This window comes from Streptomyces sp. NPDC050548 (assembly GCF_044457385.1).
Taxonomy (GTDB): Bacteria; Actinomycetota; Actinomycetes; order Streptomycetales; family Streptomycetaceae; genus Streptomyces.
In genome coordinates this window covers 1-115,072 of record NZ_JBITGV010000005.1, presented here as the reverse complement: position 1 = coordinate 115,072, position 115,072 = coordinate 1, and the positions used below count along the sequence as shown (strand labels likewise).

At 70.5% G+C, this 115,072-nt stretch carries 100 protein-coding genes, 1 tRNA gene and 1 pseudogene (1 of these 102 cut by a window edge); 65 read left to right on the top strand and 37 right to left on the bottom strand.

The genetic code is table 11. The features are described from left to right. Window positions 1-1,877, top strand: partial view of an ATP-binding protein gene (locus tag ACIBJH_RS16170; protein ID WP_399117478.1) — the 3' portion only. Its footprint begins 889 nt before the window's first position; only the last 1,877 of its 2,766 coding nucleotides appear in the window; the start codon falls outside the window, past its left edge; it ends in the stop codon at window positions 1,875-1,877. A 54-nt stretch (window positions 1,878-1,931) separates the two neighbouring features. Here ACIBJH_RS16170 and ACIBJH_RS16165 read toward each other — a convergent pair whose 3' ends face one another. Then, window positions 1,932-2,333: a hypothetical protein gene (locus tag ACIBJH_RS16165; protein ID WP_399117477.1), complete on the bottom strand. Its 402-nt coding sequence runs from the start codon at window positions 2,331-2,333 to the stop codon at window positions 1,932-1,934. A gap of 200 nt (window positions 2,334-2,533) precedes the next feature. On the opposite strand from ACIBJH_RS16165, the gene ACIBJH_RS16160 reads away from it, so the two are divergent. The 7 genes from ACIBJH_RS16160 to ACIBJH_RS16130 all read left to right on the top strand — a co-directional run bounded on the left by ACIBJH_RS16160 (window position 2,534) and on the right by ACIBJH_RS16130 (window position 10,273). After that, complete coding sequence (locus ACIBJH_RS16160) at window positions 2,534-3,367, top strand: M55 family metallopeptidase (protein ID WP_093630121.1); 834 nt, start codon at window positions 2,534-2,536, stop codon at window positions 3,365-3,367. Then, window positions 3,360-4,670, top strand: coding sequence for a M20/M25/M40 family metallo-hydrolase (locus tag ACIBJH_RS16155; protein WP_399117476.1), 1,311 nt, complete (start codon window positions 3,360-3,362; stop codon window positions 4,668-4,670). Before ACIBJH_RS16160 ends, ACIBJH_RS16155 begins: the two co-directional genes overlap by 8 nt. 15 nt (window positions 4,671-4,685) lie before the next feature. Further along, entirely contained in the window at window positions 4,686-6,638 is a 1,953-nt protein-coding gene (locus ACIBJH_RS16150; protein WP_399117475.1) for a S9 family peptidase, read from the top strand. Further along, the gene (locus ACIBJH_RS16145) at window positions 6,635-7,567 is read left to right on the top strand and encodes an LD-carboxypeptidase (protein ID WP_399117474.1); all 933 of its coding nucleotides are present in this window, start codon (window positions 6,635-6,637) and stop codon (window positions 7,565-7,567) included. Before ACIBJH_RS16150 ends, ACIBJH_RS16145 begins: the two co-directional genes overlap by 4 nt. A gap of 79 nt (window positions 7,568-7,646) precedes the next feature. Further along, entirely contained in the window at window positions 7,647-9,416 is a 1,770-nt protein-coding gene (locus ACIBJH_RS16140; protein ID WP_399117473.1) for a CocE/NonD family hydrolase, read from the top strand. Window positions 9,417-9,459: 43 nt separating this feature from the next. Then, a complete protein-coding gene (locus tag ACIBJH_RS16135; protein WP_381255699.1) occupies window positions 9,460-9,708 on the top strand; it encodes a LapA family protein in 249 nt (82 codons plus the stop codon). 13 nt (window positions 9,709-9,721) lie between these two features. Then, window positions 9,722-10,273 (top strand): GNAT family N-acetyltransferase, encoded by a 552-nt coding sequence (locus ACIBJH_RS16130; RefSeq protein ID WP_399117472.1) that lies wholly within the window; start codon window positions 9,722-9,724, stop codon window positions 10,271-10,273. Here the strand turns inward: ACIBJH_RS16130 and ACIBJH_RS16125 are convergent. Next, the gene (locus ACIBJH_RS16125; protein ID WP_399117471.1) at window positions 10,245-10,592 is read right to left on the bottom strand and encodes a DUF6204 family protein; all 348 of its coding nucleotides are present in this window, start codon (window positions 10,590-10,592) and stop codon (window positions 10,245-10,247) included. The two genes, ACIBJH_RS16130 and ACIBJH_RS16125, sit on opposite strands and share 29 nt — an antisense overlap. Window positions 10,593-10,737: 145 nt before the next feature. On the opposite strand from ACIBJH_RS16125, the gene ACIBJH_RS16120 reads away from it, so the two are divergent. Further along, the gene (locus ACIBJH_RS16120; RefSeq protein WP_399117470.1) at window positions 10,738-12,699 is read left to right on the top strand and encodes a DUF5107 domain-containing protein; all 1,962 of its coding nucleotides are present in this window, start codon (window positions 10,738-10,740) and stop codon (window positions 12,697-12,699) included. A 47-nt stretch (window positions 12,700-12,746) separates the two neighbouring features. Here the strand turns inward: ACIBJH_RS16120 and ACIBJH_RS16115 are convergent, their stop codons facing one another. The 3 genes from ACIBJH_RS16115 to ACIBJH_RS16105 form a co-directional block, all read right to left on the bottom strand. Next, window positions 12,747-13,094, bottom strand: a complete 348-nt coding sequence (locus ACIBJH_RS16115; RefSeq protein ID WP_019071338.1) for a VOC family protein — start codon at window positions 13,092-13,094, stop codon at window positions 12,747-12,749. A gap of 69 nt (window positions 13,095-13,163) precedes the next feature. Then, a complete protein-coding gene (locus ACIBJH_RS16110) occupies window positions 13,164-13,985 on the bottom strand; it encodes a methyltransferase domain-containing protein (protein ID WP_399117469.1) in 822 nt (273 codons plus the stop codon). 78 nt (window positions 13,986-14,063) lie between these two features. Continuing rightward, on the bottom strand, window positions 14,064-15,581 hold the full coding sequence (locus ACIBJH_RS16105) for a bifunctional phosphatase PAP2/diacylglycerol kinase family protein (RefSeq protein WP_399117468.1): 1,518 nt from the start codon (window positions 15,579-15,581) through the stop codon (window positions 14,064-14,066). Window positions 15,582-15,699: 118 nt separating this feature from the next. Here ACIBJH_RS16105 and ACIBJH_RS16100 point away from each other — a divergent pair, with 118 nt between their 5' ends. From ACIBJH_RS16100 to ACIBJH_RS16070, 7 genes are all read left to right on the top strand, one after another. Continuing rightward, the gene (locus ACIBJH_RS16100; protein ID WP_399117467.1) at window positions 15,700-16,371 is read left to right on the top strand and encodes a histidine phosphatase family protein; all 672 of its coding nucleotides are present in this window, start codon (window positions 15,700-15,702) and stop codon (window positions 16,369-16,371) included. Between the two features lie 65 nt (window positions 16,372-16,436). Continuing rightward, window positions 16,437-18,056 carry an ABC-F family ATP-binding cassette domain-containing protein gene (locus tag ACIBJH_RS16095; protein WP_399117466.1) on the top strand — a complete coding sequence of 540 codons (1,620 nt, stop codon included), beginning with the start codon at window positions 16,437-16,439 and terminating at the stop codon, window positions 18,054-18,056. Between the two features lie 82 nt (window positions 18,057-18,138). Next, window positions 18,139-18,360, top strand: a complete 222-nt coding sequence (locus ACIBJH_RS16090) for a DUF6158 family protein (RefSeq protein WP_399117465.1) — start codon at window positions 18,139-18,141, stop codon at window positions 18,358-18,360. Window positions 18,361-18,474: 114 nt separating this feature from the next. Then, entirely contained in the window at window positions 18,475-19,269 is a 795-nt protein-coding gene (locus tag ACIBJH_RS16085; protein WP_399117464.1) for an RNA polymerase sigma factor SigF, read from the top strand. 165 nt (window positions 19,270-19,434) lie between these two features. Beyond that, complete coding sequence (locus ACIBJH_RS16080) at window positions 19,435-20,022, top strand: hypothetical protein (protein ID WP_399117463.1); 588 nt, start codon at window positions 19,435-19,437, stop codon at window positions 20,020-20,022. A gap of 53 nt (window positions 20,023-20,075) precedes the next feature. After that, a complete protein-coding gene (locus ACIBJH_RS16075) occupies window positions 20,076-21,323 on the top strand; it encodes an aminotransferase class I/II-fold pyridoxal phosphate-dependent enzyme (protein WP_399117462.1) in 1,248 nt (415 codons plus the stop codon). After that, window positions 21,320-22,369, top strand: a complete 1,050-nt coding sequence (locus ACIBJH_RS16070) for an MBL fold metallo-hydrolase (protein ID WP_399117461.1) — start codon at window positions 21,320-21,322, stop codon at window positions 22,367-22,369. Before ACIBJH_RS16075 ends, ACIBJH_RS16070 begins: the two co-directional genes overlap by 4 nt. On the opposite strand, the gene ACIBJH_RS16065 is transcribed toward ACIBJH_RS16070, so the two are convergent. Then, window positions 22,366-23,001 carry a DedA family protein gene (locus tag ACIBJH_RS16065; protein WP_399117460.1) on the bottom strand — a complete coding sequence of 212 codons (636 nt, stop codon included), beginning with the start codon at window positions 22,999-23,001 and terminating at the stop codon, window positions 22,366-22,368. The two genes, ACIBJH_RS16070 and ACIBJH_RS16065, sit on opposite strands and share 4 nt — an antisense overlap. Beyond that, window positions 22,998-23,771, bottom strand: a complete 774-nt coding sequence (locus ACIBJH_RS16060; protein ID WP_399117459.1) for an MBL fold metallo-hydrolase — start codon at window positions 23,769-23,771, stop codon at window positions 22,998-23,000. Before ACIBJH_RS16060 ends, ACIBJH_RS16065 begins: the two co-directional genes overlap by 4 nt. A gap of 85 nt (window positions 23,772-23,856) precedes the next feature. On the opposite strand from ACIBJH_RS16060, the gene ACIBJH_RS16055 reads away from it, so the two are divergent. The 6 genes from ACIBJH_RS16055 to dnaK all read left to right on the top strand — a co-directional run bounded on the left by ACIBJH_RS16055 (window position 23,857) and on the right by dnaK (window position 32,103). Beyond that, the gene (locus ACIBJH_RS16055) at window positions 23,857-24,288 is read left to right on the top strand and encodes a hypothetical protein (RefSeq protein WP_019071350.1); all 432 of its coding nucleotides are present in this window, start codon (window positions 23,857-23,859) and stop codon (window positions 24,286-24,288) included. A gap of 82 nt (window positions 24,289-24,370) precedes the next feature. Then, window positions 24,371-26,446 (top strand): phage holin family protein, encoded by a 2,076-nt coding sequence (locus ACIBJH_RS16050; RefSeq protein ID WP_399117458.1) that lies wholly within the window; start codon window positions 24,371-24,373, stop codon window positions 26,444-26,446. 79 nt (window positions 26,447-26,525) lie between these two features. Beyond that, window positions 26,526-27,587, top strand: coding sequence for an ATP-binding protein (locus ACIBJH_RS16045; protein WP_399117457.1), 1,062 nt, complete (start codon window positions 26,526-26,528; stop codon window positions 27,585-27,587). 238 nt (window positions 27,588-27,825) lie between these two features. After that, the gene (locus ACIBJH_RS16040) at window positions 27,826-29,631 is read left to right on the top strand and encodes a hypothetical protein (protein ID WP_399117456.1); all 1,806 of its coding nucleotides are present in this window, start codon (window positions 27,826-27,828) and stop codon (window positions 29,629-29,631) included. A 53-nt stretch (window positions 29,632-29,684) separates the two neighbouring features. Continuing rightward, complete coding sequence (locus tag ACIBJH_RS16035) at window positions 29,685-30,110, top strand: OsmC family peroxiredoxin (protein ID WP_019071354.1); 426 nt, start codon at window positions 29,685-29,687, stop codon at window positions 30,108-30,110. A gap of 115 nt (window positions 30,111-30,225) precedes the next feature. Beyond that, on the top strand, window positions 30,226-32,103 hold the full coding sequence (gene dnaK / locus ACIBJH_RS16030; protein ID WP_399117454.1) for a molecular chaperone DnaK: 1,878 nt from the start codon (window positions 30,226-30,228) through the stop codon (window positions 32,101-32,103). On the opposite strand, the gene narJ is transcribed toward dnaK, so the two are convergent. The 4 genes from narJ to ACIBJH_RS16010 all read right to left on the bottom strand — a co-directional run bounded on the left by narJ (window position 32,100) and on the right by ACIBJH_RS16010 (window position 35,480). Further along, window positions 32,100-32,597, bottom strand: coding sequence for a nitrate reductase molybdenum cofactor assembly chaperone (gene narJ, locus ACIBJH_RS16025; protein WP_399117452.1), 498 nt, complete (start codon window positions 32,595-32,597; stop codon window positions 32,100-32,102). The genes dnaK and narJ overlap by 4 nt on opposite strands. Before the next feature lie 221 nt (window positions 32,598-32,818). Further along, a complete protein-coding gene (locus tag ACIBJH_RS16020) occupies window positions 32,819-33,634 on the bottom strand; it encodes an SAM-dependent methyltransferase (protein WP_399117451.1) in 816 nt (271 codons plus the stop codon). A 75-nt stretch (window positions 33,635-33,709) separates the two neighbouring features. Continuing rightward, window positions 33,710-34,573 carry a helix-turn-helix domain-containing protein gene (locus ACIBJH_RS16015; protein WP_399117449.1) on the bottom strand — a complete coding sequence of 288 codons (864 nt, stop codon included), beginning with the start codon at window positions 34,571-34,573 and terminating at the stop codon, window positions 33,710-33,712. An 85-nt stretch (window positions 34,574-34,658) separates the two neighbouring features. Next, window positions 34,659-35,480, bottom strand: a complete 822-nt coding sequence (locus ACIBJH_RS16010) for a helix-turn-helix domain-containing protein (RefSeq protein WP_399117448.1) — start codon at window positions 35,478-35,480, stop codon at window positions 34,659-34,661. A gap of 173 nt (window positions 35,481-35,653) precedes the next feature. Here ACIBJH_RS16010 and ACIBJH_RS16005 point away from each other — a divergent pair, with 173 nt between their 5' ends. Both ACIBJH_RS16005 and ACIBJH_RS16000 read left to right on the top strand, forming a co-directional pair. Next, window positions 35,654-35,959 (top strand): 4a-hydroxytetrahydrobiopterin dehydratase, encoded by a 306-nt coding sequence (locus tag ACIBJH_RS16005; RefSeq protein WP_399117447.1) that lies wholly within the window; start codon window positions 35,654-35,656, stop codon window positions 35,957-35,959. A gap of 28 nt (window positions 35,960-35,987) precedes the next feature. Beyond that, the gene (locus tag ACIBJH_RS16000; protein WP_399117446.1) at window positions 35,988-36,737 is read left to right on the top strand and encodes a class I SAM-dependent methyltransferase; all 750 of its coding nucleotides are present in this window, start codon (window positions 35,988-35,990) and stop codon (window positions 36,735-36,737) included. Here the strand turns inward: ACIBJH_RS16000 and ACIBJH_RS15995 are convergent. Both ACIBJH_RS15995 and ACIBJH_RS15990 read right to left on the bottom strand, forming a co-directional pair. Then, window positions 36,715-37,182 (bottom strand): hypothetical protein, encoded by a 468-nt coding sequence (locus ACIBJH_RS15995; protein ID WP_399117445.1) that lies wholly within the window; start codon window positions 37,180-37,182, stop codon window positions 36,715-36,717. The two genes, ACIBJH_RS16000 and ACIBJH_RS15995, sit on opposite strands and share 23 nt — an antisense overlap. After that, window positions 37,179-37,658, bottom strand: a complete 480-nt coding sequence (locus tag ACIBJH_RS15990) for a hypothetical protein (protein ID WP_399117443.1) — start codon at window positions 37,656-37,658, stop codon at window positions 37,179-37,181. Before ACIBJH_RS15990 ends, ACIBJH_RS15995 begins: the two co-directional genes overlap by 4 nt. 39 nt (window positions 37,659-37,697) lie before the next feature. On the opposite strand from ACIBJH_RS15990, the gene ACIBJH_RS15985 reads away from it, so the two are divergent. Further along, a complete protein-coding gene (locus tag ACIBJH_RS15985) occupies window positions 37,698-38,660 on the top strand; it encodes a helix-turn-helix transcriptional regulator (protein WP_399117442.1) in 963 nt (320 codons plus the stop codon). 39 nt (window positions 38,661-38,699) lie between these two features. Then, window positions 38,700-40,589, top strand: coding sequence for a rhamnogalacturonan lyase (locus ACIBJH_RS15980; RefSeq protein WP_399117441.1), 1,890 nt, complete (start codon window positions 38,700-38,702; stop codon window positions 40,587-40,589). Between the two features lie 62 nt (window positions 40,590-40,651). Here the strand turns inward: ACIBJH_RS15980 and ACIBJH_RS15975 are convergent, their stop codons facing one another. Both ACIBJH_RS15975 and ACIBJH_RS15970 read right to left on the bottom strand, forming a co-directional pair. Further along, window positions 40,652-43,315: a cellulose binding domain-containing protein gene (locus ACIBJH_RS15975; protein ID WP_399117440.1), complete on the bottom strand. Its 2,664-nt coding sequence runs from the start codon at window positions 43,313-43,315 to the stop codon at window positions 40,652-40,654. 154 nt (window positions 43,316-43,469) lie between these two features. Beyond that, window positions 43,470-46,388 carry a glycoside hydrolase family 48 protein gene (locus ACIBJH_RS15970; RefSeq protein ID WP_399117439.1) on the bottom strand — a complete coding sequence of 973 codons (2,919 nt, stop codon included), beginning with the start codon at window positions 46,386-46,388 and terminating at the stop codon, window positions 43,470-43,472. A gap of 277 nt (window positions 46,389-46,665) precedes the next feature. Here ACIBJH_RS15970 and ACIBJH_RS15965 point away from each other — a divergent pair, with 277 nt between their 5' ends. After that, complete coding sequence (locus ACIBJH_RS15965; RefSeq protein ID WP_399117438.1) at window positions 46,666-48,147, top strand: cellulase family glycosylhydrolase; 1,482 nt, start codon at window positions 46,666-46,668, stop codon at window positions 48,145-48,147. Window positions 48,148-48,249: 102 nt separating this feature from the next. After that, entirely contained in the window at window positions 48,250-49,965 is a 1,716-nt protein-coding gene (locus ACIBJH_RS15960) for a glycoside hydrolase family 6 protein (protein ID WP_399117437.1), read from the top strand. Between the two features lie 54 nt (window positions 49,966-50,019). Here ACIBJH_RS15960 and ACIBJH_RS15955 read toward each other — a convergent pair whose 3' ends face one another. Next, entirely contained in the window at window positions 50,020-50,805 is a 786-nt protein-coding gene (locus ACIBJH_RS15955) for a phytanoyl-CoA dioxygenase family protein (RefSeq protein WP_399117436.1), read from the bottom strand. Between the two features lie 137 nt (window positions 50,806-50,942). Between ACIBJH_RS15955 and ACIBJH_RS15950 the strand changes: the two genes are divergently transcribed. Both ACIBJH_RS15950 and ACIBJH_RS15945 read left to right on the top strand, forming a co-directional pair. After that, window positions 50,943-51,851, top strand: coding sequence for a class I SAM-dependent methyltransferase (locus ACIBJH_RS15950; protein ID WP_399117435.1), 909 nt, complete (start codon window positions 50,943-50,945; stop codon window positions 51,849-51,851). 102 nt (window positions 51,852-51,953) lie between these two features. Continuing rightward, the gene (locus tag ACIBJH_RS15945; RefSeq protein WP_399117434.1) at window positions 51,954-52,658 is read left to right on the top strand and encodes an SDR family oxidoreductase; all 705 of its coding nucleotides are present in this window, start codon (window positions 51,954-51,956) and stop codon (window positions 52,656-52,658) included. A 94-nt stretch (window positions 52,659-52,752) separates the two neighbouring features. Here the strand turns inward: ACIBJH_RS15945 and ACIBJH_RS15940 are convergent, their stop codons facing one another. The 4 genes from ACIBJH_RS15940 to ACIBJH_RS15925 form a co-directional block, all read right to left on the bottom strand. Further along, entirely contained in the window at window positions 52,753-53,448 is a 696-nt protein-coding gene (locus ACIBJH_RS15940; RefSeq protein ID WP_399117433.1) for a glycoside hydrolase family 75 protein, read from the bottom strand. Window positions 53,449-53,612: 164 nt separating this feature from the next. Beyond that, complete coding sequence (locus tag ACIBJH_RS15935; RefSeq protein WP_399117432.1) at window positions 53,613-54,449, bottom strand: aldo/keto reductase; 837 nt, start codon at window positions 54,447-54,449, stop codon at window positions 53,613-53,615. Between the two features lie 99 nt (window positions 54,450-54,548). Then, the gene (locus tag ACIBJH_RS15930; protein WP_399117431.1) at window positions 54,549-56,375 is read right to left on the bottom strand and encodes an AMP-dependent synthetase/ligase; all 1,827 of its coding nucleotides are present in this window, start codon (window positions 56,373-56,375) and stop codon (window positions 54,549-54,551) included. A 240-nt stretch (window positions 56,376-56,615) separates the two neighbouring features. Continuing rightward, a complete protein-coding gene (locus ACIBJH_RS15925; RefSeq protein ID WP_399117430.1) occupies window positions 56,616-58,115 on the bottom strand; it encodes an MFS transporter in 1,500 nt (499 codons plus the stop codon). A gap of 117 nt (window positions 58,116-58,232) precedes the next feature. On the opposite strand from ACIBJH_RS15925, the gene ACIBJH_RS15920 reads away from it, so the two are divergent. Beyond that, a complete protein-coding gene (locus tag ACIBJH_RS15920; protein WP_399117810.1) occupies window positions 58,233-59,237 on the top strand; it encodes an Lrp/AsnC family transcriptional regulator in 1,005 nt (334 codons plus the stop codon). 269 nt (window positions 59,238-59,506) lie between these two features. On the opposite strand, the gene ACIBJH_RS15915 is transcribed toward ACIBJH_RS15920, so the two are convergent. After that, entirely contained in the window at window positions 59,507-59,710 is a 204-nt protein-coding gene (locus ACIBJH_RS15915; protein WP_399117429.1) for a hypothetical protein, read from the bottom strand. Between ACIBJH_RS15915 and ACIBJH_RS15910 the strand changes: the two genes are divergently transcribed. Next, window positions 59,694-60,623: a DUF3500 domain-containing protein gene (locus tag ACIBJH_RS15910; RefSeq protein ID WP_399117428.1), complete on the top strand. Its 930-nt coding sequence runs from the start codon at window positions 59,694-59,696 to the stop codon at window positions 60,621-60,623. The genes ACIBJH_RS15915 and ACIBJH_RS15910 overlap by 17 nt on opposite strands. 122 nt (window positions 60,624-60,745) lie before the next feature. On the opposite strand, the gene ACIBJH_RS15905 is transcribed toward ACIBJH_RS15910, so the two are convergent. Then, window positions 60,746-61,615 (bottom strand): LysR substrate-binding domain-containing protein, encoded by an 870-nt coding sequence (locus ACIBJH_RS15905; protein ID WP_399117809.1) that lies wholly within the window; start codon window positions 61,613-61,615, stop codon window positions 60,746-60,748. 183 nt (window positions 61,616-61,798) lie between these two features. Here ACIBJH_RS15905 and ACIBJH_RS15900 point away from each other — a divergent pair, with 183 nt between their 5' ends. Continuing rightward, window positions 61,799-62,815, top strand: coding sequence for a bile acid:sodium symporter family protein (locus tag ACIBJH_RS15900; protein WP_399117427.1), 1,017 nt, complete (start codon window positions 61,799-61,801; stop codon window positions 62,813-62,815). Here the strand turns inward: ACIBJH_RS15900 and ACIBJH_RS15895 are convergent. From ACIBJH_RS15895 to ACIBJH_RS15885, 3 genes are all read right to left on the bottom strand, one after another. After that, window positions 62,748-63,986, bottom strand: coding sequence for a DUF4185 domain-containing protein (locus ACIBJH_RS15895; protein WP_399117426.1), 1,239 nt, complete (start codon window positions 63,984-63,986; stop codon window positions 62,748-62,750). The two genes, ACIBJH_RS15900 and ACIBJH_RS15895, sit on opposite strands and share 68 nt — an antisense overlap. 10 nt (window positions 63,987-63,996) lie before the next feature. Then, the gene (locus ACIBJH_RS15890; RefSeq protein WP_399117425.1) at window positions 63,997-65,871 is read right to left on the bottom strand and encodes an exo-alpha-sialidase; all 1,875 of its coding nucleotides are present in this window, start codon (window positions 65,869-65,871) and stop codon (window positions 63,997-63,999) included. Between the two features lie 156 nt (window positions 65,872-66,027). Continuing rightward, window positions 66,028-66,945, bottom strand: coding sequence for a zinc-binding alcohol dehydrogenase family protein (locus tag ACIBJH_RS15885; RefSeq protein WP_399117424.1), 918 nt, complete (start codon window positions 66,943-66,945; stop codon window positions 66,028-66,030). A gap of 83 nt (window positions 66,946-67,028) precedes the next feature. On the opposite strand from ACIBJH_RS15885, the gene ACIBJH_RS15880 reads away from it, so the two are divergent. Further along, window positions 67,029-67,466, top strand: coding sequence for a MarR family winged helix-turn-helix transcriptional regulator (locus ACIBJH_RS15880; RefSeq protein WP_399117423.1), 438 nt, complete (start codon window positions 67,029-67,031; stop codon window positions 67,464-67,466). Window positions 67,467-67,485: 19 nt separating this feature from the next. Then, a complete protein-coding gene (locus tag ACIBJH_RS15875) occupies window positions 67,486-68,034 on the top strand; it encodes an isochorismatase family protein (RefSeq protein WP_399117422.1) in 549 nt (182 codons plus the stop codon). Between the two features lie 77 nt (window positions 68,035-68,111). On the opposite strand, the gene ACIBJH_RS15870 is transcribed toward ACIBJH_RS15875, so the two are convergent. Then, a complete protein-coding gene (locus tag ACIBJH_RS15870) occupies window positions 68,112-68,831 on the bottom strand; it encodes an SDR family oxidoreductase (protein ID WP_399117421.1) in 720 nt (239 codons plus the stop codon). A 140-nt stretch (window positions 68,832-68,971) separates the two neighbouring features. Here ACIBJH_RS15870 and ACIBJH_RS15865 point away from each other — a divergent pair, with 140 nt between their 5' ends. Further along, the gene (locus ACIBJH_RS15865; RefSeq protein ID WP_399117420.1) at window positions 68,972-69,817 is read left to right on the top strand and encodes a LysR family transcriptional regulator; all 846 of its coding nucleotides are present in this window, start codon (window positions 68,972-68,974) and stop codon (window positions 69,815-69,817) included. 73 nt (window positions 69,818-69,890) lie between these two features. Here ACIBJH_RS15865 and fdhD read toward each other — a convergent pair whose 3' ends face one another. The 3 genes and pseudogenes from fdhD to ACIBJH_RS15850 all read right to left on the bottom strand — a co-directional run bounded on the left by fdhD (window position 69,891) and on the right by ACIBJH_RS15850 (window position 71,876). After that, on the bottom strand, window positions 69,891-70,739 hold the full coding sequence (gene fdhD, locus ACIBJH_RS15860) for a formate dehydrogenase accessory sulfurtransferase FdhD (RefSeq protein WP_399117419.1): 849 nt from the start codon (window positions 70,737-70,739) through the stop codon (window positions 69,891-69,893). Further along, window positions 70,709-70,891, bottom strand: a pseudogene (locus tag ACIBJH_RS15855) (hypothetical protein); the annotation flags it as partial. The gene fdhD and the pseudogene ACIBJH_RS15855, both read right to left, overlap by 31 nt. 13 nt (window positions 70,892-70,904) lie before the next feature. Continuing rightward, window positions 70,905-71,876: a 2-dehydropantoate 2-reductase gene (locus tag ACIBJH_RS15850; protein WP_399117417.1), complete on the bottom strand. Its 972-nt coding sequence runs from the start codon at window positions 71,874-71,876 to the stop codon at window positions 70,905-70,907. Window positions 71,877-72,146: 270 nt separating this feature from the next. On the opposite strand from ACIBJH_RS15850, the gene ACIBJH_RS15845 reads away from it, so the two are divergent. From ACIBJH_RS15845 to ACIBJH_RS15830, 4 genes are all read left to right on the top strand, one after another. Continuing rightward, on the top strand, window positions 72,147-73,490 hold the full coding sequence (locus ACIBJH_RS15845) for an OFA family MFS transporter (RefSeq protein ID WP_399117416.1): 1,344 nt from the start codon (window positions 72,147-72,149) through the stop codon (window positions 73,488-73,490). Next, complete coding sequence (locus tag ACIBJH_RS15840; protein WP_019073074.1) at window positions 73,459-73,593, top strand: hypothetical protein; 135 nt, start codon at window positions 73,459-73,461, stop codon at window positions 73,591-73,593. The genes ACIBJH_RS15845 and ACIBJH_RS15840 overlap by 32 nt, the downstream gene beginning before the upstream one ends. A gap of 150 nt (window positions 73,594-73,743) precedes the next feature. Further along, window positions 73,744-74,682 carry a beta-ketoacyl-ACP synthase III gene (locus tag ACIBJH_RS15835; RefSeq protein ID WP_399117415.1) on the top strand — a complete coding sequence of 313 codons (939 nt, stop codon included), beginning with the start codon at window positions 73,744-73,746 and terminating at the stop codon, window positions 74,680-74,682. Window positions 74,683-74,863: 181 nt separating this feature from the next. Beyond that, a complete protein-coding gene (locus tag ACIBJH_RS15830; protein WP_399117414.1) occupies window positions 74,864-75,541 on the top strand; it encodes a GntR family transcriptional regulator in 678 nt (225 codons plus the stop codon). A 94-nt stretch (window positions 75,542-75,635) separates the two neighbouring features. Here ACIBJH_RS15830 and ACIBJH_RS15825 read toward each other — a convergent pair whose 3' ends face one another. From ACIBJH_RS15825 to ACIBJH_RS15805, 5 genes are all read right to left on the bottom strand, one after another. Beyond that, a complete protein-coding gene (locus ACIBJH_RS15825; RefSeq protein ID WP_399117413.1) occupies window positions 75,636-77,033 on the bottom strand; it encodes an OFA family MFS transporter in 1,398 nt (465 codons plus the stop codon). A gap of 1 nt (window position 77,034) precedes the next feature. After that, on the bottom strand, window positions 77,035-78,423 hold the full coding sequence (locus ACIBJH_RS15820; RefSeq protein ID WP_399117412.1) for an OFA family MFS transporter: 1,389 nt from the start codon (window positions 78,421-78,423) through the stop codon (window positions 77,035-77,037). Between the two features lie 120 nt (window positions 78,424-78,543). Further along, window positions 78,544-80,688: an acetate--CoA ligase family protein gene (locus tag ACIBJH_RS15815; protein ID WP_399117411.1), complete on the bottom strand. Its 2,145-nt coding sequence runs from the start codon at window positions 80,686-80,688 to the stop codon at window positions 78,544-78,546. Between the two features lie 4 nt (window positions 80,689-80,692). After that, window positions 80,693-81,925: a formyl-CoA transferase gene (frc, locus tag ACIBJH_RS15810; RefSeq protein ID WP_399117409.1), complete on the bottom strand. Its 1,233-nt coding sequence runs from the start codon at window positions 81,923-81,925 to the stop codon at window positions 80,693-80,695. A gap of 11 nt (window positions 81,926-81,936) precedes the next feature. Further along, window positions 81,937-83,619, bottom strand: a complete 1,683-nt coding sequence (locus ACIBJH_RS15805; RefSeq protein WP_399117407.1) for a thiamine pyrophosphate-binding protein — start codon at window positions 83,617-83,619, stop codon at window positions 81,937-81,939. A gap of 154 nt (window positions 83,620-83,773) precedes the next feature. On the opposite strand from ACIBJH_RS15805, the gene sucC reads away from it, so the two are divergent. The 3 genes from sucC to ACIBJH_RS15790 all read left to right on the top strand — a co-directional run bounded on the left by sucC (window position 83,774) and on the right by ACIBJH_RS15790 (window position 87,398). Next, window positions 83,774-84,904 carry an ADP-forming succinate--CoA ligase subunit beta gene (gene sucC / locus ACIBJH_RS15800; RefSeq protein WP_399117405.1) on the top strand — a complete coding sequence of 377 codons (1,131 nt, stop codon included), beginning with the start codon at window positions 83,774-83,776 and terminating at the stop codon, window positions 84,902-84,904. An 11-nt stretch (window positions 84,905-84,915) separates the two neighbouring features. Further along, the gene (gene sucD / locus ACIBJH_RS15795; protein WP_399117404.1) at window positions 84,916-85,797 is read left to right on the top strand and encodes a succinate--CoA ligase subunit alpha; all 882 of its coding nucleotides are present in this window, start codon (window positions 84,916-84,918) and stop codon (window positions 85,795-85,797) included. A 65-nt stretch (window positions 85,798-85,862) separates the two neighbouring features. Further along, window positions 85,863-87,398, top strand: coding sequence for an aldehyde dehydrogenase family protein (locus tag ACIBJH_RS15790; RefSeq protein ID WP_399117403.1), 1,536 nt, complete (start codon window positions 85,863-85,865; stop codon window positions 87,396-87,398). A 41-nt stretch (window positions 87,399-87,439) separates the two neighbouring features. Here the strand turns inward: ACIBJH_RS15790 and ACIBJH_RS15785 are convergent, their stop codons facing one another. Further along, window positions 87,440-88,138 carry an LLM class flavin-dependent oxidoreductase gene (locus ACIBJH_RS15785; protein ID WP_399117402.1) on the bottom strand — a complete coding sequence of 233 codons (699 nt, stop codon included), beginning with the start codon at window positions 88,136-88,138 and terminating at the stop codon, window positions 87,440-87,442. Between the two features lie 62 nt (window positions 88,139-88,200). Here ACIBJH_RS15785 and ACIBJH_RS15780 point away from each other — a divergent pair, with 62 nt between their 5' ends. The 8 genes from ACIBJH_RS15780 (at window position 88,201) to ACIBJH_RS15745 (ending at window position 96,074) form a co-directional block, all read left to right on the top strand. Continuing rightward, window positions 88,201-88,554, top strand: coding sequence for a MarR family winged helix-turn-helix transcriptional regulator (locus tag ACIBJH_RS15780; protein ID WP_399117401.1), 354 nt, complete (start codon window positions 88,201-88,203; stop codon window positions 88,552-88,554). 157 nt (window positions 88,555-88,711) lie between these two features. Further along, window positions 88,712-88,799, top strand: a tRNA-Leu gene (locus tag ACIBJH_RS15775). A gap of 174 nt (window positions 88,800-88,973) precedes the next feature. Further along, window positions 88,974-89,993, top strand: a complete 1,020-nt coding sequence (locus ACIBJH_RS15770; RefSeq protein ID WP_019073061.1) for a DNA-directed RNA polymerase subunit alpha — start codon at window positions 88,974-88,976, stop codon at window positions 89,991-89,993. Window positions 89,994-90,262: 269 nt separating this feature from the next. Next, complete coding sequence (locus tag ACIBJH_RS15765) at window positions 90,263-92,554, top strand: penicillin acylase family protein (RefSeq protein WP_399117400.1); 2,292 nt, start codon at window positions 90,263-90,265, stop codon at window positions 92,552-92,554. Window positions 92,555-92,780: 226 nt separating this feature from the next. Beyond that, window positions 92,781-93,671: a glycoside hydrolase family 19 protein gene (locus tag ACIBJH_RS15760; protein ID WP_399117399.1), complete on the top strand. Its 891-nt coding sequence runs from the start codon at window positions 92,781-92,783 to the stop codon at window positions 93,669-93,671. 238 nt (window positions 93,672-93,909) lie between these two features. Further along, window positions 93,910-94,620, top strand: a complete 711-nt coding sequence (locus ACIBJH_RS15755) for a DUF4232 domain-containing protein (RefSeq protein ID WP_399117398.1) — start codon at window positions 93,910-93,912, stop codon at window positions 94,618-94,620. 46 nt (window positions 94,621-94,666) lie between these two features. Then, complete coding sequence (locus ACIBJH_RS15750; protein ID WP_399117397.1) at window positions 94,667-95,056, top strand: hypothetical protein; 390 nt, start codon at window positions 94,667-94,669, stop codon at window positions 95,054-95,056. A gap of 91 nt (window positions 95,057-95,147) precedes the next feature. Beyond that, window positions 95,148-96,074: a trypsin-like serine peptidase gene (locus ACIBJH_RS15745; protein WP_399117396.1), complete on the top strand. Its 927-nt coding sequence runs from the start codon at window positions 95,148-95,150 to the stop codon at window positions 96,072-96,074. Between the two features lie 251 nt (window positions 96,075-96,325). Here the strand turns inward: ACIBJH_RS15745 and ACIBJH_RS15740 are convergent, their stop codons facing one another. Then, complete coding sequence (locus tag ACIBJH_RS15740; RefSeq protein WP_399117394.1) at window positions 96,326-97,480, bottom strand: Gfo/Idh/MocA family protein; 1,155 nt, start codon at window positions 97,478-97,480, stop codon at window positions 96,326-96,328. A gap of 137 nt (window positions 97,481-97,617) precedes the next feature. Here ACIBJH_RS15740 and ACIBJH_RS15735 point away from each other — a divergent pair, with 137 nt between their 5' ends. From ACIBJH_RS15735 to ACIBJH_RS15705, 7 genes are all read left to right on the top strand, one after another. Continuing rightward, on the top strand, window positions 97,618-98,622 hold the full coding sequence (locus ACIBJH_RS15735) for a LacI family DNA-binding transcriptional regulator (RefSeq protein ID WP_399117393.1): 1,005 nt from the start codon (window positions 97,618-97,620) through the stop codon (window positions 98,620-98,622). 25 nt (window positions 98,623-98,647) lie between these two features. Then, the gene (locus ACIBJH_RS15730; RefSeq protein WP_399117392.1) at window positions 98,648-99,628 is read left to right on the top strand and encodes a dipeptidase; all 981 of its coding nucleotides are present in this window, start codon (window positions 98,648-98,650) and stop codon (window positions 99,626-99,628) included. A 128-nt stretch (window positions 99,629-99,756) separates the two neighbouring features. Then, window positions 99,757-100,725 (top strand): RNA polymerase sigma factor, encoded by a 969-nt coding sequence (locus ACIBJH_RS15725; protein WP_399117391.1) that lies wholly within the window; start codon window positions 99,757-99,759, stop codon window positions 100,723-100,725. An 85-nt stretch (window positions 100,726-100,810) separates the two neighbouring features. After that, on the top strand, window positions 100,811-101,713 hold the full coding sequence (locus ACIBJH_RS15720; RefSeq protein ID WP_399117390.1) for an alpha/beta fold hydrolase: 903 nt from the start codon (window positions 100,811-100,813) through the stop codon (window positions 101,711-101,713). Between the two features lie 82 nt (window positions 101,714-101,795). Next, window positions 101,796-102,485 carry an alpha/beta hydrolase gene (locus ACIBJH_RS15715; protein WP_399117389.1) on the top strand — a complete coding sequence of 230 codons (690 nt, stop codon included), beginning with the start codon at window positions 101,796-101,798 and terminating at the stop codon, window positions 102,483-102,485. Between the two features lie 222 nt (window positions 102,486-102,707). Then, the gene (locus ACIBJH_RS15710) at window positions 102,708-103,598 is read left to right on the top strand and encodes a GNAT family N-acetyltransferase (protein ID WP_399117388.1); all 891 of its coding nucleotides are present in this window, start codon (window positions 102,708-102,710) and stop codon (window positions 103,596-103,598) included. 559 nt (window positions 103,599-104,157) lie between these two features. Then, window positions 104,158-105,171 (top strand): glycoside hydrolase family 26 protein, encoded by a 1,014-nt coding sequence (locus tag ACIBJH_RS15705; protein ID WP_399117387.1) that lies wholly within the window; start codon window positions 104,158-104,160, stop codon window positions 105,169-105,171. 80 nt (window positions 105,172-105,251) lie between these two features. Here the strand turns inward: ACIBJH_RS15705 and ACIBJH_RS15700 are convergent, their stop codons facing one another. After that, a complete protein-coding gene (locus ACIBJH_RS15700) occupies window positions 105,252-106,364 on the bottom strand; it encodes an arabinogalactan endo-beta-1,4-galactanase (protein WP_374195596.1) in 1,113 nt (370 codons plus the stop codon). Window positions 106,365-106,664: 300 nt separating this feature from the next. Between ACIBJH_RS15700 and ACIBJH_RS15695 the strand changes: the two genes are divergently transcribed. The 7 genes from ACIBJH_RS15695 to ACIBJH_RS15665 all read left to right on the top strand — a co-directional run bounded on the left by ACIBJH_RS15695 (window position 106,665) and on the right by ACIBJH_RS15665 (window position 114,958). Beyond that, the gene (locus tag ACIBJH_RS15695; RefSeq protein WP_399117386.1) at window positions 106,665-107,600 is read left to right on the top strand and encodes an ABC transporter ATP-binding protein; all 936 of its coding nucleotides are present in this window, start codon (window positions 106,665-106,667) and stop codon (window positions 107,598-107,600) included. Continuing rightward, complete coding sequence (locus tag ACIBJH_RS15690; RefSeq protein WP_399117385.1) at window positions 107,597-108,442, top strand: ABC transporter permease; 846 nt, start codon at window positions 107,597-107,599, stop codon at window positions 108,440-108,442. Before ACIBJH_RS15695 ends, ACIBJH_RS15690 begins: the two co-directional genes overlap by 4 nt. 103 nt (window positions 108,443-108,545) lie before the next feature. After that, complete coding sequence (locus ACIBJH_RS15685; RefSeq protein ID WP_399117384.1) at window positions 108,546-109,862, top strand: sensor histidine kinase; 1,317 nt, start codon at window positions 108,546-108,548, stop codon at window positions 109,860-109,862. Next, a complete protein-coding gene (locus ACIBJH_RS15680) occupies window positions 109,859-110,551 on the top strand; it encodes a response regulator (RefSeq protein ID WP_399117383.1) in 693 nt (230 codons plus the stop codon). The genes ACIBJH_RS15685 and ACIBJH_RS15680 overlap by 4 nt, the downstream gene beginning before the upstream one ends. A 153-nt stretch (window positions 110,552-110,704) precedes the next feature. After that, window positions 110,705-111,838: a lactonase family protein gene (locus ACIBJH_RS15675; RefSeq protein WP_399117382.1), complete on the top strand. Its 1,134-nt coding sequence runs from the start codon at window positions 110,705-110,707 to the stop codon at window positions 111,836-111,838. Between the two features lie 277 nt (window positions 111,839-112,115). Beyond that, on the top strand, window positions 112,116-114,185 hold the full coding sequence (gene fusA / locus ACIBJH_RS15670; RefSeq protein ID WP_399117381.1) for an elongation factor G: 2,070 nt from the start codon (window positions 112,116-112,118) through the stop codon (window positions 114,183-114,185). A gap of 446 nt (window positions 114,186-114,631) precedes the next feature. Continuing rightward, the gene (locus ACIBJH_RS15665; protein ID WP_399117380.1) at window positions 114,632-114,958 is read left to right on the top strand and encodes a putative quinol monooxygenase; all 327 of its coding nucleotides are present in this window, start codon (window positions 114,632-114,634) and stop codon (window positions 114,956-114,958) included. Window positions 114,959-115,072: the final 114 nt, after the last annotated feature.

Here is a 115,072-nt window from a genome sequence, read left to right as displayed (position 1 = left end):
ACGCCCTGGAGGAGGCGGTGGCCGCCGGACTGCTGGCCGAGGAACCGGCCGTGGACCTGCCCCGGGCCACCTTCGCCCACCCACTTCAACGGGCCGCCGTCTACCAGGGGTTGGGGCCGCGCCGGCGCTCGCATCTGCACGAGGCGGCGGCCAGGCTCGCGGACGAACCCGCCGAGGCGCTCCGCCACCGGGCCCGCGCCGCCGTCCAGCCGGACGCCGGCCTCGCGGACGAACTGGCCGCGTACGCCGCCCGGCAGGCCGACGAGGGTGCCTGGTCGGCCGCTGCCGCCTACCTCATGTCGGGCGCCCGGCTCACCGCCGACCGCACCCGCGCCGAGGAACGTACGGTCCAGGCGGTGGAGTACCTGCTGCTCGCGGGAGACGTCGGCCAGGCCGTCGAACTCACCGACACCGTACGGGCGTTGCCGCGGACCGCGCAGCAGCAGTACGTGCTCGGCCGCTTGGCCCTGGAGTCCGGCCGCCAGGACGAGGCCCGCCGGGAACTGACCGCGGCCTGGCGCAGCCGGAGCGCCGACACCGAACCGGAGACCGTGCGCTGCGTCGCCGAACAGATGGCCTGGCTGTGCCTCATCCAGAGCGACGCGCACGGCGCGGTCGGCTGGGCCCGTCGCGGACTCGACACCGGACCCGGCGACCGGACCTCGCTCCTGCGCGACGAACTCACTCTCGCGCTCGCGCTGACCGGGCGGTTCGACGAAGGGCTCAAAGCCGTCGCGGACGTGCCCGAGCACGGCCCCTACGCGGGCGCCAAGGAACTCGACGGACTGTTCGCGCGCGGCGCGCTGCGCATGTGGAACGGGGAGTACGCCGCCGCCTGCCGCGACCTGAGCGAGTCCTGCGCCGCGCACCGCAAGGGCGGTCTGCCGTCGGTGGTCGCCCCCTCCCTGGGCTATCTCGCCGACGCCGAGTACCGCGCCGGACGCTGGGACGAGGCCATCGCCCACAGCACCCAGGCCGTGTCCCTGGCCGAGGACACCGACCACAAGTCGATGCTGGCCCTGGCCCACGCGGTCGCCGCCTACCCGCTCGCCGGCCGCGGCGACTTCCCCGCCGCGCGGGAGCACGTCCGGTGTGCCATCGAGTACGCGAACCGGCTCGCCGACGCCAACGACCTGGCGTACGCGATGAGCGCACTGGCCCTGCTGCGGGCCGCCGAGAGCGACCACGCCGGCGTGGTCGAGGCGCTGAGCCCGCTGCTCGGCCCGGAACTCGCCTACCGCGACGCCATCGACGAACCCGGGGTCTTCCCCTGGCGCCACCTCCTCGTCGAGGGCCTGGTCCGCACCGGCCGCACCCGCGAGGCCGAGGAGGTGCTCGTGCCGTACGAGACGCTGGCCGAGGCCCGTGGCCGCCGGCCCGACATGGCGGCCGCCGCCCGCTGCCGCGGCATGGTCGAGGGGGCGCGCGGCGACACCGACGCCGCCGAGCGGGCCTTCCGGGCCGGACTGCGCCACTGCGGCCAGGACACCACCTGCTGGGAGCGGGCACTGCTGCACCTCGCCTACGGCGCGTTCCTGCGCCGTGGCTCCAAACGCGGTGCCGCCGCCGTCGAACTCGACGTCGCCTGGGCCGCGTTCACCCGGCTGGACGCCGTGCCCTTCCTGGAACAGTGCCGGACGGAACTCGCCGCCTGCGGACGCACCTCGGCCCGCCCGCGCACCGCCTCGCACTCGGTGCTCACCCCGCAGGAACTCACCGTGGGCAGCCTCGCCGCCCAGGGCCTCAGCAACCGGCAGATCGCCCGTGAGCTGGCCCTCAGCATCAAGACCATCGAGTACCACCTGGGGCACATCTACGCGAAGCTCGGCCTCACCTCACGGGTGGGCCTCGTCGAGGCCCTGGCTCCCTCACCCTGAGAGCCCGCCGGCCCGGGGTACCCCCCGGGCCGGCCCACAGCGATGCCCTCGTGCCTACGGCTCGATCAGGAACAGTTCGCTGGTCTTGAAGTCGGCGTCGAAGTTCCGCAGACCGACGAGGAGGTAGGCGTACACCTCGCACAGGTGCCCACCGCGCCCCTTCAGCGCGGACGGCTCCACGTGGTACACGAACTTCTGGTCCTCCTGCGGCCAGTTGGCGTCCATGAAGGAACCCTTCGTGGGGCCCGCCGCCTTGAACGGAATGTTGTTGTTCGCGGTGATGTCACGCACGATGATCTCCGCCTGGTACTTGCCACCGACCCCCAGAAGCGTCGACCCGCACTCCGCCTCCAGCACGATCTCGATCTCCCCGGTGGCTTCGAACGTCACGTCGGCGATAGTGCTCTTCGGCCGACGGGTGAACACCCGCACCAGCTCGACATCGTTCGGTCCCATGGTCATCTCCCTTGCGTTCCCCGAAGACGGCGAGCGGCTCGTGGATGGAGCGGCTTCGACCGTCACCTGCACGCGGACTCTAGGAACGGCCCGGGGTGCCGCGCCCCAGAGGCGGAGCCGGGGATAACCCTGGCGTGGGGACACCAGGGGGTGCGGCGCTTCCTGGTGGGCCGCATCGTCGGCGCGTAACGTGACGCAGCATGAAGATCCTGATCAGCGCCGACATGGAGGGTGCCACCGGCGTCACCTGGCCCGCCGACGTGTTGCCGGGGACACCGCAGTGGGAGCGGTGCCGTTCGCTGTTCACCTCGGACGTGAACGCCGCCGTCCTCGGCTTCTACGACGGCGGCGCCGACGAGGTGCTCGTCAACGAGGCGCACTGGACGATGCGCAATCTGCTGCTGGAGCGGCTCGACGAGCGGACGCAGATGCTCACCGGGCGGCACAAGTCCCTGTCCATGGTGGAGGGCGTGCAGCACGGAGACGTCGACGGCATCGCGTTCGTCGGCTACCACGCGGGCGCCGGCATGGAGGGCGTCCTCGCCCACACCTACCTCGCGAACTCGATCACCGGCGTGTGGCTGAACGACGTCCGCGCGAGCGAGGGACTGCTCAACGCGCATGTCGTCGCCGAGTACGGGGTACCGGTGATCCTTGTCACGGGTGACGACGTGGCCTGCGAGGACGCCCTGGGGTACGCGCCAGGGGCACTGAAGGTAGCGGTCAAGGACCATGTGTCGCGGTACGCGGCCGTGTGCCGGACACCGGCCAGGACGGCCGCCGACATCCGTGCGGCGGCGAAGGAGGCGGCGAAGCTGGCGGTCCGTCAGGAACCGGTGCGGGGCGGGCCGTTCACGGTCGCCCTCGAATTCGACGCCGAGCATCTCGCGATGGCCGCCACCGTCGTGCCCGGTGTCGAGCGGGTCGGGGAGCGGAAGGTGGCGTACACCGGCGACACCATGTACGAGGGGATCCGAACCTTCAAGGCGGTCACCACGATCGTCTCGGCCGCGGTGGAGGAGCAGTATGGCTGACATCGACGCGCGAGCCCTGGACGAGGTCGTCACCTTCACCTCGGACCTCATCCGCATCGACACGACCAACCGGGGCGGCGGCGACTGCCGGGAGCGCCCCGCCGCCGAGTACGCCGCCGAACGACTGGCCGGCGCGGGCCTCGAACCCACACTCCTGGAACGTTCCAAGGGCCGCACCAACGTCGTCGCCCGCATCGAGGGCACCGACCCCTCGGCGGACGCGCTGCTCGTCCACGGTCACCTCGACGTCGTACCGGCCCAGGCCGAGGACTGGACCGTGCACCCGTTCTCCGGCGAGATCCGTGACGGCGTCGTGTGGGGGCGCGGCGCGGTCGACATGAAGAACATGGACGCGATGATCCTCGCCCTCGTCCGCGCCTGGGCCAGAACGGGCGTACGGCCGCGCCGCGATCTCGTCATCGCGTTCACCGCCGACGAGGAGGCCAGCGCCGAGGACGGCTCCGGATTCCTCGCGGACCGACACCCCGGGCTCTTCGAGGGCTGCACCGAAGGCATCAGCGAGTCAGGGGCGTTCACCTTCCACGACGGCGGCGGCCGGGAGATCTACCCCATCGCCGCCGGCGAACGCGGCACCGCCTGGCTGAAGTTGACCGCGCACGGCCGGGCCGGCCACGGCTCCAAGGTCAACCACGAGAACGCGGTGACCCGTCTCGCCGCCGCGATCACCCGCATCGGCGAGTACGACTGGCCGCTACGGCTCACCCCGACCGTCCGTGCGGCCCTCACCGAACTCGCCTCCCTGTACGGCCTCGAACCCGACCTCGACGACATCGACCTGCTCCTCGCCAAGCTCGGCCCGGCGGCGAAACTCGTCGAGCCCGTCGTCCGCAACAGCGCCAACCCGACCATGCTGAACGCCGGTTACAAGGTCAACGTGATCCCGGGCGAGGCCGTGGCCTTCGTCGACGGACGCTGTCTGCCGGGCGGCGAGGACGAGTTCCGCACCACCCTGGACCGCCTCACCGGCCCCGACGTCGACTGGGAGTTCCACCACCGCGAGGTCGCGCTCCAGGCCCCGGTCGACTCACCGACGTACGCCCGCATGCGGGCCGCCGTCGAGGAGTTCGCACCCGAGGGACACGTGGTGCCGTACTGCATGTCCGGCGGCACCGACGCCAAACAGTTCTCCCGCCTCGGCATCACCGGCTACGGCTTCGCACCACTGAAGCTCCCCGAGGGCTTCGACTACCAGGCGCTGTTCCACGGAGTCGACGAACGGGTCCCCGTCGAGGCACTCCACTTCGGCGTCCGCGTTCTGGACCGCTTCCTGAGGTCGGCCTAGCAAGTGGGGGAAAACATGCGGACGTCGGCATACGGCTCGTGGCCCTCGCCCATCGACGCGGCGCTCGCCGCCGCCCACGACGGACATCCCGAGTGGGTCGGGTTCGTCGGCGACGAGGTCTGGTGGACCGAACCACGGCCCACCGAGGCAGGCCGCCGCACCCTGGTGCGCAGCCGCGCGGACGGCTCCCAGGAATCGGTGCTGCCCGCGCCCTGGAACGTCCGCAGCCGCGTCATGGAGTACGGCGGACGGCCCTGGGCTGGAACGGTCCAAAACGGCCAACCCCTCGTGGTGTTCGTCAACTTCACCGACCAGCGCCTCTACCGCTACAAGCCGGGGAGCGACCCGGAGCCTCTGACACCGGTCTCTCCCGTGGGCGGCGGACTCCGCTGGGCGGAACCGCGGGTGCGCCCGGACCTGGGTGAAGTGTGGTGCGTTCTTGAGGAGTTCACCGGCGAGGGGCCCGGTGATGTGCGGCGCGTCCTGGCCGCCGTACCGTTGGACCGGTCCGCCGCCGAGGACCGGCATGCCGTACGCGAACTCACCGACGACCGGCACCGGTTCGTGTCCGGGCCGTGCGTCTCGCCCGACGGGCGGAAGGCCGCCTGGCTCGCCTGGGACCACCCCCGGATGCCGTGGGACGGCACGGAGCTGCTCCTCGCCGAGGTGGCGGACGACGGCACCCTCGGCGAGCCGCGAGTGGTGGCAGGCGGGCCCGAGGAGTCGGTCGCGCAGGTCGACTGGGGGTTCGACGGCTCGCTGCTGTACGCGAGCGACCGCACCGGCTGGTGGAACCTCTACCGCGACCACGAGCCGGTGTGCCCGCGCGAGGAGGAGTTCGGCGGGCCGCTGTGGAAGCTCGGCCAGCGCTGGTTCGCGCCGCTGGAGAGCGGCCTGATCGCCGTCGTGCACGGCCGGGGCGCCGCCCTCCTCGGTGTCCTGGACCCGGAGACCGGCGAGGTCGTCGACGCGGCCGGTCCCTGGACCGAGTTCACGTCCACGCTCGCGGTGCACGGCGACCGGATCGTCGGCGTCGGCGCCAGCCCGCGCAGCGCCCACGAGGTCGTCGAACTCGACACCCGCACCGGCAGAGCGCGGGTCATCGGCGCCGCCCACGACGACCCGGTGGACCCCGCCCACTACCCCGAACCCCAGATCCGCACCTTCACCGGCCCCGCCGGCCGCGAGATCCACGCCCACATCTACCCGCCGCACAACCCGAGTTGGGCCGCACCGAGCAACGAACTGCCGCCGTACGTCATTTGGGCGCACGGCGGACCCACCAGCCGCGCGCCGCTCGTCCTCGACCTGGAGATCGCCTACTTCACCTCCCGGGGCATCGGCGTCGCCGAGGTCAACTACGGCGGCTCCACCGGGCACGGCCGGGAGTACCGCAACCGGCTGCGCGAACAGTGGGGCGTCGTCGACGTCGAGGACTGCGCCGCCGTCGCCCTCGCCCTCGCCGACGAGGGCACCGCCGACCGGGCCCGGCTCGCCGTCCGGGGCGGCAGCGCGGGCGGCTGGACCAGCGCCGCGTCCCTGGTGACGACCGACGTCTACGCCTGCGGCACCATCATCTATCCCGTCCTCGACCTCGCCAACTGGGCCTCGGGGGAGACCCACGACTTCGAGTCCCGCTACCTGGAGACCCTGGTCGGACCCCTCGCCGACGTGCCCGCCCGGTACACCGAGCGCTCACCCGTCGAGCACGCCGACCGCATCACCGCACCCTTCCTGCTGCTGCAGGGCCTGGCCGACGTGATCTGCCCGCCTGTCCAGTGCGAGCGCCTCCTGGAACGGATGCGCGGACGCCAAGTGCCGCACGCCTACCTCGCGTTCGAGGGCGAGGGCCACGGATTCCGCCGCGCCGACACCATGATCCGCGCCCTGGAGGCCGAACTCTCCCTGTACGCACAGGTCTTCGGCATCGATCCGCCCGGCATCCCCACCCTGGAGCTCGGCAAGTGACCGCACTCGTCCGCCCGTTCCGACTCGCCCCCGGTGCCCGCGTGGCCGTCGTCGCGCCCAGCGGGCCGGTGTCCGAGGAACGACTCGGAGCGGGCCTGGACATCCTGCGCGGCTGGGACCTCGACCCGGTCGTGGCACCCCATGTCCTCGACCGGCACGGTGAGTTGGGCTATCTCGCCGGTACGGACGCGGACCGCGCGGCCGATCTGCAGAACGCCTGGTGCGATCCGTCCGTGGCCGCCGTCCTGTGCGCCCGCGGCGGATACGGCGTGCAGCGCATCGTCGACCTCCTCGACTGGGAGGCGATGCGCGCCGCGGGACCGAAGGTGTTCGTCGGTTTCAGCGACCCCACCGTGCTGCACCAGGCGTTCGCCACCCGGCTGGGCCTGGTCACCCTGTACGGGCCCGCCGCGGCCGGCGCCGACTTCGTCAAGAACAGCCGTACGCAGGAGCACTTGAGGGCAACCCTGTTCGACCCGGAGTCCGTGCGGACCGTCCGGGCCGACCCGGGCGGCGGCGGTGCGCTGGTGCCCGGGCGGGCCCGGGGCGTCACCCTCGGCGGCTGCCTGGCCCTGCTCGCCGCCGACCTCGGCACCCCGCACGCACCGGCGAGCGCGCGCGGCGGCCTGCTGGTCATCGAGGACGTCGGCGAACAGGCCTACCGCGTCGACCGGATGCTCACCCAACTCCTGCGCAGCGGCTGGCTGGACGGCGTCGCGGGCATCGCCCTCGGCTCCTGGTCCGGCTGCGGACCCTACGAGAGACTGCGCCCGGTGTTCCTCGACCGGCTGGGCGGGTTCGGGGTGCCCGTCGTCGAGGAGTTCGGGTTCGGGCACTGCGAAGGGGCGCTCACGATACCGCTCGGCGTGGCGGCCGAACTGGACGCGGACGCGGGCACGTTGACGCTGGACGAGCCCGCGCTGCGGTAGCCGCCCGCCCGACCGCCGTACCGCTGCCAGCCAACTCCCTTTGTTCTCCGCCGGGTTGCCCTCACTGTGGAGGTCCCCTTTGTCCCGTCGTGTCCCCGGAATCCGTACCGCGCTGGCTCTCGCGCTCACGCCCCTGCTCACCCTCACCGCCTCGTTCGCCCTCGCCGGCCGTGCCGCCGCCGCGGACCAGTACACCGTCACCGCACTGAAGTTCACCGTCCGCGCGGGCGGCCGGGACTGTGCGGTCGACGCCGACCTGTACCGGCCCGCGGGCGTGGACCGCGCCCACCCCGCGCCCGCCGTAATGGCGACCAACGGCTTCGGCGGCAGCAAGTCCGACGGGTCCACGGACGCCATCGGCAGGACCTTCGCGCGGCGCGGCTACGTCGGACTCGTCTACTCCGGGCTGGGCTTCGGGAAGTCGGGGTGCCTCATCTCGCTCGACGACCCGGACATCGACGCGGCGGCCGCGTCGGGACTGGCCGACTTCCTCGCGGGCACGCGCGCCGCGGACGACGGGACCAGGGCGGACTTCGTGACACTCGACGCGAAGGGGGACCCCCGGGTCGGGATGATCGGCGGATCGTACGGCGGCGCAGTCCAGTTGGCGACGGCCGCCGTGGACCACCGGGTGGACGCGCTCGTCCCCATGGTCACCTGGCACGACCTGGCGTACTCCCTCGCCCCCAACGACGGCGGGAGCGTACCCGGAGTCTTCAAGTGGCAGTGGACCAACGGCTTCTACCTCATGGGCGAGACCCAGCCCCTGACCGTGCCGGGCCTCGACCCCACCCGGATCAACTCCCTCGCCTGTGTGCACTTCGTCAGCGAGGCCTGCGCCCTGATCCGCACACTGAACTCCGGAAACTATCCGGCGAAGCCGATGGCGGACGTGCTCGGGTACGCCCACAGCGTCTCACCGGTGTCGTATCTCAACCGGGTCGAGGCGCCGACGCTCCTCGTCCAGGGGCAGGCCGACAGCCTGTTCAACCTCAACGAGGCGACGGCGACATACAGGACGCTGAAAGCGCAGGGGACCACGACGAAGATGATCTGGCAGTCGTGGGGGCACAGCGGCGGGGTGGCCGCCGGTGAACTCGACCTCAGTCAGGGTGACTTGGAGTCGAGTTACGCCGGGCGGCGGATCGCGGCCTGGTTCGACCGCTATCTGCGCGGGCGGACGAACGTGGACACCGGACCGGCCTTCGCCTACTACCGCGACTGGATCACGGACCCGGCCGACATCTACGCCACAGCCGACCAACTCCCTGTGCCGGACGAGAAGTTGTACCTCTCCGGCGACGGCAAGCTGGTGGACGACCGGGCGAAAGTGGCGCGCGGCAGCCGCGAGTACACCAACAGGCCTGTGCCCACGAGCCATTCGGAGAACTCGCTGAGCGGGATGACCGGCCTGCCGGACCCGGCGCCGTACGACACCCGTGGTACCTGCCTCGGGTGGACCGGTCCACCCCTGAACCGCCCGACCGACGTCGTGGGCGCCCCGAGGGCGACCCTCAAGGTCGTCTCCCCGGCCGCGCGGCGTGTGCAGAACTCCGGCGACGCCGCCGACAACCTCGTCCTCTTCGCCAAGCTCTACGACCTCGCGCCCGACGGCACCGCGACCCTGGTCCACCGGCTGGTCGCCCCGGTCCGGATCCCGGACGTCACGAAGAGCTTCACGGTCACCCTGCCGGGGATCGTGCACCGGTTCGCGAAGGGGCACCGGCTGCGGTTCGTGATCGCGGCGAGCGACGACGCCTACACCGGGAACCGGGGGATCAAACCGGTCACGGTGGTCAGCTCGCCGCGGGACACGGGGGTGCTGGAGCTGCCGGTCGTCGCGGACTGAGCCTCACCGTGCGTGATGGCCGATTCGGGCCCACCCTGGAGACATGAGCCCGAAGACCACCGAGAGCGGTGGGCGGACCGGCCAGCGGGAACGCCTGCTGACGCCCGCCCGGATCACTGTTCTGCTGCTCGCCGTCCTGGCCCTCGTCTTCATCTTCGAGAACACCCGCGCCACCAGGATCCGGCTGCTGATCCCCGAGGTCACCATGCCGCTGTGGATGGCACTGCTGGCCACGGCGATCATCGGCGCCCTCTGCGGGGCCTATTTCATGCGTCGGCGTCGCCGACCCTGACTAGGGTGACGGGATGCCGCATTCCACGTCCCGCTATCTCGCCCAGGGCCCCCGCGTGGGGATACGTCACTTCACCTACGAGGACGGTGCCGAGTTCACCGCGCGGGCCCGGGAGAGCAAGGACCTGCACCAGCCGTGGCTGTTCCCGCCGGCGAGCGGGGACGCGTACACCGCCTACGCGGGACGGCTGATCCAGGATCCGACCAAGGCCGGGTTCCTCGTGTGCGAGCTGGACGGCGGCGGCATCGCCGGGTTCATCAACATCAACAACATCGTGCAGGGCGGTTTCCAGTGCGGTGCGCTGGGATACGGCGCCTTCGCGCACGCGGCCGGGCGCGGGCTGATGCGCGAGGGGATGAACCTCGTGGTGGACCACGCCTTCGGGCCGATGCGGCTGCACCGGCTCGAAATCAATGTGCAGCCCGGTAACGCCGGGTCGATCGGTCTCGCCCGCAGCTGTGCATTCCGGCTCGAAGGCTTCTCGCCGAAGATGATCTACATCGACGGAGCATGGCGCGACCACGAGCGCTGGGCGATCACCGCCGAGATGCGGACTTCCGGTTGACCTTCATGGTGTCCAGGTCCGTGACCGTCGACTTCAGGTCGCGGAAGCCGTAGCCGAGGCCCTTCAGCGCGGTCTCGGCGCGGTCCTCCGCGAGCGCCGCCGCCATTTCCGCGCCGTCCGCCGCGTCCGACACCACCACATAGCGCCACGAGAAGTGCTTGAGCGGCGACGGTTCGTAACTGAGCGAGCCCTCCTCACTGAACCGCATGCTCAGCATCCCGTGCTCCGAGGCCTCGCCCAGCAGCCGCTGCCGCGCCTCGTCCGTCAGCCCGTCCCAGGTGCCCCGGACGATCACCCGGTACGTGTGCTGCTCGCTCATCCGCCGTTCCACTCCTCGGTCCGTGCCGTCGACCGCCCGACTCTACGTCGACCCGGACGAACCGCACGCGGAATTTCCGGCGCCCCCGCCTTTGCGGAATCCTGACCGGCGGCGCCCCTGGCCACCGCACCGGTTGCCGGGTTCCATGGTGATCGTGACGACGATCCGACGTGAGGTACTGACCCTGCCCACCGCGGAGTTGGGTCCGGACAACCCGCTGCCCCCACTGCGTCCGCTCGATGAGGCACACCGCATAGCCGACCGCGACCGGGAGGCGCTGCCCCGGGACATGGCCCGCCAGGTCGGCTACGAACCCCTCCGCAGCCTCCTGCCGACCCGCGTCCGCGACGGCTACGACAGAGACCGCGCACCCCGCCGGATCGACGCCCTGGTGATCGAGAACGACCGGCTGCGCGCCACCGTGCTCCCCGCCCTCGGTGGCCGTATCGCCTCCCTCGTCCACAAGCCCACCGACCGTGAACTCCTGTACCGCAACCCGGTGTTGCAGCTCGCCAACTTCGCCCTCAACGGCGCCTGGTTCTCCGGCGGCATCGAATGGAACATCGGCGCCACCGGCCACACCACCCTCTCCTGCGCACCCCTGCACGCCGCCCGCGTCCCCGCCCCCGACGGCGGCGAGATGCTCCGCCTGTGGGAGTGGGAACGCCTGCGCGATCTCCCGTTCCAGGTCGACCTGTGGCTCCCGGACGGCTCCGACTTCCTCCATGTCGGCGTCCGCATCCGCAATCCGCACGAGAGGCCGGTGCCCACCTACTGGTGGTCCAACATCGCCGTGCCGGAGGAACGCCGGGTCCTCGCACCGGCGTCGGAGGCCTGGCACTTCGGCTACGAGCGGCGGCTGCGCCGGGTGCCCGTGCCGTCGTACGACGGAGTGGACCGGTCCTATCCCCTCAACAGCCCTTACGCCGCCGACTACTTCTACGACCTGCCGGACGAGCGGCGGCGCTGGATCGCCGCGCTCGACACGGACGGGCACGGGCTGGTGCACACGTCCACCGACGCACTCCGGGGCCGCAAACTCTTCGTGTGGGGCACCGGCAGCGGTGGCCGCCGCTGGCAGGAGTGGCTCACCGAACCGGGCACGGGCGGCTACTGCGAGATCCAAGCGGGCCTGGCCCGCACCCAGTTGGAGCACATACGCCTCGACCCGGAGAGCGAGGTGTCCTGGCTGGAGGCCTACGGTCCGCTCGACGCCGAGGCCGAAGGGGAGTGGCCCGCCGTGGTGGACGGTGCCGAGGCCCGGCTCGAAACCGCCCTGCCCCGCGCCGACCTGGACGCCGCCTACACCGCCTGGAAGCCGTGCGCGGACACCGAACCCGGCGAGATCCTCGCCACCGGCTCCGGCTGGGGTGCCCTCGAAGTCCTGCGCACCGACTGGAAGTTGCCCGGCACGCCCTTCGCCGAGTCCACACTCGGCGAGGCCCAGGCGCCCTGGGCGGCGCTGCTGCGCAGCGGTGCGCTGCCCGAGCCGCGCCGGGTGCGGCCGCCCGGCGAGACCCCGGTCGCCCCGCACTGGCGGGACATGCTGGAGACGGCGCCCGCCACCCCGCTCACCGAGTACCACCTAGGAGTCACCCAATGGCACGCCGGCGATCGGGCGCAGGCGGTGCGCAGCTGGGAGCGGGCCCTCGAACTCGCCCCGTCCCTCTGGCCGTTGCTGCGCTGTCTGGCCGTCGCGGACCAAGAGGCCGGCAACCACGAGCGGGCCGCCGACCGGTACAACGAGGCCTTCGCCGACCTGTGCCACGAGCGGCGTGACGCCGGCCAGGGCTGGACCGCCGCCACGGCCGCGCTCGGCCGCGAGGCCGTCGAGGCACTGCTGCGCGTGCGGCGGGTCGCGGACGCCCGCGCCGTCTGGGAGATGCTGCACCCCACCACCCGCGAACGCGGCCGATTCCTGCTGCTCCAGGCCGAGTTGCTGCTCGCGGAAGGGCGGCGCGACGACGCGTGGGCGGTCTTCGCCGACGGCTTCGAGGTCGCCGACCTGCGTGAGGGAGCCGAGTCGATCGGCCGGCTCTGGACCCGCCTCACCGACGAACCACTGCCCACGCGCTACGACTTCCGGATGCGGCCGGAAACGCCCTGAGGCGAGGCGAGGCGAGGTGAGACGAGACGTGGACCGGCGGTCGGCCGTCAGCCCCGCCGGTCCACGTACTCGTAGACCGTCCCGTCCGGATGCACCGCGATCAGATTGCGGCCCACCGGTGTCGCCAGCGGGCCCGCGACGACCCGGGCGCCGAGTTCGGTGAGGAGCGTGTGCGCCTCGTCGACGTCCTTGACGGCGATGGTCGCCGAGACCTTGCGCAACACCTCCAGCTCCGCCTCGGGCCCGCTCATCAGCAGGAAGAAACCGACCGCGGCCACCGACACCCCGCCGCGCTCGAAACGGAGCGCCGAGGCGCCCGTGAGGCGTTCGTAGAAGGGGACGGCGGTCTCCAGGTCGTCGACGCAGATCCGCAGCGTGGCTCCCAGAATGTCCATACGGACGAGCCTAGTTGGGACGGCCGGGCCGAGGTGATCCTTTCGGACGATCCCGGCCCGGCCGCCCTGTCAGACGGGCTTGCGGCAGAGGATCTCGCCGTGCAGCACGGCGAACCAGCCGTCGTCCTGCTTTCCCCACTCCCGCCAGGCGTCGGCGATGGCGCGCAGCTGTTCGGTGGTCGCGTGGCCGCCCTCGGTCGCGACCGCCGCGTACGAGGACGCGACCGTGCGGTCCGCCCACAGACCGCTCCACCAGGCCCGCTCGTCCGGAGTATGGAACGTCCAGGTGCTGGAGGTGGCCGTGATGTCCGTCAGCCCCGCTTGCAGTGCCCACGACTTCAGCCGCCGTCCTGCGTCCGGCTCGCCACCGTTGGCGCGGGCCACCCGCCGGTACAGGTCCAGCCAGTCGTCCAGCCCCGGCACCTCCGGATACCAGGTCATCACCGCGTAGTCCCCGTCACGGACCGCGATGTACCCGGTCGGTTTGGTCACCCGCACCATCTCCCGCAGCGCCTGCACCGGATCTCCCACGTGCTGGAGCACCTGATGGGCGTGGACCACACAGAACGTGTCGTCCGGGTGGTCCAGAGCGTGGACGTCGGCGACCGCGAAGTCCACGTTCGTCAGCCCGCGCCCGGCGGCCGTGGCACGGGCCTGGTCCAGGATGCCCGGCTCGCGGTCGACACCGGTGACATGCCCGTCGGGGACCAGCGCCGCCAGGTCCGCGGTGATGGTGCCCGGACCGCAGCCGATGTCCAGGATCTTCATGTGCGGCTTCAGCGAACCGAGCAGGTAGGCAGCGGAGTTGGCGGCGGTTCGCTGGGTGTGCGACCGCAGTACGGACTCGTGGTGCCCGTGCGTGTAGACGGCGGTCTCCTGTGGCTTCGGCATGGCTCTACCTACCCCTTCGCGTCTTCTTCGGCGTAGGCAGAACGGTACGCGCGCATGTCGCATGATGAGACCTGCGTTTTACGATGTGGACTGACGGGTGATCAGGGACTCGGTCGGCGGCCGGTACACCGTCAGCCCCTCCGGCAACTCCGCCAAGGTCAACTCGCCTTCCACGTCCGTCACTTCACCGTCGTAGGCGAGAAGCGTGCCCGGCGCGAGACCGGTCAGGCGCAGGCGGTGGACCTGGACCGCCGCGTGAGCCGGGGAGCGGGTGAACGGACCGGCGAGGGCCGCCGCGAGCAGCCGTAGCGCCGGCCTGCGACCGCCGTGCACGACCCGTACGTCGAGCCGTCCGTCCGCCAGGTCGCCCCGGCGGCCCGAGGCGATGCCCGTCCGGTGGTAGGTGCCGTTGCCGGCGAACAGCAGCCACAACGGGCGGACACGGCCGCCGAGTTCGGCCTCAAGTGGATGCCGGTCGGCGCGCAGCACTCGCAGCGCCGCCAGCACGCCCGCGGGCCAGCCGCCGATGCGGGGCGCCCAGCGCTGCCGCTCGCGCACCAGCTCCGGATAGACGCCCAGGCTCAGGGTGTTGAGGAAGATGCCCCGGGTGGCGCCGGAGCTGAAGCGGCCGACGTCCACGCGGACGGCGTCGCCCTGTTTGATCGCCCGGCTCAGATCCCGGGGGCCCTCCACACCGAGGTCGTAGGCGAAGTGGTTGAGGGTCCCTCCGGGGAGGACCGCGAGGGGCAGGCCGTTGCGCAGGGCGACCTCGGCCGCCGCGTTCACCGTGCCGTCGCCGCCGCACACCCCGAGGACCCGGGCGCCGGCCGCCGCCTTCGCCAACTCGGCCTGGATGTCCGCCGGTTGACAAACGACGAGCTCGGCACCGGGCAGGAAGTCCGTCAGCGCGTCCGCCCGGTCCGCGGTGCCCGACGCCGCGTTGACCACCATGACCAGGCCCTCGCCGTCCTCCAGCGCCGGGACCTCCGCGCGCGGACGGGCCGACGGCACGACCTGCCCGCGGGTCGGCACCATCCCGCGCACCGCGAACGCCGCGCACGCCCCCAGCGCGGCCCCGGCCAGCACATCGCTCGGGAAGTGGACACCGGTGTAGACCCGGGACACGGCGACCGAGAACGCGATCGGGGCCACCACGGCGCCCCAGGCCGGCGACTCCAGGGCCACACCGGTCGCGAAGGCCGCCGCCGACGCCGCGTGACCGGACGGGAACGACGTGGTGATCGGCTGCCGCTTCAGCTGCCGCCCCGCCGGGACCGGGTCCAGGGCGGGCCGGGGGCGGCGCACGGTCCGCTTCCCGAGGGTGTTGATGGCGAAAGAGGCCATGCTCAGCGAGGCGAGACCCCGGGCGGCGGCCCGGCGGGCGCGCGGCGTACGGCTCGCGGCCACCGCGGCGGCCGTCGCGAACCACAGCACACCGTGGTTTGCACTCCGGCTCAGTCGGGGCAGCACCGGCTCACCGGCGGGCCAGTGCCGCTCGGCCGCCGCCTCGAAGAGACGGGAGTCCAGGGAGAGCAGCCATGCGCGCAGGGCGTGGCGGCCGGGAAGGGGGACCGTGAGGTCGACGTCGGGGCTCATGCGGTGCCGGGTACCCTGAAATGGCCGTTTGCTGCCCGGCGGACCGCCGGCGAGCCGATGCCGCCGTCGGTGGACCGTTCCAACCGTCGGCGGACCGTTTCATCGGAGGAACCCCCGCATGCGCCTGCTCCTCATCCGCCACGGCCAGACCACGGCCAACGTGGACTTCGTCCTCGATACGGCGATCCCGGGCGCCGAACTGACCGACCTCGGCCGCCGCCAGGCCGCGGCCCTCCCCGAGGCCGTGGCCGACGAGGACATCGAGGCCCTCTACGCCTCCACCCTGATCCGCACCCAGCAGACCGCGGCCCCGCTGGCCGCCGCCCGCGGCCTCGACGTCCGCGTCCGCGACGGCATCCGCGAACTGACCGCCGGTGACCTGGAGATGCTGCCCGGCGACTCCGAGCCGGGCCACGAGTACATGCGGATCGTGTTCGCGTGGGCAGCCGGTGACACACAGTTGCGGATGCCCGGCGGCGAGAACGGCGTGGAGGCCCTCGCCCGCTACGACGGCGTCATCGCCGAGGCCGCCGACAGCGGCGCCCGCACCGTCGCCATGATCAGCCACGGCGCCGCGATCCGGATGTGGACGGCCGCCCGCGCCGACAACGTCGACGTGGACTTCGCCGCCGCCCGCCCCCTCGACAACACCGGCATCGTGATCCTGGACGGTTCACCGGCCGACGGCTGGAAGGCCCTGTCCTGGGCGGGCGCACTGGTGGAGACGGCCGGACCGGACACCGAGGGCGGCCCGGCCGGACAGCCGCTCGACGCGGACCAGAAGCCGTAGCGAGGCCCTGGCGGGCACAATAAGGGTTTGCCCGGCCGCGAGGCCGCCCCACAGAATGCGTGGTCATGGGACATCTGGAAGCCGCACACCTTGAGTACTACCTCCCCGACGGGAGGCCGCTGCTCGGCGATGTGTCCTTCCGGGTCGGCGAAGGTGCCGTGGTCGCCCTGGTCGGGCCCAACGGCGCCGGCAAGACGACCCTGCTCCGGCTGATCTCCGGCGAGCTGAAACCGCACGGCGGCACCGTCACCGTGAGTGGCGGCCTGGGCGTGATGCGCCAGTTCGTGGGCTCGGTACGCGACGAGAGCACCGTACGGGACCTGCTCGTGTCGGTCGCCCCGCCCCGCATCCGCGCGGTCGCGGCGGAGGTCGACAAGGCCGAGCACGGCATCATGACCGTCGACGACGAGGCCGCCCAACTCGCCTACGCGCAGGCCCTTTCCGACTGGGCCGAGGTGCACGGCTACGAGTTCGAGACCCTGTGGGACATGTGCACCATGGCCGCGCTCGGAGTGCCGTACGACAAGGCGCAGTTCCGGCAGGTCAGCACGCTCTCCGGCGGTGAGCAGAAGCGGCTCGTCCTGGAGGCGCTGCTGCGCGGCTCCGAAGAGGTGCTGCTGCTCGACGAGCCCGACAACTACCTCGACGTACCCGGCAAGCGCTGGCTTGAGGAGCGGCTCAAGGAGACCCGTAAGACGGTCCTGTTCGTCTCCCACGACCGTGAACTCCTCGCCCGCGCCGCCGAGAAGATCGTCTCCGTGGAACCCTCGCCGACCGGCGCCGACGCCTGGGTGCACGGCGCCGGCTTCGCCACCTACCACGAGGCCCGGCGCGAACGCTTCGCCCGCTTCGAGGAGTTGCGCCGCCGCTGGGACGAGAAGCACGCCCAGCTGAAGAAGCTCGTCCTGAACCTCCGTCAGGCCGCCTCCATCTCCCACGAGTTGGCGTCCCGCTACGCGGCGGCCCAGACCCGCCTGCGCAAGTTCGAGGAGGCGGGCCCGCCCCCCGAGCCGCCCCGCGAGCAGGACATCACCATGCGCATCAAGGGCGGCCGCACCGGCGTAAGGGCCGTCACCTGCAAGGGACTTGAACTCACCGGCCTGATGAAACCCTTCGACCTGGAGGTCTTCTACGGCGAACGCGTCGCCGTCCTCGGCTCGAACGGCTCGGGCAAGTCGCACTTCCTGCGCCTCCTCGCCGGCGACGACGTGAAGCACACGGGGGAGTGGAAGCTCGGCGCACGCGTCGTGGCGGGCCACTTCGCGCAGACCCACGCGCACCCCGAACTCCAGGGCCGCACCCTCCTCGACATCCTGTGGAAGGAGCACGCGCAGGCCCAGGGCCCCGCCATGTCCCGGCTGCGCCGCTACGAGCTGACCGGCCAGGCCGAGCAGAGCTTCGACCGCCTCTCCGGCGGCCAGCAGGCCCGCTTCCAGATCCTGCTCCTGGAACTCCAGGGCGTCACCGCCCTGCTCCTCGACGAGCCCACCGACAACCTCGACCTGGAGTCCGCCGAAGCCCTCCAGGAGGGCCTTGAGGCCTTCGACGGCACGGTCCTCTCCGTCACGCACGACCGCTGGTTCGCCCGCTCCTTCGACCGCTACCTGGTGTTCGGCAGCGACGGCAGGGTCCGCGAGAGCACCGAGCCCGTGTGGGACGAGCGGCGGGTGGAGCGCGCGCGATAGCTCCCTCCGTGCGGAGGCTGCGGGGCCGGAATGTTCGTAGAGTGGACTGAAGGACCGTGAGACTCGACGAGCGGGGCACACCATGACCGGAGTCGACCCTGCGCGCCTGGACGACTCCCAGCTCATGAAGGAGCTGGAGACCATCCACCGCACGCGCCACGACACCCTGCTGTACGGCTCGAACGACGCGCTGCGCGCCCACAACGACCGCATGGCCCGGCTGGAGGGCGAGTACCTGCGCCGCCATCCGCGCCGCCTCGTGGCCCCCGGCCGTACCCGGCAGGGGGCACGCGAGCGGGAGTGACGCGGGTTTGTGCCTTGAGGTCGGGGGCAGGCGAACCTTCAGCGCTGGAGCGCAAACGCGTTCCCACCGGTGACCGTCCAACCCGGAGCATGCTCAAGGGAGTTGTGACGCACCATGCCCACTCGCACCGACAGCAGGCGACGTTCCCACCCTGACACCCCCGACACCGCGGAAGCGTTCCGCACCCTGGTCACACTGCCGCCCGGCCCGCAGCACGACATCGTCCGCGAACGCATCGTGGAGGCCTGGCTGCCCATGGCCGACCGGCTCGCCGGACGGTTCCGCAACCGGGGCGAGAACACCGAGGACTTACGCCAGGTCGCCGCCCTCGGCCTGGTCAAGGCCGTCGACCGCTACGACCCCGCGCGCGGCAACGCCTTCGAGAGCTACGCCGTGCCGACCATCACCGGCGAGATCAAACGGCACTTCCGCGACCACATGTGGACGCTGCACGTACCGCGCCGGGTGCAGGATCTGCGCAACCGGGTCCGGGTCGCCGGGCACGAGCTGGCGCAGACGGTGCCGGGGCGGCGGCCGACCGTGGCGGAGCTCGCCGCGCACGCGTGCCTCTCCGAGGAGGATGTGCGGGCCGGGCTTGAGGCGCTGGAGAGTTTCAGCGCGTTGTCGTTGGACGCGGAGGCCTCCGGCGGTTCGGACGGGTGGGCGCTGGGGGACGTACTCGGGGCTGCTGATCCGGCGTTGGACGTCGTGGTGGATCGGGAGGCTGTGAAGCCGCGGTTGGCTGCGCTGCCCGCGCGGGAGCGGGAGATTCTGTATCTGCGGTTCTTCGGGGACATGACGCAGAGTCGGATCGCGGAGGAGTTCGGGATCTCGCAGATGCATGTGTCTCGGTTGATCAGTCGGTGTTGTCGGCGGATTCGGGAACAGGTTCTTGAGGACGCCGCGTAGAGGGTTGTGTCTCGGCTGCGGGCCGGTGGGGGCTGGGCGCGCAGTTCCTCGCGCCCCTATACGAACTCGGCCGGTGTTCACTCGCTCGGGTCTCGCCGCGCGCGGCTCTCTCCTTACCGGGCTTCGATGGTGTTGCCGCCGTCCTCGGTCTAAGGAGACCCGCTCATGCGTCGCACCGCCCTTGCGCTGTCCGTCGTCGCCCTGGTCGGCGTCGCCGGTCCAGCTCTGGCCGTCGATTCCGCCGCCGAGGTCAGCCCGAGTACCGCCCAGGCGGGCGGGAGCGTGACCGTTTCCGTGTCCTGCGAGGTGGTCGGGGGGATCGCGCCCGAGACCCTGGACGCCTCGTCCCAGGCCTTCGACGGCGGGAGCGTCCAGCTGCAACGCGTGCCCGGCAACGGTGACCGGGCCGCCGGAGCCGCCTACCGGGGGACCGCGCGGATCTCCACGGACGGGGTCGAGCGCGACGCCGCGTGGACCGTCGACGGGACCTGTCCGGCACCGCCGGGCGGCCAGGGCAGGCCGTGGAGCGCGACCTTCAGCGTGGAACGCGGAAGTGGGGGCGGGCAGCGGCCTTGTCAGGAGCCCCGGGGTGATTCCTGTGCTGGTGCCGCCGTGATCGAGCGCGGGGTGCGGGCCGGGGAGGGCGGTACCTTCACCGACTCCGTGCCGGCGCTGGTCGCTGGGGGTGTGCTGATCGCGGGCGCGTTCGGTGGTGCCGTGTACCGGCTGCGCAGGCGGGCTCCGGGACACTGAGGGCACGACCAGGACACGGCACGGCACTGCACCAGGGACTGCGCGGAGGCACCATGCGGCAGGCGGACGCGGTAGGCCAGGGACCCGTCCGATACGGGCCGGTGTTTCCCGACGACGGACTGCCCGTGCTGCCGGAACTGGCCGCCGTCCTCGCCGCCGCCGCGAGCCGCACCGAGGAACAGCCGGTCGGCGGGGCCCCCGCACTGCTGGAGGCCGCGAGCGGCTACTTCGAACGCCGGGGCCTGCCCGCCGACCCCGCCCGTGTGGCCGCCGCCCCGGGCGCCCCCGCACTGCTGGTCGCGCTGACCGCCGCGCTCGGCGGTGATGTCCTGGTACCCAGACCCTGCGCGGCCTGGTGGGCGCCGTACGCCCGGCTGCTGGGCAGGCCCGTGTTCCATGTGGGCACTCCGGCCGAGTGCGGCGGGGTGCCCGACCCGTACGCCCTGCTGGAGACCGTGCGCAGGGTCCGCGACGAGGGCGGCGACCCGCGGCTGCTGGTGCTGTCGGTCGCCGACGATCCCACCGCCACCGTCGTGCCGCCCGAGGTCATGCACGAGACCGTCGAGGCCGCCGCGGGCGAGGGTCTGCACCTGGTCAGCGACGAGACCTGGCGCGACACCCTGCACGCGCCCCGGCGCAGCGTCCTGCTCAGCCCCGCCGAGATGCTGCCCGAGAAGGTCACCGTCGTCACCGACCTGGCCGGCGCGCTCCTCCCGTCCGGCTGGCCCGCAGCCGTCGCCCGCTTTCCCGCGGGCCGCGTCGGGAACGCGCTCCACGCGCGCGTGCTCGACGTCCTCACCGCACTCGGCGCCAGGGTCGCCGCACCCGTCGCCGCCGCGGCCGCCCATGCCCTCGGCGAACCCCCGCCCGTCGTCGCCCGCCGCGACACCGCCGTAGGCCTGCACGCGCGCGTGGCCGCCGCCGCGCACGCGGCCGTCACCGGGGCGGGAGCGTTCGCCCGGCCGCCGCAGGCGGGGCGTCATCTGTACGTCGATCTCGGGCCGTTGCGCCACGCGCTCACCCCGCAGGGGGTGGGCGACGCACAGGACCTGGAGGAGTTCCTCACCGCCCGGCTCGGCATGCCCGCGCCGGGCGGTCACCGTTTCGGTGACGACCTGGGCGCGCTGCGGGTACGGCTGTCCACCGGACCCCTGCTGGGCCGAACCGATGAGGAACGCGCGGAATGCCTCATGTCACCCGTGCCGTTGGAACTGCCACACGTGCAACGCGCGTTGATGTCCTTGAGGTCGATCTTCGACGATCTCCGCGACGACGCTCAGCGATGGGAGCCTCCTCGATGACGCAGCAGTCCGAGTCGACCACGACGACCCCGGACGCCGGCCGCACGGCGTCCCCGTCTCCCTTCATCCCCTCCTCCCCGCCGCTCGCCGAACCCCGCCCCCTCGGCGAACGCCGTGTGTGGCCCCGGACCTTCCACGACCGGCTCACCGCCCCGCTGCCCGGCCTCAAGGCGATCGCCCGCTTCGCCCGCGAGGGCTCCGTACGACCCCGCCCCGAGGGGCTCGCCGACATCCCCCGACTCCCCTTCGCCCCCGAGCCGTTGCCCAAGATCGACGCCCTGACCGTCGCCGTCACCTGGGCGGGGCACGCCAGTTGGGTGGTGCAGATCGGCGGCCTGACGATCCTCACCGACCCGGTCTGGTCCCGCCGCATCCTCGGCACCCCGTCCCGGATCACCCCCGTCGGCGTCGCCTGGGAGGCACTCCCGCCGATCGACGCCGTCGTCATCAGCCACAACCACTACGACCACCTCGACGCCCCCACCCTGCGCCGACTCCCGCGCCACACCCCGGTGTTCGCCCCGGCCGGTCTCGGCAGCTGGTTCCGGCGCCGCAGATTCACCCGCGTCACCGAACTCGACTGGTGGGAGGCGGCCCAACTCGACGGCGTACGGCTCGACTTCGTACCCGCCCACCACTGGTCCAAGCGCAGCCTCACCGACACCTGCCACTCCCTGTGGGGCGGCTGGGTGATGACGGCACCGGACGGACAACGCGTCTACTTCGCGGGCGACACGGGCTACGGCCACTGGTTCTCCCGTATCGGCGCCCGCTATCCGGGAATCGACCTGGCCCTCCTGCCCATCGGCGCCTACGACCCGCGCTGGTGGCTGAGCGACGTCCACTGCGACCCGGAGGAAGCGGTGCGGGCGGCCCAGGACTTGGGCGCGCGCCGGATGGCCCCCATGCACTGGGGCACGTTCGTCCTGTCGGCAGAGCCGGTCCTGGAGCCGCTGACGCGGGTCAGGGCGGCATGGGAGAAAGCCGAGTTGGTCCGAGAAGACCTGTGGGATCTACCGGTGGGAGGCTCAAGAGTGCTTGCCTAGGCGGGAGTTGTTTTCCGCACCCTGCGCCACACGGTCGGGGCCGCGCTGATCGCCACGGTCAGCGCGACCGCGGCCACCACGCCCTCCCACGGCTCGGGGAACAGCGAGCCCCCGAGGATGCCGATCAGCTGGTACGTCATCGCCCAGGCCAGACACGCCGGCGCGTTCCCCCGGGCGAACCGCCGGATCGGCCACTCGGCCAGCAGACAGGCCAACATCACCGGGATACGGCCCGCCGGCACCATCCGGGAAAGGATCAGCACCGTCACCCCATGGTCGGCCAGCTTCTCCTGCGCCTGCGTGAGCCGCTCCTCCGGAGCCCGCGCGCGGATCGCCTCCAGCCACCGCGAACCGTTCTTCGAACCCATCCCGCGCCGCCCCAGCCAGTACAGCGCGATGTCCCCGAGGAACGCGGCCAGCGACGCCGTCACGAACACCAGCGCCAACGCGAACGGCGCCGTCTGATGGAACGCGACGACGGCCGCCGAACTCACCAGCGCCCCCGTGGGAATCACCGGCACCAGCGCCCCGAACAGCACCAGCAGGAACAACGTCGGGTAGCCGATGGCCTGTTGGGTGGACTCGGGCGAGGTCGTCGTCGTCGCGGACAGCGCGTCCGCGATCCAGCTCACCGGGCGACCTGCGGACGTACGCTCTCGCCGTGCCCGAGCCGGTGCACGGCCACCGAGGGCGCCAGTTGGGCCGCGATCCGCACGAACTCGTCGCCGGGCGTGTGGAATTCGTGCGGGCGCACCGCGTCCATCCCGATCGGCCAGTACGTGCCGTAGTGCACCGGCACCGCACTGCGCGGCGCGAGACGGGCCAGCGCCTGGGCCGCGCGCCCCGCGTCCAGATGCCCCTCGCCGAGATACGGCCCCCAGCCGCCGACCGGCAGCAGCGCCACGTCGACCGGACCGACCTCCTTGGCCATGTCGTCGAACAGCCCGGTGTCCCCGGCGAAGTACGTGCGCGCCTCGCCCTCGACGACGTAGCCCAGCGCGGGGGAGCGGTGCGGTCCGACCGGTAGCCGCCGCCCGTCATGACGCGCGGGCACGGCCCGTACGACCAGGTCACCGACCATCGTCTGGTCACCGGGGGACACCTCGTCGATCCGCAGCTGCCGGAGCCGGCGCAACCCCGGTACCGCGCGGAGTGCGCCCCGGGGCACGAGCAGGCGCGTGCCCGGGGCGAGGGCGCCGAGCGAGGGAAGGTGCAGGTGGTCGGCGTGCAGATGGGAGACGAGCGCCAGGTTCGCGCGACGGGCCTCGGGCGGCGGCACCGCGCCCCGGCGGCGCCGTAGATGCGCGAGCCGGCGGGCGAACAGGGGGTCGGTGAGGACACGTACGCCCGAGTCCTCGATCGTGCAGGTGGCGTGACCCCACCAGGTGATCTCCACCGGCACCTTCTTTGCCTCCTTCGCGCGACTCCCCCGAAGCCTACGGGCAGGAGTAGGGTCGGCGGCGAAACCCGGAGGTGAGGGGGACGCCATGGGACAGGTACGCGGTGCCTCCGGTATGCCCTCGCGGGTCAGGGTCACGGCGATCGCCAGCCTGACACCGCTGGAGGAACTGGACGAGGACCCCTTCCTGGTCGACTCGCGCAGCCAGCACGCCATGTGCGCCCGCTGGGCCGCCGACCACGGCTATGTGATCGCCCGCGAACTCCTGGTGCGCGGACTGCGCCCCGACCACAGCGCCCTGTGGGACGGCGTCCGCCCCGGCCTCGACCTGTTCGTCGCCCCCAGCCGCCGGGTCCTGGAGAGCGCGCTGTCCTCCGTGGAGGAGTTCACCGACGAGTGCGCGCGCCGCGGGGTGCGGATCGAGACGGTGGGCCGCGCGGAACCCTGCTACGACGCCCAGATGAAGGCCAGCGTGCACCGACGGCTGTCCATGCCGACGGCGGGCTACGACGGCCGGTGACATCTGGACCGTTCCACCCGTTGTGACAAGGTGGGTGGAGGCCCGCCAGGTCGACGGGCCCGGGACGTGAGGTGTACGGGGCGTGGGTGGAGCGCGTTGGCGGCGGCTCGCCAGTCAGGTCGGGCGGAGTATCGCGGTGTGGGCGGTCTCCACGGTCACCATGCTGGTGCTCGCCGGGATCCTGCCGGACTTCAAACTCCAGTCGGCGGACGGTGACAGTGCCACCCGTATCGGCGTCACGGCGGCGTTGGGCGCCGGCGCCTTCGGTGTGCTGTCGGCCCTGGTCTGGCCGCTGCTGGTACGGCTGCTGCTGCTCGTGCCCGCGCTCGTCCTCGGCCTCCTGGTCTTCGTGCTCAACGGGTCGCTGCTGCTGATCGCCCTGCGCATCAATCCGGACGGCGGGCTGCGCGGCCAGGTCGCCCCGGAGACCGCCGTGGTCGTCGCCGCCGTGATGTCCGCCGTGGCCTCCGCGACCGGCGGTGCCCTGGCCGTCCGGGACGACGACGCCTACCGCCGCCGCCTCTACCGCCTCGCCGACCGCCGCCGCAGAGCCCTGCCACCAGGCCCCTCCAGTCCCGGCACCGTCTTCCTCCAGCTCGACGGCGTCGGCCACGACGTCCTGCTCGACGCGATGGAGAAGGGGCTGATGCCGACCGTCGCGCGACTCCTCGGCGGCGACCGCCCCACTCACCGCCTCACCCCGTGGCGCACCGACTGGTCCAGCCAGACCGGCGCCAGCCAGCTCGGCATCCTGCACGGCTCCAACCACGACATCCCCGCGTTCCGCTGGTACGAGAAGGACACCGGCGAGGTGATGGTCTGCAACCGCCCGACCAGCGCGGCCGAACTCCAGCGCCGCGCCATCGAGCACACCGGTGACGGCGGCCTCCTCACCGTGGACGGTGCCAGCCGCGGCAACCTGTTCAGCGGCGGGGCCGACGAACAGGCCCTCGTGCTGTCCATCGCGATCCGCCGCCGGGGCCGGGACAACCGTTCCCGCGCGGGCTACTTCGCCTACTTCTCCGACCCCGCCAACGCCGTCCGCACCGCGATGTCCTTCGTCGCCGAGGTCGGCCGAGAGATCGGCCAGTCCACCCGCTCCCGCCTCACCAGGCAGCGCCCCCGCGTCAAGCGCGGCGGCCTCTACCCTCTCGTCCGCGCCTTCGCGACCGTCGTGGAACGGGATGTCGTCGTCGCCGCCGTCATGGGCGACATGCTGGCCGGCCGCACCGCCGTCTACGCCGACCTCGTGGCCTACGACGAGGTCGCCCACCACTCAGGACCGCGCAGCCGCGACGCCGCCAAGGTCCTCCAACGCCTGGACCGTTCCATCGCGTTGATCGAGAACGTCGCCGAGCATGCCCCGCGGCCGTACCGCATCGTCGTTCTCTCCGACCACGGGCAGAGCCCCGGCGAGACCTTCCAGGGCCGCTACGGCCTCACCCTCGGCGACCTCGTCCGGGCGGGGTGCGGGCTGCCCGTGCCGCGCCGGGCCCGCCGCACCCACAGCGGTGCCGAGGCCCGTGCTGCCGTCCGCGCGGCGCTGCGCAGGCCCGCCAAGGACGGCGACGAGCGGCAGGTGCACGCCGGCCGCCACTCGGAGCCGATCGTGCTGGCCTCCGGCAACCTCGGCCTGGTCTCCTTCCCGGACGTGCCGCACCGCATGACCAAGGAGGAGATCGACGCCCGCCACCCGGCGCTCCTGACGACCCTCGCCAACCACCCGGGTGTCGGCTTCGTCCTCGTCCGCAGCGCGGAGCACGGCGGGCTCGTCCTCGGCGCGCACGGCGCGGAGCTGCCGGTGGCCGAACTCGACGACAAACAGGACCCGTTGGCGGACTTCGGACCCGGCGCCGCGGACGCCGTCCGGCGCACCCACTCCTTCCCGCACACCGCCGACATCATGGTCAACTCCTGGTACGACCCCGCCGAGGGCGAAGTCCTCGCCTTCGAGGAGCAGATCGGCTCGCACGGCGGCCTCGGCGGCTGCCAGGGCAAGCCGTTCCTGCTGTCGCCTCGCGCCCTCTCCGCGCCGGTCGAGGACGGCGAGGACCTCGTCGGCGCCGAGCACATCCACCGCGTACTGCGGCGCTGGCTGCGGGAGTTGAACGGCCCGCAGGTGCCGCTGACGGCGGAGCCGGAGGAGCGGGCCGCCTGAAAATGGGCTGCGGTGGGCGGTTCGCGAGCACACACTGTTCGAGTCTCCCCACCTCGAACCTCCTTCAGGAGCCGCTGTTTTGCAGGCTGCCGTCACCGTCACTCCCGCCCGGATCCCCGAACTGCTGCTGGGTCTCGCGACCGTCCGCCCCGTCTTCCTCTGGGGCGCGCCCGGCATCGGAAAGTCGTCCCTGGTAAGGGAGTTCGCCCAGTCGTTGGGGCTGGAGTGCGTCAGCCTGCTCGGTACGCAGCTCGCGCCCGAGGACCTGATCGGTGTACCGCAGATCCGTGACGGACGGTCGGTGTTCTGCCCGCCGGAGGCCATCGCGCGCGACGAGCCGTACTGCCTGTTCCTGGACGAACTCAACGCGGCCACACCGGATGTGCAGAAGGCGTTCTACTCGCTGATCCTGGACCGCCGCATCGGGAACTACGAACTCCCCAAGGGCTCCATCGTGATCGGCGCCGGCAACCGCGCGACCGACAACGCGCTGGCCCGCCCGATCGCCTCCGCACTGATCAACCGGCTCACCCACGTCCACCTGGAGGCGTCCCCGAAGGACTGGCTCACGTGGGCCGCCGCCAACGGCATCCACCCGTGGATCCTCGACCACCTCACCGACCGCCCCGACCACCTGTGGTCCAAGCCGCCGAAGACCGAGGAGCCCTTCTCCACGCCCCGCTCCTGGCACATGCTCTCCGACGCGCTGGGCTCCTTCGGACCCGACCTCGACGAGGACACCCTCAAGGTCGTCGCGCACGGCACGCTGACGCCCGCCCACGCGGTCGCGTTCTGCGGCTACGTCAAGATCGTGCGCAGCCGCTTCGGCATCGAGGCCGTCCTCAAGGGCGACGCCCGCTGGCCGAACCGCACCGAGGACCGCGACCTCCTCTACTACCTCGCGGAGTCCTTCCGGGGCCGCCTCATCAAGGAACTCCCCGCCAGCAAGGACCACTTGTCGGCCAACGGCCGCCAGACCGCGTACCGCGCCAAGTCCCTCCTCGTCCAACTCGCCGAGATCTCCGTCGAGGTGGCCCAGAGCGTCATCGCCTCGGACGACGACGGCAACCCGGTCCTCCCGGCCTGGTTCCTGGTGGAGGCGGCCCGGGACATGCCCCGGCTGGTGGAGGCGCGCCGATGAGGTGGGGTAGTGAACGGGCCGTCATGGCAAGGCAGTTCGGTGAGCCCCGGGCTCGGGGCGGCCCCGGTCGTCGGCGCCGGGTCGCACCATCGGGCCTGTGCCGCGCCCGGGGCCGCCGACGCGGCGGTGAACAGGCCGTCATGGCAGGGGAGTTCGGCATCACCTGGGCGCGGACGGCGCTCGCGCCCGGCTCCACGAGGGCACCGCTTCGGCCCGCTCCCGTGCCGGAGGTCGGCCCGTGAGCCGTACCCGCAAGAAGGGCCCTGAGAAGAAGAAACCCGACCCGGCGACCGAGGCGTTCGCGGCCGGACTGAAGCTCGTGTGGGCCAACCCCGCGCTCGCCGCGATCGACTTCGAGCTGTGCCGGGAGGAGGACTGCCGGGCCGCGCCACGCGACGGGCTCGTACTGGTCAACTCCAACGGGTATCTCCACGCGCACCCCACCCGGCTCGCCGAACCCGCCGAATGGGCCTGGGCGATCGCGCACGCGCTCATCCACCTCGGCTTCGGCCACGTACCCGGTGCGAAGGGCGAGCGCGAACAGCCCGACCGCTTCGACCTCGCGGCCCGCTGCGTCGTCGTCAACCGCTTCCTGCTCACCTTCCCCATCGGCCGCACCCCCGAGAACCTGCCCGCCGCCTACCCCTCGGGTGACGAGGAACAACTCGCGGCCCGCTGGCGCCGCGACGGCATCCCGGCCGCCTACGAACACTGCGGTACGGCGGGCAGCGACCCCGACCAGCGGCTCGTACCGTGGCAGGGCTGGCCCGGGACCCCCGTGGACTGGCAGATCGCCTTCGCGAGCGCCCTCACCCGGACCATGTCCGTCGCCATGGACCTCGCCGGCGGCCGCCGCGACTCGATGTACGGCGGCCCGACCCGGCTGCACCCCTGGGAGCGCGCCCTGAGCTGGTTCGTCTCCAACTACCCGCTGCTCGGCGGCATCGCGGCCGGTATCACCCTCGTCGCCGACGCCGAACTCGCCCGCGCCCACGGCATCTCCGTCGCCGCCGTCGACACCGAGGCCGCCGAGATCTACATCAACCCGCTGCGTCAGTTCGACGACGAGGAATGGCGGTTCGTCCTCGCCCACGAGATGCTGCACGCCGCCCTGCGCCACGGCGACCGCTGCGGCACCCGCGACCCGTTCCTCTTCAACGTCGCCGCCGACTACGTCATCAACGGCTGGCTGCGCGAGATGGACATCGGCACGATGCCCGAAGGCCTGCTGTACGACCCGGAGTTGAAGGACCTCTCCGCCGAGGAGGTCTACGACCGCATCACCGCCGACCTGCGCCGCACCCGCCGCCTGGCCACCCTGCGCGGCAAGGGCACCGGAGACCTCCTCGGTGGCCCGCTCGGCAGCCCGCGCGACTACGTCGACCTCGACGAGTTCTACCGACGCGGCCTCGCCCGCGGCCTGGATCTGCACCAGCGGCACGAACGCGGCTTCCTGCCCGGCGGGTTGGTCGAGGAGATCCGCGCGCTGAGCCATCCGCCCCTGCCCTGGGACGCCCAACTCGCCCGCTGGTTCGACGAGTTCGTACCCCGCCCGGAGCCCGTACGGTCGTACGCCCGTCCCTCGCGCCGCCAGTCCTCCACTCCCGACATCCCGCGCGCGGGCCACCATTTCCCGCCCGAGGAGGTCGCCCGCTGCACCTTCGGCGTCGTCCTCGACACCTCCGGCTCCATGGACCGCACCCTCCTCGGCAAGGCGCTGGGCGCGATCGCCTCGTACGCCGAGGCCCGTGACGTACCGGCCGCCCGGGTCGTGTTCTGCGACGCGGCCCCGCACGACGCGGGCTATGTACCGGTCACCGACATCGCCGGCCGGGTGCGCGTGCACGGCCGCGGCGGCACCGTACTCCAGCCAGGAATCGACCTGTTGCACCGCGCCGACGACTTCCCGCCGGGCGCGCCCGTCCTCGTCATCACCGACGGCTGGTGCGACGTACTGAGGGTGCGGCGCGAGCACGCCTATCTGATTCCACAAGGTGCTCGCCTGCCGTTCACCCCGCGTGGGCCGGTCTTCCGGGTGCGCTGAACCGGAATGTGATCGGATGGCCTCGAACGACATCCGCTTCGAAAGGAATCACCGTGGCTACCACGCGCACCGCACACACCGTCTGGGAAGGCGAACTCATCAAGGGCAGCGGCGAGGTCACCTTCGACTCGTCAGGCATCGGTGTGCAGCCGGTGACGTGGGCGTCGCGCGCCGAGGAGGCCAACGGCAAGACGAGCCCCGAGGAACTGATCGCGGCCGCCCACTCCAGCTGCTTCTCGATGGCGCTGTCGCACGGCCTCACCGGCGCGGGCACCCCGCCCACCCGCCTGGAGACCAAGGCCGACGTGACCTTCCAGCCCGGCGAGGGCATCACCGGCATCCACCTCACCGTCCGCGGTGAGGTTCCCGGCCTGGACGCGGCCGGCTTCGCGGCCGCCGCCGAGGACGCCAAGAAGAACTGCCCGGTCAGCCAGGCGCTCACGGGTACGACGATCACGCTGACGGTCGAATCCGCCTGACCCCGGCCCCCGCTCCCACCTCGATGCCGCACCCCGAAAACGGGTGCGGCATTGACTTTCCGCCACTCAAGTTTTGTGCTGGAGATCGGGCAGCGCCTGGCGGAAGGGGACGGCTATGGGACGAGCGGTCGGGATCGATCTGGGGACCACGAACTCGGTGGTCGCGGTGCTGGAGGGCGGGGAGGCGACGGTCGTCGCCAACGCCGAGGGAGCGAGGACCACACCCTCGGTCGTGGCCTTCGCCAAGAACGGCGAGGTACTGGTCGGCGAGGTCGCCAAACGGCAGGCCGTGACCAACATCGAGCGCACCGCGCGCTCGGTGAAACGCCACATGGGCAACACCGACTGGCGGTTCCCGGACACGGGCGCCATCGACGGAACGCGGTACCGCGCCCAGGAGTTGTCCGCGCGCGTGCTGCAGAAACTGAAGCGGGACACGGAGGCCTACCTCGGCGAGGACGTCACCGACGCGGTGATCACCGTCCCCGCCTACTTCGACGACTCCCAGCGCCAGGCCACCAAGGAGGCCGGCGAGATCGCGGGCCTCAAGGTCCTGCGGATCATCAACGAACCGACCGCCGCCGCCCTCGCCTACGGCCTCGACCGCGGCGAGGAACAGACCGTCCTCGTCTTCGACCTCGGCGGCGGCACCTTCGACGTCTCCCTCCTGGAGATCGGCGACGGCGTCATCGAGGTCAAGGCCACCAACGGCGACACCCACCTCGGCGGCGACGACTGGGACCAGCGGGTCATGGAGTACCTGGTCAAGAAGTTCCAGGGCCAGTACGGCATCGACCTCGGCAAGGACAAGATGGCGCTGCAGCGCCTGCGCGAGGGCGCCGAGAAGGCGAAGATCGAACTCTCCTCGGCCACCGAGACGACGATCAACCTCCCCTACATCACCGCCTCCGCCGACGGCCCGATGCACCTCGACGAGAAACTGACCCGCGCCCAGTTCCAGGAACTCACCGCCGATCTCCTCGACCGCTGCAAGACCCCCTTCCACCAGGCGGTCAAGGACGCCGGCGTCAAACTCTCCGCCGTCGACCACGTCATCCTCGTCGGCGGCTCGACCCGGATGCCCGCCGTCACCGACCTCGTCAAGGAACTCACCGGCAAGGACCCGCACAAGGGCGTCAACCCCGACGAGGTCGTGGCGGTCGGCGCCGCCCTCCAGGCCGGCGTCATCCGCGGCGACGTCAAGGACGTCCTGCTCCTCGATGTCACCCCGCTGTCCCTGGGCATCGAGACCAAGGGCGGCATCATGACGAAGCTCATCGAACGCAACACGACCATCCCCACCCGGCGTTCGGAGATCTTCACCACCGCCACCGACAACCAGCCCTCGGTCGGCATCCAGGTCTACCAGGGTGAACGCGAAATCGCCGCGTACAACAAGAAGTTGGGCGTCTTCGACCTCACCGGCCTGCCGCCCGCCCCGCGCGGGGTCCCGCAGATCGAGGTCGCCTTCGACATCGACGCCAACGGAATCATGCACGTCTCCGCCAAGGACCTGGCCACCGGCCGCGAACAGAAGATGACCGTCACCGGCGGCTCCGCGCTCCCCAAGGACGACATCGACCGCATGATGCGCGAGGCCGAACAGTACGCCGACGAGGACCGCAGGCGCCGCGAGGCCGCCGAGACCCGCAACCAGGCCGAACAACTCGTCTACCAGACCGAGAAGTTCGTCCGCGAGAACGAGGAACGCATCCCGGCCGACACCAGGACCGAGGTCGCGGCGGCGGCCACGGAGGTGAAAGGTCTCCTCGAACACGACGCGGACACCGCTGAGTTGCGTGCGGCCGTGGAGAAACTCGCCACCGTCAGCCAGCGGATGGGGCAGGCGATGTACGCCCAGGCGGCCGCCCAGCAGTCACCCACGGAACAGACGGAGACCCCCACGGAACACACCTCGCCCCAGGAGGAGGAAGGCGTCGTCGACGCGGAGATCGTCGACGACGAACGCGAGCCGAAGGGCGGCGCGGCCTAGCTCACGGTCCGCCCGCCGGACGCGGTCGGCAGGGTGGCGCAGACGGCGTCCAGGACGGACGCGTACGGCGTGCCGAAGTCGGCCAGCCGGGCGCGGAGTCGGTCCAGCGCGGTGCGGTACTCGGTGAGCAGGTCGAGATTGCCGGTGCGGGACGTGAACTCCAGGACCGCGGGCAGGAAGTCGGGCAGCTCCTCACCGGTGAACTCCAGCCCGTGCGCGCGGTACAGCTCCTTGAAGCCGACCAGGGACATACCGTGCGCACGGGTGCCGCCGCCGTGCCACCGGCTCAGATACAGGCTGTGCCGGTTCTCGGGGCCGAAGACCTCGGCATAGTGCGCGGCCAGTTCCCGCGGCGGCGTGAGGGCCGCGTGGTCGGCGAACTCCCGCAGCTGCGGCGCGGCTTCGCGCAGCAGCGGGAGCCGGGCGCGGAAGTCGTCGTCGGGGTAGGTCAGGCAGAGCGCGGCCGCCTGGTACAGCACGGCGTCCGAGGGCATCAGGCCTCCATCGCGTGGACGTGTGCGGCGGCGGAGAGGTCGATTGCCTCACCCCAGGTGGCTACAGGATTCTGTATACAATATTTCGTCTTTGCCCCACGGCGCCCGGCCGGCCCGGCGGGCGGTGTCCACGTGTCCGTCACCTGCGCTCCCTTGCTCGCCCGTGATGTCGAACCTAGGGCGGGGCAGGGGAGCGCACCCGTTCACAGCAGCCGTACGGGTCAGTGCTTGACGGCGACCCCGCCGTAGACCGGGACGATGCCCTCCGCCTGCGCGGCCACGTCCTCCGGCTCGGGACGCCAGCCGTAGACGGCGATCACGCCCGGGCCGAGCAGCTCCAGACCGTCGAAGAAGCGCGAGAACTCGCCCAGCGAGCGCGGGTAGAACGGGGTGCCGCTGCGCCGGAAGTGCTCGGCCGCCTTGGCGATGGCCTCGGGGCTGAGATCCGGAGCGACCTGCGAAAGGGTCAGGTAGCTGCCCGGGGCGAGGACGTCGACGTACCGCTTGATCAGGCCGTACACGTCGTCGCCGTCGGGGTCGTCCCCCAGATAGTGGGTGAGCGCGACCAGCGACAGCGCGACCGGCTGCGCGAAGTCGAGGGTCTCGCCGGCCAGCCGCAGGATCGTGTCCGGGTCACGCACGTCGGCGTGCACATACTCGGTGCTGCCCTCGGGCGCGCCGTGCAGCAGGGCCTCCGCGTGCCGCAGCACGATCGGGTCGTTGTCCGCGTACACGACCTTCGCGTCCGGGGCGACACTCTGTGCCACCTGGTGCAGGTTCGGCTCGGTGGGGATGCCGGTGCCGATGTCCAGGAACTGACGTATCCCGGCCTCGGCGGCGGCCCGTGTCGCCCGGTGCATGAACCGCCGGTTGGCCCGTGCCCCGCGCACCGCCGTGCCGTCCGAGGCGAGGATCCGGCGCGCCAGCTCCTCGTCCACCGGGTAGTTGTCCTTGCCGCCGAGCCACCAGTCGTACACCCGCGCCGGATGCGGCCGGCTGGTGTCGATACGGGTGGGCGCGGCTTCGGATCCGGTCATGCGGTGTCGTCTCCTCTGGAGTTCGGGTCGGGGTGCCGGGCCGTGCTGTGTGCTGCCGTGCGCTGCCGGGCCGGGCTAGAAGGTCTCGCGGTAGTCCCGCAGGATCTTCTTGGTGCGCTGCGCGGACGCGGCGTGCGCCGTCATGTGGTCGAGGACCTCCAGATGCGCGGAGACCTCGGTACGGGAGTCCAGATACAGGGCGCCGGTCAGATACTCGGTGAACACCATGTCGGGCAGCTCCGGTTCGGCGAAACGGAACAGTGAGAACGGGGCGTACGTCCCCGGATGCGGGCCGTTCTCGAACTCCGCGACCTGGAGCGTCACCCGGTCGCGCTCGCCGAACTCCAGCAGCCTGTCCAGCTGTTCGCGCATCACCTCGCCGCGCATGCTCACCGGACGCCGCAACACCGTCTCGTCCATGATCACCCACAGGTGCGGCGGATTGTCCCGCTCCAACAGCCCCTGGCGGGCCATCCGCAGGGACACATGCCGCTCGATGGTCTCGGGACCGGTCTGCCCGATCGTCCCGGCCTCCATCACGGCCCGCGCGTAGTCCTCGGTCTGCAAGAGGCCCGGCACGAAGTGCGGTTCGTACGAACGGATCAGCCCGGCCGCACCCTCCAGGCTCACATACAGGCTGAACCACTCCGGCAGCACATCGTGGAACCGCTGCCACCAACCCGGCTGATTCGCCTCCTCGGTGAGCGCGACGAACGCGTCGGCCTCCTCGTCGGCCACCCCGTACGTGCTCAACAGCACCTGTACGTACGGCACTTTCAGCGCGACCTCGGCCATCTCCATCCGCCGTACGGTCGCCGGAGCCACCCGCAGGACCTGCGCGGCCTCCTCGCGTTTGATGCCGGCCGCCTCGCGCAACTCCTGGAGCCTTCTGCCCAGCACTACTTGACCCACGGTGGGCGCGGGTCGCCGTTCACTCACGCCACGCCTCCCCATACGCGCCGAAGTCTGGGGGCAGTGTGCCATGTTCCGGCCGTTGTCTCAGCGCTTCGGAGGTGATCATCCGTCAGTCCCCCAGCCTGCGAAGGTACTTGGCCGTCGCCGGGTCGGCCGGGAGGAGCGTCTCGATCGCCAGCTCCGAGACCGTCACATCCATCGGAGTGTTGAACGTGGAGATGGAGGAGACGAACGACAGCACCCGGCCCTCGTGCTCGATCCGCAGCGGCAGCGCGAAGTACGGTACGGAAGCGGCCGGTTCGGCCCCGTCGCCGGTCGCATCCGGCACCGGATACGCGGCGACCTCCTCGTACAGCGCCCGCAGCGGCTCGGACCGGTGCAGCGCGATCTGCCGCTCCATCTGCGCGAGGAGATGCCCGCGCCACTCACCCAGATTGCGGATGCGTGGCGCCAGACCCTCGGGGTGCAGCGTCAACCGCATGGCGTTCAGCGGTGGTTGGAGCAGGGACTCCGGCACACCGTCCAGCAGCATCGTGATGCCCCGGTTCGCCGCGACCACCGTGTAGACGGCGTCGACCACCAGCGCCGGATACGGCTCGTAGCCCTGGATCAGCCGCTCCAGACCCTCGCGCAACGCGCCCAACGCCGGGTCGTCCAACGGGGTCTCCGGATAGCGCGGGGCGTAACCGGCCGCCAGCAGCAGGGAGTTGCGCTCCCGTACCGGCACGTTCAGATGCTCGGCCAGCCGCAGCACCATCTCCTCGCTCGGCCGCGACCGTCCCGTCTCGACGAAGCTGATGTGCCGGGCCGAGGAGTCCGCCCGCAACGCCAGCTCCAGCTGACTGACCCGCCGCCGTTCCCGCCAGGCACGCAGCAACGGGCCGACACCCCTGCCGGCGGAGGTGTCGGTACCGGTCGCGACGATGGTCATACGCACGACCGTAGTCGAAGCGGCCCGCCCGTGAGCGGACCGAGGAACCCGTCCGGGGGAGCCGCGTACCCAACCCACCCCGGGGCACTCTGCTGACCAGGCACGCAGCCCACTGCCTGTGGCACGCTGAAGTGGCCGAAGAGGAACCCGCCCGCTCAGGAAGGACCGAGGCCATGCCCGTCGCACCGCTGTCGCAGAAGGAGATCGAGGACCGCCTCGCGGAACTCCCGGGCTGGTCCGCCGACGCCGATCACCTCACTCGCACCTACCGGCTCGGCACCCACTTCGCGGCCACCGCGATGGTCGTCCACATCGCCCAGGTCCAGGAGGAACTCGACCACCACTCCGACCTCACCCTCGGCTACAACACCGTCACCCTCACCGTGAACACCCACAGCGTCGGCGGCGCGATCACCGACCTCGACTTCCAACTCGCCCGCAGAGTCGAGGACTTGGCACCGGGCCACGGCGCGGCCTGACCGCACGGGACAGGTAGGGGGACAGCGCGTGCTCGACTACGACAAGGAAGCCGGCGCCTACGACGCGACACGCGGCGGCGAGCCCCGTGCCGCCGCCGCTGCCGAAGCCGTCCTCGGCCTCGTCCCGCGGGACGCTCGGGCCCTGCTCGACGTGGCCTGCGGCACCGGCATCGTCACCCGTCGCCTGGCCGCCGCCCGCCCCGGCCTGCGGGTCACCGGCCTCGACGCGGCACCCGCCATGGCCCGCACGGCGGCGACCCGGCTGCCGGGCGCCGTACTCCTCGCCGACAGCCGCCAACTGCCCTTCCCCGACGGGGTGTTCGACGCCGTCACCACCATCTGGCTGCTGCACCTCGTGACGAGCCCCGAAGACGCCGCCGCGATCATCGCGGAGTGCGCACGAGTGCTGCGACCGGGCGGGGCGTACCTCACCACGGCCGACAAGGCCGCCGCCCACGACGTCGGCAGCGACATCGACGCCGTCCTCGCCCCGCGCCCACGCCGCCCCGCCCAGGACCGACCGGACCACGTCCGCGCCCACGCCGCCCGGCAGGGCCTGCACCCGGCCGGCACGGCCCGCTTCCGCGGCCACGGCCAGGGCCGCAGCCCCCGCAGCACCGTCTCGGACCTGCGACGCGGCTGGTTCACCATGCTGCCGCCCGGCGAACCACTCACCGAACGGTTCGCCGAGCGACTGCAACTGCTGCCGGACCAGGAACGTCCGCGCCCGGACCCCGAGTTCACGATCCTGGCCTTCAGGAAGCCTTCGGCCGGGTGAAGTCCATCGTCCAGTTGGTCATCCAACTCGCCCCGTCGTCCACGGAGAAGGCCTGCTCCCAGCGAGCGCCGCTCGCGAAGACCCCCGACCACACGAACCGCACCCGCACGTCCTTGCCGTCGTGCGTGTCGTCGCCGTAGAACTCGCCCCGACCGCCCTCGAACCGGCCCGTCACCGGCGGGAACAGCTTCCCGCTGCGGCTCGACGACCAGTTCAGGGACCACTGTTCGGTCTCCCGGTCGAAGAGCCGCAGGGTCAGCCCCTTCGACCCCAGATACGGCATGTCGATCTCGTCGACGTTCGCCGCACCGTCGAAGAACGGCCGGCAGTGGCTGACCCCGGTGAACTCCTCCCAGCCACTGGCGGGTTGGAGGAAGTCGGTCAGGCGACGGTTCACGACCTCCCACTCGCCGTGCAGGAAGTCGAAGTCGCGCGGGCTGCTCATGAGCGGTCTCCAGTGGTCCCGGTCGCCAGGGAGTCGGCCAAGTAGGCGTCTAGGTCCGGGACTTCGGGCGCGAGCAGATGCCGTACCCAGGCGTCCCGTTCGTGCAGGATCGGCGGCAGCTCCCAGACACAGCCGATCCACGGCAGATCGGGGGTGACGAAGTGGGTGGGGTCGAGGTCGGGGCAGCCGAGCACCGGCTGGCCCGCCGACGCGCCCCGGAAGTGCAGGACGTTGTCCCACACCCAGCTGTACGCGTTCAGATAGGCACCGTCGTCACCGCCCCGGTGCAGCACCACGAAGGTCGCCGGCGGAGTGCCGTCCGGCTCGGGCAGCAACTCCGGCAGGATCGCGTACGCCGCCGCCTCCACCTCGGGTGCGATCCCGGCCGGGTCGGCGGTGACGTGGTAGCGCTTGACGCGCCGCCCGGCCACCTCGATCGGCGGTGGCACGGTCAGCAGTTTCTCCGTGAAAGGCATGACAGGACGCTAGGACCGCTTCACTGACATCCTGTGTCAGTGAAGTCCAGCAGACTCCTCTCGATCCTGCTCCTGCTCCAGACCCGCGGGAGGATGACCGCCGCCCAGCTCGCCGAGGCCCTGGAGGTCTCGGTCCGCACGGTCTACCGGGACGTCGAAGCCTTGAGCGCGGCGGGTGTCCCGCTGTACGGCGACGCGGGCCACGCCGGTGGCTACCGCCTCCTCGACGGCTACCGCACCCGCCTGACCGGCCTCACCACGGACGAGGCCGAGGCCCTGTTCCTCGCGGGGGTGCCGGGACCGGCCGCCGAGCTGGGCCTCGGCCCGGTCCTGGCCGCCGCCCAGCTGAAAGTGCGCGCGGCCCTGCCGGCGGAGCTGCGCGAGCACGCCGACCGCATCAGTGGCCGCTTCCATCTGGACGCGCCGGGCTGGTACGCGGACGCCGACGACACGCCGTTTTTGCATACGGTCGCCGACGCCGTATGGCACAACCGCGTTCTGTATGCCATCTACCGCCGCTGGCGCGAGCCGACCGACGTCGAACGCCGACTGGAGCCGTACGGGCTCGTCCTGAAGGCAGGCCGCTGGTATGTCGTGGCCGGTCCCGGCCCGCGCACCTTCCGCGTCGACCAGATCCTGGAACTCACCACCCCCGACCCCGACGAGGAGTTCACCCGCCCCGACGACTTCGACCTCGCCGCGTACTGGACCGCCCACCAACGCGACTTCCGCGACCGCCTCTACCGCAGCGAGGCGGTGGTCCGGCTCGCACCCGGCGCGAACCTCGCCCGGGCCGTCCCCCTCGACGGACGGCCGGAACAGGACGGTTGGACCCTGATGTCGGTCCCCATCGAGTCCGTCGACCACGCGCACGGCGAGTTCCTGAGCCTCGGCACGGACATCGAGGTCCTCTCACCGCCCGAACTCCGCGACCGCATCACCCGCACGGTCGCCGAACTGGCCGAAAGATACGGCAACTTGCTCACCGGCAGCGGCGACTGAGGGCACGGAACCCGTCCGTCCTCCCAGGAGGTACGTCACGTGAGCTACCCGCACCCGCAAGTGCGCCCGCCGTACCAACACCCCAGACGAAGGGCCGTACTCTCCGCACTGACCGCCGCCGCGGCCCTGGTCCTCGCCGGACTCACCACCGGCGGAACCGCACAGGCCGCCACCGCCCGCCAGGTCGAGGCCCTCGACCGCGGTGTCGTCAGCGTCCACACCGACAGCGGCAACCTGGTCAGCTGGCGCTGGCTCGGCACCGACCCCGACACCGTCTCCTTCAACGTCTACCGCGCCGGTACGAAGGTCAACTCCGCCCCGATCACCGGCTCCACGAACTACTTCCACGCCGGCGCGCCCGCCCAGGCCGACTACACGGTCCGCGCGATCGTCGGCGGCGTCGAACAGGCCGACTCCGTCCACGCCGTCCAGTTCCGCACCGGCTACAAGGACGTCCCCATCACCCCGCCCGCCGGCGGCACCACCCCCGACGGAGTCGCCTACACCTACGAGGCCAACGACGCCTCCGTCGGCGACCTCGACGGCGACGGACAGCTCGACTTCGTCCTCAAGTGGCAGCCCACCAACGCCAAGGACAACTCCCAGTCCGGCTACACCGGAAACACCATCCTCGACGGCGTAAAACTCGACGGCACCCGCCTGTGGCGCATCGACCTCGGCCGCAACATCCGCTCCGGCGCCCACTACACACAGTTCCAGGTGTACGACTACGACGGCGACGGCAAGGCCGAGGTCGCCATGAAGACCGCCGACGCCACCGTCGACGGAACGGGCACCGTCATCGGCAACTCGGCGGCGGACTACCGCAATTCGAGCGGCTACGTCCTGTCCGGACCCGAGTACCTGACCATGTTCGACGGCCTGACCGGCAAGGCGATGAGCACCGTCGACTACGTCCCGGCCCGCGGCACGGTCTCCTCCTGGGGCGACTCCTACGGCAACCGAGTCGACCGATTCCTCGCCGGAACCGCCTACTTGGACGGCAGCCGCCCCTCCCTGATCATGGCGCGCGGCTACTACACACGCACGGTCATCGCCGCCTGGGACTGGCGGGGCGGCGCCTTCACCCGCCGCTGGACCTTCGACACCAACTCCTCGACCAACACCGGCAAGGGCTACGACGCCCAGGGCAACCACCAGTTGGCGATCGCCGACGTCGACGGCGACGGCAAGGACGAGATCGTGTACGGCTCGATGGCCGTCGACGACAACGGCTACGGCCTGTGGACCACCAAGAACGGCCACGGCGACGCCCTGCACGTCGGCGACCTCGACCCCACCCGCCCGGGCCTGGAGGAGTTCAAGGTCGACGAGGACTCCTCGAAACCGTCCTCCTGGATGGCCGACGCGAAGACCGGCGCGATCATCTGGTCCACACCCGCCAACGGCGACAACGGCCGGGGCGTCTCCGGGGACATCTGGGCGGGCAGCCCCGGCGCCGAGTCCTGGTCGGCGTCGGAGAGCGGCGTCCGCAACCCCCGGGGCACGGTGGTGGCCACCCGCAAGCCCTCCAGCACCAACTTCCTGTCCTGGTGGGACGGCGACCCGGTGCGCGAACTCCTCGACTCCACCCACATCGACAAGTACGGCACGACCGCCGACACCCGCCTGCTGACCGGCGCCGACGTCCACTCCAACAACAGCACCAAGGCGACCCCGACCCTCTCCGGGGACATCCTCGGCGACTGGCGGGAAGAGGTCGTCTGGCCCACCACGGACAACACGGCGCTACGGATCTACTCCACGCCGTACGAGACGACCACCAGGATCACCACCCTGCTCCACGACACCCAGTACCGCACGGCCCTGGCCTGGCAGAACACTGCATACAACCAACCGCCCCACCCGAGCTTCTACATCGGCGACGGGATGGCGACAGCACCCCGGCCGACTGTCTACACGCCCTGACCGCACTGCCTGAGACAGGCGGCTGCGTGCCGTGGTGCGCGCAGCCGCCCTCTCCGCCCCGCTCAGGCGACCGCGCAGGCCTGATCACCCACCTTGAACGACGCCGGCCTCGTATTCGCCCCCGACCAACTCCCCGTGAACCCGAACCCCACCGACGAACCCGCGGCCACCGTCCCGTTCCAGCTCACGTTCTTCGCCGTCACGGTCGCGCCGGCCTGGGTCCAGTCGGCGTTCCACAGTTGGCCGATCTGCTGACCGTCCGCGAAGGACCAGCCAAGTGACCAGCCGTTCCAGGCGGTTGAGCCGGTGTTGGTCACCTGGACATCGGCCTGGAAGCCGCCCGTCCACTGGTTGGTGATCCTGTACGTGACCGAGCAGGCGCCCGTGGGAGGCGTCGGATCGGTGCCGCCACCCCCGCCCCCACCGCTGCCGGCATCGGAGGAGTCGCCGTAGACGACCCCACGCCCGTTCGTCGACACGTACACGCGCCCGTACACGCGCGGGTCACCGGTGATCGCCGCACCCGTCCAACCCCACTGGTGCGCATCGTCGTTGATCCGCGTCCAGCTCACTCCCTTGTCGGTCGAACGGAAGATGCCGCGCACGCCGCCGATCTTCGCGCTCGTGTAGAGCGTCTGGTACGAGGCACCGGTCGCCGCCTTGCCGAAGCCGATGGTGTCGGCCTGGCCGACGTTCGCGAGCTTCGCGAACGTGGCGCCGCCGTCCGTGGAGTGCCACAGCCCGTACGCCCCGTCACTAGCCCCGCCCGCCAGCCAGACGTCCCCCTTCGCGCCGGGCAGCGCCTTGAACCGCACGCTGTCCCCGCTGGGCAGCCCGGTGGCCGAGGACGCGGTGAAGGTCGCCCCGCCGTCCGAACTCACATAGAACTTCCCGGACTTGAAACCGTAGAAGGTCTTGGCGTCGACCCGGTCCGACTCGACGACCGCGCCCGCCGGAATTCCGCTGGACGCCGACCACGACGAACCGAATCCGACGGTGTACTGCACCCCGGCACCCGCCGGACTCCACACGAACCGGCTCCCGTCGGCCGCCGCGGCGACGGTCCCACCCCCGCTGACACCCGAAGGATCCGTCCCCGCGAACCAGTTGGCGCCGTTGTCCGTCGAGAACGCGATGTGCGGCCCCGAGTCCAGATTGCCCACACGCACCACCGTGTTGGGGTTGGTCTCCGCGAAGTCGAGGCTCGTGGTCGTGGTGAAGTTCGGCGAAGTGAACATCATCGGGGGGACCTTGGTGAGATCCGTGTGCCGGAACCCGCCGATGTCGCCCAGCGCGCTGAGGAGTTGGGCCCCGCCGGACGGGGGAGCGGCGAGGTCGTTGACGGCCGTCTCCTCCAGACCCTGCACCATCGGCTTCACGGTGAACTGGCCGCCGCTGTCCCAGTTCGTCAGGTTCTCCGTGCCGAAGAGCGTCGCGCCCGTGCCGTACATCATGCGGTTCGAGTCGAACGGGTCGATCTCCAGCGACTCCGTCATCCAGCCGAGTTTCGGGGCCTGTTCGGGCGGCGACGGATTCGCCCCGAAGGTCAACCAGGGCGAGGAGGACACGTCCATGGTGAACCGGTTCGACCGGTTGGGATACGACGTGTAGTCCCAGGCCTTCGTCCAGCTGCCCCCGCTGTCCGTCGAGCGGAAGATCTGCGTGTCCGGCCACCAGGAGCTGTACGCCGTCGCCATCACGGTCCCCGGATGCTGCCGGTCGACGGTCAGACCGCTGAAGCCGTAGTAGGTGTCGGCCTCCGCGACCGGACTGATGTTCGTCCATGTGCCGGTCGCGGTCGCGTACCGCCACAACTGCCCCTTGCCGCCGTCGTACGGCCCGCCCTTGTCGCTGTATGCGATGTACAGATAACCGTTGACCGCATCCAGTACACCCTTGTGCGCCAGATACCCCGTCGGCTGCCCGGCCACCCGGCTCCATGTCGCGCCCGCGTCCGTCGACCGGTACACGGCGTTGGCCTGGTCCGCGACACCGACGTAGATCGTCTTCGTCGCGCTGCCGGACGTACCCGTCGACTCGTCGAAGGTGACCCACACGATGCCCTGGTTGTCGCTGGCGTACCCGCTCGTGTCGGTCGGATCCTGCACATAGTTGCCGACATTCGGGAAGTTCGTCACCTGCGACCAGGTCGCGCCGGAGTCAGTCGACCGCCACAGACCCTTTCCGCTGGGCGCGCCCAGATACAGCACGCTGTCCTTGTTCGGATCGACCGCCAGCCGCTCGCCCGTACCGCGCCCCGGCATGTTCCCGCCGAGCTTGAACGGCAGATCGGTCTTCTGCCAACTCGCGCCCCGGTCCGCCGACCTGAGCACGGCCCCGTTCGTGGGATCCCAGCTGTTCGTATACGTGCCGACGGCCGCGTACACCTTGTTCGGGTCGATCGCGTCGGACGCGAGACTCACCACCCCGGTGTGCCCCCACTCGTCCCACCCGACCGAGTCCAGCAACGGCGTCCAGGTCTTCGTCGCCTCCTGCCACCGATAGGCACCGCCGATGTCGGTACGGGCGTAGGCGAGGTTCTTCTCCTTCCGATTGAAGACGACGCCGGGCACGAACCCGCCCCCGTCGATCCGGGCGTTGTGCCAGGTGTAGGTGTCGGCCGCGAGCGCCACGTTCGGCGCGTTCGCGGCGAGGGCGGAAGGGCTGCCCGCCAGCAAGCCGGCCGCGAGCGCCACAACGGCCAGGAGAATTCGGGTTCTTCGCACGATGGGGTCCTCTCATGAAGAGGGGGAGACACGAGCGCCGGGCGACCCCCAGTGCGGGTGGGGGCCGCCCGGCGGCAGCGCCCCTTTGGGGCGCGGGGAACTGCGCGACCAGCCACAATGGACCCGCAGCCTAAGAACCACCTACCAAGCTGAGCTATTCAAGAAGCTCCGCATACGACCCCATGGCCAACGCGACATCCGCCTGCGCCCAGAACCGGTGATACGTGAAGACAGGCGCGGCCCCGCCCGCCAGATAGCTCTGGATCTTCGACCACGCCGGATCGTTCTTGTAGAAGGACCTCAACGAGGCGAACGTGGAAGCGGAGTTGACCGCGTCCCCGTTCGGCATCGTCCCGCTCCACCCGCTCGGCACATACACACTGTCGTCGAACCGGTTGTAGTCCGCGCGGGTCTCCGGAACGGCGATGCCCAGACTGTCCTGGTAGTTGCTCCACATGCCGTCCAACAGCGCCTTCGCCGTCGTCTTCGCCGCAGCGGAACCGGACTTCGCGGCGTAGTACGTCAACGTCTTGGCATACGCGGCGGCCACGCCCACGTCGTTCGTGTAGTCGGCGACCGTGACATGAAGTCCCGCGTTCGCACCGGGACTTGACGCGTTCCACGTGTCGGGCTGCCCCGACCACTGCAACGTCGAGGGGATCAGATACGTGCCGTCCGGGTTGACCGTGGTCTTGGACAGCGCCCACGCCACCCACTTGTCGAGAACCGCCTTCGCGCTCGCGTTCCCCGTCTGCTGGTAGTACTCGGCGACCCGCTCCATCGACCACGCCTGGAAGCCGAACCACTGGTTGGACGGCGGGTCGTGGTAGACGGGCTGCTGGTCGTAGTACATGCCGTAGAACGTCGACGTCCCGGCCGGTGGACTCGCGTACCGCCCCTGCCAACTGTTCGTCGCCCCACCGGCGATGGCACCCTCACTCGACTGCAGCCAGCGGTAGAACTCCAGCTGCCGGGTCAGCGAGGTACCCCAATCCGCCGCGCCCGTCGCGGACTTGGGCTTCAGGTCCGCGTACGAACTCAACGCGTAGGCGGCCAGGGGGTTCTGATAGCCCCCGTGCACATGGCTGGACCCGATGCGCCACGCCCAGCCCGCGCTGCTGTCGTTCGCGCCGCCCCACGCGTAGTACCAGGACAGCAGATAGTCCGAGGCGTCCTTGCCGGTGCCGGCCGGGCAGGTGGACGGCCCGACACAGTTGCCGATTTTCTTGAAGTATTTGTCGTACATGGCGTACCGCAGATAGTCGCCCATCTTGGCCGCCTTGCCGACGGTCGCCGAGACGTCACCGCCCTTGCCCTGCTCCTTGGCCCAGGTGTCGGCCCAGTACGCGGCCTGCACAGCACGCGCGTCGGCGTCCGGGGCATCGGTGTACTTCCACTGCTCGGCGTACGAGGAGTCACCGGTGAACAGGTCCAAGTACCCGTTCGTACCCCCGTACTTGAAGGCGTCGCAGGTCGGCTGCGGCACCGTCTCCCACACCGACTCCTGCGCTCCGCGCTGGAAGGTGTTGATGTACGACGGCCCGCTCGCCGTCGGCCCCGCCTCGCACCCGCCACCCGGTGTGTCGCCGTAGCCGTAGGTGTTGTCGACGTCCTCCAGCCAGTGCATACCGTAGACATCGTCCGTACCGTATGCGGTCTTCAGTTCACCGGCGATCGGATCCGATCCCACCGGCACCGAGGTGTCGAGCTTCGCCGGATACTCGTTCGGCGTGTCCAGCTCGGGCGCGTACGTCGCCGGTTTCGAGGCGTTGTAGAAGGAGTTCGTCGGCTGGTCGGCGTGGGTCGGGATCATGTACTTCTCCATGAGAGCCCAGGCACCGTTGAACTTCGACCAGTCGCCCGTCACCTTGCCGTACATCGCCTGCAGCCACAGCAGATAGCTGTACGCCTCCGACGTCGTCTCGTGCCCCTGGTCCGGTGCCTCGACGATCAGGGTCTCCACCGAGTGGTAGGGGATGCCCTGGGGCGAGAAGTAGCCGTTCGCCGGGTTGGTGATCTTGCCGTAGAGGTCCAGGAAGCGGGCGTCGTACGCGTTCGCCGCCGCCAGTTCCGTCGCCGTGACCGTCGCCTTGGTGAACCCCGTCGCCGTCGAGTCGAAGGACGCCGAACCGGTGCCGGACGCGTCGGCCGTGAGGGTCACCGTCTGCGCGGTGCTCCAGTTCGACGGCGTGAAGACGAGCGACGCGCCGCCGGTGACCGACAACCCGGTGTTGCCGCTTGCTCGCGTCGTCGTCACGGTCACGTTCGACGCCGGCTGCGAGGACAGCGACACCGCGTACGTGCCCGACTTCCCCTGCTGGACGCCCAGTTGGGTCGGCGAGGCCACGATCGCGGGTCCCGAGGCGACCGTGATGCCGACCGGCGCGGACGTGCCGGAGGCGCCCAGGCTGTCGTACGCCTTCGCCACCAGCGAATGACTGCCCACGGTCAAACCAGAGGTCGAGAGCGAGTACGGCGATGTCGTGTCCGTGCCGAGCAGCGTGGTGTCGTCGTAGAACTCGACCTTGCTGATCGTCGCGTTGTCGGCCGCCGCCGCGGTCGCCGCGAGCGGGATCGCCGCCCCCTGCGTGTAGATCGCGCCCGCGCTCGGGCTGGTCAGCACCGTGATCGGCGGCTGATGGGCGCCGACGCAGGTGGTGCCGTTGATCGCGAACGAGGCGGGCGCGGTGTTCGTCCCGCTGTAGCTGAACTGCGCGCCGGTCGAGACGGCCGCGCCCGCGGCGATCGTCCCGTTGTACGACGCGTTCGTCACCGTGACGGCGCCGCCGGACTGGGACCAGGTGCCGTTCCAGCCGTTGCTGAGCTTCTGGTTGCCCGCGTAGGCATAGGTCAGGGTCCAGCCGTTGATCGCGTCCGTACCCCGGTTGGTGAGGGTCAGATCCGCGGTGAAGCCGGAGCCCCAGTCATTGGTCTTGTAGTCCACGCTGCACTGAACTGTCGCCGCCTGAGCGGGAGTTGTGCCCGTCGCGAGCATCGAGACGGGAAGTGCGAGGGCCGCCACGACAGCGGTCCACAGTCGCCGCGTCAAACGGCGTCTCCTTCTGGGGTGCATGTGCTGGTTCCTCCTTGCGGCTCGGAGGGGTGGGGGCGGAGCAGCAACAAGCCTTGAACCAGTGGGAGCGCTCCCATCGTGGGGACGGGGGTGAGAGCCGTCAAGGTGCTTACGGAGTCGAAAAGATTCGACAGGCGTGGGTCGAGGGAAAGTCGGCGAAAGTCTGTGACTCCCCTGTCCTTTACCGTCACTTGGCGCTACCTTCCTGGACACCAGTGGGAGCGATTCCGTCAGTCGACGCGTCCTTGCGACGCGCCCGAGCTGCAAGGAGTCGCTCATGCGACACCCCCCGCGTTCAATCCTTTTAGCCGTCGCCGGCGCGACCGCCCTTGTCGGGGCCATGGTCGTTCCGGTGGTCACGGCGTCCGGCGCCACCCCCGCGTGCACGGTGGAGTACTCGGTCACCAGCCAGTGGGACACCGGATTCCAGGGCGCAGTGCAGATCACCAACAACATGGCACCGGTGAGCAGTTGGAGCCTGAGCTTCGACTTCGCCGGCGGCCAGAAGGTCACCCAGGGCTGGAACGCCAAGTGGTCCCAGTCCGCCACGACGGTCACCGCGACCAACGAGAGCTGGAACGGCTCGTTGGGCACCGGCGCGAGCGTGAGCGCCGGCTTCCTCGCCAACTGGTCCGGGAGCAACGCCGTACCGTCCGCGTTCAAGCTCAACGGCACGACCTGCAACGTCGATTCGGAGCCGACACCACCGACCTCGCCGCCTCCGACCTCACCGCCGCCCGGCGGCAGCGCGCCCGCGCTGCACGTCTCCGGGAACAAGCTCGTGGACGCCGGCGGCACCAACCGGCGCCTGCTCGGCGTCAACCGGTCCGGCGGCGAGTTCATGTGCGTGCAGGGCTACGGCATCTGGGACGGCCCGGTGGACGACGCGGCCGTCGCGGCGATCGCCGACTGGAAGGCCGACGTGGTCCGCATTCCCCTCAACGAGGAGTGCTGGCTGGGCCTTTCGAACATCAAGCCCGAGTACGCGGGCGCCAACTACATCGCCGCCGTCAAGGACCTGGTGGCGAAGGTCGAGGCGCACGGCATGACCCCGATCGTCGAACTGCACTGGACCTACGGCCAGTACACCGGCAACTCGGCGGGCTGCTCCGACGTACACGCCACCTGCCAGAAACCGATGCCCGACGCGCAGTACACCCCGTCGTTCTGGTCCTCGGTCGCCAGCACCTTCAAGGCGGACCAGGCCGTCGCGTTCGACCTGTTCAACGAGCCGTATCCGGACCGCGCGACGTCCACGACCACCCAGGCGTGGCAGTGCTGGCGGGACGGCGGCACCTGCCCCGGCATCGGGTATGAGGTCGCCGGTATGCAGGATCTCGTCGACGCCGTACGGTCGACCGGCGCCAAGAACGTGATCATGGCCGGTGGACTCGCGTACTCGAACGACCTGAGTCAGTGGCTGGCCTACAAGCCCACCGATCCGACCGGCAATCTCGTCGCCGCGTACCACGTGTACAACTTCAACACCTGCGCGAGCGAGAGCTGCTGGAACTCCACCCTCGCCCCCGTCGCGGCCCAAGTGCCGCTGGTGGCAGGGGAGATCGGCGAGAACACCTGCTCGCACGCCTTCGTCGACCAGGTCATGAAGTGGTTCGACGACCGCGGGCTCTCGTATCTCGGCTGGACCTGGAACACCTGGGACTGTTCCGCCGGTCCGTCGCTGATCTCCGACTACACCGGTACGCCCACCGCGTACGGCATCGGGCTGCGCGACCACCTGCGCGCCCTCAACGGATAAGCGCCCCCGCACACCGACAGCGCACATCAACAGCACACACCGAACAGCGCACACCACAGCACCCGCAACCAACTTCCTTACCAGACAAGGGAACCCGCACTCATGAGCCGTACCAGAACAGCGTTGCTCGCTGCCTTGGTGCTCGTCGCCGGGGCCTCGGGGACGGCGGTCGCCGTCACCCCCTCCTCGGACGTCGGCATCGCCGCGATCCCGTGCAGCGTCGACTACAAGGTGCAGAACCAGTGGGACACCGGCTTCACCGCCGCCGTCACGATCACCAACAACTCGGCCGCCAAGTCGAGTTGGGCCGTGAAGTGGTCGTACGCCGGCAACCAGAAGGTCACCAGCGGCTGGAACGCGAAGATCAGCCAGAGCGGGACCGCCGTCACGGCGGCCAACGAGACCTACAACGCGAGCCTGCCGACCGGGAGTTCGGTCAGCTTCGGCTTCAACGCCTCCTACAGCGGCACCAACGCGCTCCCGACCGCCTTCACCCTCGACGGCGTGACCTGCAACGTCGACGACGGCAGCGGTGGGGGAGGCGGCGGTGGCGGCACCGATCCCGGCACGCGGGTCGACAACCCGTACGCCGGCGCCAAGGTCTATGTGAACCCGGAGTGGTCCGCGAAGGCCGCCGCCGAGACGGGCGGCAGCCGGATCTCCAACCAGCCCACCGGCGTATGGCTCGACCGCATCGCCGCCATCAACGGCGTCAACGGCGGCATGGGCCTGCGCGCCCATCTCGACGCGGCGCTCGCCCAGAAGGGCACCGGCCAAGAGGTCGTCCAGCTCGTCGTCTACGACCTGCCCGGACGCGACTGCGCGGCCCTCGCCTCCAACGGCGAACTCGGCCCGACCGAAATCGGCCGCTACGAGACCGAGTTCATCGACCCGATCGCCGCGATCCTCGCCGACAGCAAGTACGCCTCGCTGCGGATCGTCACCACGATCGAGATCGACTCGCTGCCCAACCTCGTGACCAACACCGGCAGCAAGGCCACCGCCACCCCGCAGTGCGACACCATGCTCGCCAACGGCAACTACGTGAAGGGCGTCGGCTACGCGCTGAACAAGCTCGGCGCGATCCCCAACGTCTACAACTACATCGACGCCGGCCACCACGGCTGGCTCGGCTGGGACGACAACTTCGCGCCCGCCGCCAACCTCTTCTACCAGGCCGCCAACGCCGAGGGCGCGACCGTGAACGACGTGGCCGGCTTCATCACCAACACGGCCAACTACAGCGCCCTGAAGGAGAACAACTTCACCATCAACGACAGCGTCAACGGTGTCTCCGTGCGGCAGTCCAAGTGGGTCGACTGGAACCGCTACGTCGACGAGCTGTCGTACGCCCAGGCGTTCCGCAACCAGTTGGTGTCCGTGGGCTTCAACTCCGGTATCGGCATGCTGATCGACACCTCCCGCAACGGCTGGGGCGGCTCGGCCCGGCCCACCGGTCCCGGAGCGACGACCAGTGTGGACACGTACGTCGACGGCGGTCGCTACGACCGACGCATCCAGGTCGGCAACTGGTGCAACCAGTCCGGAGCCGGTCTCGGTGAGCGTCCGCAGGCCGCCCCCGCGACCGGGATCGACGCCTATGTGTGGATGAAGCCGCCGGGTGAGTCGGACGGTTCCAGCACGGCCATCGCCAACGACGAGGGCAAGGGCTTCGACCGCATGTGCGACCCGACGTACACGGGCAACGCCCGCAACGGCAACAACATGTCGGGCGCGCTGCCGAACGCCCCGCTGTCCGGGCACTGGTTCTCGGCGCAGTTCCAGCAGCTGATGGCGAACGCGTACCCGCCGCTGTAGGTCCGTTCTTGGCTGCGGGCCGTATGTGGCTGGTCGCGCAGTTCCCCGCGCCCCTCAGGGGCGCGGGGGTCGGCCCTCGTTGGACAGACCCCGGCGGATCGCGAACTCCACCGCCGAGTAGTCGCCGTCGGGGCGGTCCAGCTCGTAGGGGACCGCCGGGTCCAACGGCGGCTGCGCCAGAAAACGAGGACGCGTGCCGTGGTTCGGCTGGGCCGCGTGCACCAGGAAGGGGTGGCACAGGTACACGTCGCCGGGGCTGCCGGTGGCGTACGCGAGCGGGCGGTGGGCGGTGGCCTCGACCAGTCGGGGGGCGATCTCCAGACCGGACACCCCCGCCTCGCCGTACGGTTCCAGGAGCGGCGGTACGTCGAGGTGCGAGCCGACGCGGATGCGGGTCGGGGCGTTGTCCTCGGCCACCTCGGTGAACAGGAACAGCATCAGCAGCGCGCGGTCCCGCGAGCGCAGATTGACGTATCCCCAGGTCTCGCCCTCGGGGGTGTAGCTCCCGTCGATGTGCCAGCCGGCGTCGTCGGGTTCGTCCTCGTGCGGGAAGCGCAGCGGGAAGGCGCCCAGGCCATAGCGCGTCGCCCAGCGTCCCTCGCCGACCAGGAGGTCGAACGCCTCGTGCAGGGCGGGGGAGTTGGCGGCCGCGGCGAACGGGCCCTGCCCCATGCCCGGTACCCAGACCACGGGGTCCTTCCAGGTGCCGGGGTCGTCCGGATCGTAGCCCGTCTCCCGCCACAGCAGCCGCGCGCAGTCGGCGGCGACGCGCGGCGGGAAGGCGCCCGCGATCTTCACGAACCCGTCTTCGATGAAGCGTTCCAGCAGCACGTCGTCCATACGGGCATGCTCGGCGACCGACGGCATCCGCCGCACCTCATTTTTCGCGGCCCCATTTTGCCGCTTCGGCAACAGAAGTGGCCCCCGGACGGTGCGTCGGCGCAGGCTGGCGGCACCTGGACGAGAGGCTGACCACCATGGCGCACGAGCACGACGAGAAGCACGCCCACCACGACGAGAAGTACACCCGCCACCACGATCACACCGACATCGACTGGGCCGTCATGGGCCCTCTGCTGGAGACCCAGGCGGAGCTGTTCGCGCCGCTGTACGAGCGGGCCATGGCGTGGCTGGCGAAGGAGCGGACCGATCCGGGGCTGATCGTCGACGTGGGCAGTGGGCCGGGTGTGGTCGCGTGTCTGTTCGCGGAGACGTTCCCGGGCGCGCGGGTCGTGGCGGTGGACGGTTCCGGACCGCTCCTGGAGCGGGCCCGTGCCCGCGCCGATCGGCTGGGCTACGGTGACCGCTTCGGCACGCTGACCGGTGAACTGCCCGACGTCCTGGGCGAGTTGGAGTACCCGGCCGATCTGCTGTGGGCCAGCCGCAGCCTGCATCACCTCGGTGACCAGCGGGCCGGTCTCGCCGCGTTCGGGCAGCGGCTCGCCCCGGGTGGCACCCTCGCGATCATGGAGGGCGGGCTGCCCTCCCGGTTCCTGCCGCGTGACTTCGGCATCGGCCGTCCGGGCCTGGAGGCGCGGATCGACGCGATCGAGGCCGAGTGGTTCGCGCAGATGCGCGCCGACCTCCCCGGCGCCGTCACCGAGACCGAGGACTGGTCCGCCCTCCTGACCTCGGCCGGCCTGAAGTACACCGGCAGCCGCAGCTTCCTCCTCGACCTGCCCGCCCCGGCCCCGGACCGGGTCCGCGCCTATGTCGCGACCTGGCTGACCCGGGTCCGTGACGTCTACGGCGACGTCCTGGGCGCCGAGGACCGGGCGACCCTCGACCGGCTGGTCGACCCGCAGGACCCGGCGGGCGTGCACCGGCGCGCCGATGTGTTCGTGCTCGCCGCGCACACCGTGCACACGGCGGTGCGGCCGGTGTGAACGGCCCGTGATCTCGGCGGCTTGACTTCGAGAGTGCTCAAGATGATGAACTGCCCTTCCGGAAACGCGGAGTTCACCGAACCACGGGGGGACCTCATCACCATGAACGACAACTCTCACGTCGCGCTCATAACCGGCGGCGGCAGCGGGATCGGCGCGGCCGTCGCGAGACAACTCCTCAGCGCGGGCGGCCGGGTGGCCGTCACCGGCCGCAGCGAGCAGCGGCTGCACGCCTTCGCCGGTCAACTGGGACATCCCGCGGGCCTGTTGACGATTCCGGGCAGTGCCTCCGAGTACGACCAGGTGCAGGCCGCCGTCGAGACGACGCTGAAACAGTTCGGGCGGCTCGACGCGGTCGTCGCCAACGCGGGGATCGCCACGCACGATTCGGTCGCCGAGGGCGACCCGGCCGGGTGGACCGAGATGGTGCTGACCAACGTTCTCGGTCCCGCCCTCCTGATCCGGGCGTCCGTCGACGCGCTGAAGCAGACGCACGGCCGGATCGTGCTGATCGGCAGCGTCGCCGGGTTCGTGCACACGCCCGGCAACATCTACGGCGCCACCAAGTGGGCGATGACCGGTCTGGCCGAGAACACCCGGCGCGAGGTCACGGAGTTCGGCATCGGGGTGACGCTGGTCGCGCCGGGCCGGGTGGAGACCCCGTTCTGGGACGGCAACGGCAGTCCGCCGCCCGGCCGTCTGCTCACCGCCGACCACATCGCCGACACGATCCTGTGGGCGATCCGCCAGCCCGCCGGCGTCGACATCAACACCGTGGTCGTACGGCCGATCGGGCAGCCCAACTGACGTAGCGTTCTCAATTCGCCCACGAGCGAGGCCCGTTGCCGCGACCCGACCGATCGCGACGACGGGCTTCGCGGCAACGGGCCTCACCCGCACGCTAGTTGTTCTGCAAGAACTGCTTCGCCAGCTGGTCGCCGAGCGAGACCGCCGCGCTGTGGCTCTCTATGGGGGACACCGTCGAGTTCTTGAACAGGATGTACGTCACGCCGGAGTCGGCGCCGCCGGTCGCTGGGTCGGGGTCGATGCCGAGGGCGCTCGCGGTGGCGTAGGAGGCCTCGCCGATGATGTTGGTGGGGCCGGTGTCGCCGACGACGGCGTACTCGACCTTGTTGTTGTAGATCACGGCGACCACGCCGCCGCCCTTGATGCCGTAGCTGGAGTAGTTCCAGATGCTGCTGGAGCTGGGCACGACGATGTACGGGAGTGAATCCGCCTTCAGGGGCTGGCCGTTGGACTGGTGGAACGCGGTGTCGTCCTGGTACCAGGGGTCGGCGTTCTCGTTGCAGTTCGAGGTGCGCTGGCCGTCGCAGTCGATGTCCATGTCGGCCTTCCAGAACACGGCGCCGTTCTTGCCGCAGACCGGAATGGTGGCCGAAGTCTCGTCGTCGGTGCGGTACTTGCCGTTGGATATCTGCGAGCAGGACGTCACCTTGGAGAGCAGGTCGGCCGCGCTGACCGTGCCCTCCTGGGCGGACTTCGGGGTGGCGCCGGAGGAGGCGCTCGCGGGGAGCACTCCGGCGGCGAGCAGGGCGGCGCCTGAGGCCGCGGCGAGGGTCAGTGTTCGGATGCGCACTGTGGGGGACCCTTCTGTTAGGAAAGTTTCCTTACCAGGTGCGCAACAAGGTGGCCCATAGGCATGCTCGCGTCAAGACCCTGGTCCGAACCAAGTGACGCGAAGCGCCCCGGAGTCGGACTCCGGGGCGCCTCGTACCGCTGGGTTCAGGCCACTCGCTTCGCTCAGGCCATGTTGAACGTCGACGGGTCGGGACCCAGCCGCCGGTCCTCGTTCAGCGCGCTGATCGCCGCGAGGTCCTCGGTGTCCAGGCTGAAGTCGAAGACCTCGATGTTCTCCTTGATCCGCGACGGCGTCACGGACTTGGGGATCACCACATTGCCGAGCTGGATGTGCCAGCGCAGCACGATCTGGGCCGGAGTACGGCCGTGCTTCTGGGCGATGGCGACGATCGCCGGCACCTCCAGCAGACCCCGGCCCGAGCCGAGCGGCGACCAGGCCTCGGTCGCGATGCCCTGCTCCGCGTGGTACTCGCGCCCGGCCCGCTGCTGGAGCTGCGGGTGCAGCTCGATCTGGTCGACCGCCGGGATGACCGAGGTCTCGGCGATCAGCCGCTCCAGGTGGTCGGGCTCGAAGTTGGAGACGCCGATGGCGCGCACCCGGCCGTCCGCGTGCAGCTTCTCGAACGCCTTGTAGCTGTCGATGTACTTGTCCCGGGCCGGCGTCGGCCAGTGGATCAGATACAGATCCAGGTACTCCAGGCCGAGCTTCTCCAGCGACACGTCGAACGCGCGCAGAGTGGCGTCGTAACCCTGGTCGGCGTTCCAGAGCTTGGTGGTGACGAAGAGCTCTTCGCGCGGGACGCCGGAGGAGGCGATGGCCTTTCCGGTGCCCTCTTCGTTGCCGTAGATCGCAGCCGTGTCGATGCTGCGGTACCCGGCCTCCAGCGCCGTGGCCACCGCCCGCTCCGCCTCGTCGTCCGGCACCTGCCAGACGCCGAAGCCCAGCTGGGGCATCTCGACACCGTTGTTGAGGATGATCGGGGGGACCTTGCTGCTCACGAAGCTCTCGATCCTTCAGTCGTCGGGTGGGTACTCCCCATCGTCAACGATCACGGGCCGTGGTGCATTCCTGACCGCGAAATCCGTGGCGTGCGTGGGTCAGGCCCGGTACAGCGCCTCGACCTCGTTGGCGTAGGCGTTCTCGATGGCCTTGCGCTTCAGCTTCAGGGACGGGGTCAGCAGGCCGTGTTCCTCGGTGAACGGCTGGGCCAGTATCCGGAAGGTGCGGATCGACTCGGCCTGCGAGACCAGGGTGTTGGCGGCGACCACCGCGCGCCGCACCTCGGTCTCCAGGTCGGCGTCCCGGACCAGTTCCGCCGGTGTCATCCGGGGTTTGCCGCGCATGGTGAGCCAGTGCTCGACGGCCTCGTGGTCGAGGGTGACGAGGGCGGCGATGTAGGGGCGGTCGTTGCCGACGACGATGCACTGCGAGACCAGCGGATGGTCCCGCACCCGCTCCTCCAGAAGCCCGGGCGCGACACTCTTGCCCCCCGAGGTCACCAGGATCTCCTTCTTGCGCCCGGTGATGGTGAGATAGCCGTCCTCGTCGAGGGAGCCCAGGTCACCGGTGGCGAGCCAGCCGTCGTGCAGGGTCTCGTCGGTCGCCTTCTGGTTGTTGAGATAGCCCTGGAAGACGTTGGGGCCGTTCAGCCAGATCTCGCCGTCGTCCGCGATGTGCACGGTCACACCCGGGACCGCCTGGCCGACGGTGCCGTAGCGGGTGCGTTCGGGCGGGTTGGCGGTCGCGGCGGCCGTCGACTCGGTGAGGCCGTAGCCCTCGTAGATCTGCACGCCCGCCCCGGCGAAGAACAGTCCGAGCCGCCGGTCCATGGCCGACCCGCCGGACATGGCGTTGCGGATCCGGCCGCCCATGGCGGCCCGCACCTTGGAGTAGACGAGTTTGTCGAACAGCTGGTGCTGCATCCGCAGTCCGGTGGACGGGCCGGGGCCGATGCCCCAGGCCTTCTCCTCGACCGCGTCCGCGTATTTCACCGCGATGTCGACGGCCTTCTCGAACGGCCCGGCCTTGCCGTCCTTCTCCGCCTTGCGGCGGGCCGCGTTGAAGACCTTCTCGAAGATGTACGGCACGGCCAGGATGAACGTCGGTTTGAACGCGACCAGGTCGGGCAGCAGGGCGGCGGCGTTGAGCTGCGGCTGATGGCCGAAACGCACCCCGCCGCGGATCGCCGCGACCTGCACCATCCGCCCGAAGACGTGCGCCAGCGGCAGGAACAGCAAAGTCGCCGCCTCGTCGCCCTTCTTCGAGTGGAAGACGGACTCCCAGCGGTCGATGACCGTGTCCGCCTCGTACATGAAGTTGCCGTGCGAGATGACACAGCCCTTGGGTCTGCCCGTGGTGCCCGAGGTGTAGATGATCGTCGCGGTCGAGTCCGGGGTGACGGCCTGGCGGTGCCGGTGCACCACCTCGTCCTCGATGTGCGCGCCGGCGTCGTACAGCTCCTGCACGGCGCCGGTGTCCAGCTGCCACAGCTGGTGCAGTGCGGGGAGGCGGTCGATGACGGTCGCGATGGTCATCGCGTGGTCCTCGTGCTCGACCATGGCCGCCGAGACCTGCGCGTCGTGCAGCATCCAGAAGCACTGCTCGGCCGACGAGGTGGGGTAGACGGGCACGACCTGGGCGCCGATCGTCCACAGCGCGAAGTCGAACAGCGTCCACTCGTAGCGGGTGCGCGACATGATCGCGACCCGGTCGCCGAAGCGGACGCCTCGGGCCAGGAGGCCCTTGGCGAGGGCGAGGACCTCGTCGCGGAACTCGGCGGCGGTCACGTCCCGCCACCGGTCCTGTTCGTCCTTGCGGCCGAGGGAGACGTGGAGGGGGTCTTCCTGGGCACGCTCGAACACGACGTCGGCCAGACCGCCCACCGGCGGCGCCAACGCCAACGGAGGGTTGGTGAACTCGCGCAAACCCCGCTCCCCGCTCTCGTCGACGCTCCCCACAGCGCGGTGAAAGCTACCCCACCGGGGGGAAGGGCGGGAGGGGGCCGGAATCAGAGCAGTCCTCACGTCCGCACAGGTCAGCGCCGGAAAATGCCCTCACAAGGGGAAGGGTCGGACAGAAATCCTTACGGTTCCGTAGGTTTCGGCCCCGTAATCTCCACTGAATCTGTACGACCCGATTACCCCCGCCGTCCCTCTTGTGCGACGTCACCCGGGTGACGCGGTCTCCTCCTCGTTCAGCGTCGGAGCGGCCGATTCCGTCACTCCGCCCCGCTCCGCGCGACCGGCCCCGACCAGTACGAGGACCAGCGCACCCGCCGCCGTACCGACGAAACCGGCCGTCACGAACGCCGAGTCGAGCCCCGACGCGAACGCGGCCCGCAGCGCGTGCTCGGAGAACACCCCGCGCAACGCCCCCGCCCCGCCGCCCGCGAGCGTGTGCGCCGCGTCGTGCGGGAGCGTGTCCCGCATCCGAGACGTGAGTACGGTCCCGGACACCGCCACACCGAGCGCGTACCCCAGCTGCCGCACGGTGTTCATCGCGCCGCCCGCCATGCCCGCCCGCTCCGCCGGCACCGCGGCGAGCGCCGCCCCCGCGATCCCCGGCGCCACCAGCCCCGTACCGACCCCCACCAGAACGAGCCCCGGCACCAGCGCCGTCCAGTCCGAACCGGCGCCCAGCACGGCCTGGCAGAAACACCCCGTACCGATCAGCAGCAGCCCGCCGCCGACCGTCAGCCGGGACGGCACCCCGTGCAGCAGCTTCCCGGCGAGCACCGACACCACGACCGCCGCCCCCGTCAGCGGCAGCAGCGTCAACCCGCCGCGTACCGGACTCATCCCCAGCACCGTCTGCAGCCAGATCGACAGATACGGCATCCCGCCGAACGCCACCCCGTTGAAGGCCAGCCCGCCCGCCATCACCCCCACGAAAGCGGGCTTGCGCAGCAGCGCCAGATCGAGCAGCGGATGCGCCACCCGCCGCTCCACCAGCACGAAACAGACCAGCGCGAGCGCCGCCAGCGCGAAGGACACCAGCGTCGGCGCCGCACCCCAGCCGTCCTCCCCAGCCCGCACCACCGCGTACGTCACCCCGCCCGCGAACCCGGCGAACGCCACCGTCCCCGCCCAGTCGATTCGCATCCCGCGCGGCCCCTTGGCCTCCGGCACCACCCGCAGCGTCAGCCACACCGCGGCCACGCTCACCGGCAGGTTCACGAAGAAGATCCACCGCCAGCCCGGCCCCTCGGTGAGCACCCCGCCCAGCACCGGTCCGACCGCCGCGGCCCCGCCGCTGACCGCGCCCCACACCCCGAGCGCCACCGACCGCCGCCGCCCCTGATACACCGAGCCCAGCAACGGCAGCGTGGTCGCGAGCATCGCCGCCGCCCCCACCCCCTGCACGGCCCGCGCGGCCACCAGCGCGCCCGGCCCGCCCGCGAGCCCGCACAGCAGCGACGCCACCGCGAACACCACCAGACCCGCCACATGCACCCGGCGCCGCCCCAGAATGTCGGCGGCGGCCCCGAACCCCAGCAGCAGCGCGGCGAGCGCCAGCGCGTACCCGTCGACCACCCACTGCAGATCACTCAACGACGCGTGCAGCGACCGCGCCATGTCCGGCAGCGCCACCACCACGATCGTCACATCCAGCAACAACATGAACGTGCCCAGGCACACCGCCGTCAGCGGCCCCCATGTACGCATGCCCTCAACTCCCCTGTCCGGGATGACCAGTTCTCCGTACGATGGGCTCCTCCCGGACGATCACCGCCGAACAGGGCACCTCATCGCCGGAATCCGACAGGAGCAGCCGTGCTGGAGATGGAATCCGACACCCTCGACCGGCTCGACATGGAACTCCTCACCGCCCTGGAGATCAACGGCCGCGCCTCCTTCAGCCGCCTCGGCACGGTCCTCGGCGCCTCCGACCAGACCGTCGCCCGCCGCTTCCGCAGACTCACCGCCGAGGCCGGCCTGCGCGTCGTCGCCATCCGCGACGCCGAACGCCTCGGCCAGGACCAGTGGATGCTGCGCCTGCGCTGCGCCCCCGACAACGCCCTCAACATCGCCGACGCCCTCGCCAAGCGCCCCGACACCGCCTGGATCGGCCTCGCGTCGGGCGGCACCGAGATCGTCTGCCTCACCCGCCCGCGCAACCCCGGCGACTACGACGACCTCCTGCTCGGCAAGCTCCCGCGCACCCCCAGCGTCCTGGACATCCGCGCCCACCAGATGCTGCACCGCTTCTACGGCGGCCCCACGGGCTGGCTCCGCCGGTTCAAAGTGCTGGCGGACGACCAGATCGCCGCCCTGCTTCCCGAACCGGCGCCGACACCGGGCCCCGCCCGCATCGAACCGGACGACGAGGCCCTGATCGCCGTACTCGAACGCGACGGACGCGCCACCTACCCCGAACTCCAGCGCGCCACCGGCCGCTCCGAGTCCGCCGTCAAGCGCCGCCTCGCCACCCTGATCGGCTCCGGAGCCGTGTACATCGACATCGAGTACGACTCGGAGGTCTTCGGCTACCCGCGCGCGGCCGTGCTCTGGATCACGGCGACCCCCGCGGCACTCCACTCGGTCGGCGAGGCACTGGCCACGCACGACGAGATCGCCTACGCGTCCGCGACGGCCGGCACGTCCAACATCGTCGTGACGGCCGTCGTCAAGGACACGGCCGGGCTCTACGACTACCTCAGTGGACCCCTGGGCGGGCTCGACGGGGTGCGGCACGTGGAGGCGAGCCCGTTCCTGCGCCGGGTCAAACAGCTGACGTACCGGACGCTTCCGCTCAACTCGCCCTCAACTCGCGCTCCCTCAAAGTAAGTTCAAGATAAATCATGCTCAACACCAAGCACTCGGAGGCGTGAATCACAGTGTCCGGCGATCGAATGTGGCTCGTCCAAAGCGAAGCCGCAGGGATTTCCGCAAAGATCTTTTCCGGTGCCGGAAAAAATCATGGGAAATCCTCAGGGCGAGACCCCTGAAGGGAATATCGAATTGAAGACCAAAAACGCTCACCGCAGGTCTCTGGGACGGCACAGGAAGGTGGTGGGCGCCTTAGCGGCAGCGACGGCGCTCCTCGGTGGCGGGCTCTACGCCAACGCGAACGCCGCCTCCGTCCAGTCCGATCCGTCCAGCAGCGCCTCCGCCTCTGACCCCGGATCCCGGTCGCCGTCCCAGTCCACCCCCGGATCCACCTCCCCGTCGACTCCAGGATCCGCTCGCCCGTCCTCGATCGTGCCCTCGAACTCCGCCGGGACCGGCACCTCCGTCTCGGACGTGGTCGACGCCGCCAACACCTTCCTCGACACCCTCGACGACGACCAACAGGCCGACGTACTCCTCGACTTCACCCAGGCCAACGCCGTCGCCTGGTCGAACCTCTCGTGCGGCGCGACCTGCCGGGTCGGCATCGAACTCAGCTCCCTCAGCGACACCCAACTCGCCGCGGCCAAGGCCGTGGTCGAGGCCGCCACGGGCACCGGCAGCGACACCGGCTACAACCAGATCTCCCAGATCCTCGCGGCCGACGACGTCCTCGGCGAGACCGACAGCAGCTACGGCAGCGGCAACTACTACCTCGCCTTCCTCGGCACCCCCAGCACCACCGGCACCTGGCAACTCCACTTCGGCGGCGACCAGTTGGCCGTCAACCTCACCTACAAGGACGGCGAGGTCGTCGGCGCCACCCCGTACTTCGCCGGCGTCGAACCCGTCAGCTGGACCGACGACGACACCACCTACGCTCCGCTGTCCGGGATGCACGACGGCCTGGTCTCGATGCTCGAAGGCCTGACCGACGACGAGCTGACCGAGGCGAAGCTCTCCGACACCACCACCGACGTCGTGCTCGGCCCGGACGACGACGGCGACTTCCCCACCACCAAGGAAGGCGTCGCGGGCAGCGAACTCACCGACGACCAGCAGCAGTTGATCCTCGACGCCATCACCCCCTGGGTCGAGGCCGCGGACGACACGACCGCCGCGTCCACCCTGAGCACCTACAAGTCGGAGCTCGACGACACCTACATCTCCTACTCCGGCACCACCGACCTGGACACCGCAGGCGACTACGTACGCATCGACGGACCCGGCGTCTGGATCGAGTTCTCGGTCGAGGACGGCGTCGTCGACACCAGCCAACTCGGCTACAGCAGCGTCTACCGCGACCACGACACCGACTACGGAGGAGAGTTCTCGTTCTCCTGATCCGCATAACATGACGGGCGGCGCTGCCCCTGAACGACAGCGCCGCCCGCTGTTGCGCGTTTCCGCAGTCGGTATTTCTCGTACGGCTTTATTTTTAACCCTCGTGGAATTGGACATCGGTATTACGGACCGCGCCGATGCAGTCGATCCCCGCCCGCAAGAATCGCCGCCGCCAACGCGTCCGCCGCCCCCTGTGCGGAAACCCTGCGCCGCCCGTGCACCAGCACGAAATCGACCTCGCCCAATTCCGGTAGCCCCGCCCGCTCCGGTACCCGTACGAGTCCCGGCGGCACCAGCCCCTTCGAGTGCGCCATCACCCCGAGTCCCGCCCGGGCGGCGGCGATCAGCCCGTTCAGACTCCCGCTCGTGCACGCGATCCGCCACGCCCGCCCCTGCCGCTCCAGCGCCTCCATCGCGAGGGCCCGAGTGATCCCCGGCGGCGGATAGACGATCAGCGGCACCGGACGGTCCGCGTCCAGGCGCAGCCGCTCCGCACCGATCCACACCAGCTTGTCGTGCCACACCAGTTCGCCCCGCGGATCCTCGGTCCGCCGCTTCGCCAGCACCAGGTCCAGCTTCCCGGCCGCCAGTTGCTCGTGCAGCGTCCCGGACAGCTCCACCGTCAGCTCCAGGTCGACCTCGGGATGGTCGTAGCGGAAGCCCTCCAGGATCTCCGGCAGCCGGGTGAGGACGAAGTCCTCGGACGCCCCGAAGCGCAGCCGGCCGCGCAGCCGGGTGCCGGTGAAGAACGCCGACGCCTGCTCCTGCACCTCCAGGATCCGGCGCGCGAAGCCGAGCATCGCCTCGCCGTCCTCCGTCAGCTCCACGGAGTGCGTGTCCCTGGTGAACAGCTGCCGTCCCGTCGCGTCCTCCAGCCGCCGCACATGCTGGCTCACCGTGGACTGGCGCAGCCCGAGCCGCCGCGCGGCCTGCGTGAAACTCAGCGTCTGGGACACCGCGAGGAAAGTCCGCAGGTGGGAGAGGTCGTACATGGCATACACCATGGCATACACCGTAGCCGGTCATCGCGAAACGCGATGACAGTCAGAGCGGTATGACGGATTCCCGATCAAGAGGCGGAAGAGGACGATGGGGAGGGCACCGGTCCGCGCCGGACGGGCGGACGTACAGCGAGACAGTGGAGTACAGTGAAACGCCTGCGATGGCCCAGTCGGATGCCGATCGACCCCTACATCCTGCTGCTCCTCGGGACGGTCGGCATCGCCGCACTCCTCCCCGCCCGAGGCACCGGCGCCGATGTCGCCTCCGGCGCCTCCACGGCCGCCATCGCCTTCCTCTTCTTCCTCTACGGCGCCCGCCTCTCGACCCGCGAGGCACTGGACGGCCTCAAGCACTGGCGACTGCACACCACCGTCCTGGCCTGCACCTTCGTCGTCTTCCCGCTGCTCGGCCTGGCCGCCCGCGGCCTCGTCCCGGTGCTCCTGACCCACCCCCTCTACCAGGGGCTCCTCTTCCTCACCCTCGTCCCCTCGACCGTCCAGTCCTCGATCGCGTTCACCTCGATCGCGCGCGGCAACGTGCCCGCCGCGATCTGCGCCGGCTCCTTCTCCTCCCTCGCCGGCATCGTCATCACCCCGCTGCTCGCCGCCGCCCTGATCGGCGGCAACGCGGGCGGCTTCTCCGCCGACTCCGTCGTCAAGATCGTGCTGCAGCTCCTCGTGCCGTTCCTCGCCGGGCAGCTGCTGCGACGCTGGATCGGCGGCTTCATCACCCGGCACAAGAAGGTCCTCGGCTACGTCGACCGCGCCTCGATCCTCCTCGTCGTCTACACCGCGTTCAGCGAGGGCATGGTCCAGGGCATCTGGCACCAGGTCAGCGCCCTGCGCCTCGCCGGACTGCTCGCCGTCGAAGCCGTCGTCCTCGCCGTGATGCTCACCCTGACCTGGTACGGCGGCAAGGCGCTGCGCTTCGACCGGGAGGACCGGATCGCCATCCAGTTCGCCGGCTCGAAGAAGTCCCTCGCCTCCGGACTCCCCATGGCCAGCGTCCTGTTCGGCGCCCACGCCTCCCTCGCCGTACTCCCGCTGATGCTCTTCCACCAGATGCAGCTGATGGTGTGCGCGGTCATCGCCAAGCGCCGCGCCCGCGATCCACAGCCCGAGGTCACCGGGACGGCGGACCCAAGCGCAGGGTCACGAACCGCGGTCGGTACAGCGACACATTCCGGCTGAGGTTCCAGGCCGCCGAAGTGGCCGTCGCCTCCAGCCAGTTGACGTCGTAACTGAGCACGATCCGCCCGTCGCCGCCGAGCGCCGGATGCGTCTGCGGGTTGTACGCGGCGACCTGCCCGGCCGGCAGCGGCGGACTGAACCCCCGGTCCGGCCCGTGCCACGGCCCGACGGGCGAACAGGCCCAGTACGAGGTCACGGTGGTCAGCCCCCGGCTGCCCGCCGCCATCGTGAACAGGACGTACGTCCGCCCGTCCCGCACCACCGAGAACGCGCTCCCCACACCGGTGTGTTGCCCGTCCCCGAGCACCGCCCGCGGCCCGGCCCGAGCCGTCCACGCGGAGCCGTCCCAGTACTCCCAGGCCCCCGGCTCCCCGAGCCGTCCTTCCGGCACCCGCGCCACATACGCCGAGGACGTCGGCCGCGCCGCCGCCTGCGCGTCGTTCCCGCCGAAGACATACGTCCACCCGCCCGCCGCGACCAACGTCGTCCCGAACTGCAGCCGCCGCGAAGGGTCTTGGACCAACCGCTGGTCGAGGACCTTCACGATCGACTCCACCCGCAGGTCCGGCAGCGACAGTGTGGCCACCTCCGTCGCGGTCGGCACCCCGTAGATCCACGGATACGCCCCCGCCGTCCGCGTCCACAGCAGCACCCGTACGACCGACTCGGCCGAACCGGGGGAGCGGGGCTCGACGCGGGCCGCGACCGGCCAACGCCACTCGTTCGGGGCCGGATCGGGGAACAGCGGCGCAGGGAGGGTGAGTTGGGGGTGTCCGGCGTGCATCACGACCGCCGAGTTGCGCACCAGCGGCGCCGTGGTGTCCCGCCAGACGTAGGACTCGCCGACCGGGTTGGGCGGGCCGTGGACCTGGCCGAGGTAGGTGTCGGAGAACAGCCACAGCACCCGCCCGTCCGGCAGCCGCACCGAGTGGGTGCCGTCGCCGCCCGTCCAGTCGTCGGTGCGGGTCGCGTCGTCGCCGTACGCGGCAAAGGAGTTGGTGAGTTGCGTGTCGGCCGACCAGGAGCGCACCGTACGGGCCGGGCACGCGGCGCCGCCCTCCCGGTCGTGGTCCTTCGGAAGGGCGGTGAGCAGCACGGCCGCGAGAGCCAGGGTCAGCACCAGGCCGACCCCGGCCCCCGTCCGCTGTCGTGCTCGTCGGTCCTCGGGCACGCCCGTGACGTTAGTGGCTGCCGCTCACATGGTCCATGGGCAGCCACAGCACGGTCCCGGCGGTCGGCGGCTGTTGTGCGGCCAGCTCGTCGTCCGTCAACAGCCGGTCCCAGACGTGGACTTCGTCGAGCGAACCGGTGAAGTACACCAGGCTGTCGACCCGTTGGCCGAGGTGCACGCCGAACGGCGAGTTGCGGCTCACCGACCCCACGACGTCCGCCGTACTCACCGTCGTTCCGTCCACGGAGAGCGTCAACTGCCCACCACCGCGCCGTACTACAGCGTGATGCCACTGCCCGTCGTTGTAGGCGCCCGCGGTGACCACGGAGGTGGTGTGGACGGCCGTCGCACCGTCCCGGGTGGTGATCAGCGCCCGCACGCGGTTGCCGGCGGGCTCACCGCGCAGCCACACCTGCGGCTGGCTGGTACCGACCCCGCCCATCCACAGGAACGGCTGATCGCCGGTCGTCACGGTGTAGCGGAACCAGAGGGACGCCGTGAAGTCCTTCGTCCCCAGGGGCAGTCGGTCGCTGTAGGGCAGTCGTACGGCGTCGTCGACACCGTCGAAGGACAGCGCGCCGCCGGACACGCCGTCCGTCTCCTGGGCGCCGCCGAGCACGGCCGCGGGCCTGGCGTGCGGGGCGAGGTCGGCGGTCGTCGGGTCCGGGCCCCGACGCGGTTGCAGCCAGGCCTCGTCGAAGCGGGCGAAGCGGATCTCGTCGGTCGCCGACACGGCTCCGCCCTCGTAGAGCAGGCCCACGGTGTCCCCGCTGATCCGCGCCATGTCGGAGTAGCCGGACCAGTCCTTCGTCACCACCGTGCCGCGGTCCACGCTGTCCCAGGTGCGCCCGCCGTCGTAGGAGGACCGGATCATCATCGTCCGGCGGCGGTCGGGGTCCGCGTCGCAGGACAGCAGGATGCGGGAGCCGAGGCCGAGGGTGGCGCACTGGACCTGCGGGGCGTACAGGTCGGGCAGGTCGCGGAAGGGCGCGGTGAAACTGTCGCCGCCGTCGCGGCTGACCGCCTGGGTGCGGTGGCCGAGGTCGGTGCCGTCCTGCTCACGGCCGCTGACCAGGATGGAGCCGTCGGTGCGCTCGGTGAGCGTCAGCTCGGACGGTTTCTGCCGCCAGGTCCCGTCGGCCGCGATCGGGTACGAGTCGGTGGCGCCGATCCTCCAGTGGTCGCCGCCGTCGTCGCTCACGATCAGCGCCGCGTTGTTCGCGGTGACCCGACTCCCGTCCCAGGTCTCGGTGTTGACGCCGAACACGAGCCGGCCCCGGTGCTTGCCGCGGGTGAGCTGGATGCCGTGCACGGGGCCGGTGGCGTACCAGGAATTCCAGTTCGGGGGCAGGATCTCGTCGCTCAGGTCACGCGGCTGCGACCAGGTGAGGCCGTCGTCGTCGCTGTACTGGAGATGCGGGGTGCGGTCGCAGGGGACCGAGCAACTGGCGCTGTCCGTACGGCCCGTGTTGTACGTCTCGGCGAGCAGGATGCGGCCCGTCTCGCGGTCCACGACGGGCGCCGGGTTGCCGTGCGTGTCGCCGCCGCCGTGGTTGACGACTTGCAGCGGGCTCCAGGTGGCGCCGTCGTCGGTGGAGCGTTTGACGACGATGTCGATGTCGGCGGCGTCACCGCAGTTGAGGATCCGGCCCTCGGCGAACGCGAGCAGTGTCCCGTCGTCGGTCCGTACGACGGCCGGGATCCGGAAGCAGGCGTAGCCCGGGTCCTGAGACGCCTTGAAGAGGACCTGTTGGGTGAACTCCGTTGTGGGGCTCATGTGTTGGGCGGCGGCGGCGCGGCCCGGGCTCGGGAGGACCAGCAGTGCGGCCAGGGTGAGTACGGCGGTGAGGGTGGATCTCGGACGTGCGCGAAGACTTGACGGCATGGTGGTGCGACCTGCCCTTCATTCGTCTTGACATCCGGACATCCCACGTCCAACGGGCATGCCACAGACGTTAGTTGGGGCATCCGAAGCCTCACAAGAAGCGTGCAGCGGTCGGTGTCACGGAAGTTGACGGGGCGACAGGGGCGAGCCGGTGCCTCAGGGGCGTAGCACGACCTTGCCCAGATTGCCCCGCGACTCGATCACCTCGTGCGCCTTCGCCGCCTCCGCCAGCCCGAACTCCCCGTGCACCAATGGCTTCAGGGCGCCCTCGGCGAACAACCGCCACAGCTCCCGCCGCCACCGCTCGTACAACTCCGGCCTCCCGCGCGCGATCCGCGCCATCTGGAACCCGATCACGGACTTCGCGCCCACGAGAAGGTCGTACGCCTGGATCGTCCCGCCGCCCGAGCTGTACGTCACGAGCCGCCCGCCCGGGACGAGCGCGGCGACCGCAGGGGTGAGCAACTCGCCGCCCACCGCGTCGAGTACGTAGTCGACTGGCTCGACCGAGCCCAACGCGTCGTAGTCGATCACCTCGTCGGCGCCCAGGGCGCGCACGAAGTCGCCCTTCGCCGGATCGGAGACGGCGCCCACGATCCGCCCCGCGCCCCGCGCCTTCGCCAACTGCACGGCGAGATGGCCGACTCCGCTCGCCGAGGCCGTGATCAGCGCGGTCTCGCCGGGCTCGGCGCGGGCCGCGTCCAGCGCGCCCAGGGCCACCAGTCCGCTGCGGACGAGCGCGACCGCGTCGACGGCGGAGGCGGTGTCGGGCACGGGGGAGGCCATGACCTCGTGGAGGACGGCGAAGTCGGCGTAGCCGTGCCCGAAGCACAGCCCCGTCACCCGCTCGCCCACCCGGAATCCGGTCACCTCCTGTCCTACGGCGACCAGCTCGCCCGCGATCTCACCGCCGAGCGGGATCGGCTCGGCGGCCTCGGTGACCTTGCGGACGACGGGCAGGGTGACCCCGATCGCCTCGGTGCGGACGAGGAGTTCACCGGGCCCGGGGTCGGGTACGGGGGCCTCCTCCAGGAACAGCGGGCCGCCGGTGGACTCGTACCGGACGCGACGCATCGCACCTCCAGGAATCGTTGGGAGGCCCAATGGTATTCACGATTTCATTGGGAAGTCCAACGACTTCTGGGTAGGCTGTCCCCATGGCCGAAGCACCCCTCCCCGCGATCCGCTCCCTCCCCAGCTGGCTCCTCGGCCGAGCCGCCGCCCGGGGCCGGGCCCTCGTCGCCGACGCCCTGGCCGCCGAAGGTCTGAAGATGTGGCACCACGTGGTCCTCTCCGCCGTCCGCGACCTCGCCCCCGTAGCCCAGGCCGACCTGGGCCGAAGTGTCGGGCTCGACCCCAAGGACCTCGTCGGCATCCTCAACGACCTCCAGGCCGCCCACCTGGTCGTCCGTGAGCCTGACCCCAAGGACCGCCGCAAGAACGCGGTGTCGCTCACGGCGGAGGGCGCACGCCTGCTGAAGCGGTGCGAGAAGGCGGCCCGTGCCGCCAACGACCGGCTCCTCGCACCGCTGTCGGCGGCCGAACGCGACCGGTTCATGGACCTGTTGATCCGGATCTCCGGTACGGACGGCTGACGGGAGCTAACGTTCCGTCATGACCCCACCGCAGACTCCCGAACCCCGGCTCGCCCTCGACCCCGCGCGCACCGCCCTGGTCCTCGTCGACCTGATGGACCGCATCGTCGCGCTGCCGCTCGAACCGTACAAGGGCACCGAAGTCCTCTCCGCGGCCGAGGAGTTGGCAGCCGCCTTCCGCTCCGCCGGCGCGCTCGTCGTACTGATCCGGGTCGAACGCCCCGGCATCACCGAACAGCCCTCCGGCGGCGGACTCGTCGCCGGACTGGCCGGGGAGGGCGACCTGGAGATCGTGAAACGGACGATCGGCGGCTTCCAGGGCACGGGACTTGACGAGCACCTGCGTGAACGGGGCGTCGACACCCTGGTGTTCGGCGGGATCGCCACCAACCTCGGTGTGGAGTCCACCGCCCGCGCCGCCGGTGACCTCGGGTATCAGCTCGTCTTCGTCGAGGACGCGATGAGCGCGCTCACCGACGCCGAACACCAGGCGTCGGTCACACTCGACTTCCCGCGGCTCGGGTCGGTCGTGACGGCGGCGGAGGTGGGGTTCACGCCGGGAGGCTGAGACGCCCTGTGCGCAAGGCCGTCGACGAGAGGCTGACACGCCCTGTACTCAAGGCAGTTGAGAAGTGCGGCCGGCCGTCAGACGAGGAGGGTGCCGCCGTCCACGACCACCGTCGACCCCGTGCTGTAGCCGCCGCGCATCAGATACAGATACGCCTCGGCGACATCGGCCGGCTCACCGATCCGGCCGACCGGGAGCGACCCGGCGACGGACGCGAACAGGCCGTCCCGGTCCTCGTCGGGCAACTCCCGCCACAACTCGGTGCGGACGAGACCGGGCGCGACCACGTTGACCCGCAGCGGCGCCAACTCCAGGGCCAGCGCCCGGGTCAGCGACTCCATCGCCCCGCACAGCGCGGCGGCGACGGACGTACCGGCCATCGGCCTGCGCCCGGCGGTACCCGTGGTCAGCACCACCGAACCGCCCTCCCGGATCGACCCCACGCCGTACTTCACCGCCGTGTACGCCCCCCACAACCGCGTGTCCAGGAACGCCCGGCCGCGCCCGAGGTCGGACTCCGCCACGCTCTCCATCAGCAGCGCCTCACCCGCCGTGTACACCAGGTGGTCGTAGCCGCCGAGCCCAGCGAAGAAGTCCCGCACCGCGCCCTCGTCACCCGCGTCGAGCACCCGGCCCTCCGCGTCCTGAGGGAGCCGCTTCAGCGCCGCGTCCACACTCTCCCGCCGACGCGAGGCGACCACCACCCGGGCGCCCTCCCGCCCGGCCGCCTCCGCGACCGCGAGCCCGATGCCCGCCGTACCCCCGATGACGACGATCCGCTGTCCCCGCAGTCCCATGTCCTGCCCCTTCCGTGTTGCCGTGACGTCGTCCAGCCTGCGGTGGCCGCCACTCCGCCGTCCAAGACCTCTTCCGGCGTCGGCGATACCCTGAAGGCATCGCCGACGGCGACGGCCACGGCAGGGAGGCGGTGGCACCCATGGATCTCGACCTGCGGAAGGTCCGCTACTTCGTGGCGGTGGCCGAACTGCTGCACTTCGGGCGCGCGGCCGAACAGCTCCACATCGCGCAGCCCGTGTTGAGCCGTCAGATCCGGGCCCTGGAAAAGGACTTGGACGCCACCCTCTTCGAACGCGACAGCCACGGCGTGACCTTGACGGCCGCCGGACGCCAACTCCTCGACGACGCACGGACCTTGCTCGCCTCCGCGAACGCCACCCGCCGCAGAGTGCAGCGCACCGCGCACGGGCCGCACCGCCTCGTCGTCGGCTTCCGTGCCGGTGTCGTGATCACCCCCACGCTGCGCGCCTTCGGCGCCGCCCGTCCCGAGGCCGAGGTCAAGGCCCGCCGGGTCGAATGGGACGACCAGGAACAGCTGATCCTCGACGGCACCGTCGACCTCGCCTACCTGCGCCGCCCCGTCCGCGAACAGGGCCTCACCCTGCTCCCGCTGTTCACCGAGCCCCGGGTGGCCATGCTCCCCGCCGACCACCGGCTCGCCGGCAAGCCGGACCTCGTCCTGGCCGACCTCGACGGCGAGACCTGGCTGCGCTACCTCAACCCCCACCCCGACCCCGACGACGTACCGATCCGCAGCATCGAGGAGAAGTTCGAGAACGTCGCCTCCGGAGCGGGCATCACCCTTGTCCCGGTCTCCGTCGCCGAGCAGTACTCCCGCCCCGACATCACCTACGTCCCCGTCACCGACGCCGAACCCGACGAGGTGATCCTCGCCTGGGAGACGGCCCGCCGCTCACCCCTCGTCACGGCGTTCGTACGGGCCGCACAGGGGGTCGAGGGTCAGGGCGTCGAAGGGCAGGATTGAGGCGGGGCCCCTGCGGCGCAGGGGGCGCTCCCCGCCGACCGGGGCCCCGCCGCCGTGCCGCGGGACGAGGGCGTCAACCCTGGGTGGCCGCGGCCGTCAGGGCGATGCGGTCCTCGCCCGCGTACACGTTCATGTTGCTGCCCCGCAGAAAGCCCACCAGGGTCAGACCCGTCTCCGCCGCCAGGTCCACGGCCAGCGACGAGGGCGCCGACACCGCCGCCAGCACCGGGATCCCGGCCATCACGGCCTTCTGCGCCAGCTCGAACGAGGCCCGGCCCGAGACGAGCAGGATCACCCGGGACAGCGGCAGGTCCCCGTTCTGCAGGGCACGGCCGACCAGCTTGTCGACCGCGTTGTGCCGGCCCACGTCCTCCCGTACGTCCAGCAGCTCGCCCTCCTCGCTGAACAGGGCCGCCGCGTGCAGACCCCCGGTCCGGTCGAAGACCCGCTGGGCCGCGCGCAGCCGGTCGGGGAGGCTCGCGAGCAGCGCGGGTTCGACACGGACCGGGGGAGTGTCGGCGATCGGCCAGCGGGTCGTCGTACGGACCGCGTCCAGGCTCGCCTTGCCGCACAGACCGCACGACGACGTCGTATACACGTTCCGCTCCAGCGTGATGTCCGGGATCACCACGTCCGGGGCGGTGCGCACGTCGACGACGTTGTATGTGTTCGTCCCGTCGACCGTCGCCCCCGCGCAGTAGACGATGTTCCGCAGATCGTATGCATTCGCCAGTACACCCTCGCTGACCAGGAACCCGGCCGCGAGCGCGAAGTCGTCGCCGGGCGTCCGCATGGTGATGGCGAGGGGTTTGCCGTTGAGCCGGATCTCCAGGGGTTCCTCGGCGACGAGCGTGTCCGGACGGCTGTAGACCGCGCCGTCGCGGATCCGGATCACCTTGCGTCGTTCCGTGACTCGTCCCATGTCCTGATCAGCCCCGGTTCTGTACGTGTCTGTACGTGCTGGTGGCCGTAACGGCCCTTGCTGCGAAAGTCGCCGCAGGCCACCCGGTTGTCGTGCGGCGAGGTGACCCTCACGCTCTCATTGTCCTGCACGTGCCGAGTGAGCCGGCGGCCCGCCCGCTCCTCCTCACGCGGCGCTCTGCAGCGCGAGCAGGTCCGAGATGGCGTGCACGGTGCGCAGGGTGGGCACCTCCACGCCGGTGATCTCCGCCAACTCGACGACGGCCGCGAGCAGTACGTCGAGTTCGAGCGGCTTGCCGCGCTCCAGGTCCTGGAGCGTGGAGGTGCGGTGGTCACCGACGCGTTCCGCGCCCGCGAGCCGCCGCTCGATGGAGACACCGACCTCGCAGCCCAGCGCCTCGGCGACCGAGAGCGTCTCGGTCATCATGATCTCGATGACCCTGCGGGTGCCGCCGTGCAGACACATCTGCCGCATGGTGGCCCGGGCCAGCGCGCTGATCGGGTTGAACGAGATGTTGCCGAGCAGCTTGAGCCAGATGTCGTTGCGCAACTCCCGCTCGACCGGGCACTTCAACCCGCCGGCCCGCATGGCCTCGCTCAGAGCGAGACAGCGCGCCGAGACGCTCCGGTCGGGCTCCCCGATCGAGAACCGGGTGCCTTCGAGATGGCGTACAACTCCCGGGCCCGCGAGCTCCGTTGCCGCGTAGACGACACAGCCGACGGCCCGCTGGGGCGCGAGCACCGCACTGACCGCTCCGCCCGGGTCCACACTCTCGATGCGCTGCCCGTCGTAGGGGCCGCCGTGCGCGTGGAAGTACCACCAGGGGATGCCGTTCTGGGCCGCGACCACCGCCGTGGTGTCGTGCAGCAGGGGCTCGATCAGCGGCCCGCACGCCGCGTACGAGTTGGCCTTCAGGCCGAGGAGGACGAAGTCGACCTGGCCGATCTCCGCCGGGTCGTCGGTGGCATGGACGCGGGCGGTGAAGTCGCCGCGCGGGCTGAGGACTTGGACGCCGTGCTGCCTCATGGCCGCGAGATGCGGTCCACGGGCGACGAGATGCACATCGGCGCCCGCACGGTGGAGCGCGGCGCCGACATAGGCGCCGATCGCACCGGCGCCGAGGACTGCGACTTTCACTGGGGCTCTCCGTTCGGTCGAGGGAGTACCGCGGAGGTGGCTGTCGTGGCTGTCGTGGCTGTCTTCCGGCCAGTGTGGACGGCAGCCAAACAGTGTCGACGAAATATTGTCTACAGTATGGAGTCGAGGATCGGCAAGGGTTCGGACAGCGGCTGTTGCGTCAACTGCCGTTCCGGCGGCGACCGTTCGGCGCATTCTGCATACCGCTCATCGCACACGGTCGACGCGCCGCCTTCTCAACTCCCCTGTCACTCCCTACCGTCCGGGATCATGAGTCCCCCAGTAGCACCCCCGGCGTGGAGCCGCTGGCTGGTTCCCCCCGCCGCCCTCTCGGTGCACCTCTCCATCGGCCAGGCCTACGCCTGGAGCGTCTTCAAGCCGCCGCTCGAATCCTCACTCGACCTCAGCGGCACGCAGAGCGCGCTGCCCTTCCAGCTCGCCATCGTCATGCTCGGCCTCTCGGCCGCGTTCGGCGGCACCCTCGTCGAACGCAACGGGCCGCGCTGGGCGATGGCCGTCGCCCTGATCTGCTTCTCCTCCGGCTTCCTGATCTCCGCGCTCGGCGCGGAGACGAAGCAGTTCTGGCTGATCGTCCTCGGCTACGGCTTCGTCGGCGGCATCGGCCTCGGCATCGGCTACATCTCCCCGGTCTCAACCCTGATCAAGTGGTTCCCGGACCGGCCCGGCATGGCCACCGGCATCGCCATCATGGGCTTCGGCGGCGGCGCGCTCATCGCCTCCCCGTGGTCCGCCCAGATGCTGAAGTCGTTCGGCTCCGACAACACCGGCATCGCGCAGACGTTCCTCGTACTCGGGCTTTCGTATGCGGTCTTCATGACACTCGGGGTACTGCTCGTACGGGTGCCGCGCACCGAGGGCTCCCAGGACCCGGCGAAGGCAGCGGGCGCCCCCGCCCTCACCGGCGTGCAGGTCTCCGCCAACAGCGCTGTCCGCACCCCGCAGTTCTGGTGCCTGTGGGTCGTCCTGTGCATGAACGTGACCGCGGGCATCGGCATCCTGGAGAAGGCCGCCCCGATGATCACGGACTTCTTCGCGGACACCTCCACACCGGTCTCGGTGTCGGCCGCCGCGGGCTTCGTCGCACTGCTCTCCGCCGCCAACATGGCGGGCCGCATCGGCTGGTCCTCGACCTCCGACCTGATCGGACGCAAGAACATCTACCGCGTCTACCTGGGCGTCGGCGCCATCATGTACGCGCTCATCGCCCTGTTCGGCGACTCCTCGAAGCCGCTGTTCATCCTGTGCGCGCTGGTCATCCTCTCGTTCTACGGCGGAGGCTTCGCGACCGTACCCGCGTACCTGAAGGACCTCTTCGGGAGCTACCAGGTCGGCGCGATCCATGGCCGGCTCCTCACCGCCTGGTCCCTCGCCGGTGTCCTCGGACCGCTGATCGTGAACTGGATCGCCGACCACCAGAAGGACGCCGGCAAACACGGCGCCTCCCTCTACGACACCTCCTTCATCATCATGATCGGGCTGCTCGTCATCGGGTTCGTCGCCAACGAACTCGTCCGTCCCGTCGACGCCCGCCACCACATCCCCGCCCAGAGGGAGGCCGCAGATGTCGAACGACAGCAGTCAGAGCCCGCCTGACCGACGACCGCTGATCGCCTTCGCCTGGCTCTGGGTCGGCGCACCCCTCGTCTACGGCCTCTACGAACTGATCCTCAAGGCGAAGCAGCTGTTCACCGGCTGAATGTTCGGTGCATACCGTCGACCACAGGACGGATGACAGAAGCCGACAACCCGGACGGCAGTTTCCTGTGGCATCACCTGCCGTCGTACCCGCGAGTCACTGGCAAGACTGGTGGATCCCGCTACCCAAGGCAACGAGGGGGACCACCCAATGAACGGCACGCGGATCGCCGCCGTCGGCCACTACCAGCCCGCCAAGGTACTCACCAACGAGGACCTGGCGGGCATGGTCGACACCAGCCACGAGTGGATCACCTCCCGGGTCGGCATCAAGACCCGCCACATCGCCGGACCCGACGAACCCGTCGACGAGCTGGCCGCGCACGCCGCCGCCAAGGCGCTGGCCGCGGCCGGCCTGACGCCCGGGGACATCGACCTGGTCCTGGTCGCCACCTCCACGGCCATCGACCGCTCCCCGAACATGGCCGCCCGCGTCGCCGCCCGCCTCGGCATCCCCTCGCCCGCCGCCATGGACGTCAACGTCGTGTGCGCCGGTTTCACCCACGCCCTGGCCACCGCCGACCACGCCGTCCGCGCGGGAGCGGCCGTACGGGCCCTGGTCATCGGCGCCGACAAGATGTCCGAGGTCACCGACTGGACCGACCGTACGACCTGTGTCCTCGTCGGGGACGGAGCGGGCGCCGCGGTCGTCGAGGCCGCCGACGAGCCCGGCATCGGACCGGTCCTGTGGGGATCCGTGCCCGAGATGGGCCACGCGGTACGGATCGAGGGCACGCCCCCGCGGTTCGCGCAGGAGGGCCAGAGCGTCTACCGCTGGGCCACCACCCAACTCCCGCCCATCGCCCGCAAGGCCTGCGAGAAGGCCGGCCTGACCCCCGCCGACCTCGCCGGCGTCGTCCTCCATCAGGCGAACCTGCGCATCATCGAGCCCCTTGCCGAGAAGATCGGCGCCGTCAACGCGGTCGTCGCCCGCGATGTCATCCAATCGGGCAACACTTCCGCCGCCAGCATCCCCCTCGCCTTCTCGAAGCTCGTCGAACAGGGTGCCGTCCGCGCCGGCGATCCGGTCCTGCTGTTCGGCTTCGGCGGGAACCTGTCGTACGCCGGTCAGGTCGTACGGTGCCCGTGACCTGCACACACGCTCAGGTGTGACCTTGGATGTGACGAGGTCGACTCCCGCACCCTCTGGCTACTGTGCGCCGTAGACTGTAGACGATAGACAATCGATACTTGGTCGTACGGCCGCGTACGGCCACTGTCTGCTGGCTACTGTCTGCAAAATGCCGATGTTGCCCAGGAGGGGGACCGCGATGTTGTCGCAAGGACTGCCGCAGGGGGCGGTGCCCAAGCTGGAACGCCCGGGCCCGCTGCGCGACCGTGTCTACGAGGCGCTGCTCGAACTCATCACCACGCGCGCCCTGCAGCCCGGCCAGCATCTCGTCGAGAGCGAACTCGCCGGGCACCTCGGGGTGTCCCGGCAGCCCGTGCGAGAGGCGCTGCAGCGGCTCAACACCGAGGGTTGGGTCGATCTGCGGCCCGCCCAGGGCGCGTTCGTGCACGAGCCGACGGAGGAGGAGGCCGACCAACTCCTCACCGTACGCACCCTGTTGGAGGCCGAGGCAGCCCGCCTCGCCGCCGCCAACGCGGGGAGCGCCGGCATCGCCGCCCTCAAGGAGCTGTGCGCGGAGGGCGAGCGGGCCGTCGACGCCGACGACGTGGACGCCGCCGTCGCCATGAACGCCCGCTTCCACGCCAAGATCATGGAACTGGCCGGCAACGCCGTCCTCGCCGAACTCGCCGCACAGGTCGACCGCCGGGTCCGCTGGTACTACACACCGGTGGCCCGGCAGCGCGGGCTGACGTCCTGGATCGAGCACCGTCACCTGATCGACGCGATCGCGGCCCGTGACGAGCTGCGCGCCAGTCTGCTGATGCGGGAACACACCGAGCACACCCGGCGGTCGTACCACGAGCGCGAGAAGTCCTGAGCCGCTTGAGCCGGGCGATGGCCCTCCCGTGTCGGGGAGGGCCATCGGGCGGTTCCGGGTACGCAGGTCGGCGCCGGTGCTGTGGGGCCAACTGTCAGGTCGCGGGCTGTGGTTGGGGAACGGGAGTCAACTCCCTGTCCCCGCGCCCCGGTTGGCGGAGCAGCAACGCGATCGCCGCCGCCACCATCGAGACGCCGCCGGCCAGTGCGTACGCCCCGTTGTAGCCCCAGGCCGCGACCACCATGGAGCCGAGGCCGCCGCCGAACAGGCCGCTGATGAGCTTTCCGCTGTACACCAGGCCGTAGTTGGTGGCGTTGAAGTTCTCGCCGAAGTAGTCCGGGGTCAGGGCCGCGAACATCGGATAGAACGCGCCGCCGCCGAAACCGGACAGGAACGCGAAGAACAGGAACAGCCACTCGCTGCGCAGATGACCGGCCCAGATCACACCGAACTGGGCGAGGCCCAGGACGACGATGACGAAGACCAGAGTGAGTTTGCGGCCCCACAGGTCGGACAGCCAGCCCACCACCGCGCGGCCGACGCCGTTGATGACGGCCATGACGCCCATCGACGAGGCCGCCACCAGCGGGCCGAAACCCACGTCCTTCGCGAAGTCGACCTGGAAGGAGATCCCGAAGATAGACACCCCGGCGGTCAGCACGATCGACAGCCACATCAACGGCAGCATGCCGGTGCGGATGGCTTCCTTGGGAGTGAACTGCCGTACGGCGGGCGGGTTCTTGGCGAGGCTCGTCGCGCTCTTGTCGTTGCCGCCGTAGGTCAGCGGGTCGATGTCGGCGGGCCACCAGTTCTTCGGCGGGTCCTTGAAGAAGAACGCGCACCCGAACACCACGATCAGGATGTAACACCCGATCAGATCCAGCACCCGGTGGTAATTCCCGGTGTCGAAGGCGTAGTTGAAGATGAAGATGAACGGCAGCGAACCGTACGCGAAGCCGCCGTTGACGAACCCGGTGCGGGCGCCCCGCCGTTCGGGGAACCACTTGCCGACCATGTTGATACAGGTCGCGTAGACCAGACCGGCGCCGACACCGCCGATCACACCGAAGCCGATGATCGCCAGCCACACGTTGTCCAGGTGCGACAGCGCGAGGAAACCGATCACGCACAGCACCGAGCCGGCGTACATCGCCTTGCGGGCCGTGAGGATGCCCTTCTCCCGCAGCCAGCCCGCGGGGAAGGCGATGCCGGCCTGGAAGAAGACCCAGACGCTCAGGATCCAGAAGGTGTTGCTCTGCGTCCAGCCGTGCGCGCTGGACAGGGTGTCCTCCGCCGAGCCGTACGCGTACTCGAAGACACTGATCGCCATCATGGCGACCCAGGGGAGGTAGATCATGATCTTGCGGGAGTGGCCGAGGATGTCACGGTCGGTCTCGCCGACACGGTAGACGCGGCCGTTGGCGTCGGTCACTTCACGGTAGGGACGGTTCGCGGCGCCGGATTCGTTCGTGGTGATGGGATCTGCGGTCATGTCACGCCATCTCCTCGCCGAGCGGGTGCGGGTTGGGCACGATGCGCCGGGCGCTGGGCCGGCCCGGAGCCTTGAGGAAGAGCGCCAGCACCGCGGAGGCCAGGCCCACCGAACCGGCCAGCACGAACGCGCCGTGGTAGTCCCACTCACCGACGACGACCGCGCCCAGACCGGAGCCGACGAGCCCCGAGATCAGCTTCGAGCTGTAGACCATCCCGTAGTTGCTGGCGTTGTTGTTCTCACCGAAGTAGTCGGCCGTCATGGCCGCGAACAGCGGGAAGATCGCCCCGCCGCCGAAACCCGAGACCATGGAGCAGAACAGGAAGAACGGCATGCTGCCCATCTGGCCCGAGACCAGCACACCGAACTGCGCGGTGCCGAGCACGAGACACACGATGATCAGCGTGTGGCGGCGGCCGAAACGGTCGGAGATCCAGCCGATGACCCCGCGCCCGGTGCCGTTGACGATCGCCTTCAGGGACATCGCCGTGGCCACGATCCCGCCCGCGAAGCCCATGTCCTTGCCGAACGGCACCTGGAAGGCGATGCCGAAGATGTTGATGCCGGCCGTGCACAGCAGACAGAACCACATCATCCAGAGCACGGGAGTACGGGCGGCCTCCTTCGGGGTGTACTGCTTGATCGCCGGCGGGTTCTTCTCCAACGCGCGCCGGATCCTGGGGTCTTGGGCCGCCTTCAGCGGATCGACGTGCGCGGGCCACCAGTTCTTCGGCGGATCACGGAAGAACCAGCCGGCCGACGCCACCACCAGACACAGCCCGACACCGACCAGGCTGAGCAGCACCTTGTAGTTGCCCAGGTCCAGCACCGAGGTGAACAGGAACACGAACGGCACGGACCCGTAGGCGAATCCGCCGTTGACGAAGCCCGTCTTGCCGCCCTTGCGCTCCGGATACCACTTGCCGACCATGTTCACGCAGGTCGCATACACAAGACCGGCGCCGATCCCGCTGCACATACCGAATCCCAGGTACGCGACGAGCACGTTCGGCGCGAACGCCAGCGCCAGATAGCCCAGCAGCGTGCCGAGCGCGCCGATCAACATGGCCGTACGGGCGGGCAGTCTGCCGCTCTCCCGCAGCTGCCCGGCCGGGAAGGCCACGGCCGCCTGGAAGAACACCCAGACGCCCATCAGCCAGAAGATGTGCCCACTGCTCCACAGGTGCGCGTCGTGGAGCGTGTCCTCCGCCGACGTGAACGCGTACTCGGCGGAACTGATGCCCATCATGCCCACCCAGGGCAGGACGACCATCCACTTGCGGGTACGGCCCATGATGTCGACATCGGATTCACCGATGCGGTACACGCGGCCGTGACGGTCCGTCACCTCCCGGTAGGAGACGGACATTGGGTAGTCCGTTGTTGCCATCGCTCAGTGCCCCTTGCGTCGAAAGTTCTGGCCAGCGCCCCCTGTCCAATGCCTTTCGTGTGCGCACGGGTCCCCGGGGCCGGCCGACCGCACTGTCGGCCGGCCCCGCGTCGGCTCACGTCATGAACCACCGCCCAACAGCCCTGCCGCACGCGCCCATTGGTACTTCGCGCCGAGCACGGCCACCGGCTTCTCCGTCGTGTACGGGTACGCCACCACCCCGCGCTCGTACAGGTACTGGCAGGCCTCCTCGACCTCCACGTCACCCGCGAGCGACGCCACCACCGGCTTCTCGATGCCGCGTTCCTTGAACTCGGCGACCACGCGGGCGGTCAGCTCCGCGAAGACCATCGGGGGAGTGACGATGGTGTGCCAGTAGCCGAGGACCAGCGCGTGGATGCGCGGATCCTCCAGGCCGAGCCGGATCGTCGCCTCGTACGTCGACGGCGGCTCGCCTCCGGTGATGTCCACCGGGTTGCCCGCGGCCCCGAAGGGTGGGATGAACTCCCGGAAGGACGCGTCGAGATCGGGCGGAATCTCCATCAGGGAAAGGCCGTTGTCCGTGACCGCGTCCGAGAGCAGCACACCACTGCCGCCGGCACCCGTGATGATAACTACGTTGTCACCCTTGGGAGTTGGCAGCACGGGCAGTCCGCGCGCGTACTCCAGCATGTCGTTGAGCCCGGGGGCCCGGATGACACCGGCCTGCTTCAGGACGTCCGTGTACACGGCGTCGTCGCCGGCCAGCGCGCCGGTGTGCGAGCCCGCGGCCTTCGCACCCGCCGCCGTACGACCTGCCTTGAGGACCACAACCGGCTTGCGGGGCACGGTCTTTCGGGCCGCCTCGACGAACGCCCGCCCGTCCTTGAGGTCCTCCAGGTGCATCGCGATGCACTCGGTGTGCGGGTCCTCGCCGAACCAGGTCAGCAGGTCGTCCTCGTCGAGGTCCGACTTGTTGCCGAGCCCGACGATCGCCGACACCCCCGTCTTCGTGGTCCGCGCGAACCCCAGGATGGCCATGCCGATGCCACCGGACTGCGAGGTCAGCGCCACCCCGCCCTTCACGTCGTACGGCGTGCAGAACGTGGCGCACAGGTCCTGCCAGGTCGAGTAGTAGCCGTAGATGTTCGGTCCGAGCAGCCGGATGCCGTGGCGTTCGGCGATCTCGACTATCTCCTCCTGGAGTCGGACCTCGCCGGTCTCCGCGAACCCGGAAGGGATGAGGACGGCGTTGGGGATGTTCTTGCGACCCACCTCCTCCAGTGCCGCTGCCACGAATTTGGCGGGAATGGCGAAGACGGCCACATCCACCTCACCGGGAACGTCCGTGACACTCTTGTACGCCTTGCGGCCGAGGATGTCATCGGCCCGGGGGTTCACCGGGTGGATCTCGCCGGCGAAACCGCCGTCGACGAGATTGCGCATCACCGAATTGCCGATCTTGCCCTGCTCGTTCGAGGCGCCGATCACGGCGACCGAGGTCGGCTCCATGAGACGGCGCATGGTCGTCAGGATCTCGTCGCGTGTATACCGTCGACGGGGCACCGGCAGCGACTCGGCGAGGATGACACGGATGTCCGCCGCGACCGCGCCCTCCGGAGTCGCGATCACCGGATTGAGGTCCACCTCGGCGATCTCCGGGAAGTCCGCGACCAGTTGGGACACCCGGCGGATCTGCTCGGCGATCGCCCACCGGTCGACCGCCGGTGCGCCGCGCACCCCGCGCAGGATCTCCGCCGCCCGGATCGAGTCCAGCATGGACAGCGCCTCGTCCGCGCTCACCGGCGCCAGCCGGAACGTCACGTCCTTCAGCACCTCGACCAGCACTCCGCCGAGCCCGAACGCGACCACTTTCCCGAACGTCGGATCGGTGACCGCCCCGACGATGACCTCCTGCCCCTGCGGCAGCAACTCCTGGACCTGGACGCCCTCGATGCGGGCGTCGGCGCTGTATGCACGCGCGTTGTCGACGATCCTGTGGAACGCGGCCCGTACGTCCGCCGCGCCCTCGACCCCGACGATCACACCGCCCGCGTCGGTCTTGTGCAGGATGTCGGGCGAGACGATCTTCATCACGACGGGCCCGCCGAACCGTGCCGCGTATGCCACGGCCTCCTCGACGTCCGTCGCCAACTCCTCGCCCGGTACGGCGATCCCGTACGCGTCGGCGATCACCTTGCCCTCGGGTGCGGTGAGCGCGTACCGCCCCTCGGCTCGCACGGAGTCGAGGAGTGCCCGCACCTTCAGGACCCGGTCCTCTGCCATCACGTCAGATCACCCCGTTCGACTTGAGCAGGCGCAACTCTTCGTCGCCGAGACCGAGTTCGCCGATGTAGACCTCTTCGTTGTGCTCGCCGAGCAGCGGTGAACTGGTCACGTCCACGGGGGAGTCGGAGAGTTTCAGCGGGCTGCCGACGGTGACGAACTCACCGCGCTCGGGGTGCGGCACCGTCACGACCATCTCGTTGGCCACCAGCGACTCGTCCTCGATGATCTCCCTGGTCGACAGGATCGGCCCGCACGGGATGTTGTGGGCGTTGAGCTGCTCCAGCACCTCCCACTTGGGCAGCGTGGCGGACCACTCCTCGATCAGCTGGAACATCTTGGCCAGCTGCGGCAACCGGGCCTCCGGCGTCGCCCACTCGGGGTCCTCGGCCAGCTCGGGCCGGCCGATGAGCTCGGTGAGCGGCCGCCAGCCGACGGGCTGCACGATGACGTACACGTAGTCGTTGGGGCCACCCGGCGCGCACTTCACCGCCCAGCCGGGCTGGCCACCGCCGGACGCGTTGCCCGAGCGGGGCACCTCCTCGCCGAAGTCCTCGTTCGGGTACTCGGCGAGCGGGCCGTGGGCGAGACGCTGCTGGTCGCGCAGCTTCACCCGGCACAGGTTCAGCACGGCGTGCTGCATGGCGACATTGACGCGCTGGCCTCGGCCGGTGCTCTCCCGCTGGAAGAGTGCCGCCAGTATCCCGGCTACTGTATGCACTCCCGTGCCGGAGTCACCGATCTGAGCGCCCGTCGCCAGCGGCGGTCCGTCCTCGAAGCCGGTGGTCGACATCGACCCGCCCATGGCCTGCGCGACAACCTCGTACGCCTTGAAGTTGGTGTACGGACCGTCCCCGAACCCCTTGATGGACGCATACACAATGCGCGGATTGATCTCCTGTATGCGATCCCAGGTGAACCCCATACGGTCGACCGCGCCCGGCCCGAAGTTCTCGACCATGACGTCGGACCGCCGGATCAGCTCGGTGAGGATCTCCTTGCCGCGCTCGGTCTTGGTGTTGAGGGTGATGCTCCGCTTGTTGCAGTTGAGCATCGTGAAGTAGAGGGAGTCGACGTCCGGCAGGTCGCGCAGCTGCTTGCGCGTGATGTCGCCGGTCGGTGCCTCCAGCTTGACGACGTCGGCGCCGAGCCAGGCAAGGAGTTGGGTGGCGGAGGGGCCGGACTGGACGTGCGTCATGTCGAGGACGCGGATGCCCTCAAGTGCCCTGGCGGTCATGGCCGTTCACCTCACTTGTACATCGTCTGGTTCATGGTTCCGGGGGCGTACGCGTCCGGGTCGACCCAGACGTTGATCAGCGACGGCTTGCCCGACTCGCGGGCGCGTTGCAGCGCGGGTGCGATGTCGGCGGGGTCGCGGACCTCCTCGCCGTAACCGCCCAGCATCTGGGCGAACTTGTCGTAGTGGACGTCGCCGAGGGTGTTGCCGACGCGTTCGCGCTCCAGGCCGTACTTGGCGGCCTGGCCGTAACGGATCTGGTTCATCGAGGAGTTGTTGCCGACGATGCCGACGAAGGGGAGGTCGTAGCGGACGAGGGTCTCGAAGTCCCAGCCGGTGAGGGAGAACGCGCCGTCCCCGAACAGCGCGACGACCTCCTTGTCCGGCCGTGCCTGCTTCGCCGCGAGGACGAAGGGGACGCCGACGCCGAGCGTGCCCAGCGGGCCAGGATCCATCCAGTGGCCGGGCGACTTGGGCTGCACGACCTGCCCGGAGAAGGTGACGATGTCGCCGCCGTCGCCGATGTAGATGGAGTCCTCGGTGAGGAAGTCGTTGATCTCGCTGACCAGGCGGTACGGGTGGATCGGTGAGGCGTCGGACTTCAGGCTGGGCAACCGCTTCTCGATCGCGGCCTGTTCGACGGCGCGCACCTCGTCGAGCCACTCCTTCCGCCTGGACGCACCGCCGTTGAGGCGACCGGAGGCGGCCTCGGTGGCCGACTTCAGGACGAGCCCCGCGTCGCCGACGATGCCGAGGTCGATGTCGCGGTTCTTGCCGACGGTGCGGTAGTCGAGGTCGATCTGCACGACGGTCGCGTCGAGGGAGAGGCGCTTGCCGTAGCCCATGCGGAAGTCGAAGGGCGTGCCGACGATGACGATGACGTCGGCGTGGGAGAAGGCGTACCGGCGCGAGAGCTGGAAGTGGTGCGGGTCGCCGGGCGGGAGGGTGCCGCGTCCCGCGCCGTTCATGTAGGCGGGGATGTCGAGGGTGCGGACGAGGTCGATGGCCGCCTCGGTGCCGCGAGTTGTCCACACCTGACTGCCCAACAGGATCGCCGGCTTCTCGGCGTGGACCAGCAGGTCGGCGAGCTTCTCGATCGCCTCGGGGTTGCCCGCCGAGCGGGTCGAGGCGCGGTAGGCGCCGGGCTGCGGTACCCGTGCCTTGCTCACCGGCACCTTCGCGTCGAGGACGTCGCGAGGGATCTCCAGGAAGGAGGGGCCGGGCGCGCCGTGGTAGCACTCGCGGAACGCCATCGACACCATGTCGGCGGCGCGCGCCGTGTCCGGCACGGTGGCCGCGAACTTGGTGATCGGCGTCATCATGTCGACGTGCGGCAGGTCCTGGAGGGACCCCATCTTGTGCTGGGTGAGGGCTCCTTGGCCGCCGATGAGCAGCATCGGGGACTCCGCGCGGAAGGCGTTGGCGACACCGGTCACGGCGTCGGTCGTACCGGGGCCCGCGGTGACGACCGCGCACCCGGGCCTGCCGGTGATGCGTGCGTAGCCGTCCGCCGCGTGGGCTGCCACCTGCTCGTGGCGTACGTCGACGACTTCTATGCCCTCGTCGACACAGCCGTCGTAGATGTCGATGATGTGGCCGCCGCACAGCGTGTAGATGCGGTCGACCCCCTCGGCCTTCAGGGCTTTGGCGACGAGATGACCACCGGAAATCACGTCCTGGGTGTCGTCGGGCATGGCGAAGTCCTGTCCCTTCGTAGGGGGTTGGGAAGCTCTCGCGGTACATTGCATACAGTCGACGAATACTGTATGAAGCTTGTTATCCCGCATCCGGTGGGTGGTGTCCAGGGGGCGTGCGGCACTTTTAAGTGGGAGCCGAGAGGGAGCCGAGATGGACCTGTACGAGCACCAGGCAAGGGAACTCTTCGAGGAACACGGCATCTTGGTGCCCCGGGCCGAGGTCGCCACCTCGTCCAAGGAGGCACGCGGGATCGCCCGCGGGCTGGGCGGCCGGGTGGTGGTGAAAGCCCAGGTGAAGACCGGTGGACGGGGTAAAGCGGGCGGGGTGAAGTTCGCCGCCGACCCGGCCGCCGCCGAGCTGACCGCACGGCAGATCCTCGGCATGGACATCAAGGGGCACACGGTCGGCACGGTGATGCTGGCCCAACCCGTCGACATCGAGAGCGAGTTCTACGTCTCCTACGTCCTCGACCGCGCGGCGGGCCGCTTCCTCTCGATCGCCTCTGCGGAGGGCGGTATGGAGATCGAGGAGGTCGCCGCCCGTCGACCGGATGCGGTCGCCCGTATGCACATCGACCCGGCCGAGGGCGTCACCTCGGCGAAAGCGGCCGAGATCGCCGAGGCCGCCGGGCTGCCGCCGCAGACCGTCGACGTCCTTGTACGACTCTGGGAGGTGCTGGTCCGCGAGGACGCCGTCCTCGTCGAGGTCAACCCCCTCGTGCGCACCCGACAGGGACAGATCCTCGCCCTCGACGGCAAGGTCACCCTCGACGACAACGCCCGCTTCCGGCAGGCCCGTTGGGGAGCAGACGGTGCGGCGCACGACGATCCGCTGGAGGCGGAGGCAGCCGCGAAGGGACTCAACTACGTCAAGCTCGACGGCGAGGTCGGCATCATCGGCAACGGCGCCGGCCTGGTCATGTCGACGCTCGACGTCGTCGCCGGCTGCGGTGCCCGCCCCGCCAACTTCCTCGACATCGGCGGCGGGGCGTCCGCCCAGATCATGGCCGACGGGCTGTCCGTCATCCTCTCCGACCCGGCCGTGAAGTCGGTCTTCGTCAACGTCTTCGGCGGGATCACCGCATGCGACGCGGTGGCCGACGGCATCGTGCGGGCCCTGGACACCGTCCGGTTGACCAAGCCGCTGGTCGTCCGGCTCGACGGAAACAACGCGGCCAGGGGTCGGGCGATTCTCGACGGGCACGCGCATCCACTGGTCCAGCAGGCCACCACCATGGACGGCGCCGCCCGCCGCGCCGCCGACCTCGCCAACGCACGCTGAGGAGCAGGGACATGGCGATCTACCTCACCAAGGAGAGCAAGGTCCTCGTCCAGGGCATGACCGGTGGCGAGGGTATGAAGCACACCCGCCGGATGCTCGCCGCCGGCACGAACATCGTCGGCGGCGTCAACCCGCGCAAGGCGGGCCGCACCGTCGACTTCGACGACCGTGCCGTTCCCGTCTTCGGGGCGGTCGCCGACGGTATGCGGTCGACGGGAGCCGATGTCACCGTCGTGTTCGTGCCACCCGCCTTCGCCAAGGCCGCCGTTGTCGAGGCCGCCGACGCGGGCATCGGCCTCGCCGTCGTCATCACGGAGGGCATCCCCGTCCACGACTCGGTCGCCTTCACGGCCCACGCCAGGTCGAAGGGCACCCGGATCATCGGCCCCAACTGCCCCGGCCTGATCACTCCCGGCCAGGCGAACGCGGGCATCATCCCCGCCGACATCACCAAGCCGGGCCGCATCGGCCTGGTCTCCAAGTCCGGCACACTCACCTACCAACTCATGTACGAACTCCGGGACATCGGCTTCTCCACCTGCGTCGGCATCGGCGGCGACCCCGTCGTCGGCACGAGCCACATCGACTGCCTCGCCGCGTTCCAGGACGACCCCGACACCGAACTCGTCGTGCTCATCGGGGAGATCGGCGGCGACGCGGAGGAGCGGGCGGCCGCGTACATCCGCGGCCACGTCACCAAGCCGGTCGTCGGCTACATCGCCGGTTTCACCGCGCCCGAGGGCAGGACGATGGGCCACGCCGGCGCCATCGTGTCCGGCTCCTCCGGCACGGCGGCGGCGAAGAAGGAGGCGCTGGAGGCCGTAGGAGTCAGGGTCGGGCGTACGCCGACGGAGACCGCCCGGCTGGTGCTGGACCAACTGGAGCGCAACTAGCTCCATCTGTAGGACCGTTCCTGCCTCACCCCGCCCCGACTGTGCACCGAGAGCGGAGCAGAAGCATGGCATCAACCCTCAAGACCGGTACGTCCTGGAGCGACGCCTGGCGGCGTTGTCTCGCCGTAGCGCCCGAGGCGTTCCAGGACGACCGTGTCCTCAACCTCTGGAACGCCGCCTGGCAGCGGGACGGCCGGGTCCTGCCCGTCACCACCCCCGTCGACGGCAGCCCCATCGCAGGACCGCCCCGCCTGGACCGGTCCACCGCCCACCAGGCCGTACGCGCCTCCCTCGACCAGCACCGGGCCTGGCGGCACGTCCCGCTCGATGAACGGCGCGCCCGCGTCGCCGCCACGCTCGACGCCCTCACCGAGCACCGCGAACTCCTCGCGCTGCTGCTGGTCTGGGAGATCGGCAAGCCCTGGCGGCTCGCGCAGGCCGACGTGGACCGGTCCATCGACGGTGTGCGCTGGTACGTCGACGGCATCGAACCGATGCTCGCCGGCCGCACCCCGCTGGACGGTCCGGTGTCGAACATCGCTAGCTGGAACTACCCGATGAGCGTGCTCGTCCACGCCATGCTGGTCCAGGCGCTGGCGGGCAACGCGGTCATCGCCAAGACCCCGACCGACGGCGGCGTCGCCTGCCTCACCCTGGCCTGCGCGCTCGCCGCACGCGAGGGCATCCCCGTCACCCTCGTCAGCGGCAGCGGCGGCGAACTGTCGGAGGCGCTGGTCCGGGCGCCCGAGATCGGCTGTGTCTCCTTCGTCGGCGGGCGCGACACCGGGGCGGCGGTGGCCACGGCCGTCGCCGACCTCGGCAAACGGCACGTCTTGGAGCAGGAAGGACTCAACACCTGGGGCATCTGGAACCACACGGACTGGGACACCCTCACCGCCGTCGTCCCCAAACTCTTCGACTATGGCAAGCAGCGCTGCACCGCGTATCCGCGCTTCGTCGTCCAGCGCGAGCTGTTCGACGAGTTCCTCACCGCTTACCTCCCCGCGGTCCGAACTCTGCGCGTCGGCCACCCACTTGCCGTCCAGCACGCCGAAGACCCCTACCCCGAACTGGACTTCGGCCCGGTGATCACCGCGGCCAAGGCCAAGGAACTCCACGACCAGGTGGCCGAGGCGATCGACCGCGGCGCCGTACCGCTGCACCGCGGCAAGCTCTCCGAGGTCAACTTCCTGCCGGGGCAGGACACTTCGGCGTACGTCCGCCCCGTCACCCTCCTCAACCCGCCACCGTCGTCCCCGCTGCACCACGCGGAGCCGTTCGGACCGGTCGACACCATCGTCCTGGTCGACACGGAGGCGGAGCTGCTGGCCGCGATGAACGCGTCCAACGGTGCGCTGGTCGCCACCCTCTCCACCGACGACCGGGCGACCTACGACCGACTGGCCCCGCAGATAAGGGCGTTCAAGGTCGGGCACGGCCGGCCGCGTTCACGTGGTGACCGCGACGAGCTGTTCGGCGGGTTCGGCGCCTCCTGGCGCGGCGCCTTCGTCGGCGGCGAACTCCTCGTCCGGGCGGTGACGCACGGACCGTTGGGGGAGCGGCTGCCGGGCAACTTCCCGGAGTACCAGCTCATGCCATGACCGGCGGACATCGGTTCATGCCGTGACCGACCCTCGCCGGTTCACGCGGTGATCTCCGGCCGGGCGGCACTCGCGTCCGTCGAGTGCCGCCCGGTGATGATCTCGTCGGCTCGTCGTACGACACCAGGACCCGCACCGAACGCGTGATCCCGGCCGGGTCGCGGCCCAGCTCGGCGCAGTGCACGTCGAGGACGCGGGCGCGCTCGGCGCTCGGCGACGTGCTCGGCGGTGTTGTGCGACGGCCCTGGAACGTTCCATACGTCGGCATGCTCGGCCACCAGCCGCACCAGCCGCACCAGCCGCACCAGCCGCACCAGCCGGGTGCCCCAGCCGCCGATGAGCAGCGGGGGACCGGGCCGTTGCACGGGCTTGGGTTCCCAGTGCGTACCCCGGAGCCGATAGTGGCGGCCCTCGAAGCCGAGGACGTCCCGGGTCCACATCCCCTTCAGGATCGCGACGGTCTCCGCGAGCCGCTCGACGCCCTCACCCGGCGGGACGAGCGAGAGGCCGTAGGACGCGTACTCCGCGATCGCCGGATTGGCACCCGGGATCCCGCCGGCGTCGGCCGGCTGATGCGTCCCGCCGACTCCCGGACCGAGCGCGAGGCGTCCGCCCGAGATCACGTCCACGGTGGACGCCATCCTGCCGAGCAGGGCCGGTGGCCGGAGGCGGTTGCTGGTGACGAGGAGCCGAGCCGCGGCCGCTCCGTCCGGGCGGCGAGTGCGCCGAGCGGCGTCCACCCTGAGAGCACGCCCAGGCGAAACTGGCCAGGGCGTCGGCCGAGGCGCTCGCCCCGCACGGTGTGGACGGTCATGAGCCGGCCGTACTGGTGGTGCTCGCGGCGGGGGAGCCGTTGTCGCAGGTCGAGGCCGCCGGACGGCTCGGGGTCGACCGCACCACGATGGTGTCGCTGATCGACGGGCTGGAGGACCACGGTCTGGTGGTGCGGCTGCGCCGTCCGCAGGACCGCCGCAAGAACATCGTCGAACTGACGTCCGAGGGGCAGGAGTGTCTGGGCCAGGCGGAGAAGGCCCGTCGAGCGGCGGAACGGCGATTTCTGGCTCCGCCGGACGAGGCGGGGGCGGCCTCGCTCGTACGGGCGCCGCAGACCCTGGTGCTGGACGGGCGAGTGCCCGAATCCGGCGCGTGTCCGTAGCGGTTCGTTCACCCGTCGTGGTGGAGTCCCCGCAGGTGGCAGGCCTCCCGGGGCTGGTCCCGCGGGGGCGGATATGCAGGTGAGAGGCACTGCGAAAGCTTGGTATTGTTGTCCATGTCGCCGCGGGGAACACCCCCGGTCGGGCGGCAGACACCTCGTCCGGGTGGCGGAATGGCAGACGCGCTAGCTTGAGGTGCTAGTGCCCTTTATCGGGCGTGGGGGTTCAAGTCCCCCCTCGGACACCAGCGGAGACCCCACTTCACGTGGGGTTTTCTGCTTGCCAGGGCCGTTGTGCGGTTGGCCCGCAGATGACATCTCACCTACCGGGCAGCCCCGGCGAGGTTTGAAGCGATGTCGACGTATCCTTCTTGAGGTCTACGGCGTCAAATAGTGGGCGCCGAAAATGGAGGCAACACCCCGTGCTCATTGCTCAGCGTCCGTCCCTGACCGAAGAGGTCGTCGACGAGTTCCGTTCCCGGTTCGTGATCGAGCCGCTGGAGCCGGGCTTCGGCTACACCCTCGGCAACTCCCTCCGCCGTACGCTCCTCTCCTCGATCCCGGGTGCGGCGGTCACGTCCATCCGTATCGACGGTGTCCTGCACGAGTTCACCACCGTGCCGGGCGTCAAGGAGGACGTCACCGACCTGATCCTCAACATCAAGCAGCTCGTCGTCAGCAGTGAGCAGGACGAGCCCGTGGTGATGTACCTGCGCAAGCAGGGCCCGGGTCTGGTCACCGCCGCCGACATCGCGCCCCCGGCCGGTGTCGAGGTCCACAACCCCGACCTCGTTCTCGCCACGCTCAACGGCAAGGGCAAGCTGGAGATGGAGCTGACCGTCGAGCGCGGTCGCGGCTATGTCTCCGCCGTCCAGAACAAGCAGGTGGGCCAGGAGATCGGCCGGATCCCGGTCGACTCCATCTACAGCCCCGTGCTGAAGGTCACGTACAAGGTCGAGGCGACGCGTGTTGAGCAGCGCACCGACTTCGACAAGCTGATCGTCGATGTCGAGACCAAGCAGGCGATGCGTCCCCGTGACGCCATGGCGTCGGCCGGCAAGACCCTGGTGGAGCTGTTCGGTCTCGCGCGCGAGCTGAACATCGACGCCGAGGGCATCGACATGGGCCCGTCCCCGACGGACGCCGCCCTGGCCGCCGACCTCGCCCTGCCGATCGAGGAGCTGGAGCTCACCGTCCGCTCCTACAACTGCCTCAAGCGCGAGGGCGTCCACTCCGTGGGCGAGCTGCTGGCGCGTTCCGAGGCCGACCTGATGGACATCCGCAACTTCGGTGCGAAGTCCATCGACGAGGTCAAGGCGAAGCTGGCCGGTCTGGGTCTGGGCCTGAAGGACAGCCCGCCCGGATTCGACCCGACCGCCGCGGTCGACACCTTTGCCACCAACGACGCGGACACGCGGTTCGTGGAGACCGAGCAGTACTAGGCAGTACTGGAACGGTGTAAGCGGTAAGTCCCGGCGCCCCGGTCAGGCAGCAGCCCGACCGGGGCGCCGTGCTGTGCCCGGCCTCAAGGTGTACATCCCGAGGCTGACAGGCCGTCCGGAAATCCGCCAAGGGTGGGATGCCGCCCCGCCGTTCGCACAGCAGGGTGACGGGCATGCGTGAAACCGGAGAACTGACGAAGCGTCACAGACCTTTGTTATCAGGCAGGTTGGCGGCCCTGGGGGCCGCGCTATGTCTCACCTCGGCCACCATGGCCCTGCTGCCCGCCCCCGCGTCCGCCGCCACGACGGTCGCCGACGGCGGGCACACGGTCCGGATCAGCCGGACCGAGTACGGCGTACCGCACATCCTGGCCCAGGACTTCGACGGGCTCGGCTACGGCTACGGGTACGCCTTCGCGCAGGACAACGTGTGCGAACTCGCCGACCAGATAGTGACGTTGAGGGGTGAACGGTCCCGGTTCTTCGGGCCCGACGGAGACTCCGGTACGGGCTCCAACCTCGCGAGCGACACCTACTACGGCGGACAGCTGCGCGCCGGGACCGTGCGCCAACTGCTCGACAAGAAGGCGCCGTTGGGGCCGACGACGGAACTGCGGCGGATGGTCGAGGGATACGCCGCCGGGTACAACCGCTATCTCCGGGACACCGGAGTGGACCGACTGCCTGACGCACGCTGCAAGGGCAAGCCCTGGGTGCGGCCGATCACCGCGCTCGACCTGTGGAATGTCGTCTACGACGTCAACAGGGTGACCGAGACAGTGCCGTTGGCCCCGGACATCGGCGACGCACGGCCCCCGACCGCCTCCGCCCCCTCGACGGCCACAACAACCGCCTCCCGCAACGGCCTCGTCGGTCTCGGCCTCGCCACCGCCGACGTCGGCAGCAACGGCTGGGCACTCGGCCGGGACGCCACCCGCACCGGCAACGCGATGGTGCTCGCCAACCCGCACCTGCCCTGGGCCGAGGGCAACTTCCGCTTCTATCAAGTGCAGTTGACGATCCCCGGCACCCTGGACGTGTCCGGCGCCGGCCTCTACGGCACCCCGCTGGTGGAGATCGGCCACAACCGCACCCTCGCCTGGACGCACACCGCGAGCGACGCCGAGCACGGCTCCTTCTACGCCCTCAAGCTGGTGCCCGGCGACCCGACCAGCTATCTGCTCGACGGCAGGGTCGTGCCGATGGAACGCCGCACGGTTCCGGTCACCGTACGGGGCGCCGGCGGTGGACTGTCGACCGTCGAACGGACGCTGTACACCTCGCGCTTCGGCCCCGTCCTGTCGTCCGGCTGGACCACGACCACCGCCTACGCGATCCGCGACGCCAACGCCGACAACCTGCGCTCCATGAACACCTGGCTGGCCATGGGGAAGGCGCGCACTCTCGGTCAACTCCGCGCCGCCCAGGACACCTTCCAGGGCGTTCCCTGGACCTACACCCTCGCGGCCGACACCAGTGGCGGCACGTACTTCACCGACTCCTCGGCCGTCCCGCACCTCACCGACGAGCAACTGAAGCGCTGCACCGTCGCGGTGGACCAAGGGCCCACGGCCCTGGACGGTTCGACGTCTGCCTGTGCCTGGGGCAGTGACCCCGACGCGCTCGTGCCCGGCGTCTACGGTCCCTCCCACCAGCCGAAGTTGGTCCGCAGCGACTATGTCGCCAACTCCAACAACGGTCCCCGGTACGTCAATCCGGAGGCGCCGATCACCGGCCTCCCGGGCGTGTACGACACCGATCCCCACCTCGACGGGCGGGCCCAGCTGGGGCTGAGCATGATCGCCCAACGCCGGGACGGAACGGACGGGTTGGGCGCTCCGGGCTTCACCGAGGACACCCTCGGTGCGTCCATGTTCGGCAACCGTGTCCTGTCGGCCGAGAGGGGCCGCGACGACATCGTCGCCATGTGCCGTGCCCACCCGAGCCTGACGGCCACGGACGGCACACAGGTCGACGTGACGCAGGCGTGCGCGACCCTCGCCCGCTGGGACACCCGCGCCGACACCACCAGCCGGGGCATCGTGCTCTGGAGCGCGTTCTACAACCGCCTCCTCGACGGCGGCCCGCCCGACACCTGGCGCCGCGTCCCCTACGACCCCGCCCAACCCCTCACCACACCAAGGGGATTCAACGGCGACGACCCGCGCGTCCAGCACGCCCTGGCCGACGCCGTCCAGGAGTTCGCCGCCCGTGACCTCCCGGTCGACGTCGAACTCGGCGCCGTACAGAAGTGGGACGGCATTCCGCTGCCCGGCTGTGACGTGGGCTGTTTCGACGTCGTGGAGGCAGGGCCCGACTCGGGCACCGGCACCCCGACCGCCGGCGCCTTCGGCAGCAGTTTCCTCATGACCGTCGAACTGACCCCGGACGGGCCTCGCGCCCACACCCTCCTGACCTACGGGCAGTCCGCGAACCCGACCTCACCCCACTTCTCGGACCAGACCGGCCTGTTCTCGCGCAAGCAGTGGGTCACCGAGCGATTCACGCAGGCGGAGATCGCCGGTGCCCCGGGTCTGGAGGTGACGACTCTGCGCAGGTGACGCGGTCTGCGCGGCATGGGCCGGTCGCAACCCGGCTGCCCGGACGCGGGGTTGACTGGTCTATACCCTTGACTGGTACAGACCAATGCGGTTCAGTGGGTGGCGTCATCCCCCACCACGGCCGCCCCCCACGTCGTGACCGGTCCGACCGGCCCGTGCGCACAAGGCTCCGCTTCGCCCTGCCCTTGGCGGGGTACGGCCGTGCTCCACAGAGGAGTTGAACCCTGTGTCGAGACGCCGCATCGCCGCAGTACTGACCGCACTCGTCCTCGGTAGCCTTACGCCCGTGGTCCTCCCCGCCGCCGGCGCGTCCGCCGCGTCCTGTTCCAGCTATCCCAACTGGGTGGCCGGGCAGTCGTACGTGACCGGCAACATCGTCCGCTACACCGACGGCAAGGCGTACATCGCCGAGCACGACAACCCGGGCTACGACCCGGTCATCAGCACCTGGTTCTGGGAGCCGTACGCCTGCGACGGCGGATCGGGCACGCCGGTCGGCAACTTCGTCGTCAGCGAGGCGCAGTTCAACCAGATGTTCCCGAGCCGGAACTCGTTCTACACGTACAGCGGTCTCACCGCCGCCCTCAGCGCCTACCCGGGCTTCGCCAACACCGGCAGCGACACCACGAAGAAGCAGGAGGCCGCCGCCTTCCTCGCCAACGTCAGCCACGAGACGGGCGGGTTGGTGTACATAGTCGAGCAGAACACCGCCAACTACCCGACGTACTGCAACTGGAACGAGCCGTACGGCTGCCCGGCCGGTCAGTCCGCCTACTACGGGCGCGGTCCGCTGCAGATCAGCTGGAACTTCAACTACAAGGCGGCCGGGGACGCGTTGGGCATCGACCTGCTCAACAACCCCTGGCTGGTGCAGAACGACTCGGCCGTGGCCTGGAAGACCGCGCTCTGGTACTGGAACACCCAGAGCGGCCCCGGCTCCATGACCCCGCACAACGCGATCGTCAACGGCGCCGGTTTCGGCCAGACCATCCGCAGCATCAACGGCTCGGTGGAGTGCGACGGCAAGAGCCCCGCCCAGGTGCAGAGCCGCGTGGACGCCTACAACCGCTTCACCTCGATCCTGGGGACCACCCCGGGCGGCAACCTGTACTGCTGAACGTGCGGCACGGGCACCGGCTGGACCGTTCCAACGGCCGGTGCCCGTCCCGTCCACGCGTTCCAGGGAAGGTACGTTCCCGCAGCTCAGCCCCTGCGGGAGCGTTCCAGCTTCCCGTTTCCCCCGACTGCCCTGGCGGCTGGGACGGATCGCCACGCAAGCTGCGGTTGTTCGCAGCGAGACCCACCACGAACCGGGTGGCTCGCCTTCCAACACCGCACTCACGGGGAGCACGATCATGTCCAGCACCTTCTTCCGCCACCGCACGGCACTCCTCACGGCCGGCTTCGCCGCAGCCGCCTCACTCGCACTGACCGCCTGCGGAACCGGCCAGGACACGGGGGCCAAGAACCCCCCGACCACCGTCGCCGACAGCGGCAACTCCTCGACCGCGACGCCCAAGGGGAACACCGGGGGCACCGAGACGGGTACCTCCGGTACGGACGCGGCCGAGACCGTCTCGAAGTCGGGCCACGGCAGCACCACCTCCAAGGCCACCGGATCCAAGGGATCCCAGGCGACCGCGGGAGGCGTCACCTGCACCGTCGCCAACACCAAGGTCACCGCGCAGACCGTGGCACGTCCGCTGAACCACCTGCTGCTGACCGTCAAGAACACCGGCTCCAAGACCTGCTACCTGTACGGCTACCCGGCCCTGAACTTCCAGGACGCCCAGGCCGTCCCGCCGGTCGACAAGGACTCGCAGCCGCAGGCGGTCACCACGCTCCGCCCCGGACAGTCGGGTTACGCGGGGGTGAACCTCTCCAGCGCCGACGGCAGCGGCTCCGGCGGCTACACCGCGAAGACGCTCTCGGTGATCTTCCAGAACCGTGCGCTCGACTTCGTGGGCTCCGGCGTCAAGGTCCCGCTGCCCGCCAAGGGCGTCTGGATCGACAGCTCCCTGAACACCACCTACTGGCTGACCAGCATCTCGGACGCCCTCTACTAGGCAGACCGTGCCGCGAACTTCCCTGCCGAGCAGAAAGGACGCAGGTGTGTCCAGTACATCGAACGACGTGGACCGGCGGCCCGACCCCGGGGCACCCGCGCACGAGCACTTCGAGGTGGTGTGGCACACCTCGTCCGACGGCGCGTTCAGGAGAGCGGGCGTGCTGGTCTGGGAGATCATCGGCATCGCGGTGGGCCTGCACTCGGCGGACGAGGTACAGCCGAGCGGAATCGAGATCCGCGAGTTCGGGGGCCCGCTCGTCGTCAGGTTCGCCTACGGCGACGATCACGAACTCGCCCGCCGGCACACGGCGTTGGTGGAACGCCAGCTCTGGAGCTGCACGGTGGGGGAGTTCCTCGCCTTTCTCCGCGAGACGGCCGCCGACCCGGCGACGCAACCCGGATCACCGGATTTACCTCTCCTGGATTGCGCGTAGCCGGGCCGATCCGGGCCGCATCAACCACTTCAATCACCTGAACCACCTGAACCACCTGAACCACCTGAACCACCTGAGGAGACATCCCCCCATGTTCGACAGCCCCCTTCCCGGGAGCCGACGCCCGATCCGCCGTGCCACAGCGCTCGCCGTGGCCGGTGCGGCCCTCGCGCTCGCGGTCCCCGTCTCGGCCACGGCCGTCTCCGGCGCCGGCCGTGCCGCCGCTGCTGCGCCCGACCCGGTGTCCTCCTTCGGGTTCACCGCCCAGGAACGCAAGGACGCCCTCGCCTACTGGACGCCGGCCCGGATCAAGGCCGTGGGGAAGTCCGTGGACCTCGGGCCGACCGGGCCGAAGACCAAGACGTGGACCGGTCCAGAGCTGAAGACCGTGGGGCGGCTCTTCATGGTCAACGCCGGAGGGTCCGACACCTGGTGCACGGCCACCGCCGTGACAAGCGCCAACAAGTCCGTCGTGATGACCGCCGGGCACTGCGTCCGCCGCGCCGCCTCGCCCGACAACACCAACATGTCCATGGTGTTCGTCCCGGCCTACAGCAAGGGCAAGCAGCCGTACGGTGCCTTCGCGGTCCGTACCGTCCTGACGCCGCGCACCTTCGCCGAGGAGGGCACGAACGACGTGGCCGCGATGGTGGTCGACGCGAACAAGAGCGGTCGTAGGCTCACGGACGTCGTGGGTGGAACGCCGATCGCCTTCAACCGCGCGGTCGGCGGGAAGATCTCGTCCTTCGGCTACCCGGCCACCCACCCACAGCTCGGCGAGGAACTCCTGCGCTGCGTGGGTACGGAGAAGAAGGAGAACGGCCAGCAGGTGATCCCCTGCGACATGACCGGCGGCTCCAGCGGCGGCCCGTGGCTGGCCGGGTTCGACGAGGCAACCGGGAAGGGCACCCTCGTCTCGGTCAACAGCGCGCTGGACGGCTTCACGCCGACCAAGATGTACGGCGAGATCCTGGGCGCCACCGCCAAGACCATGTACGAGCGGGCCGGGCGCGGCTGACCACCGGTGTCCGAGGGCTGCCCCCGCCGACAGGGGCAGCCCCATGTGAGCACCGCCAGGGGAGGTGCGGTGACGGGCGCCTTGCCATGACAGCCGTGGGGTTGACCAACACTGCCGGCGCCCGCGACGTTCCGTTCCCCTGGCGGTGGGACCGGCCTGCGGTGCCGGGTGGGTGCGGGGGGCGCGAACCCCGGGAGATCGGTGCACCCAGTCGAGGGGAGGGGGTGCGCAAGGGGTACCTAGGTTCCGCTCTATGCCGGGCTGGCCCAGCCGCCGCTCTCGACGGAGCGCACCATGGCGTCCAGTACCGCCGCGCTGTGCACGGCGTCCGGGAGCGTGGCACCGTACTGCTTGCCCTCGGCGACGGAGCGCAGGAAGCGGTAGGCCTCGATCACCTTGAGGTCGTCGTAGCCCATCGCGTTCGCCGCGCCGGGTTGGAACGCTCCAAACTCGCCGTCGCCCGGGCCGACATACACCGTGGTGACGGGCTGGTCCTGGTACGTGGTGCCGCGGCTGACCGCCAGTTCGTTCATCCGGCGGAAGTCCCAGAACACCGCGCCCTTGGTGCCGTGCACCTCGAAACCGTAGTTGTTCTGCTCGCCGACCGAGACCCGGCACGCCTCCAGGACACCCCGGGCGCCGGAGGCGAACCGCAACAGGCAGTTGACGTAGTCCTCGTTCTCCACCGGGCCCAACTCGCCGCCGGTGGCGAGCGCGTGGCCCGCGGTCGCACCGGTGGGGCGGGCCCGCTGCGGCAGGAAGATCGCGGTGTCGGCGGCGAGGGAGGTGATGTCGCCGAGGAGGTAGCGGGCCAGGTCGGCGCCGTGCGAGGCCAGGTCGCCGAGGACTCCGTGGCCGCCGCGCTCCAGCTCGTAGCGCCAGGTCAGGGCGCCGTCCGGGTGGGCCGCGTAGTCGCTGAAGAGGCGGACGCGGATGTGGGTGACCGTGCCCAGCTCGCCGGAGGCGATCAGGTCGCGGGCGGCCTCCACGGCGGGCGCGTTGCGGTAGTTGAAGCCGACCGCGCCCTGGACTCCGGCCTTGGTGACGGCGTCGGAGACGGCGGAGGCGTCCGCGGTCGACAGGCCCACCGGCTTCTCGATCCAGATGTGCTTGCCGGCCTCGGCCATGGCGACGCCGATCTCGCGGTGCAGGAAGTTCGGCGCGGTGATGCTGACCGCCTGCACACGCGGGTCGGCGACCACGTCGCGCCAGTCGCGGGTGGTGGAGGCGAAGCCGAACTGCTCGGCCGCCTGCTCGGCCCGCCCGGGCACGTCCTCGGCGACCGACACGAGCTCCGGTCGCACGGTCAGCTGCGGAAAGTGGTGCGGGACACGGGCGTACGCCTGGGTGTGCACCCGCCCCATCCATCCGAAGCCCACGACGGCTACACCGAGCGAGGTCACCATGACTGCCCTTCTTTGGACCGGTCCATAAACTATCCTCGTCACAGTGAAACCCGTTCGTCCTAATGTCAATACCTGGCCGTCAACACCGAGTGTCCGCGCCTTTGACATGGGGCGCGACCGCATGGAACGGTCCAGCCATGAGCGCTCCGACCATCCGTGATGTCGCCGAGCGGGCCGGGGTGTCGAAATCCCTGGTCTCCCTGGTGCTGCGCGGCTCCGAGCAGGTACGACCGGAAAAACGGCAGGCCGTGCTGGCCGCGGTGGAGGAACTCGGCTACCGCCCGAACGCCGCCGCCCGCAGCCTCAGCGAGCGCCGCACCCGCTCCGTCGGCGTCCTGCTGAACGACCTGCGCAACCCCTGGTTCGTGGAACTCCTCGACGGCCTGGGCTCCCGCCTGCACGAGAACGGCCTGCACATGATGCTGGCCGACGGCCGCCTCAACCGCCATCTCGGCGAGGACCTCACGCGCATCTTCACGGAACTCCGCGTCGACGGCCTGATCGCGGTGGGCACCCTCCCCGGCTCCGACGAACTCCTCACCGCTGCCACCCACATCCCCACGGTGATCGCCGGCGCCGTCGAGCCGGTCCTGCCCAACGTCGACGTCGTGGCCGGCGACGACTCGTACGGTGCCATCCTGGCCACCGAGCACCTCATCGATCTGGGCCACCGCCGCATCGCCCACATTGCCGGCCAGGGCGTCGCCGGCGCACTCCGCCGCACCTCCTTCGAAGAGGTCATGCACGCCCACGGCCTGACCGACCTCGCGACGGTCGAACAGGGCGACCACACGGAGGAGGGCGGTTACCGCGCGATGGTCCGCCTGCTCACCGCCCCGCAACGCCCCACGGCCGTCTTCGCCTTCAACGACATCGCGTGCGTTGGCGCGCTCTCGGCGGCCGAGGAACTGGGCCTCCAGGTGCCTCGGGACCTGTCCCTCGTCGGTTACGACAACACATACCTCGCGCGCCTACGACACCTCTGGCTCACCACCGTCGACAACGGCAGCCATGACATCGGCCGCCGCGCCGCGCAGCTCCTCGTCCTTCGGATGAAGGACCCGAGGCGGGCGGAGGAGACGGTGTTGACGGAGCCGAAGCTTGAGGTGCGGGGGAGCACGGGGTCGCCCTCGACGGAGTAGCTCCGACGCGGGCATGATCCGTACGGTGTCGAACGAATCCGTGGAAGCGCGCCGCCCGCCCCTCCTCTGGGAACAGCACTGCTGCCTGCCACTCGAACGGCACGCGGATGTCGGCGAGTTGGCCCGCTACCGCAGACCCGGCGGCAGCTTCGTCTCGGTGAACGTCGGCTACGCGCCGCACGGCGCCGACGACGTCACCGGCCTGGTGACGAGCTGGCGGGAGCGGATCGCGGCGGACGACCGGCTGCGACTGGTCGCCGCCGTCGACGACATCGACGCCGCCGTGCGCGCGAGGCAGGTGGCGGTCGCTTTCGACCTGGAGGACTCCGGGCCGCTGGAAGGGGACTTGGACCGGGTCAGGTACTTCTACGACCTCGGTGTGCGCACCATGCTGCCGAGCTACAACACCCGCAACGCGGCCGGCGGCGGCTGCCTCGACCCGGTCGACGAGGGGCTCACCGGCTACGGGCGGGCGCTGGTACGGGAGTTGAACGCCGTCGGCATGGTGGCGGACGGCTCGCACTGCGGTGCCCGTACCGGCCTCGACCTGTGCGAGGTGTCCCAACTCCCCGTCGTCTACAGCCACTCCGGCATGCGCGCGGTGTGGGACCACCCCCGCAACATCACCGACGAACAGGCCATTGAGTGCGCCGCAACGGGCGGGGTCGTCGGGATCACCGGCGTCGGCATCTTCCTCGGCCCCAACGACGCCTCCGTGGCGGCCCTCGTACGGCACATCGACCACGCGGTCGACCTCGTCGGACCGGAACACGTCGGGGTGTCCACCGACTACCCGTTCGACGAAGGGGACTTCAACGCGATGCTCGAACAGAGCCCGGAGCTGTACCCCGAGTGCTACACCCGCTGGGGACCGATCGAATTCATGCCGCCGGAAGGCCTGTTGACCGTCGGGGGCGCGCTGCGGGTCCGGGGATATCCCGAGGACGCCGTCGCCGCGATCCTGGGCGGCAACTTCCGGCGGGTGGCGGCGCAGGTGTGGCGGTAGCGGGCGACCGGCCCGCCCGAGCCCGCTCCGGGCCGGACCGACCCGGTCGGACCACCCCGCGATGTGACGTCACGCGGCGCGCCCGTTACGTTCGTGGGGACGGACGGGAACGCCGGAAGAGGAACAGCATGAGCAGCCGCAACACGGGCGAGATCACGCGCATCGAGGACGCGGCGCTCACCCTGGCCGCGCAGGCCGGTGACGTCGCCTCCCTGGGGCTGCTCCTTGAGCGGCACCGGGCCGGGATGCGGGCGGTCGCGGTGAGTGTGCTCGGGCCGGGGCCCGACGTCGACGACGTGGTGCAGGACGCGGCGCTGACCGCCCTGCGGCGGATCGGGGACGTGCGCGACCCGGAGGCCGTGGGGCCGTGGCTGCGGATGATCGTGCGCAACACCGCCCGCTCGCTGCTGCGTGGCAGCGTCGACCTCCGGCCCCTCGACGACCTCCATGTGCCCGCCACGGAGTCCGGCCCGGAACGGTGGCTGGAGCACCACACCATGCGGGACTGGATCTGGGAGGCCATCGAGGAACTGTCGCCCGCGCTCCGACTGCCCCTGGTACTACGGCACTTCAGCGTCGGCGTCACCTCGTACGAGCGGATCGCGGAGGCCTGCGGAATCCCCGTCGGCACCGTCCGCAGCCGCCTGAGCCAGGGCCGGGCCAGGCTCGCGCTGGCCCTCGCCGCCACGGCCGACGCCCCGCACGGCGACGCCGGACGCCGCACCCGCGCCAGCCGCGTAGAGGCCCGCGAGACCCTGGAGGCGGCCGAGAGCGGACACTTCGGCAAGCTGATCACCGAACGGTGGTCGCCCGAGGCCGCGTTGGTCCGCGGCGGTGAACCGGTGGGCGGCAGAAGCCTGTTGGTGCGCGGAATGGAGTGCGACCTGGAGGCCGGCGTACGGCAGCACCTCGCGCACGCCGTGGCGAGCCGGTCGCTCGTCGTCTGGGAGATGGACATCACCAACCCCGCCGACGACCCCGAGCACTGCCCGCCCGCCGTGGCCTGGCTGATGAGCCTGGACGGCGCCGGACGGGTGCACCGCCTCCGCCTCGTCCACCCCCGGCCGGTACCGGTCCCGCACTCCCTCCTGGTGTGACGGGCATCACGCGACCCGTTTCGAACTTCGCCCTTTCTCCCGCGTCCTGTCCGTGTCATCGCCACGTGCCGGACAAGGAGATCCCATGAGCACCACCCCTTCGACCGACCCGCTCGCCACCGGAACGCACACCGTCGAGATCGACGGAGTCACACAGTGCTACCACGTCCACGGGACCGGTCCAGTGTGCGTCGCGCACTCCGGCGGACCCGGCATCTTCTGGGAGTACCTGCGCATGCCCGCGCTGGAGGAGCACCTCACGGTCGTCTACCCGGAACCCGTCGGCACCGGCGCCTCCGGCCGGCTGCCCGCCCACCCGCACGGCTACACGCGGGCCCGCTACAGCCGCTTCCTCACGGCACTGATCGACCACCTCGGCGTCCCCGAGGTGCACCTTCTCGGACACTCCCACGGCGGTTTCGTCGCCCAGCACCACGCCCTGCACCACCCCGACCGCCTCGCCGGCGTGATCCTCTACGAGAGCGCACCGGTGACCGGCCCCGAGCACGGCGCCGAGGCCATGCGCCTGGTGCAGGAATTCGCCGCCCGGCACGCCGACAACCCCGGGCTCCCCGAGGTCGTTGAAGCGTTCCAGAACATCCCCGGCATCTCCGACGACGTGGGGACCACCGCCGTGGCCCGCGGACTCTTCCCCGCCTACTTCGCCGACTTCTGGGGCCGGGAGGTCGAGTTCGCCCCCGTCCGGGAGGCCGTGACGGCCACCCACATCTCCGGACTGGACGAGGGCCACACCCCGGACGTCGTCGACGACCGCGCCACCCTCGGCGCGCTCACCGTGCCGACCCTCGTCCTCGTCGGCCGCCACGACGTCATCTGCGGAGTGCGCTGGGCCGAGGAACTCCACGAACTCATCCCGGGTTCGGAGCTGGTGATCCTGGAGAACAGCGGGCACTTCGGGCATCTGGAGGAACCGGAGGCCTTTGCGAAGGCGGTGACCGCGTTCGTCGAGGCCGCGGGCCGAAACTAGGTCATTCGGTCGAAGCCCCCGTGAACGGCCCGGCCTAGCGTGGAGCCGTCCGGAGGGTTTCCGAGAAACAAGGAGCAACGGCATGAGCGCCGTCAAGAACATCGTCCTCGTGCACGGCGGATTCGTCGACGGTTCCGGATGGCAGTCCGTGTACCGCCTGCTCACCCAGGACGGGTTCCGCGTCAGCGTCGTACAGAACCCGACCCTGTCCCTCGAAGGCGACGTCGCCGTCACCCACCGCGCGCTCGACGCCCTGGACGGTCCGGCGGTGCTCGTCGGCCACTCCTACGGCGGCGCCGTGATCACCGAGGCCGGCCGCCACGACAAGGTGGCCGCGCTCGCCTACATCGCGGCCTTCGCGCCGGACAAGGACGAGTCGGTCGGCACCCTGGTCGCCGACCCGGCACCCGGCGCGCCCGTGCCGCCGATCCTGCCGCCGGTCGACGGCTTCCTGTTCCTGGACCGGGACAAGTTCGCCGCGTCGTTCGCGGGCGACCTGCCGGCCGAGGACGCCGCGTTCCTGGCCGACGCCCAGGTGCCGTGGGGCCTGGACGCACTCGGCGGCACGATCACCGAGCCCGCCTGGCGGACCAGGCCCAGCTGGTACCTCGTCACGACCGAGGACTGTATGATCCCGCCGCCGGTCCAGCACCAGATGGCCGAGCGAGCCGGCGCCACGGTCTCCGAGGCCGAGGGCAGTCACGCCATCTACGTCTCCCGGCCGGAGGCGGTCGTGGAACTGATCAAGCAGGCCGCCGCCGACCGGGCCTGACCGTGCGCTCCGTACCGGGTCACCGGAGCCACCCGATACGCCATTCCGCCATTCCCTCCGACACCCACTGACCACCTGCACCTCCTGACGACCTGCACCCCCGACTACTCGAACCCTCTGACAACCTGACCACCTGTCAACTCTCCGCGACAGCCCGCCTGTTCCCCTCAGGCGGGCTGCCCGCGTGTCCCTCCCGGGACCACCCGAGAAAGAAGCAGCACCTTGACGACCGTCGTCCAGCCGTCCGTCGCCGAGCAGTCCGAGGCGGAAGCCCTCTACCGGTTCCAGACGGAGACCCCCGAGCACGTCCGCACCGCGCTCGGCATGAGCGCCACCCGCATCGGCGGCGGGGTGGTGCTGTCGATGCGCAACGACAGCACCCACTTCTGGAGCAAGGCCCTCGGCTTCGGAGTCACCGCCCCCGTCACCGCCCAACTGGTCGAGGAGGTCTGCGACTTCTACCGCGCCGAGCGCACCCCGCAGGCCGTTCTGCAGATCGCGCCCGCCTTCCTGCCCGAGGACTGGCCGGAGATCTGCGCGCGGGAGGGCATCGTCCGCGCCCCGTCCTGGGTCAAGCTCGTCTGCCCGACCGACGAGGCCGTCGCCCGCGCCGACGCCCTGGACAAGCCCGACGGCATCCGGGTCACCCCGCTGGCCGCCGAAGACGCCCTGGAATGGGGCACGGTGATGATGCGGGCCTTCGGCACACCGGTCGAGCACTACGCCGAGATGGCCGCTTCGACCGTGACCCGGCTGGGCTGGCATCCCTACGCCGCCTGGTTGGACGGGGAGTTGGTCGGCACCGGCACCCTGCTCGTCCGCGGCGAGACGGCGCAGATGTTCGCCGGCGCCGTACTGCCCCACGCACGCGGTCGCGGCGGCCAGACCGCGCTGCTCGCCGCCCGGGCCCGCGCGGCACGCAAGCTCGGCTGCCGGGTACTTGTCGCCGAGACGGGCGCCGAACAGCCCGGCACCCACAACAGCTCCCTGCACAACATGCTCCGCCTCGGCTTCGAGGTCGCCTACGAACGCCCCAACTGGCGCTGGCACTTGAACCCCGACGAGGCGGGCACGAGCACGGACCCCGACGGAGCGAGCACAACGGGGAACTGAGCCGAGGGTGTCACGGAACCGGGGCGGTCGGCGCGACGTGCGGACCGCCCCGGGAGGTGACGTTCAACTTCCGGGAGGGGCTGGGGAGATGAGCGGCCACGGTGTGCGAGGGCAGAAGGGCCGCGCGGGGATCTGATTGTTCGTCGGTCCCGTGGCGGTCGTCGCCAGGCGCCGGGCGCGGCGACCGCCGCCACGAACAGGTCGTGGTCGACGACGTCCGCGACGGCCATCGCCCCGGCGGCGTCCGTCACTTGGCCGGCCGGGGCGAGGCCGACGTGATACCGGTCCTGCGACCGCCGCGACGCGCTTCGCCGCCTCCGCGCACCGGTCGGCGCGGATCACCACCCCGGTGAACCCGTCGGCGGCCACAGAGTGCGGAGCACGAACCCCGGCACCTCGTCCGGCGTGCCGAGCACCGACAAGACCTGGACCCGCGGCGCCACTTCCCGTGCATGTCGTGAATGGCGTGCTACGTCATCTTCTGCCCCGCGCTGGTACGTTGCTCGGGCGTCGGAGCCGTCCGGCGCCCCACGCACCCGGGAAGAAGGAGAGGCGTCCAGTGGCCCCGCACGGGACGCGCCGCAGCCTGCCGGCCCTGTTCACCGTCGTCCTCGCGTTCGTGCTGTTGGCCGGACCGGCCTGTGTGCCCGGTGGCGAGCCCTCGCCCCGGCCCGCGCAGGCGGCCCCGGCCCACCCGTCCGGCCCGCCGACGGCCTACGGCGCGTACGTCGGCTACGGACCCGAAGCCGTCCGTCGGGTCGCGGAGTTCGGCGCCTGGCTCGGCCGGCCCGAACCCCGGGTCGGCCACGCGTATCTGCCCGGCGACACCTGGACCGGTATCGAGGGCGCCACCGGCGACCTGGACCAGTGGGCCGAGTGGCGCCGCGCCCGGCAGGACCGTCTGCTGGTCCTCAACGTCCCGATGCTGGACCGCAACGAGGCCCACCTGCCCGACGACGTGGTCCGCGCCGAGTTGGAGGACGGAGCGAGCGGACACTACGACGACCACTTCCGCGCACTCGCCCGCCGTCTGGTCCAACTCGGCGTCCCCGACACCGAGATCGTCCTCGGCTGGGAGATGAACGGCACCACCTACACCCACCGCTGCGCGCCCGACCCCACGGCGTGGAAGAAGTACTGGACCCGCATCGTCACCGCGATGCGGTCCGTCCCCGGCCAGCGACTCCGCTTCGACTTCACCCCGAACCGCGGCCTCGACGCGATCCCCTGGACCGACTGCTACCCCGGCGACGCCTACGTCGACGTCATCGGCATGGATGCCTACGACGCCCCCCGGGGCCTGTCCTTCACCGGCCAACTGACTGAGCCGTACGGCCTGTTGGCGCAGGTCGACTTCGCCCGCGCCCACCACAAGCCCATCGCCTACCCCGAGTGGGGCCTGTTCGACAACGGCGACAACCCCACCTACATGCGCGGCATGCTCACCTGGATGGCCGGACAGCACCCGCTCTACCAGACCATCAGCGACTACTGCCCGCACGGAGTGTGGCGCTGCCGCGCCAACCCCAAGTCGGCGGCCGTATACCGTGCCCTGACGGATCATCAGCCCTGAACGTCCAGCACCTCGCATGCGCAGAACGGCACCGCCCGCGGAAGCAGGCGATGCCGTTCGTGGGACGTCGAACTACCCCACTACGCCGTCCACTTCACGTTCGGATTCACCTGACCGGTCCAGTTGAAGATGGCCATGTTGTCCCAACCGTCCCCGCTGGTCGCGATGTTGGCCGGGTCCCAGCCGTTGCCCGTGACCGCGTACCAGGTCGGCTCCCAGTAGAAGACGCCGATCGCACCCGCGCTGCGCGCCGTGTTCTGCACGGCGGTGAACTCCGCGCCCTGGCCCGCCCAGGTGAGCGGATAGCCCGAGCAGCCCGACGTCACCGAGTTCGCCGTACTGTCCGCGTCGGACGAGGTGAACGGATAGGCCGTCTCCGCGATGATGACGTCCTTGCCGTAGCGGGACTTCATGTCCGAGACGACGCTGCCCATGTTGGCCAGTGTGCCGTGCCACATGCAGTAGTAACTCAGCCCGGTGATGTCCCAGTTGACGCCCTGCGCTTTGATGCCGTCGTAGAACCAGCGGGCGTTGGAGTCGCTGTCCGCGTCGGCGGTGTGGATGATCACCTGGGTGGAGCTGTTGCAGGCCTTGGTCGCGTTGTAGCCCGACTTCAGCAGCAGCCCGAGGTTGGTGAAGCTGTTGTTGACGACCTTGCCGTCGTCCCACAGCATGCCGACGTTGATCTCGTTGCCGATCTGCACGCTGTCCGGGGTGGTGCCCTGGGACTTGAGGCTGTTGCAGACGTCGTAGGTGTAGTTGTAGACGTCGGTCTGCAGCGCGCTGATGCCGTGGCTCGCCCAGGCCGCCGGCTTGTACTGCTTGCCCGGGTCGGCCCAGGTGTCGGAGTAGTGGAAGTCGATCAGCAGCTTGAGGCCCTTGGCCTTGACCTGCTTCGCGTAGGCCAGCACCTTCGCCTTGTTGTTGTAGCCGCTGGCGGGGTTGTTCCAGATCCGCAGGCGGACGTAGTTGACGCCGGCGCCCTTGAGGATGTCGAGCGGGTCCTTGGCGGTCCCGCTGGAGTCGTAGTACTTGGCGCCGAGATCGATCGCGCGCTGTGCGGACGAGACGTCGGCGCCGAGCATCGTGAGCGAGTTCGCGGCGGCGGCGTCGGTGGGGGTGAGCATCGCCGCCGGCAGGGCGACTGCGGCCAGCAGCAAGGCGGCCTTCACTATGCGGCCCGGGATTTTCACGGGGTACCCGACCTCCTTGGGTCGACTGACATGCGCATGCGGGTTGGGTTCTGAGAACGTTCACAGTAAGAGAGGTAACAGGCACTGTAAATATGTGTGACGGTTGTATTTCCCGCAGTTGGTGGACGTGAAGTCCGCGCGAATGGAGTGGGAACGTACACAACACGCAGCGCACAGTCGTACCGCGGTACTACGCCCGCCCCCGCAACGGCCCCTCGGTACGACGGGTTTCGGGCCCCCGTCCTCCTAGCGTTGCCGGTGTCCAGTCGGGGCATTGGCACGTGAGCGTGAGGGATGGCGATGATCGAGGCGCAACAGCTGACGAAGCGGTACGGGGAGAAGACGGCGGTCGACCGGCTGGACTTCGTCGTCAAGCCGGGCACGGTCACCGGCTTCCTGGGCCCGAACGGTGCCGGGAAGTCCACGACGATGCGCATGATCGTCGGCCTGGACGCGCCCACCGCCGGCACCGTCACGGTCAACGGCAGGCCCTATGCCGAGCACATTGCACCGCTCCAAGAGGTCGGCGCGCTCCTGGAGGCCAAGTCGATCCACCCGGGCCGCTCGGCGTTCGACCACCTGATGGCGCAGGCATACACGCACGGCATCCCGCGCCGCCGCGTCGACGAGGTCATCGAACTCACCGGACTCCAGTCCGTGGCCAAGAAGCGGGCCGGGGCCTTCTCCCTCGGCATGGGGCAGCGGCTCGGCATCGCCGCCGCGCTGCTCGGCGACCCGGCGACCGTGATGCTCGACGAACCCGTCAACGGCCTTGATCCAGAAGGCGTGTTGTGGATCCGCAACCTGCTGACCGGGCTCGCCGCGGACGGCCGTACCGTCTTCGTCTCCTCGCACCTGATGAGCGAGATGGCACTGGTCGCCGACCACCTGATCATCGTCGGACGGGGGCGGCTGCTGGCCGACACCACCGTGCAGGACCTGGTCCGGCACGCGGGCGGTGACACCGTCACCGTGGCCTCCGAGCAGCCCGCCCGGCTCCGCGAGGTCCTCGCCGGTCCCGGCGTGGAGATCACCGGTGAGGTCGGCTCCGAGGAACTGCACGTCACCGGGCTGACCGCGCGCGCCATCGGCATCCGGGCCGCCGAGCACCGCATCCCGCTCTTCGAACTCAGCGCACGGACCGTCTCCCTGGAGCAGGCGTTCATGGACCTGACCCGGGACGCCGTCGAGTACCACGGCACCACCACCGTCGAGACCCCCGGGAGGGCCGCGTGAGCACCGCCACCGCCACCGACAGCGCCGCACCCGCAGCCGTACGGCCTGCCCGTCCGCCGTACAAGGTCACCGGGCGCCGCGTGCTGCGTTCCGAGTGGGCCAAGCTGTGGTCCCTGCGCTCCACCTGGATCACCCTCGGCCTCGGCCTGCTGTTCCTGATCGCGTTCGGCCTGATTGCCGCCGCGCACTACAAGTCGTCCTACGACGGCGGGCACTTGAGGCCCGACGACGCCAACTCCACCGCGCTCGACATCTCCCTCTTCGGCACGAACTTCGCGCAGCTCGCCCTCGGCGTACTGGGTGTCCTGGTCACCGCGGGCGAGTACTCGACCGGCATGATCCGTTCCACGCTGGCCGCCGTACCGCGCCGGCTTCCGGTGCTGTGGTCCAAGGCCGCCGTGTTCGGTGTGGTCGCGCTCGGCGTCTCGCTCGTCGGGGTGTTCGTCGCGTTCCCGATCGTCAGCGGCATCGTCTCCGGCACCCCCGCCGCCCTCTCCTTCTCGCACTCCGGAGTCGTCCGCAGCCTGCTCGGCGCCGGTCTCTACCTCGGCCTGGTCGGCGTGATCGGTACCGCGCTGGGCGCGTGGCTGCGTTCGGTGGCCGGCGGTATCTCGGTGCTGGTCGCCTCGCTGATGCTGGTGCCCGGACTGATCGAGCTGCTGCCCAGCTCCTGGCAGGACAACATCAGCCCGTATCTGCCGAGCAACGCGGGCCAGGCGATGTTCGCGCTGACCCACGACTCGACGACCCTCTCGCCCGGCGCCGGACTCCTGGTCTTCCTCGGTTGGACCGCGCTAGCGCTGGGCGGTGCCGCCTACCGGCTGCTGAAGACCGACGCCTGAGCCGCGCGACGCGGCATCCGGCCTGCTCGGCGGTCGGATGCCGCATCGGCGTGCGGCCCCACAATGGACAGGTGACCTCCATGAACCCGGATCAGTGACACCGATGAGCCCCGACGACCCCGCCCACGTGCTGTTCGCGGAGACGGACCTCCCGTGGAGCCACCCCGTGGCCGGCCGGCTGTCCCGGTTCGGCCGCCGGGTCAAGCAGGGCGACCGGCGGCACCCCTGGGTGCTGGACACGGCTCTGATCGTCCTGGTCGTGCTGATGTTCTGCCTGCCGGACGTGCTGGACGGCGACGACGGCCGACGGCGCGGCTTCGACAACAGCTTCATCCACCTGCCCTGGCCGGCGACCATCGCCCTCCAGCTGGGCCTGGTGCTGCCGCTGCTGTGGCGGCGCCGCCGGCCGACCCTGGCCTTCGCGCTGATCGCCGCGGTGTTCTTCGTCCAGGCCGGTCTCGGGGTCTGGCTGCGCGCGGACGTCGCGCTGTTGATCTCCCTCTACAGCCTGGTCCTGCACGGGCAGTTGCGGCGACTGCCCGCCGCCTGCGCGGTCACCCTCGCCGCCCTGGGACTGTTCGCGCTGCGGCTGCCGTCCGAAGTGCCGGTCCTGGACGCTCTGTTCGTCCTGTTCAGCACCATCACCGCGGCCGTCGCGCTCGGCTTCGTGGTCCGCATCCGGCGCGCCCAGCTCGCCGTACTGCGCGACCGCGCGGCCCGCCTGGAGGTGGAGCGCGACCAGCGGTCCAAGCTCGCCGCCGCCGCCGAACGCACCCGTGTGGCGCGGGAGATGCACGACATCATCGGCCACAACCTCTCCGTCATCATCACCCTCGCCGACGGCGGCGCCTACGCCACCGACCTCGCGCCCGAGCGCGGAAAGCAGGCGCTGCTCCTCATCGGCGACACCGGCCGTCAGGCGCTCGGTGAACTCCGGCGCATGCTGGGCGTGTTGCGCGTACAGAGCCCCACCCCGGACGCCCCCGAACTCAGCCCGCAGCCGGGAGTCGCCGACCTCGACGCGTTGTGCGCCCGGATCCGCGCGGCCGGTCCGCAGGTCGTGTACCGCACCGGCGGCGACCCGGCCGCCCTGGACCGGGGGGTCCAGCTCACCGTGTACCGCATCGTGCAGGAGGCCCTCACCAACGCCCTCAAGCACGCGGGCCACGACACCCGCGTCGAACTGACCGTGCACGTCGAGGACGCCCGGGTGCGCATCGACTGCCACGACACCGGCCCGGCCGGGACCGTTCCAGGACCCGCACCGAGCCACGACGAAGGACACGGACTCGCCGGCATGAGAGAACGCGCCGCCCTCTACCACGGCACCGTCACCGCCGGCCCCGCCCCCGGCGGCGGCTGGACGGTACGGGCCATCCTCGACCTCACCCCGCTCGACGCGATCGGGGGAGCGGCATGACGACTGTGCTCATCGTGGACGACCAGCCCCTCCAACGCCTGGGATTCCGCATGCTGTTGGAGGCCAACCCCGACACCGAGGTGGTCGGCGAGGCCGGGCACGGCGGCGAGGCTGTGCGGATGGCCGCCGAACTGCGGCCCGACGTGATCCTGATGGACGTACGGATGCCCGGCATGGACGGCATCGAGGCCACCCGCCGGGTCGTCGCGGCCGGCGACCGCTCCCGCATCCTGATCCTCACCACCTTCGACCTCGACGAGTACGCCCACGAGGCACTGCGCGCGGGAGCCAGCGGCTTCCTCCTCAAGGACGCCCACCCCGAGGAACTCCTCGCCGGCATCCGCGCGGTGGCCTCCGGCGACGCCGTCATCGCCCCCGCCCTCACCCGCCGCCTGCTCGACGCCTACGCCCAGCACCTGCCGAAACACTCACCGGAAAGCCCTACGGCGGCTCCGGCGACGGACGACCCCCGCATCCGCTCCCTCACCGAACGCGAGCGCGAGATCCTCCTCGCCATCGGCCAGGGCTGGACCAACGGCGAGATCGCCGAGCGCCTCTTCGTCTCCGAGTCCACGGTGAAGACCCATGTCGGCCGCGTCCTGGCGAAGGTCGGCGCCCGCGACCGCATCCAGGCCGTCATCCTCGCCTACGACCTGGGCCTCGCCCGCCCCAACGCCCCTGATCAGTAGCCGAGTTGAGCGTGCGGATCGCGAAAGCTCAACTTGCGTGACCCGCACGCAAAGCTTCGTGCGCGCGGTGGACGGCCGCGCGCATCGCGACAACTGTTGCTTCCCATGGTCGAGATCAAAGGGGCTGTGTCCCGCAGAACGTTATTGGGCGCCATGACGGCGACGGCGACCGCGGCGACCGTGCCGCTGACCGCCGGAGCACCGAGCGCCGAAGCCACTCCACGGGAGAGACCCGACCTGCTCTACGTCGGCAGCTGGAACGGCGGGCAGGTCCACGGGATCGAGTTCGACCCCGTAGAGGGAGTCCTGACGTCCAACGGGCCCGTGGCGCAGGTCAGTTCGGGCTGGGTGACGGCCCATCCGGACCGTCCGCTGCTCTACGTCGGCAGCCAGCTGAACGGCGGAATCGTCACCGCCTTCGCCGTCGACCGCACGACCGGCGCGCTCGCACAGCTCGGCCAGGTGAGCACGGACGGCGGAGCCACGGCAGGCGGCGGCCTGTCGTACCTCGGCGTGGACCGGTCCACGCGCACCCTCCTCGTCGCCAACTTCGAGGCGGGCCTGGCCACTTCGCTCCCGATCCGCCGGGACGGCACACTCGGCGCACCCGTGTCGGTCGTGGTGGACACCGGATCGGGGCCCAGCCCACGCCAGTCGGGACCGCACCCGCACCAGGTCGTCGTCGCACCCGGCCGCCGCCACGCCCTGGTCCCCGACTTCGGCGCCGACCGCGTCTTCGTCTACGGCTTCGACGGTACGACGGGTGCGCTGTCCCCGGGCGGGACCGGTCCAGGCGCCTACGCCAGCGACCCCGGAGCGGGACCGAGACGGCTCGTCTTCCACCCCGACGGACGCAAGGCCTACCTGCTGACCGAACTCACTGCCGAACTCCAACTCCTCGACTGGGACGGCAGATCCGGCGAGCTGACGCACCGCCAGAGCCTCGCGATCGACTCGCCCGACTTCACCGGAACCAAGAGCGGCGCCGAACTCGCCATCAGCCGCGACGGCCGCTTCGTCTACGCGTCGAGTCGCGGTGAGAACACCCTCGTCGTGCACGAGGTCGAGCGGCGCACCGGGCTGCTCTCCCTCCTCCAGCGCATCCCCAGCGGGGGCCTGAAGCCCTGGAGTTTCACCGTGCACCCGAGCGGGCGCTGGCTGCTGGTCGCCAACGAGGCGAGCAACACCCTCGACGTCTTCGCCGTGGACCCCCGCGCCGGGCTGCTGACCGGCACCGGGAACTCCCTGTCCCTGCCCAACCCCGACTCCATCGCCGTCCTTGCCTGACCGCCCGCCCCCGATAAATCGCATGCCCCACCACCCCGGGCTTCCCTACACTCGCCACAACCATTGACGAGTGAGACGAGTGAGGGGAGCCCGCCGTGCGTGACCGCACCGCAGTGATCCTCCTGTCCTCGTCCCTCCGGTACCCGCCGCGCGGCCGGTACCGGACACCCGTGACGAGCAGCTGAGCATCCGACGCATCTGACTTCACGTCAACTCTCTTTCCTCGTACGGGAATCGCGCCGCCCTGAACGGAATCACTCTCGAAAGGCCACGGGCCGTGCGCACCGAACGCCCTGTCACCAACCCGCTCACCGCCGTCCGCAACCTGGGCATCCTCGCCCACGTCGACGCCGGCAAGACCACCGTCACCGAGCGGTTCCTCTACCTCACCGGCTCCACGCACAAGCGTGGCGAGGTCCACGACGGCACCACCGTCACCGACTTCGACCCCCAGGAACGCGACCGCGGGATCACCATCTTCGCCGCGGCCGTCAGCTGCGCCTGGGACGGCCACCGCGTCAACCTCATCGACACCCCGGGACACGTCGACTTCGCCGACGAGGTGGAGCGCTCGCTACGCGTCCTCGACGGGGCGATCGCCGTGTTCGACGCCGTCGCGGGCGTGGAACCGCAGAGCGAGTCGGTGTGGCGCCAGGCCGACCGGTACGGCGTGCCGCGCATCGCCTTCGTCAACAAACTGGACCGCGCGGGCGCCGACCTCGACACCGCCGTCGCCTCCATCCGCGAACGGCTCCATCCGGCGCCGCTGGTGGTGCAGTTGCCGATCGGCACGGAGGACGGCTTCACCGGAGTCGTCGACCTGCTGCGTCTACGGGCGCTGGTGTGGGCGGACGTTGACGGCCCCGTGGCCGAAGTCCCGGTGCCGGAAGACCTGTTGGCGGAGGCGCGCGGGCGCAGGCGGCTGCTGGAGGAGGCGGTGGCGGAACTGCACCCGGGCGCGTTCGAGGAGTTCTGCGCCGAATCCACCCTGTCCGCAGGGACGTTGAGCACGGCACTGCGCGACCTGACCCGCACCGGCGACGGTGTGGTCGTGCTGTGCGGCTCGGCCTACCGCAACCGGGGTATCGAACCGCTGCTGGACGCCGTGGTGGCGTACCTGCCCTCGCCGTCGGACGTGCCCCCGGTACGGGGAACGTACGACGGCGGTGAACAGGAGCGGGCGGCCGACCCCCAAGTGCCGTTGTCCGCACTGGCGTTCAAGGTGAGTGCGGCGGGACCCGGGCGGCTGACGTATCTGCGGATCTATTCGGGCGCGATCGAGAGAGGAGACACGGTGTGGGATCCGAGCACACGGCGCACCGAGCGGATCGGGCGGATCCTGCGGGTGCAGGCCGACCGGCACGAACGGCTGGAACGCGCGGTCGCCGGGGACATCGTCGCCGTGGCCGGACTCAAGTCCGTCCGCGCCGGCTCGACCCTGTGCGCACCCGACGCCCCGATCCTCCTCGAACCGCCCGCGGTCGCCGACCCGGTGGTCTCGGTGGCGGTCGAGGCCCGCAGGAGCACCGACACCGACCGGCTGACGTCGGCGCTCGCCCGGCTGGCCGAGGAGGACCCGTCGTTGGTCGTACGGACCGACACCGAGACCGGCCAGACGGTCCTGTCCGGCATGGGCGAACTGCACCTGGAGGTCGCGGTGGAGAAGATCCGTCTTGCCACCGGGGTGGAGGTCGACGTCGGCCGGCCGCGGGTGGCCTACCGGGAGACGGTGGTGCGCGGGGTGTCCGGGTTCGTGTTCCGGCACGTCAAACAGGACGGCGGCTCCGGCCAGTTCGCGCACGTCGTACTGGACGTGGAACCGCTCGACGGCGATGACTCCGGCCCGGGCTTCGAGTTCCGTTCGGCGGTCGTCGGCGGGCGGGTGCCGCAGGAGTACGTCCGCTCGGTGGAGGCGGGCTGCCGTGACGCCCTCACCGAGGGGCCGGTCGGCGGGTTCCCGGTGACCGGGCTGCGCGTCACGCTGACCGACGGGGCGACCCATGTGAAGGACTCCTCGGAGCAGGCGTTCCGCACGGCCGGCCGCCTCGGCCTGCGCGAAGCGCTGCGCGCCTGCGAGACGGTTCTCCTCGAACCGGTCGCCGAGGTCACGGTCACCGTCCCCGAGGACGCGGTTGGAACGGTCCTGGGCGACCTGTCCGCCCGCCGCGGCCGGATCACCGCCTCGACGACCCGCACGGGCTCCGCGCTCGTCACGGCGACCGTGCCCCTGGCCGAACTCTTCGGCTACGCAACGAGGTTGCGCAGCCGGACCCAGGGCCGCGGCACGTTCACGGCCCGGCCGACGGGGTACGCGCGGGTGCCGGGCGGGTTGGCGGTGGCCCGGTAGCGGCGTACGGGCGGGAGGCGTCTCCACGCGGGGCGCTTTCCGCCGCCGGTCTCGGGGGCCCCAAGGCGGGCCTGGGGTGAACTCGCAGCCCGTGCAGGGTGGTTGCGCGTTCGGCTGTGGGCCGGGCACGCCCCGACGCGGGACGCGGTGCGTCGCAGGTCTCGGGTACGCGAGCTTGGACGACGTCTGCCCGTAGGTCGAACTCGCGGGCCGGGCCGGGCCGGGCATGGCAGGGCGGTTGTGTGGCAGCGGCAGTCGAGGACGGCGGCCGTGCCCCAATAGGGGCGCGTGGACGGGGACGGGCGCCGGCCGCGGTGGTGAACCGCCCCGTGCCCGCCCCCGTAGGGGAGGTGTCCACGGTGGGGCACCTCCCGCCGCCCGCCCGTGGGAGGCACGCTCGGGACGGCACGTTTCCGCGTGCCGTCCCGACAATCCAGGAGCACCGCATGATCTTCATCGCCGTACGGTTCCCCGTCCGCCCCGAGTACCGGGACGAATGGCTGGACCGGGTCGCAGAGTTCACCGCCGCGACCCGGGCCGAGCCCGGCAATCTGTTCTTCGACTGGTCGGTGGACGCGGTCGATCCGAACCGTTTCGTGCTGCTGGAGGCGTTCGCGTCCCCGGAGGCCGGCGCCGTCCACGTCGACTCCGAGCACTTCAGGACGGCCATCGCGTGGATGCCGGACGTCGTCGCGGCGACGCCCGAGATCATCCATGTCGAGGTGGAGGGCGGGGGCTGGTCGCCGATGGCGGAGATCACGCCCCGGGTGTGACGGTGGTGGGGGGGGGCCCGGGGGGGGGGGGCGGCCCCCCCCCCCCCCCCCCCCCCGGGGGCCGCCCCCCGCGCGGGGGGGGGGGCGCCGGGGGCCCGGACGGCGCCCCCCGCG

Excerpts from the sequence above, each read along its gene's own strand:
- ACIBJH_RS16165 (WP_399117477.1), bottom strand. The coding sequence starts at position 2,333 with ATGGGACCGAACGATGTCGAGCTGGTGCGGGTGTTCACCCGTCGGCCG.
- ACIBJH_RS16160 (WP_093630121.1), top strand. The coding sequence starts at position 2,534 with ATGAAGATCCTGATCAGCGCCGACATGGAGGGTGCCACCGGCGTCACC.
- ACIBJH_RS16155 (WP_399117476.1), top strand. The coding sequence starts at position 3,360 with ATGGCTGACATCGACGCGCGAGCCCTGGACGAGGTCGTCACCTTCACC.
- ACIBJH_RS16150 (WP_399117475.1), top strand. The coding sequence starts at position 4,686 with ATGCGGACGTCGGCATACGGCTCGTGGCCCTCGCCCATCGACGCGGCG.
- ACIBJH_RS16135 (WP_381255699.1), top strand. The coding sequence starts at position 9,460 with ATGAGCCCGAAGACCACCGAGAGCGGTGGGCGGACCGGCCAGCGGGAA.
- ACIBJH_RS16130 (WP_399117472.1), top strand. The coding sequence starts at position 9,722 with ATGCCGCATTCCACGTCCCGCTATCTCGCCCAGGGCCCCCGCGTGGGG.
- ACIBJH_RS16125 (WP_399117471.1), bottom strand. The coding sequence starts at position 10,592 with ATGAGCGAGCAGCACACGTACCGGGTGATCGTCCGGGGCACCTGGGAC.
- ACIBJH_RS16120 (WP_399117470.1), top strand. The coding sequence starts at position 10,738 with ATGGTGATCGTGACGACGATCCGACGTGAGGTACTGACCCTGCCCACC.
- ACIBJH_RS16115 (WP_019071338.1), bottom strand. The coding sequence starts at position 13,094 with ATGGACATTCTGGGAGCCACGCTGCGGATCTGCGTCGACGACCTGGAG.
- ACIBJH_RS16110 (WP_399117469.1), bottom strand. The coding sequence starts at position 13,985 with ATGCCGAAGCCACAGGAGACCGCCGTCTACACGCACGGGCACCACGAG.
- ACIBJH_RS16105 (WP_399117468.1), bottom strand. The coding sequence starts at position 15,581 with ATGAGCCCCGACGTCGACCTCACGGTCCCCCTTCCCGGCCGCCACGCC.
- ACIBJH_RS16100 (WP_399117467.1), top strand. The coding sequence starts at position 15,700 with ATGCGCCTGCTCCTCATCCGCCACGGCCAGACCACGGCCAACGTGGAC.
- ACIBJH_RS16095 (WP_399117466.1), top strand. The coding sequence starts at position 16,437 with ATGGGACATCTGGAAGCCGCACACCTTGAGTACTACCTCCCCGACGGG.
- ACIBJH_RS16090 (WP_399117465.1), top strand. The coding sequence starts at position 18,139 with ATGACCGGAGTCGACCCTGCGCGCCTGGACGACTCCCAGCTCATGAAG.
- ACIBJH_RS16085 (WP_399117464.1), top strand. The coding sequence starts at position 18,475 with ATGCCCACTCGCACCGACAGCAGGCGACGTTCCCACCCTGACACCCCC.
- ACIBJH_RS16080 (WP_399117463.1), top strand. The coding sequence starts at position 19,435 with ATGCGTCGCACCGCCCTTGCGCTGTCCGTCGTCGCCCTGGTCGGCGTC.
- ACIBJH_RS16075 (WP_399117462.1), top strand. The coding sequence starts at position 20,076 with ATGCGGCAGGCGGACGCGGTAGGCCAGGGACCCGTCCGATACGGGCCG.
- ACIBJH_RS16070 (WP_399117461.1), top strand. The coding sequence starts at position 21,320 with ATGACGCAGCAGTCCGAGTCGACCACGACGACCCCGGACGCCGGCCGC.
- ACIBJH_RS16055 (WP_019071350.1), top strand. The coding sequence starts at position 23,857 with ATGGGACAGGTACGCGGTGCCTCCGGTATGCCCTCGCGGGTCAGGGTC.
- dnaK (WP_399117454.1), top strand. The coding sequence starts at position 30,226 with ATGGGACGAGCGGTCGGGATCGATCTGGGGACCACGAACTCGGTGGTC.
- narJ (WP_399117452.1), bottom strand. The coding sequence starts at position 32,597 with ATGCCCTCGGACGCCGTGCTGTACCAGGCGGCCGCGCTCTGCCTGACC.
- ACIBJH_RS16020 (WP_399117451.1), bottom strand. The coding sequence starts at position 33,634 with ATGACCGGATCCGAAGCCGCGCCCACCCGTATCGACACCAGCCGGCCG.
- ACIBJH_RS16010 (WP_399117448.1), bottom strand. The coding sequence starts at position 35,480 with ATGACCATCGTCGCGACCGGTACCGACACCTCCGCCGGCAGGGGTGTC.
- ACIBJH_RS16005 (WP_399117447.1), top strand. The coding sequence starts at position 35,654 with ATGCCCGTCGCACCGCTGTCGCAGAAGGAGATCGAGGACCGCCTCGCG.
- ACIBJH_RS15995 (WP_399117445.1), bottom strand. The coding sequence starts at position 37,182 with ATGAGCAGCCCGCGCGACTTCGACTTCCTGCACGGCGAGTGGGAGGTC.
- ACIBJH_RS15990 (WP_399117443.1), bottom strand. The coding sequence starts at position 37,658 with ATGCCTTTCACGGAGAAACTGCTGACCGTGCCACCGCCGATCGAGGTG.
- ACIBJH_RS15970 (WP_399117439.1), bottom strand. The coding sequence starts at position 46,388 with ATGCACCCCAGAAGGAGACGCCGTTTGACGCGGCGACTGTGGACCGCT.
- ACIBJH_RS15965 (WP_399117438.1), top strand. The coding sequence starts at position 46,666 with ATGCGACACCCCCCGCGTTCAATCCTTTTAGCCGTCGCCGGCGCGACC.
- ACIBJH_RS15960 (WP_399117437.1), top strand. The coding sequence starts at position 48,250 with ATGAGCCGTACCAGAACAGCGTTGCTCGCTGCCTTGGTGCTCGTCGCC.
- ACIBJH_RS15955 (WP_399117436.1), bottom strand. The coding sequence starts at position 50,805 with ATGGACGACGTGCTGCTGGAACGCTTCATCGAAGACGGGTTCGTGAAG.
- ACIBJH_RS15950 (WP_399117435.1), top strand. The coding sequence starts at position 50,943 with ATGGCGCACGAGCACGACGAGAAGCACGCCCACCACGACGAGAAGTAC.
- ACIBJH_RS15945 (WP_399117434.1), top strand. The coding sequence starts at position 51,954 with ATGAACGACAACTCTCACGTCGCGCTCATAACCGGCGGCGGCAGCGGG.
- ACIBJH_RS15925 (WP_399117430.1), bottom strand. The coding sequence starts at position 58,115 with ATGCGTACATGGGGGCCGCTGACGGCGGTGTGCCTGGGCACGTTCATG.
- ACIBJH_RS15920 (WP_399117810.1), top strand. The coding sequence starts at position 58,233 with ATGGAATCCGACACCCTCGACCGGCTCGACATGGAACTCCTCACCGCC.
- ACIBJH_RS15905 (WP_399117809.1), bottom strand. The coding sequence starts at position 61,615 with ATGTACGACCTCTCCCACCTGCGGACTTTCCTCGCGGTGTCCCAGACG.
- ACIBJH_RS15900 (WP_399117427.1), top strand. The coding sequence starts at position 61,799 with ATGCCGATCGACCCCTACATCCTGCTGCTCCTCGGGACGGTCGGCATC.
- ACIBJH_RS15890 (WP_399117425.1), bottom strand. The coding sequence starts at position 65,871 with ATGCCGTCAAGTCTTCGCGCACGTCCGAGATCCACCCTCACCGCCGTA.
- ACIBJH_RS15885 (WP_399117424.1), bottom strand. The coding sequence starts at position 66,945 with ATGCGTCGCGTCCGGTACGAGTCCACCGGCGGCCCGCTGTTCCTGGAG.
- ACIBJH_RS15880 (WP_399117423.1), top strand. The coding sequence starts at position 67,029 with ATGGCCGAAGCACCCCTCCCCGCGATCCGCTCCCTCCCCAGCTGGCTC.
- ACIBJH_RS15875 (WP_399117422.1), top strand. The coding sequence starts at position 67,486 with ATGACCCCACCGCAGACTCCCGAACCCCGGCTCGCCCTCGACCCCGCG.
- ACIBJH_RS15870 (WP_399117421.1), bottom strand. The coding sequence starts at position 68,831 with ATGGGACTGCGGGGACAGCGGATCGTCGTCATCGGGGGTACGGCGGGC.
- ACIBJH_RS15865 (WP_399117420.1), top strand. The coding sequence starts at position 68,972 with ATGGATCTCGACCTGCGGAAGGTCCGCTACTTCGTGGCGGTGGCCGAA.
- fdhD (WP_399117419.1), bottom strand. The coding sequence starts at position 70,739 with ATGGGACGAGTCACGGAACGACGCAAGGTGATCCGGATCCGCGACGGC.
- ACIBJH_RS15845 (WP_399117416.1), top strand. The coding sequence starts at position 72,147 with ATGAGTCCCCCAGTAGCACCCCCGGCGTGGAGCCGCTGGCTGGTTCCC.
- ACIBJH_RS15840 (WP_019073074.1), top strand. The coding sequence starts at position 73,459 with ATGTCGAACGACAGCAGTCAGAGCCCGCCTGACCGACGACCGCTGATC.
- ACIBJH_RS15835 (WP_399117415.1), top strand. The coding sequence starts at position 73,744 with ATGAACGGCACGCGGATCGCCGCCGTCGGCCACTACCAGCCCGCCAAG.
- ACIBJH_RS15830 (WP_399117414.1), top strand. The coding sequence starts at position 74,864 with ATGTTGTCGCAAGGACTGCCGCAGGGGGCGGTGCCCAAGCTGGAACGC.
- ACIBJH_RS15825 (WP_399117413.1), bottom strand. The coding sequence starts at position 77,033 with ATGACCGCAGATCCCATCACCACGAACGAATCCGGCGCCGCGAACCGT.
- ACIBJH_RS15820 (WP_399117412.1), bottom strand. The coding sequence starts at position 78,423 with ATGGCAACAACGGACTACCCAATGTCCGTCTCCTACCGGGAGGTGACG.
- ACIBJH_RS15815 (WP_399117411.1), bottom strand. The coding sequence starts at position 80,688 with ATGGCAGAGGACCGGGTCCTGAAGGTGCGGGCACTCCTCGACTCCGTG.
- frc (WP_399117409.1), bottom strand. The coding sequence starts at position 81,925 with ATGACCGCCAGGGCACTTGAGGGCATCCGCGTCCTCGACATGACGCAC.
- ACIBJH_RS15805 (WP_399117407.1), bottom strand. The coding sequence starts at position 83,619 with ATGCCCGACGACACCCAGGACGTGATTTCCGGTGGTCATCTCGTCGCC.
- sucC (WP_399117405.1), top strand. The coding sequence starts at position 83,774 with ATGGACCTGTACGAGCACCAGGCAAGGGAACTCTTCGAGGAACACGGC.
- sucD (WP_399117404.1), top strand. The coding sequence starts at position 84,916 with ATGGCGATCTACCTCACCAAGGAGAGCAAGGTCCTCGTCCAGGGCATG.
- ACIBJH_RS15790 (WP_399117403.1), top strand. The coding sequence starts at position 85,863 with ATGGCATCAACCCTCAAGACCGGTACGTCCTGGAGCGACGCCTGGCGG.
- ACIBJH_RS15765 (WP_399117400.1), top strand. The coding sequence starts at position 90,263 with ATGGCCCTGCTGCCCGCCCCCGCGTCCGCCGCCACGACGGTCGCCGAC.
- ACIBJH_RS15755 (WP_399117398.1), top strand. The coding sequence starts at position 93,910 with ATGTCCAGCACCTTCTTCCGCCACCGCACGGCACTCCTCACGGCCGGC.
- ACIBJH_RS15745 (WP_399117396.1), top strand. The coding sequence starts at position 95,148 with ATGTTCGACAGCCCCCTTCCCGGGAGCCGACGCCCGATCCGCCGTGCC.
- ACIBJH_RS15740 (WP_399117394.1), bottom strand. The coding sequence starts at position 97,480 with ATGGTGACCTCGCTCGGTGTAGCCGTCGTGGGCTTCGGATGGATGGGG.
- ACIBJH_RS15735 (WP_399117393.1), top strand. The coding sequence starts at position 97,618 with ATGAGCGCTCCGACCATCCGTGATGTCGCCGAGCGGGCCGGGGTGTCG.
- ACIBJH_RS15725 (WP_399117391.1), top strand. The coding sequence starts at position 99,757 with ATGAGCAGCCGCAACACGGGCGAGATCACGCGCATCGAGGACGCGGCG.
- ACIBJH_RS15720 (WP_399117390.1), top strand. The coding sequence starts at position 100,811 with ATGAGCACCACCCCTTCGACCGACCCGCTCGCCACCGGAACGCACACC.
- ACIBJH_RS15715 (WP_399117389.1), top strand. The coding sequence starts at position 101,796 with ATGAGCGCCGTCAAGAACATCGTCCTCGTGCACGGCGGATTCGTCGAC.
- ACIBJH_RS15695 (WP_399117386.1), top strand. The coding sequence starts at position 106,665 with ATGATCGAGGCGCAACAGCTGACGAAGCGGTACGGGGAGAAGACGGCG.
- ACIBJH_RS15685 (WP_399117384.1), top strand. The coding sequence starts at position 108,546 with ATGAGCCCCGACGACCCCGCCCACGTGCTGTTCGCGGAGACGGACCTC.
- ACIBJH_RS15680 (WP_399117383.1), top strand. The coding sequence starts at position 109,859 with ATGACGACTGTGCTCATCGTGGACGACCAGCCCCTCCAACGCCTGGGA.
- ACIBJH_RS15675 (WP_399117382.1), top strand. The coding sequence starts at position 110,705 with ATGACGGCGACGGCGACCGCGGCGACCGTGCCGCTGACCGCCGGAGCA.
- ACIBJH_RS15665 (WP_399117380.1), top strand. The coding sequence starts at position 114,632 with ATGATCTTCATCGCCGTACGGTTCCCCGTCCGCCCCGAGTACCGGGAC.